The following is a 115343-nucleotide window of genomic DNA, read 5'->3' as shown; positions in this document are numbered from 1 at the left end:
GCTGGAGTACATAGGCTCCTCCGCCTCGACTCCTTCCCATCCCTCATTAATCATATCGTTATTTATCAAATCTGATTCTTCGGGCTGCTGCATGGAATCCGTTTCTCCTTTCCCGCCGTTATTCCTCGCAGTTTTCTTCGAAGCATTCGTCGTCACTGAGATGATCACCGGTAATCTGAATTATACGGTCGAGCTTATTCAGGGCAAGCCATTGTTTCATCGTAACACCTTCGATAAAGTGCGAGACGCCATTGTTAAAACGGATGAAATCTTTAGTCCCAATGTTGCAGCATTCGCTTACATGCCCGACGAATGCTTGGATTTTCTCCGCTTCGGCGTTAATAAGGTGCGAGACGGCCAACTCATCCATCGCGATTGAGCTCAGCAACAGCGAGATAGCCTGTTGCCTGGAGATAGAGATGGTTGGGGTGATATTGGGAATAGACGGTTGTGACAAAGTTATACCTCCTTAAGCTCTTTCATTAAAGTTATTGGAGCAATTATTTGGAGTCCACCGCGCTTGAATTCTTGTTGATATCGAGTCGGGAGCTCGCAATCCTCTGCGACGAATAGGTATAGAGTCAGAAGATTCATTATTTAGTCTTTAAATCAGTCCTATCAAGGAGTGAAAACAAAAGCTGGCATTGAAAGTTTATGTCCAGAGTGCCCAATGAATGCCTGTCCCCCAAAAATAAAAGGTCGAAGCTAGGGTATGCTCCGGCCTTTATTGTCATAAATATGATAATTTAGGTGTCCCGATCAAGGCAAAGGATCAATCATCATGAGCTTCTTAAGCTCTTCGCGATCGAGAAGTGGTGACATGTCCTCGACGGGACGATTAACGGTCAGTTTAGGGTTGACGGTAGAGCCGAGAGTAAGCATAACTTCTACGAGAACACATCCTTCGTAAGCATAGGCTTCCGCTGTGATCTGTTCGGCTTCAGCCCAATGTGTGATACGAAAGGCTTTCTAGCCGTAAGCTTCGGCCACCTTCACCAAATCGGGACATCCGTACCCGATAACAGTTGATTGTTGTCGCCCATCCATATACATATCCTGGAACTGCCGAACCATACCTAGGCTGCGGTTGTTCATAACAAATAGTTTCAATGGAATGCAGTGGCGTAATACTGTGTCCAGTTCTTGGATGTTTACTTGAACTCCTCCATCGCCGACAATGACAACATGAGTGAAGTTCGGAGCGATCTAGTGGAGGTATGGATATCAGATAATGCGTCCACCGATGAAACGGAGCAGGTGGCTACTTTATTCGGGGCTCAGTTCCCCAACTTGCATTATACGCGAAACGCGGAGAATATCGGGACGGACAGAAATGTTATGCATGTAGCTGGACTTGGTCGGGGTAAATTTCTGATTCTTCACGGCGACGACGATTTTTTTAACGAAGGGACCATACTCCCGCTCTTGAACGTTCTGCATCGCCAGAGTGATTGCTCGGTAGTTCACGTCAACGTTTTTCACACCGATAATAATGTCGTGCGTTGCGAAGGTGTGAGGGATTTTCTCCGTATTACGTCGAACCGGGCGGTATTCATGTCCGCCTGCATGCTGAGACGATCGGATTGGGAATGAACAACAGCATGTTCAGCTACGGCAATTCTGAACCAGAGCACTATAATTTTGGCAAAGTAGCGATTGAAAGTTATATAACCGTGCTGCAACGGTATGTAGGGCGGGGATTGACGAAAGAGGATATCCAAACAGACAAAGCCCTTCTTTGGTCCGGCACGTTGCTTCCTTGGTTCAGGCGAATCGTTTCTCAGAACATGAAGACTGATATTGAAGGTTTCGAGGATTATTTTACGAAGTATTACAGCGAGGAAACTTATTATGAAGAAGCTCTTAAACAAATGCGTGCGATTCGCTGGGGATTAACATTATAGAAACGGAATCGGCTTGTTCGGAAATGAAGTAATTAAGACCGCCTGATCCATGTGCTTACGGATCAGGCGGTCTATTGCACGAATAATGTTTTTTGCATTCTTGCAAAAATCAGAACACTTTGGATGCTTTCGTTGATAGAAAACTTGATACTTGGTTTTGTATTTACAAAGGTAACGACCCGTGAGAAGTGATGAACAAGCTATTTGTCTTAAGTAAAGTTCGAAGTTGGGTTGCCAGTTTTCATGGCATCGACAACACTTTCCAGTTTTTGTTGCAGAATCCATTCCCCTTTGGCTATTACTTTGATCGTTTCACGGACACTTTCATTCATCGTCAGAATTTGGCTGATGTTAGCTTGGAGTGGTGTAGTACCAGGGAGGGTACCCAGCACGTATTGAAGTTTCTCTCCTTCTGCGTTGAGGATATGCGCAAGTCCGATTTCCTCAAGCGCGATGGAGATCAGTAGCAAATTAATAGCATCTCCGAACTTGACGGATATAGAGGGAGTAATGTTAGGGATGTTTGCTTGGGACACGATATCACTCCTAATTTTTTTGGGGGATAACTGCAATATATGTAAACTTATCGAATAGGGACAGGGCAAACGTCTTGAAGACCATGAAAAAAGGCTTGGCGGGAATTGATGAAGTACACCCCTTAGAATAGACATTGGAAAAACCCCTGGGTTAATCGATGAAATTCTAGGGGGTGTATTTTTATGTCCGCAAAGAAAGGTCAGAAGTTTAAGCACTATCCGGAGTCCCTTAAAGTAGAGGCAATTCGATTGCATGTTGATGAGGGTTGGAGCTATAGCAAGATTACTACACACTTGGATATTCATGATAAGAACCGTGTTAAGGTCTGGATGAAGAAATATCGGGAGAAAGGGCAAGCGGCGTTTGAAGATAGACGTGGAGACCCACACCGAGCCGAAACAGAGCAAGAGCGCGAGCTCAAACGTCTTTACATGGAGGTAGACGTCCTAAAAAAGTGGTTACTAATCTTGAATCGGGAGGGTTGAAAAGCAAACATAATGTCATTGACGAACTGAAGGACAAGCAAGGTATTAAGGGACTGTGTGCTTATCTGGGGATCAGCAGAAGAGGTTACTATGCCTATCTAAAGCGCAAAGTTAACAATCCAGATGAAGAACTAAAACTTAAAATCAAAACCATTTATGAGTAACGTGACAAGATCGTAGGATATCGCGGTATACAGGATGAATTGTACCGCCAATATGGCCTTGTAGTTAATCACAAGAAGGTTCTAAGGTTGATGCAGGGGCTAGGTATTAAAGCGATTATACGTCGTAAGTACGTCCATAGGACTAGCTACGAAGCTGCTGTATCGGATGGCAGGATTGCAGAGAATAAGTTACAAAGAGACTTCAAGGCGAATAAGCCAAATCAAAAATGGGTTAGGGATGTTACACAATATCGCGTATTTAATGAGAAGATTTACTTATCTGCTATCAAGGATCTGTGGAACAACGAAATCGTTGGATACCACATTAGTCGCCATAAAGACAATCCGTTGGTCTTAGAGACGTTTAGAAAGGCTTTTGACAAACATAAAGACGTGACTGGATTGATCGTTCACAGTGATCAAGGAAGCCAGTACACGTCTCATGCTTACCACGACATGCTGCCACAGGTTGGTGCCCAAATCAGCATGTCACGCCGAGGCAATTGTTATGACAACGCCACAATGGAGAGCTTCTTCTCTCATCTAAAGTCGAAGCACTCTATCTATATGATATACGATCGATGAGGCACAAAGACGAATTGAGGAATATATCCGCTTTTACAACGAAGATAGGGCGCAAACTAAACAAGCTTACACCGATTGAATTTCGGCGTAAGCTTGTTGCCTAGGTCTTTTTTCATTGTCTACTAATTGGGGTCTTGACCATTGAATCCCGCTAACCCTTTTTTTTAGTTCAGAGGTTGATTGCGATATTGAGTGATGACTTCAATTATGCTTTCCAGCTTGCTTTGAAGGATCCATTCCTTCTTAGCAATTTCTTTGAGCGTTTCCCGGACACTGGAATTAACGTTGAGAAGGTCACTTACGGATATGTCGGGCCCCTTCACACCTGGAAGTGTACCGAGAACGTACTGGAGTTTCTCACCTTCGGCGTTGATGATGTGGCTGAGTCCGATTTCTTCCATGGCGATGGAGATGAGCAACAGGTTAATGGCATCTTGAGACGTTATCGTAATCGAAGGGGTTATATTCGGGACATTCGCTTGGGACATAGACAAGCACTCTCCTTAGGATTTTCGGTTACGCTACAATATCCTATGCGATAGTCTACTTGTCAGAGATAGAACGATTAAAAAAATACCACCGCGAGTTAAGGCGCCCACTGAAGAACTTAAGTTTTTCGGTGTAACGAAAATGAATAAACGAAAAGACGACTCTTGGTTCTAAATGAGTCGCCCTTACTTTGAAGTACTTGCTTTCTTGAAACGCCATTTGTTCGTTGTGTTCATCGGATTTAATACTCACCGAGTAGGTTTTACTTTTCGCTCCTTCGGTGAAGCATCCTTCTTTAACTGGACATCTTTTACACAATTCCACATCAAAGTGGTAGGTATCCGTTTGGTTTTTACCTACCCCTTTTTTTCCTTGCCGGTTGCTTTGCTTTTTTCAATTAGCGTTTGTAACTGCATGCCGTAATTCTTTTCACTCGTCTTAATAACCGTCGCTGTAATTATCTGTTCCTCGGTCATGGCAATGTGGGTTTTGTATCCGAAAACCGAGGAATCCGCGCTCTTGTGGCCTACCTTTGTAACATGGTCTTCCGATATCTGCAGCTGTTTCAGGACGTCGGCGACCGTTTCTTTCAATAGATTCAATGGCTCTTTGATTTTCGGAAGCTCGCAGATTCCGCCTTCTGCTTCAAGCACTCCAATGAGTTTTTGGCAAAAGGCGATTTCATCTTCCAGCACATCGCTAGTGTTCTTTGAAGTAAACTTGGCTTTCAGCGATTCATCATTTGAAGTCAACTAATTCAACTAATTCATTGATTTGGCGCAACATATTATCCTTGGGAATAATCAAGTTAAAGAGTTCTATATAAGGTGGATTGATCCTTTCAGTAAAAAGGTACAGTCCCCTCATACATCTTGAGGAACTGTACCTTTTCTACTTAGAAGGCTTTTTCAGTGGACTCCGATTTACGCGGTGGTATTTTTGGTAAGCGAGAAAAGTTGATTACGTTATTTCATGAACGGACCATACTGTCGCAGAAGAACCGGGACCTCCCAAGTTAAGGCCGATGGTAAGACCATTAGCTACATAGAAAATTCCGATTACGTCGCCGGCTGTTAATTGTACTTCTCCTGTTAAGGTTACCGTTCCGCTTCCTAATACTGCTCTTAGAGTAAGAACTAAAGCAACGCTAACGTCGAGAATTGGGAATAGGCCGGTTATGAGGTCAGTTACAGTTGGAGCTGTTCTTCTGACAACGAAGGCAGGGTCGATGCCTGCACCGAGAGATAGCGAAATTGATGCCGTTGTCGTATAACCAATTGTAGCTTCAATAGAGTATCTACCTGTTGTCGGAACTGTATAATTACCAGTTAATGCGACGAATCCGGGACCTGGATAGAATGAACCTGTCGTAGACCAGGCATCGAGTTGGGCGGAACCCGTTACGCCCGACGGAACTCTATTAGCCGAGAACCCGTTGAGCATAATGTTCGGACCTGTGGCACCAGTACCCCCAGTAGCTCCAGTAGCACCAGTGGCTCCAGTAGCTCCAGTTCCGCCAGTAGTTCCAGTTCCGCCAGTAGCTCCAGTTCCGCCAGTAGCTCCCGTTTCGCCAGTAGCTCCAGTTCCACCAGTAGCTCCAGTTCCGCCAGTAGCTCCAGTTCCGCCAGTAGCTCCAGTTCCGCCAGTAGCTCCAGTTCCGCCAGTAGCTCCAGCTTCGCCAGTAGCTCCAGTTTCGCCAGTCGCTCCGGTTCCGCCAGTAGCTCCAGTTCCGCCAGTAGCACCAGTGGCTCCAGTAGCTCCAGTGGCTCCAGTTTCACCTGTAGCTCCAGTAATTCCGGTTCCACCAGTAGCACCAGTAGCTCCAGTTCCGCCAGTGGCACCAGTGGTTCCAGTTTCGCCAGTAGCTCCAGTTCCGCCAGTGGCACCAGTGGTTCCAGTTTCGCCAGTAGCTCCAGTTCCGCCTGTGGCACCAGTAGCTCCAGTAGCGCCAGTAGCTCCAGTTTCGCCAGTGGCTCCGGTTTCGCCAGTAGCACCAGTAGCTCCAGTTTCGCCAGTCGCCCCAGTGGCTCCAGTGGCTCCAGTACCGCCAGTAGCACCAGTAGCACCAGTGGCACCAGTACCGCCAGTACCGCCAGTAGCTCCAGTAGCTCCAGCTGCGCCTGTAGCTCCAGTTCCGCCAGTAGCTCCAGTTCCGCCAGTAGCTCCAGTTCCGCCAGTAGCTCCAGTTCCGCCTGTGGCACCAGTTTCGCCAGTAGCTCCGGTTCCGCCAGTAGCACCAGTTCCGCCAGTGGCTCCAGTTTCGCCAGTAGCTCCGGTTCCGCCAGTAGCACCAGTTCCGCCAGTGGCACCAGTGGCACCAGTGGCTCCAGTAGCTCCAATTCCGCCTGTGGCACCAGTGGCTCCAGTTTCGCCAGTAGCTCCAGTTCCGCCTGTGGCACCAGTAGCTCCCGTTTCACCAGTAGCTCCAGTTTCGCCAGTGGCTCCAGTTTCGCCAGTGGCTCCAGTTTCGCCAGTACCGCCAGTACCGCCAGTAGCTCCAGTAGCTCCAGCTGCGCCTGTAGCTCCAGTTCCGCCTGTAGCTCCAGTTCCGCCTGTAGCTCCAGTTCCGCCTGTAGCTCCAGTTCCGCCTGTGGCACCAGTTTCGCCAGTAGCTCCGGTTCCGCCAGTAGCACCAGTTCCGCCAGTGGCTCCAGTTTCGCCAGTAGCTCCGGTTCCGCCAGTAGCACCAGTTCCGCCAGTGGCACCAGTTGCACCAGTGGCTCCCGTTTCGCCAGTAGCTCCAGTTTCGCCAGTAGCTCCAGTTCCGCCTGTGGCACCAGTGGCACCAGTGGCTCCAGTTTCGCCAGTAGCTCCAGTTCCGCCAGTGGCACCAGTAGCTCCCGTTTCGCCAGTAGCTCCAGTTTCGCCAGTGGCTCCAGTTTCGCCAGTAGCTCCAGTTCCGCCAGTAGCTCCAGTTTCGCCAGTCGCTCCGGTTTCGCCAGTAGCACCAGTAGCTCCAGTTCCGCCAGTAGCTCCAGTTCCGCCAGTAGCTCCAGTTCCGCCAGTCGCTCCAGTTCCGCCAGTAGCTCCAGTTCCGCCAGTAGCTCCAGTTCCGCCAGTAGCTCCAGTTTCGCCAGTCGCTCCGGTTCCGCCAGTAGCTCCAGTTCCGCCAGTCGCTCCAGTTCCGCCAGTAGCTCCAGTTCCGCCTGTGGCACCAGTTGCACCAGTGGCTCCCGTTTCACCAGTAGCTCCCGTTTCGCCAGTAGCTCCCGTTTCGCCAGTAGCTCCCGTTTCGCCAGTAGCTCCAGTTCCGCCTGTGGCACCAGTGGCACCAGTGGCACCAGTGGCTCCAGTTTCGCCAGTAGCTCCAGTTCCGCCTGTGGCACCAGTAGCTCCAGTTTCGCCAGTAGCACCAGTAGCTCCAGTTTCGCCAGTAGCACCAGTAGCACTAGTAGCACCTGTGGCTCCAGTAGCACCAGTAGCTCCCGTTTCGCCAGTCGCCCCAGTGGCTCCAGTACCGCCAGTAGCACCAGTTTCACCAGTGGCACCAGTACCGCCAGTAGCACCAGTCGCACCAGTAGCACCAGTCGCCCCAGTGGCACCAGTACCGCCAGTAGCTCCAGCTGCGCCAGTAGCTCCAGTACCGCCTGTGGCACCTGTTTCGCCAGTAGCTCCGGTTCCGCCAGTAGCACCAGTACCGCCAGTGGCTCCCGTTTCGCCAGTAGCTCCAGTTTCGCCAGTAGCTCCAGTACCGCCAGTTGCGCCAGTAGCTCCAGTTCCGCCAGTAGCACCAGTGGCTCCAGTTGCGCCAGTAGCTCCGGTTCCGCCAGTAGCTCCGGTTCCGCCAGTAGTACCAGTTCCACCAGTAGCTCCAGTTCCGCCAGTGGCACCAGTTTCGCCTGTGGCACCAGTTTCGCCAGTCGCTCCAGTTCCACCAGTAGCTCCAGTTTCGCCAGTAGCTCCAGTTTCGCCAGTCGCTCCGGTTCCGCCAGTCGCTCCGGTTCCGCCAGTCGCTCCGGTTCCGCCAGTAGATCCAGTTCCACCAGTAGCTCCGGTTCCACCAGTAGCTCCAGTTGCGCCAGTGGCTCCAGTTTCACCTGTAGCTCCAGTAATTCCGGTTCCACCAGTAGCTCCAGTAGCTCCTGTTCCACCAGTAGCTCCAGTTGCGCCAGTAGCTCCGGTTTCGCCAGTAGCACCAGTAGCACCAGTGGCTCCAGTAGCACCAGTAGCTCCAGTTCCGCCAGTCGCTCCAGTTTCGCCAGTAGCTCCAGTTTCGCCAGTAGCTCCAGTTCCGCCAGTAGATCCAGTTTCGCCAGTAGCTCCAGTCCCACCAGTAGCTCCGGTTCCACCAGTAGCTCCGGTTCCACCAGTAGCTCCAGTTGCGCCAGTGGCTCCAGTTTCACCTGTAGCTCCAGTAATTCCGGTTCCACCAGTAGCTCCAGTAATTCCGGTTCCACCAGTAGCTCCAGTAGCTCCTGTTCCACCATTAGCACCAGTTTCGCCAGTAGCACCAGCAGCTCCGGTTTCGCCAGTAGCTCCATCGTCACCCGTAGCGCCAGTCGGACCTGTTGCTCCGGTTACTCCATCAGCTCCGGCATCGCCCGTAGCGCCAGTCGGACCTGTTGCGCCAGTCGCACCATCAGCTCCAGCATCACCCGTAGCGCCAGTAGGACCTGTTGCTCCGGTTACTCCATCAGCTCCAGCGTCACCCGTAGCGCCAGTAGGACCTGTTGCTCCGGTTACTCCATCAGCTCCAGCGTCACCCGTAGCGCCAGTCGGGCCTGTTGCGCCAGTCGCACCATCAGCTCCATTGTCACCCGTAGCGCCAGTCGGACCTGTTGCACCAGTCGCACCATCTGCTCCTTCGTCACCCGTAGCGCCAGTAGGACCTGTTGCACCCGTTACACCATCAGCTCCAGCGTCACCCGTAGCACCAGTAGGACCTGTTGCACCAGTCGCACCATCAGCTCCATCGTCACCCGTAGCACCAGTAGGACCTGTTGCACCAGTCGCACCATCTGCTCCATCGTCACCCGTAGCACCAGTAGGACCTGTTGCACCAGTCGCACCATCAGCTCCATCAGCTCCATCGTCACCCGTAGCGCCAGTCGGACCTGTTGCACCAGTCGCACCAGTCGCACCAGTCGCACCAGTCGCACCAGTCGCACCAGTCGCACCAGTCGCACCAGTCGCACCAGTCGCACCAGTCGCACCAGTCGCACCAGTCGCACCAGTCGCACCAGTCGCACCAGTCGCACCAGTCGCACCAGTCGCACCAGTCGCACCATCTGCTCCATCGTCACCCGTAGCACCAGTAGGACCTGTTGCACCAGTCGCACCATCAGCTCCATCGTCACCCGTAGCGCCAGTAGGACCTGTTGCACCAGTCGCACCAGTCGCACCATCGTCACCCGTAGCGCCAGTCGGACCTGTTGCACCAGTCGCACCATCAGCTCCATCGTCACCCGTAGCGCCAGTCGAACCCGTCGAACCCGTCGAACCCGTCGAACCCGTCGAACCCGTCGAACCCGTCGAACCCGTCGAACCCGTCGAACCCGTCGAACCCGTCGAACCCGTCGCTCCGGTTGCACCAATTTGAGAGTTTGGAACTTCGATTCTTACGATTGCGGATCCTTGAGTAACCTCGATATCTAGAGTGTCTGATACAAAAATCAGATCATCTCCCACGGCAACCGTTGCTGTGCCAGTCTTACCAATAACATTAAAGAGTATCGTGCCGGGATCTAATGAACCGGTTGGACCGGTAGGACCTGTTGGACCTAATGGACCAGGAGGACCAGTTACTCCTCCTTCGTAAGGGGCTACAGACAGAACGGTTTCTAGCTTGTCTTGCAGAATCCATTCCTTCTTCGTAATCTCCTTAATCGTCTGCCTCACGCTATCGTTCATCGCGAGCACGTCGCTTATCGTCGCTTGAGGAGAGGTAACGCCAGGAAGCGTTCCGAGAACGTACTGGATTTTTTCCCCCTCAGCATTAAGGATATGGCTTAGGCCAAGTTCTTCCATCGCAATGGAGGATAGTAAGAGATTAATAGCGTCATTTCTTGTCACGGAAATTTCAGGTGTGATATTAGGTATGTTTGCTTGAGACAACTCTTATCAACTCCTTTTATCAGACTCGGATAATCTATGTTGACAAGTTTTTTTTGCCCTGGTTGTCTCACCAGCTTCCTTAATATTTCCATGTTTGGTATAGCCCTTTATTGTCGATCGATAGAAAAAGCGCTCAATCATCTCCGCTTTCGTGTTCAGGATAAGGCCAATTCTCCAATTGTCATCCTGTTCCGCACTTCCGAATAAACTGAAGAAATTGTTCTTATATGGAAGTATGGGAAGGGAGAACTCATGAGCGGAAACTCAAAATTATCGCTTTGTATGATCGTGAAGAACGAAGAGCGGTGGATTGCTCGCTGCTTGACTAGCGTCAAGGATGTTGTCGATGAAATGATCGTCGTGGATACCGGATCATCCGACCGCACGCAAGAAATCGCGAAAGCCCTAGGGGCTTCTGTTTATCCATACCCTTGGAGCGGTCATTTCGCCGACGCACGTAACTTTGGAATTGAGAAAGCGACAGGTGAATGGATCTTATGGCTGGATGCGGATGAAGAAGTGGATGTAAAAGACGCTCCTCATCTGAGGGATGTAATGGCTCTGAGCGACCATAGCATTGCCTTGATCGAACTGATCAATTTTCACGGAGCATCTCCTCCTCACGCGAATAATGCTTATCGCCTTGCTCATCACAGGCTGTTCCGCAATGGTATCGGTCTGAGGTTCCAAAATTCGATTCACGAGCAATTGATTGTGGCGGATATCATACCGAATTTATCTGCTTTACCGTCGCTTCCCGTGAAGGTGTACCACTATGGGTATATGGATACAGTCACAAAAGACAAAAAAAAGTTTGAACGCAATCATTCTTTGCTGGTGAAGGCGGCTGAGGCATCCGATCCTGATCCTTGGGTCTACTACCATCTGGCGAGTGAAGCTTATCGGATACAAGAATATAAGCTTTCGTTCGAGCAAGTGAACAAGTCAATCATACATTTCCTGCAAAAGGGGCTCACTCCCCCGTCCATGCTGTATAAACTGAAATATGCTTCGCTGCTCTCGCTCGGAAGCTTCGACGGGGCATGGCCTGCCATTGATAAGGCGATCGCCATGTACCCTGATTATGTTGACCTGCATTTCTACAAAGGCGTTATCCTCATGCAAAAAGATCATCTGGAAGAGGCGCTTGCGTCGTTCCGGTACTGCTTGGAGCTTGGGGAAGGGAATTTGAACCATCTGACACTTAAGGGTCTTGGTTCGTTCCAGCCGTGGTACTACATCGGACTTTGTCAGGAGAAGAAGGGTAACCCTGAAGAAGCTAGAGAGGCTTACGAGGAAGCGCTGAAGTTATCACCCGAGCATCCGGAGGCAAGAGAGGCATATTCGCATCTTCTCTCCGGTTGACCGGAAGGAGGGCTTACTAACCAGATATGGTAACTATCAGTTTATGTATGATCGTCAAGGATGAAGAAGCCACATTGGATCGAGTCTTGTCGTCCGTGCAAGAGATCATGGACGAGATAATCATTGTAGATACTGGATCGATAGACAGGACGAAGGAGATCGCTCGCAAATATACCGATCGTATTTTCGACTTCAAATGGATTGAAGATTTTTCAGCGGCCCGTAATTTCTCATTCTCCAAAGCAACTAAGGAATACATCCTCTGGCTGGACGCGGACGACATTGTTGAGACTGAGGATCGCTCCCGGTTCCATGCGTTAAAGGCGACACTGACTCCTGATATTGAGCGTGTAACGATGCCTTATCTTCTAGCATTCGATACCACTGGTAAACCAACGTCAAGCTTGCGTCGCAACCGACTAGTAAGAAGAGATAGAAATTTCACATGGGTTGGACCAGTACATGAATATTTGGCCGCTTGGGGTAAGTTTTTGGACAGTGACGTCAGCATCACACACCGTAAAGAAAAGGTTTATACGGACCGCAACCTCCGAATTTATACCCAACGCAAGGAAGCCGAGGAACAATTTTCGATACGGGATCTCTATTATTACGCTAACGAATTAAGGGAACACGCCAAGTATGACGATGCTGTCGTTTACTACGACAAGATGCTAAAGACAGGGCAAGGCTGGATTGAGGATAATATCCAAGCTTGCGTGAAGATGTCGGAATGTTACTCGCATATGGGCAACAAAGAGAAGTGTTTTGAATCCTTAGTGAGGGCTCTCGTCTACGAGAAGCCACGTCCTGATGTTTCGTGCGCTATCGCCGGATATTTTTTCAAAGAGGAACAGCATGAGAACGCCGTCTTCTGGTACGACCTTGCCACGAAGGTACCGCCACCGTCAACGATGGGGATGACTAACAAGTCGATGTCCACCTGGTTTCCACATCTTCAAATGTGTTTGTGCTATGACCGAATGGGCAATTACGAGAAAGCTTACGAGCATAACGAGAAAGCCCTGGCATTCAACCCGACCCATCCAAGCATGCTGTACAACCGCGAATACTTCCTCAATGTCCGCAAAATCGGGGACACGACCGCCTGAGTTGAGAAAGGAAAGTTCGAGGAGGCTTCTTTTGTGAACAAAACGAGTATCGTAATACTTGCACATAATCAATTACAACTCACTCATCTATGCCTGGAGAGTATACGTCGGAACACACCTGAGCCGTATGAAATCATCGTCGTCGATAATGGATCGACAGATCCTACCTATCCCTATTTGCAAGCACAAGAGGATGTTAATCTAGTGCGGAATGAGACGAATCTCGGCTTCGCCAAAGGCTGCAATCAAGGGTGGGAAGTCTCTTCAGGCGATACGGTTCTTTTCCTCAACAACGACACAATCGTGACTCCTGAATGGCTGACGCGCATGCTGAGAGTGCTGAACAGCGATGAATACATTGGTATGGTCGGTCCTGTGACCAATTACGCAAGTGGACAGCAGAAAATCCCGGTATCTTATACCCGTCTAGAGGAAGCGGATGCTTTTGCGTCAGAGCATGTAGCGAAGCATGAAGGTCAATCTTTAGAAGTGCGCCGTGTTGTCGGATTTTGCATGCTCGTTAAACGGAAAGTACTGGATGAAGTAGGCGTTTTCGATGAACGCTTCGGACTTGGCAATTATGAAGACGATGATTTGTGTCTGCGCGTCCTAAACAGCGGGTATAAGATCCGGGTCGTCTACGACTCTTTTGTGCATCATTTCGGTCATATGACGATGGGAATCCTCAAAGATTCGAATCTGGGTGAGCTTCTCTCAGTGAATAGAGAGAAAGCCAAACAGAAATGGGGTCGCGATATTCATAGCCTCATCTACAAGGAGCCGGCTTCCTTTGCGATCGTGGTTCCGATAGGGCCCTTGACGTCGGTTCGTTTGCTTGAGAGAACAATCAGTATTGTGGGTTCACTCGCTAACGAGTGGGTAGCGATTGACATGGGAGCTACTGTGGACACTCTTCATGCGATCGCGGAGGTGACTTCGAATGTCGTGGCGGTAGATTCATTGGCGACAAACGGCGACTTGGGAAATCCATGGACTGAGGTGAAGTCGTTGACTTCAGGGACATTCCTGTTCTGGGTAAATCCAGGGGAAGAGATGTCGGCAAACGATCTTCGGAAGCTGGAGGGTTTGAAGCTCTTGCTTGACGAATCTACAGATGCTGTTTCAATGCTGCTTCATCTTGAAAGTGACGAGACCGGTCACCCCATTTCCACGGTAAGGCGGAATAGATTGGTTCGTCGAGGTGCGGATTTTGGCTGGAATGGAGTTGTCCATGAATTCGTTATGGGACCGGGATCTGTTATAAAGGAGTGCAATGTCGCTTTAACGATAGGAAAGTATACGTCCCTTTAAAAAATACCCCGTTCCTTCCGCCATTTGGCCGGAGGAGCGGGGTATTTAGTGATTAGTGTGTTTACTTCGTCCTGATCCAGAAGGAGCCTCCTTGACCAATGCCAGGCGGGATGTTGATCTGGTCCCAGAAAGGACGAATTCGTTCGGTAAGGAGCACGTCAGTTAAGACGAAGAAACTGGGGAAGAAGATCTCGTATCGAGGACTCTCTGCCAATAAAAGTACAGCCAGTAGGTATTGCTCATTGTAATAACGGTTTACCCATTGTTCGGGATAATCGTGCGGAAGGAAGATGTCGTGAAAGTGGACGAGCACACCGGGCTTGAGATAGGGGAGGATTTCGAGAAAAATGACGGTTACGTCGGAATTCATGAAGGCACGGTGACTACTGTCGACGAACAGAATGTCACCAGACTCGAGTTCTTCGAACAGGGATACGTCTACAGACTCTAGTGATGCGCGAACGACACGGTCGCAGATTGCGTCGATCTCCGCTCGCGGACAAGGATCCACGGAAGTGATTGTTGTTTGAAGTGAGTGATTGCGGATCGCATGCCGTGCGAACTTGGTTGAGTTTCCGGAGCCGATCTCAAAAAATCGCTTCGGGTTTGTTTCAGTGAGTATGCAATAAAGAGCAGCGGCATCAAGTGGGGGAAACCAATTGTTAAGCCAATATGGGACTTCGACCTGATCTGAACGACTATAGGTGGGAATCGCAGCCAGTATGGGAACGTGGCGAAGGATAGCTTGTAGATGTTCGTCGTATTGGTCACGGTTTCGGTTAATAAGGTCGTACAATTTACGGTGAGGCGGTAGGTTCGAACCGCCGAACCTTACTCTCGGCTTGATTGGATATTCCAATTGAATAACAAATCTCTCGTTCAAGGCTCTGGTTCCTCCTGTCCATTACAGAAACAATCGACATATCGTATTCGATATGGGGTAGCGGGGTTTGGACGATGGAACAGGCGCCGTTCTTTTTCCAATAATGACGATAACCTGACGTATACGATTTGATGAGACTGTACATCAACTTCTGTCCAAGCGAAGCCCGCGAATGCGACATAGGATGACAGAGGTTGGTTGTAGAGGAAGGTAATGTGGACCGGGGTCTTCAGACAGGATGAAGACCGCGTCTCCATTTAGGCATCCACCACTAGTAGAAGCGGTAAAAATATAACAGAATCGACGGTGACATCATTGACATATTTACCTAAGTCTCAGGAAGACGTTGCGTTTACTGGAGAGAGACTCGTTCTTAATTCGGCGGTTTCTGTTTCTTACCTTGATGTGCTCACTGAGCACGTGTATAGGTATCGATTAGCTCAGCCTTATTGCAATGGCAATATTGTCCTTGATGCTGCCTGCGGCGCGGGATATGGTGCACGTATGATGATAGATAGCGGCGCTGTTAGCGTTACTGGAGTGGACATCGATCCTGCTTCTGTACAATTGGCAGAACGTGATTATGGAGGGAATGGTGTTACCTTTCAAATCGGCAATGTGCTCCATCTACCGTTCAATAATGAGTCGTATGATGTTGTCGTATCGTTCGAAACGATTGAACATGTGCCGGATGGGGCTGTCTTTCTGCGTGAAGTAGCACGAGTGTTGCGTCCGGGTGGGCGGCTGATCGTTTCGACTCCAAATCGGGATGTAACAAATCCTGACCGACTATTCGGTCAGCAAATGCGCAATCAATATCATTGCTTTGAATATAGCTTAAGCGAGTTTGTTGGTGAACTCTCTGTGCTTTATGATATTGAAAGCATATACGGTCAAACCTTTGTCGGTGCTCATGGGAATGTAGCACCGGAATGGAACGATATTGCTGCTGCTGTAGGAGGTAATACGACGATTGAGGGTTATAATCCTGATATTCTCCGTTACTTTGGACCAGCTTCATTGAGCTGTATGAAAAATGCACGGCCTGCCTATGTCATTGCTGTATGCCGTAAGAAGTAAACATGAGCTAGCTTAAAAATGATTTTCAATAAAAATGAAATCAATAGAATTGCAGGGTTCTAAGGAATAAGAGATAGACATCTTGGAAGGGTTTGTTATAATAGGGCAAGTAAGAAGTTGGTTTCATGAATTGAATAAGCCCCGGGGGAGCTGGAGCAAGGCCAGCTGAGAGTGCATCCCATTGAAGATGCAGACCCTTATAACCTGATCTGGTTAGTACCAGCGTAGGAAGGTGGGAGCACGACGGTTATCTGTCGTGTCATACGTCCATATATTTAGGGCGCCCTCCAGAATCGGGGGGCGTCTTTTTGATTGTATGAAGCTTTCTTCTTCGCAAATGAAACATAGAGAGGGAGAGAAGCATGGTAGTAAAGAGTAAGAGTTGGGGAAAGTTAGGATTAACAATGCTAGCAGGTATGTTGTTGCTAGCAGGATGTGGAGGGAAGGAGGGTACGAATGCTGCCAACAGTCCTTCCTCCACTGCGAGCTCGTCTAATGAACCGTTGGAGAAAGTAACGTTAGTGCTCGATTGGACACCGAATACGAACCATACGGGGTTGTATGTAGCCGAGGCTCAAGGGTTGTGGGAAAAGCACGGACTGGACGTGGACATTATTCTACCACCTGAAGCGGGAGCAAGTGCATTGGTTGCAAATGGCACGGCTGATTTCGGTATTGGTGCACAAGAAAGTATGATTTTAGCTCGGGAGCAAGGATTACCTCTTGTCTCTATCGCTCCAATCATTCAGCATAATACTTCGGGCTTTGCTTCCCCAGTAGATAAGAACATCAAAGAGCCTAAGGATTTCGAAGGTAAATCTTACGGGGGCTGGGGTTCACCGGCAGAGCAAGCGGTCATTGCATCTATCATGAAAGTACAGAATGCAGACATTAGCAAAGTTAATTTAGTGAGTGCGGGTACAGCTGACTTCTTCACAGCAGTGAAGAAGGGGATCGATTTCGAATGGATATTTTATGGATGGACAGGAATCGAGGCGGAACTCCGCAATGAGCCTGTTAACATGGTGTATTTGACCGACTATAGTAAACAATTAGATTATTACACGCCTTTGTTACTAACGAACGAGAAGCTGATCAAAGAGAAGCCAGAGCTAGTTCGCTCGTTCTTGGCAGGTGCTTCAGAAGGTTATAACTATGCAATTGAGCATCCTGATGAAGCCGCAGACGTATTAATTAAGGCGGTCCCAGAAATCAATGCGGATCTAGTGAAGGCAAGCCAGAAATGGTTAAGCCCGAAATATAAAGATGATGCGACGCGCTGGGGTGAGCAGAAGCTGGAAGTATGGTCGGGCTACGGGGATTGGTTAACTCAGAATGGGTTGATGAAAGAAGGCTTAAAGTACGACGAAATGTTCACGACTGAATTTCTTCCTGAATAAATGATACCTATTATAAGGAGATGTTAATGATGGCTCAAGCCTTGCTAAGTATTCAAATTATTCCGAGAGTAAATCCAGGTGAAGAAGTCATTCCTTACGTAGATCGGGCAATTGAGATCATTAAAGCGTCAGGTGTGTTGTATCGTGTAGGACCATTGGAGACGACGATGGAAGGCGATTTAGATCAATTGCTTGATATTGTCAAACAGATGAACACGGCTATGTTCGAGAAAGGCAGTCCCTCTGTCATGTCGCAAATCAAACTGGTCGTTGATGGACAAGAAGGAGCTTCGATGGCTCGGCTGTTGCAGAAATATCCAGATGGGCAATAAGAAGCTTAGAGGATTTCTGCTGCCTTTCATAACGCTACTTGTCTTTGTTGGGATCTGGCAAGCGGTTTGTGAGCTGTTCAACATTAAGACGTACACTTTGCCTTCTCCATGGGATATCGCTATATCAATGGTGGAGGACTCCGCTATGCTTGGGACGCATATGCTAGCGACTTTTTATTTGGCGCTCATCGGCCTTGCATTAGGCTTGATCATTGGGATTATTGTTGCCATTTTGATTCATGTTGTCCCTTATTTGAGAGAAGCGTTCGCTCCGTTACTTGTGCTATCTCAGAATGTGCCCTTGATCGCACTCGGGCCTTTGCTGATGATCTGGTTCGGTTTCGGATGGACGCCAAAGCTGATCTTACTTGTACTCGTTTGTTTCTTTCCAATTGCACTATCTATTCTTATGGGACTTGGGCAAGCCGAGCCTCAGCTGCGTGAATATTTAGGGATGATCGGTGCATCTCGTTGGGAGAGACTTAAGCGTCTAGAATTTCCGGCGTCATTGACTTATCTATTCTCGGGATTAAGGATTGCGGCCACCTATGTCGTATCATCAGCAATTGTTGCGGAGTGGCTAGGAGCAAACAAAGGAATCGGGTTTTATTTGAAGCTTAAGTTCAACGGGTTCGATCAACCAGGCGTATTCGGATCTATCGTCTGTGTCGTTACGCTAAGCTTTCTGTTCTACTATGCGGTAGTTATAGCGGAACGTCTGATCATTCGTTGGAGACCCCGCTCTGAGGGGGATTGGAAGGGGGCTTCTTCATGAGGTCCGTTGGAAGCAAGCTGGAGTTAATTGGGATAAATAAAGCGTATAGGCGCGGTAAAGAGCAGGTTCCTGTCTTAAACAACATTCATTTACAAGTGCATGCTGGGGAATTTGTTACTCTGATTGGGCCTTCAGGTAGTGGGAAGTCGACCTTGTTCCGCCTAATCGGAGGAGTGGAACGTCCGGATCAAGGACGAATTCTGGTTGACGGGAACGATGTAACCGGACAACGTGGGCTCATTAGCTATATGCCACAGCAGGCGGCTTTGTTTCCGTGGCTATCTGTGGAGGACAATATCTCTTCAGCTTTGGTAACCACGGGTACCACAAAGGTAGAAGCAAAGCAGCAGGCTGCAAATTGGTTGGAACGGATACACCTCGGGGGAGTGGCGAAGGAATATCCACATGTGCTTTCCGGTGGCATGCAGATGAGGGTTAGCTTCTTGCGCGCGTTACTTATGCGGCGGAACGTCATGTGTCTGGATGAGCCTTTCGCAGCTTTGGATGCCCTGACTAGAGCAGACATGCAACGATGGCTGCTTGATTTGTGGGAGGCGGATAGACGCTCGGTATTGTTCGTCACGCATAGTATTGAGGAAGCACTGATGCTTTCGGATCGCATTTATGTGTTATCTTCTGCACCAGCAACGATTTTGAGAGAAATCGTAGTTCCTTTCGAGCGTCCGCGTCGGGCAGATGTTTGGAAGGATCCAGCATTCGTTCAGTTAAGATTGGAAGTGTTAGGTCTTCTGGGCTCCAAGTAGTGGTAATGGTATAGATCTACAATACAAACAACCCTCGCTCGGTCATGTGCCGGGCGGGGTTGTTTGTACTTTGAACTCATTCGTCATTACTTAGTAAATCCCAGTACCAGCCCGTAAGATAATAACTAAAAGGATGAAAAGAACAAGTGCGAATGCAGCTGCACCCATTCCGCCGCCATAACCAGCACAAGAGCCAGCGCCTACACCACCAACTTCATATCCCATACCATTCACCACCGATTGTGTAATTTGATTGCTTATCACCCAGTTAGTCTATGTGTTGAAATATATTCGGACTGTGCATTCGCACAGATAGATTAATTATTCGTTCAAGGAATTCATTCAAAGCAACAGGTTTTACATAAAAAGGAACTGCATTGAGCAGCTCCTTTGGTGATTATAGCGGCATTGTCCAAACAATTTCTGCGATTCGAACGCAAACCTGATGTTTGTGTGTTTGAAGCAGAACATGATCCGGCTTAACATCAATAATGGTACCTTCAAGTCTTCCTCGTGTGGTTTCAAAACAAACATAACAACCGATTAGGCGTCTGAGTGCTTCGACAACATAGGGGTCAACTAATGAAATCGTTTGTATAGGATTAGCTTGGTTCAACTCTTCAACTCCCTTAGATAGGTTCGAACCCATCATATGCGAATGCCCATAGTACGGAGTGGGCTAAATTCACAAGAGTTGTTCAGACCTATGAGGTAGTGACTAGTCTCCGCCTCCGCCACCAGCATCCCCGCCACCTCCGCCTCCGTCTGAGCTGCTATCCGAACTAGGGCTGTCGTAATGATCGCTCCCGTGATCACCGACATATCCACCATCACTGGAGCTGCTATTAGAGGTTTGACCTCGTTGATTGGATGAGTTAAATATTCCAAATACAACCACAACAGCTACGATCACGATCGCCCAAACCATATCATCAGCTCCTTTTCGCTCATTTTACAATAAGTATTGAGGGGATGGATAGTCATGGGATAAAAATGAAACAACCCCGCATCTCTGCGGGGTCAAGTAAAGCAATCTATATTAATTAAAGGGTTGAGATCATCATATAACCGTAACCTTAATGACTAGTGAGATAAAGCTTAAAGATCCATTAATTTTCATGCGAACATCGCTATTTTATTCCTCAGGTGTACGGTCGAGGTATAGATGCGTCACTTCAGTAAAATCACCAGTTGCAACCTCTTCCTCAGTCGCATCCGCTTCAAGCGAATTATGGGTATCCATGCTGGGAGCATATTCAGGCTCGTCACTTCGATCATGTGGTTTAATCGATGGGTCTAGAAATTGGTTGTGTTTAGTCATTGGTAATTCTCCTTTGAGTGGATTTCATTACCAATTCATCATTTGCGTAGGCTTTGTTTTTTATTCAGGGAGGTCAAGTGAGGGATGGAACTTTTGAAATCATCGTGTTTGATGTTATGATTTAGGATCGTTATGCTTGTCACGGTCTGAGATCATCAACTTAGAATTACAAACAACATAGGAGTGAGCTGGATTATGCCACCGGTAGAAAAACCGAAGAAGAAGTCAAAAGATAAGAGACCCACACGAGATGAAGCAATCCTTGAGGAAATCGGCGAAAGATTAGTTGAAGCGATGCAGGAAGAGTCTGAAGTCGTTCTAACCGTCTGGGGATTGGATGAGGTCGTGCAAGGACTTATTACTAAGCTGGACTCTAGGACTAGACTTGTCCATGTGCAGAAGCAGGATGAGATAACAAAAGTACCGTTCATGGATATTATGAAGGTTGAGAACCCCGAGTGATTTGGGGTTTATTTTTTTACCTTCAGGTGAGATTGTATTGGAACCTATAATTAATAATTACGTATGAGAGGATAAGTAAACTGGGGGTATCAGAGTGGACGATAACAAAAAGAAAAAGAAAAAGAAAAGAAAGTTTAATGGGATGTTTGCAGGTATAGCTTTTGGGGTTGCAATTGGCTTGTACTTTGATGGTTTAGTTTTAGGTATAGCCATTGGCATAGTTATTGGAGTGGCCTTGGATCAAACTATTTTCAGACAAATGCCGCCAGGTAAGTAAGGCTCATAGTCTTGTAGGGATAAAGGTTGAGAACCCCGAGTAGTTCGGGGTTTTTTTATATTTGGCAGGTGTCTCAAGCTTTTGATAAAAAAATGTAAGACAGTTTATCCGTTATTTAAGGAACTATTAAGTTACTTATCAGCGATTATGTACTGGGTAACAAGGATGGTTGCAACAAATAAAAAAGTCAATTCCCTTTATTTAGGATGTAAATTCGGCGTGGCTACGGCGCACTGATCTCAAACGAGATGAACTTCGACCTTCATCCTATTAAGGAGCTGGAGCATCTCGGTTATTACCAGAAGTTCAGGCCAGTGTAGTTTTGTTTATGGGTAAAATGTGTTAATGGAGATTATATCGATGTTTAAACAAATTAACAGTTGGCATGTTCGTAAGTTGTCGCCATTCGCCGGTCAATCACCGAGGAACCGAAAGGAACGGAGGGAACGCCATGGAAAGGCAAGATGACGGGATTGCGTTTCGGGGGCTGATCTTTGGATTGATATTCTCTTTTTCATTCTATTTCTTATTATTCTTGATTTGGTGGATCATGTGAGTCTATATGCTCATACTGTCATGACATAATGATCATTGACATAATTCGTCTCTACATAATATGTAGCTACTTTTAAGTTGAAAAGGAATGAATATGTATGAAAACAAAAAGTCGACCCCCGTCTCGCGACGAGGGCCTTCATGGGAGAGGAGAAACCGGACGAAGAACTTATGGGGAAACGTAAGTCTTCTCCGCGGTTGTCCCCGACACCTCTCGGCGCCGGTACTATCATTGTGACCTCTGAAGAGGAAAATATACGTCCAGGTGGAAAAAAGTTAACGGTTGCTGGCTAGGTGATGTACAGAGGATATGCAAAGCTTTTGTAACTAAGAATATTGTGGTAACATAACAACATTCAAGCACTGATGCTGTATTATCACATTGTACGAAATGATGGGGTTGAGGAATTGCGAGTCATATCAGGACAAGCCAAGGGACATCCTCTTAAGGCGGTTCCAGGAAATAACACTCGTCCGACTACGGACAAAGTAAAGGAATCTCTATTTAGCATCATCGGACCTTATTTCGATGAAGAGAGGGTTCTTGATTTATTCGCGGGCACCGGAGGATTGGGAATTGAGGCCCTCAGTAGAGGGGCGGCAAGCGCGGTTTTTATTGATTCCAGTTCGCAGAGTATAGAAGTCATTAAACAGAATCTGTCTGCGACACGATTAGCCGAACGAGCTGAGGTGTTTCGGAATGACGCTCGCAGAGCGTTAAACCAGCTTGCACGTGTGGGTAAGCCTTTTGATCTTATTTTTGTGGATCCACCTTATGTGATGAAGGATTGCGATACATTGCTATTGGACTTGGCTGAAAAAGGCTTAGTGGCTGAAAATGCTGTAGTCGTTGTTGAGCATCATCCGGATGTGGTTTATGAGAATATCATCGGTCATTATGAACGTTATCGTTACGCGAAATACGGAGAAATTGCTTTGTCCGTATACCGTTATCAACAAACAGACGAGGCGGAGCCCACTCCATCCTCGGACCAAGAGGAGGAGGCTATTGAAGAATGAGCCCTCATCAAACAGGAATAGAGCACGAAATTCGTGTAGCGGTGTATCCCGGGAGCTTTGATCCCGTTACATTAGGTCACCTAGATATCATTCGACGTGCTGCCAAACAGTTCGACCGCGTGATCGTAGCGATATTGAACAATACGGTAAAAAGTCCGTTGTTTAGCGTACAAGAGAGAAGAGAATTATTAGCACAGGTGACGAGTGACCTACCTAATGTAGAAATCGATAGCTTCCGTGATTTACTTGTTCGTTACATGCGCTCTAGACAAGCACAAGTTATCGTCCGTGGGATACGCTCCGTAACGGACTTTGAATACGAACTGCAGATGGCTTCCACGAATCGGCAGCTAGATGAAGGCATTGAAACCGTATTTATGATGACAAATCCTAAATATTCGTATTTAAGCTCCAGCATCGTTAAAGAGATTGCTAAGTTTAACGGTCCTGTTCATGACTTGGTTCCACCGGCAGTCGAAGTTGCGTTACTAGGAAAATACGTGGCACCAGATGAGGCGCATAAATAAAACAATATTTTGTTCAATAGGTATCCATGGATTTAAAACTAACAAAGCTACCGCTTAAAAAGGGGTGGCTTTGTTAGTTTTAAAGTACAAAGGAATCCATGTCCATCATTATAGATTATTTAGCAGATGGAGGATTAGAATCATCCCGTTTCACTGGAATATTCGGACGGATGAGAGCGGCAAATAAGGCGAGGAGCAGGAATATTCCGAAGCTTGCTAGTGCGATGATCATATTCTCAGAAAGGTGTCCCCAGCCGTTAGGCAATGGACCGTCCGCTGCCCAAGCTTCTCTGACAAGCCATTGATTGGGCCAGAAGGACGATAAGAAGTCCTTTGCTGGACTTGTCAGAGCAGCCAATGACAGGGGGTAGGTAATAAGCAGTGCAAGTGCACTATGCATGAGACGGCTTGCAATGACCTTCTTCCATGGGAAGGCTGATTCCGATCCAAAGGCTGCACGAGCCTGTAATAAACCACTCCAACCACTCCAAGCTAATGCGGCGGCGAGAAGAGCGGCGGCTTGTGCAGGAGCAGATAAGAAAAGGGCGGAGCGACTGCTTTCATATGCTCCCAAGTGTAATTCGTACAAGCCGGGGATGGCAATCCAGACATCATTGCCTGGGAAGGACAGTTGAATTAATCGCACAACAACTGCGCTCATCATCATGAGACCACCAAGAGTCATTAATGTTCCAACGGAATTTGTAACGGAATCAGCAAGCTGCTTACCAAATGGCCGTCCGTCTTCATTGCGTGCGTCTACTGCAGCCCGTAATGCTCGTTTGATTAAAGCGCGGTGTTCGTTTAAAGGGATAAGGGGAACCTTAGGTTTAGGAGATTTCGTTATTCGCACCCATAGGATGCCAGATAGGATTGCGGATAGCCATAATCCTAATGCCATGGCCCAACCAAGCTCAGGAGATTGTAGAAAGCCATATCCGATGACGAGAATGACTAAGAACGGATTAGGTAAATGGGATACGAGTAGAATGGTGTCAACATCCTCATCTTGAATCATACCATTTTGTCTCAGTCTTGCCGTTTCCTTAGCTCCAGCAGGGATGCCTGCTGACCAACCGAAGGCGATAGCCCAACCAGATGCCCCCGGCAAACGGAAGAGACCTCGTGTTAGGGGTTCAGCTAAAGTGGAAATTCCGTGTAGAAGTCCGGAGACGGCTAACAGCTCCGCCAGCATGAGGGGAGGGAGTAGACCAGGGAATACATTTTGCCACCAAATTTGCAAACCCGCTAAGGAAGCACGAAAGGCTTCTCCGGGTGAGTGTACAACTCCCACAACAACAATTAACGCTGCGGACCCCAGAATGAGGGATAGGAACAATGAACCTCTTCCCGTTAGCACTTTACCCAATTGGTATCGCCTCCTGCGCACAAATACATTACAATGTACGCAGTAAGTACAAGGGATAGACCTTCTTGTCCTAGTTTCATCCCTCACGAAGCCTAGAGGCGAATGGGAGGCATTTTATAATCTCGCATAGCGGTGGAGGCATCCGGATTCTGGAAGGCTAACGAATAAACAGCGGATGCACGTGCATCCAAAGCCAGATAAGGTGAACTCTCTTTGGCAGCGGACGTTACGATGGGTAGCTTGGCTTTGCGACGCATTTCATGAAGTAATCGTTGTCCTCGTTCATTAAATCCGAGCACTCGAATATACTCAATTCCGTCAGCGAGCCGCTGTGAGCTCAACAGCTCCTTATGATGACCTAGTAATATGCGTAATAACATGCGCTGTAGCTTCGTGCGGGTGTATCTTTTTGTTTTCAAAGTCTCAAGTAAAGCAGCAACGCTCAAGTCAGGCAATCCAACCAACACCTTTTTGATCCGATACTCAAGTCCCTCGGTCACCTCCGCATAGCCTTCGAGCTGCGATGCCTCTAGACGAAATAGCTCTTGAAATAAAGGTCTGGCAAAATGCTCCCAATGGATGGGCGCACGTCCAACGCTTATTTCACGCCGCAGGATTTCGAGTGTCGAATTCGGAACAAAGGCTGCGAGTTGTTCAAGTGAGCCGGATTCACCGAGTAGGAGCTTACGCAATGCAGTTGCACTGGCAATTTGGACATCCGTTATATCGGATTGATTATAATCGGATTTTTCTCTCCGGAGGGTGAAAGGCTTTATTTGGCTGTTTATTTTACGCAGTGCCATCAAGTAATGTAAGCCTAGTGTGTGATTAGGTTGTGTGAGCGAGAAGGCCAGGTCATCCAGCCCCTTATCATGCAAATAATCTTTTGCGGCGGCAGTGAATGCTGAGGGGTAGGGTAGACCTGCTTTAAGTTGCCTGGATAGCCCGGTTACAAATTCAGTTGGTTCATCACTGAGCAAAGAAGCCATCAGTTGTAGCGATTCTAAATTTCCACTTTCACTGCCAAAACAGATGGAGTCCACGACTCCAGTAGCCTCCAATAGGGCCACAGAACCGTATGCGAACCATTGGGCAGGTTGAGAGCTATAGGCGACTGGAAGCTCAAGGACGAGATCGCAACCCGCATGGAGCGCCATCTCAGTCCGAGCCCACTTGTCCACTAATGCCGGTTCCCCGCGCTGGAGAAAATGACCGCTCATCACGGCAACGACATTTTCTGAACCCGTTATTTTCTTGGATTGCTGTAAATGATAGAGATGTCCGTTGTGTAATGGGTTATACTCTACTATGACACCGACTGTTGACATGCCTACCTCCTTAACCCAGCGAAGCCTTATATTTGTTTGCCACAATATAACATGTCGAGTGTGCACAAGAGAAGATTTGCTCGAAAACTCTTCGTTATCATTGACAAGGTAGCCCTAAACTCGATATAATAAATTTTGTTTGTTTGGAGTGATATCATTGTTGCTAAAAGTACAAGAGCTTGTAGCTGCGGGACAACCGTTAGATCTGCAAGGAACTCTCGACATGTCAGACTTGTTTCAGAATAACTCTGAATACAGTCCTCTCTCACCGATGAAATTCGATGTAACCGCGCAAGCCGTGGGCGATCGGATTTTAGTATCGGGTCAACTCTCCTGTGACATTCGCCTGCAGTGCTCGCGCTGCTTGGAGAAATTCGATGAAACGATTAGTGTTCCCTTTGAGGAACAATTTCGGATTATCGAAGACAGTGAAACTGAAGTGAGTGAAAATGACGACGCCGTGCCAGTATCGGAAGAGCGGATTGATCTTTCTCCTTATTTGTTGGAGGGATTAGTCGTCCAGCTACCGTATGCACCCCTATGCAGTGAAGATTGCAAAGGTTTGTGCCTGGATTGCGGGAAGAACCTGAATGAACAATCGTGCGGTTGCAATACGGAGAAGATTGATCCCCGTATGGCTGCGCTTCAGGATTGGTTTAAATCTCAGAAAGAATAATTCTGGCTTCAAGCTAAGAGTTATTTGGACCTGATAAGGAGGTGGCAGCAATGGCAGTCCCTTTTGCAAAAACATCGAAAGCCCGTAAACACAAACGCCGGACGCACTTTAAATTAGTAGTTCCTGGTATGGTGAAATGCGAGCAATGTGGAGAATTGAAAATTTCTCACCGCGTATGTAAAGTTTGCGGTACTTACAAGTCACGCGAAATCATCAAGCAATAAAGCTTAGACGCGTCTGGATTCACGATGGGGGAAGCGCAATCGACTGCATCGCAGTCGGTTACCGCGCTGCTTGCGGTCGTTGCATACGGACGCGTTTTTCTTTAATAACTTTTTGGCACCAGGTATTAAAGGCTATCTATAAACTTAAACTTTCTATATATTTCTTGAACATCTTTTCAAAGAAAGCGGTGGTGAGTATGGAACGGCTTCCGAAACGTCAGCGTCATCAACAGCTAAGCAAGCTATTGGACGAGAATCCGTTTCTCACTGACCGGGAACTGACACGTCAATTGAAGGTCAGCATCCAGACTATTCGTTTGGATCGGCTGGAACTCGCTATACCGGAGCTTAGAGAAAGACTGAAGCTAATGGCAGAACGGTCTTATGATTCCGTTCGTTCTTTGCCTTTACACGAAGTGATTGGCGACATTCTTGATTTGCAACTGGACAAGAGCGGTATATCGTTGTTTGAAATTAGCGATGAGCATGTATTTTCTCGGACAGGTATTGCTCGGGGGCACCATGTGTTCGCGCAAGCAAATTCACTTGCAGTCGCGGTCATCAACGATGAGATTGCCTTGACGGCATCTGCAGATATTCGGTTTATTCGTCCCGCTCGCCTCGGTGAAAAATGTATTGCGAAAGCATACGTTAGAGCTAGTGGTGAACAAAAAGGGAAAGCGAAAATCGAAGTGTTTACATATGTTGGCGAAGAAATGGTGTTTCAAGGGAACTTTATTATTTATAGATCCGCTGGCGAATCGAAAACATAAAGTGATCAAAAAATGACTTTTTGAACAACCTCATAAAGGAGTGTAGCTCATGCGGATTGCTATTGATGCAATGGGCGGAGACCATGCGCCGCATGCTCAAGTCGAAAGCGCATTGTCTGCAGCTGCCGAATGGCCGGATACGCATTTAATATTGGTTGGCGATCCAGAAGTGCTTCAACCGTTGCTTGGCCATGGGGCTCCTAATAATATTTCTATTGAACCTGCGTTGGAAATTATCGGGAACGATGATGAACCAGTTAAAGCCGTTCGACGTAAAACGAATTCTTCGATGGTTGTGGCAGGTCGGTTAGTTAAAGAGGGTAAGGCGGATGCCATGATATCTGCAGGTAACACGGGCGCATTGATGGCGACTGGTTTACTTGTTGTTGGAAGGCTGAAGGGGATTGAGCGTCCAGGCTTAGCGGCGATATTTCCTACAATGGATAATATAGGTGTGCTTGCTCTGGATATGGGTGCGAATATGGATGCAAAGCCAGAGCAACTCGTTCAGTATGCGCTTATGGGAAGCTTATATCGGAACAAAGTACATGGCATCCGTGAACCTAGAGTGGGACTCCTTAATATTGGCTCGGAAGCTGCCAAAGGCAATGAGCTTACGAAAGCTGCGTATGAATTGCTCGTGCAAGCTCCGATTAACTTCATAGGCAACGTAGAGCGCGATGTGTTGGAACGTCCGTGCGACGTGCTTGTATGTGATGGGTTCTCCGGCAATATTCTGCTTAAAGGAATGGAAGGTGCAGCAGCGGCTATCTTTAAGCTGCTGAAACAGGAGCTGACCTCGACCTTTACATCCAAGCTTGCTGCGGGTGTTCTGAAGCCGAACTTTAGACGTGTACGTGATAAAATGGATTATAGTGAACATAATGGAGCGCCACTGCTTGGGGTTAATGGATTAGTCGTTAAAGGGCATGGTTCTTCGGACGCCAAGGCGATGAAGACAGCGATCCGGCAAACTCGTACAGCCATTGGCAACAAGCTGATCGCGGCTCTGGCTGAAGAATTCAGCGGAAAGTGAGAGAGGCTCATGAATGAAATTCCCGTCGGTATTCTCGGAACGGGTAAATATGTTCCGGAACGCCGCTTAACGAATCAAGATCTAGAACAGATGGTGGAAACAAACGATGAGTGGATCGTCACTCGTACGGGAATTCGGGAGCGGAGAATCGCAGCACCCGAGCAGGCAACATCTGATCTTGCCTACGAGGCTTCCGTTCTAGCCTTAGAAGCTGCAGGCATAACTGCAGATGAGCTAGACTTGATCATCGTAGCAACGATAACGCCTGATATGTTTTTCCCTTCGACAGCTTGCTTGCTACAAGAGAAGCTAGGTGCAAAGAAAGCAGCTGCGTTTGATTTGTCTGCTGCGTGCTCCGGATTTATTTATGGCTTAGCGAATGCAACTGGATTTATCAAGATGGGGATGTATCGTCATGTCCTCGTTGTTGGAGCGGAATGTCTATCTCGCATAACAGATTACACAGACCGTAACACTTCGATCCTATTCGGTGATGGAGCGGGTGCTGTCGTTCTTGGACAAGTTCCGGAAGGACGCGGCTTCAAATCGTTTAAACTGGGAGCTGACGGTGCGGGCGGAGATTTGCTGCGAATTTGTGGCGGCGGTTCTCGTCACCCGTCTTCAGAGCAGTCCATCACGGATCGTCGTCATTTCATTGAAATGAATGGACGTGATGTGTTTAAATTCGCAGTCCGGATTATGGGCAGTGCAGCGGAGGAAGCATTATCAATGGCTGGCTATGAGAAAGCGGACATTGATTTACTCATTCCTCATCAAGCGAACATTCGTATTATTCAATCCGCTTTAGAGAGATTGAATTTATCTGAAGATAAAGCAATGATTAACCTGGATCGATACGGTAACGTATCTGCGGGTTCCATACCTATCGCTCTAGCAGAAGCTGTTGAGCAAGGTCGAGTGAATGAAGGCGACTGTCTCGTGCTTGTTGGATTTGGCGGAGGTTTAACTTGGGGTGCGTCCGTCTTAATTTGGTAGTAGGAAGGATTGAATCACGTTGGGTAAAATCGCATTTGTATTTCCTGGACAAGGTGCACAAGCGGTTGGTATGGGAAAAGACGCTTATGAGAGCAGTGCAGCGGCACGATTGATTTTTGATCAAGCGGATGAAGTGCTTGGCTACTCGATATCGAAGCTGGCTTTCGAAGGACCAGAAGATGAGCTTCGCCAAACGGCAAATACGCAACCTGCATTGTTGGCCACTAGTATTGCTTTGCTTGAATTATTTCGGACACAAAACATAAAGCCAGATTTCGTGGCTGGACACTCTTTAGGTGAATATAGTGCACTCGTGGCTGCTGGCGTATTAGCGTTTGATGATGCGATTCGGTTAGTTCGGGCACGGGGATTATTTATGGAGCAAGCTGTTCCGAGCGGACAAGGTGCAATGGCGGCAGTGTTAGGTGCAGAGCGTGAAGCTCTGCAAACCCTTTGTACAGATGTTACCGCTTCTGGCGCTTTAGTAGAGTTGGCTAATGTCAATTGCCCAGGCCAAATCGTAGTATCCGGTTCAGTGGAAGGTGTTACCGCAATTGTGGAAAGAGGCAAAGAAGCAGGAGCTAAGCGGGTCATCCCACTGGATGTAAGTGGACCTTTTCATTCTTCCCTTATGCAACTTGCGGCGGATAACCTCTCGGCTGAGCTTGCTAAAGTAGAGTTCCATGCCGCTCAAGTTCCCGTTATCGCGAATGTCCATGCTAAGCCTGTTAGTTCAGGAGATGAGCTGCGTAAGCTGTTAGTCAAGCAAGTCGTATCTCCTGTGCAATGGGAGGATACGATAAAGTACTTGATAGGTGAAGGCGTCGATACGTTCGTTGAAATTGGTTCTGGGACAGTACTTGCCGGCCTGATCAAGAAAATCGACAAATCCGTGCAGATTATTTCCGTAAATAGTGCTGCTGCCACGGCTATAGTTGCACAATGAAGCTGAAACAGCGACAATGTACGAGAGGGTGAGCGAGGTATGGCGATGTGGGATTTGAATGGAAAGATTGCCTTGGTTACAGGAGCTTCTAGAGGAATCGGTCGGTCGATTGCGATCGCACTTGCGGAAGCTGGTGCCGATGTAGCGGTTAATTATTCTGGGAGTGAAGCAGCGGCGGCGGAAACCGTTAAGGCGGTGGAAGCGCTAGGACGCAAAGCGATTATGATTAAGGCTAACGTCGGAAAAACTGCGGAATTCGAAGAAATGGTATCCAAAACGATCGAATCCTTTGGTAAACTGGATATACTTGTGAATAATGCAGGTATTACTCGGGATAACCTGATCATGCGTATGAAGGAAGCGGAATTCGACGAGGTTATCGAAACAAACCTTAAGGGTGTGTTCAATGGCCTGAAAGCCGTAACTCGTTCTATGATGAAGCAAAGATCTGGCCGTATAATTAATATTTCATCCGTTGTTGGCGTGTTGGGCAATGCAGGGCAAGCTAACTATGTGGCTGCTAAAGCCGGTGTCATCGGCTTGACGAAGTCGGCAGCCAAGGAGCTTGCAAGTCGTGGGATTACAGTGAATGCTGTAGCGCCAGGCTTTATTGAATCAGATATGACGGACAAGCTCCCAGCTGAATATCGGGAGAAATTGCTTGGAGAAATTCCGATCGGTAGAATGGGCCGTCCTGAGGACATCGCGGCGGCCGTCGTTTACCTGGCTTCTGATGCAGCATCCTACATGACCGGTCAAACGATTCATGTCGATGGTGGCATGTACATGTAGCTTTTAATTGCATCTTGTCAGGTAAGCATGTATTTGAACAACGTGTATGGCGCATCAACGTTATATGCACGAATTGCATAGTTTCTATGCAATGCTTCTATGGCTTTTTGTCTATGATTCACGTATAATACGTTAAGGGAGGTGAACCGGATGTCCGATGTACAAGAACGTGTAAAACGCATCGTTATCGAACGCCTAGGTGTTGAAGAGGCAGAGGTAACAGCCGAAGCATCCTTCAAAGACGACTTAGGCGCTGACTCTCTCGATGTGGTAGAACTCGTTATGGAACTCGAAGACGAATTCGACTTGGAGATTTCAGATGAGGATGCAGAGAAGATCACAACCGTGGGAGAAGTCGTTAAATACATACAATCTCATGCGTAATGATCAACCGGGTCCCGTTATTGCGACGGGACTTCTGCACATTTAAGCACCGTTTCACACTGGGTGCGGGAATAGAATTACCCTGAAGAGGTGAATAGGTTTTGACACAGCGTGTTGTCGTCACAGGAATGGGAGTCGTAACGTCTCTCGGTTCCGATTTGTCTACGTTCTGGAACAATTTGTTGGACGGCAAATCAGGAGTCAGTCTAATTGAAGCATTCGATACTACTGAATATACAACAAAGATAGCTGCAGAAATTAAGGGTTTCGATCCTAGTCTATACATGGATAAGAAAGAATCTCGGAAAATGGATCGCTTCGTGCAATTCGGCGTGGCGGCTAGTAAGTTAGCTGTAGAAGATGCAAAGCTCAATATTGGCGAGAATGCGGATGCTGAGCGCGTCGGCGTCATTATTGGATCAGGTATCGGTGGTTTAGGTACTTGGGAGGATCAACATACGATTCTAATGGAGAAGGGTCCACGTCGTGTAAGTCCGTTCTTCATTCCGATGATGATTGCTAACATGGCTAGTGGTCAAGTTTCCATGACGATTGGTGCTAAAGGTCCGAATACAGCTGCTGTATCGGCTTGTGCATCGGGAAGTAATGCCATTGGCGACAGCTTTAGGATGATTCAACGCGGAGATGCGGATGCCATGATTTGTGGTGGCGCAGAAGCGACGATCAGACCAGTTGGAATGGCAGGCTTCTGCTCGATGAGAGCGATGAGTACTCGTAATGAAGAGCCTGAGAAGGCTAGTCGTCCGTTTGATAGTGATCGTGATGGATTTGTTATGGGAGAAGGCGCGGGTGTTCTTATTCTGGAATCACTCGAGCATGCACAGCAAAGAGGAGCTCGTATCTATGCTGAGATTATTGGTTATGGAATGAGCGGTGACGCTCATCATATGACCGATCCAGATCCGGATGGAGCTGCACGTTGTATGAAGATGGCCTTGAAAGACGCAGGAATCGCACCTGAGGATATCCAGTATATTAATGCTCATGGAACTTCAACAGGTGCCGGTGATAAGTCGGAAACAACTGCGATCAAGAAGGCATTCGGTGACCACGCTTACAAGCTGGCAGTAAGCTCGACCAAGTCGATGACTGGGCATTTGCTCGGAGCTGCTGGTGGAGTAGAGGCGGTTATTCTGGGTCTAACGCTCCAGAACGGTATCATACCGCCAACCGTTAATCTTGATAATCAAGATCCGGAATTAGATTTGGATTATGTTCCGAATAAACCGCGTGAAGCGGATCTGCAAGTGGCTTTGTCGAACTCCTTTGGATTCGGCGGTCATAACGCGACCATTATCATGCGTAAATACGAAGCCTAATAAGCGCGTGAACGTCGACGCAGGCGGCATATGCTGCCTGCGTCGGTTGTTTATGGGGTGAAGTTGAGGTGAGAGCTCATGAAAGACGTATTTCATCAATTGCAAGAGCGTATTAATCTGAATTTTCGTAATCCAGCGTTGTTGAAGCAAGCCTTCACTCATACATCCTATGTGAATGAGCAACGCGGAGCTCGAATTGCCGATAACGAGCGGCTGGAGTTTCTCGGCGATGCCGTGCTTCAGTTAACTGTATCAGAGTACTTATACCGCCTCTATCCGGATTCTCCGGAAGGGGAAATGACCCGTTTGCGGGCAAGTATCGTCTGCGAACCATCGCTTGTCCGTTTTGCCGAGACGCTCGAATTCGGGCAAGTCGTGCTGCTCGGCAAAGGGGAGGAGCAAACGGGAGGCCGAACTCGGCCATCTTTGCTTGCGGACGCATTCGAAGCGTTCCTTGGAGCTCTTTATTTGGATCAAGGATTAAATGCTGTGCGTGCTTTTCTAGATCGCAATTTATTTTCTCAGCTACCACGGGATGGACAGGCTCCACTCAAGGATTTCAAAACAGAGCTGCAGGAGAAGGTTCAGCAATTATCGATGGGTGCACTAGATTATCGAATTGTGGAAGAGCGGGGACCCGCGCACGATCGAGAATTTGTCGCTATCGTAGTCATTGGCAAGCAACGCCTTGGTCAGGGGATTGGGCGTTCGAAGAAGGAAGCGGAGCAACAGGCAGCTTCTGAGGCGCTCCTTACGTTTGCAAAGCAATATCCCGGGTAAACGACCGACTCGAGAGGGGAAAGTATCCTAATGTTTTTGAAAAGAATCGAGCTATCTGGGTTTAAGTCATTCGCGGATCGGACAGAGCTTGAATTTGTTCCTGGTATCACTGCAGTGGTCGGACCAAATGGCAGTGGTAAAAGCAATATTTCTGATGGTATACGGTGGGTGCTTGGTGAACAAAGTGCAAAATCCCTCCGCGGCGGCAATATGCAGGACATTATTTTTGCCGGAAGTGATACACGGAAAGCCGTTAATATTGGCGAGGTTTCTTTAACGCTCGACAATATGGACAAAGCGTTGCCTCTGGACTTCAGCGAAGTTACGGTTACACGACGCGTTCACCGTAACGGGGATAGTGAATATTTAATTAATAAGCAGCCATGCCGGCTTAAGGATATTACCGAGCTATTTATGGATACGGGAATCGGCAGAGAGGCTTATTCTATTATCGGGCAAGGTCGTATTGAGGAAATATTGAGTACGCGTTCCGAGGATCGGCGGGGCATATTCGAAGAGGCTTCCGGTATTGTTAAGTATAAGAGCCGTAAGAAAGAAGCCCAGAAGAAGCTTGAGGATACCGAGGGAAATTTACTGAGGATCCACGATCTTGTTAGTGAGCTCAAAAGCCAGATCGAGCCGTTACAGGAGCAGTCTGAGAAAGCTGAAGCCTATAAAACGTTAAAAGAAGATTTGAAAAATAAAGAAATTGCGCTGTACGTTCATCAGATCGAGGGAGTACATACTTCCTGGACGCAGACTAACGAACGATTAGCCAGTCTTCGCGAGGAACAACTTGGACTATCGACTTTCGTGAGCAAGCATGATGCCCTTTTGGAAGAAGAACGTCAAGCATTAGTTCAGTTGGAGGAATTGCTAGAGAAGCTTCAAGATGAATTGCTTCGTTGCAGTGAGGATACCGAGAAGTCGGAGGGCTACGTCGAATTGCTTAATGAACGACGTGGACACCTGGAACGTACTCGGGAAGGGCTGCAGCTTTCTTTGGCATCGGCAGAAGAACGCTTTGAACAAGCGACAGCCGAGGAAATCGTGCTTAAGGCGAAACGAGTTCAGCTTGAGACTGAACTGGCTGGGCTGTCAGCGAAGCTGTCTGATGAAGAAGAAAGATTGGCTCTTGCGGATGGAAGCACAGAAGTCGAGGAACGACTTAAGGCAGAGCTATTCGACACGTTAAATGCGATGGCGCAAGCACGTAATGATATTCGTTATGGCGAAGGTCAACGGGAAGTGCTGGAGCGCCGGGTTGCTCGGATAAAGGAAGAAGAAATTAAGTGGCAGGAACAGATGGATGCAATTCAAGTTAAGCGTGAGTTGCTTGACGAGAGGGTTGCAATTGTCGCTCGTACACTTATGGAAGTGCGGGATCGCTATGTCGCCGAAGGAACTCGTTCGAGTGAAATTCAGCGCAAGCTAGAGGAAGCACAAGCTTCTGTACGCCGTTTCGAGCAGAAGAAGGAAGCCTTGGTGTCTCGTAGGGATACCATTAAAGAGCTTCAAAACGATTATGATGGTTTCCAGCATGGCGTGCGTGAAGTGCTTAAGTCGTCCAAACGCGGTACTCTACACGGCGTTCATGGTGCAGTAGCGGAGCTCATCAGTGTTCCTGGTCATCTCGAGGTTGCCATTGAAACTGCTCTTGGTGCAGCGCTTCAGCATATCGTCATGGAAGATGAGAAAAGCGCACGCACCGCGATTGCTTATTTGAAGCAGCGTCAGTCGGGACGAGCTACGTTCCTACCGCTTGATGTAATCCGGGCCAGGAACATGTCAGATAGTGACAGACGTTCACTGGAACAGACAGAAGGCTTCATTGGCATAGCTTCGGAGCTTGTTGGCACCGAACCGAAATATTCGGCTATTGTCAGTAGTATGCTAGGAAATGTTCTGTTAGCAGAGACATTAGAAGTGGCTAATCGAATTGCATCCAAGCTCCAATATCGTTTCCGTGTTGTCACTCGTGACGGTGATATCGTAAACGCTGGCGGTTCTATGACGGGTGGTAGCCTTCAGAAGAAATCGTCCAGCTTGCTCGGTCGTCAGCGTCAGCTCGAGGAGCTAGAGCGTGAGATCAAAGAAGCGGAAACGGCTAGGGAGAATGCGAAGGTAGAAGTCGATGATTTGAAGAAAGAGCTGGCGCAAGTCGGACAAAATATTGAGCTGCTTCGCAATCAAGGGGAGCAAGAGCGTCTGAAGGAGCAGCAAGTATCTGGAGAGCGTGGGCAATTGGCGCAAGATGAGAAGTTGCTTGAGGAGCAACATACAGCGATGCTCGGAGAGAGAGCGGCTTTCAATGCGGAAGCTGGCGGACTGAATTCCAGTAAAGAAGAAGCCGAAGCTCGGCTTGCTTCCCTTACGGAAGAGGAGCAACGCATTCAAAGTCGGATTAGCGAGGCGGAGGAGCTTCGTCGCAAGAGTGCATCGGCGAAAGAAGAACTGCAAGCGACGCTTACTGATTTGAAGATTTCTATCGCACGTCTTGAACAGGATCGTAGTGCATTGGATGAGCAAATAACCCGTCAATCTGCTGACTTGTCCCGTTTAACTACGGAGAGGAAGCAGTTCAAGCAATCTCTTGAACAGAATGAAGCGGAATCTACTCGTACAAACGAAGAATCCGTGGAGCATAGAGAACGCTTGAATGAGCTACGTATTCAGAAGAAGCAGTTTACGGAAAATATTGAATTTAAGCGCGCAGATCGTGCGGAGAAACATCGTGAGCTAGAGCGTAAGGAAGGCGAGACAAAGGAACAGCGGTCGAAGCTGCGAAATGTTGAGGAAGGCTTACGCCAAGCGGAAATCGCGGTAAACCGGATGGATGTCGAGCTCGATAACCTGCTACGCAAGCTAACAGAGGAATATGAGATCGGGTTCGAGCTTGCGAAGGAACGATATCCGATGCCTGAGGATATTGTGGGTACCCAGAACGAAGTGCGTGATATGAAGCGGAAAATATCTTCGCTTGGGGATGTTAACTTGGGTGCGATCGAGGAATATAAACGCGTATTCGAGCGTTTCCACTTTCTAGCCGAGCAAGAAAATGACCTTATCGAAGCGAAAACGAAGCTACATGGGATTATCCGTGAGATGGATGATGAGATGTCCAAGCGCTTCCGGACGACATTCGAGGAAATACGCAAGCATTTCGTTGTTGTATTTGGGCGGATGTTCGGTGGCGGACGAGCTGATCTTATCTTGGCTGAGCCTGATCGTCCATTGGATACAGGTATAGATATTGTCGCCCAACCGCCAGGTAAGAAGCTAACAAACCTACAGTTATTGTCTGGTGGAGAGAGAGCTCTTACTGCCATAGCTTTATTATTTGCTATCCTGCACGTTAAACCAGTACCCTTCTGCGTGCTCGATGAAGTTGAAGCAGCACTCGATGAAGCCAATGTTGCTCGTTATGCACAATACATGCGCGAATTCTCGGATTCGACCCAGTTCATCGTCGTTACTCACCGTAAAGGGACGATGGAGGAAGCAGATGTGCTTTATGGGGTTACAATGGAAGAGGGCGGCGTATCGAAGCTCGTTTCCGTTCGATTAGAAAATTCCGAAGAAATGATGGTAACGGCCTAGTTAGTCGGATGCTCAACGATCGAAATAGCGGAACCATGTTCCGCTAATAGCGCCGAAACCAGCTCGCCGGTCAACCCAATGTGCGATAGTGTTACACTGAATATTTTAGAAGAGTAAGATTAGCAATAGGCTGGAGGAAACAAATATGAGTTTTTTCAAGAGACTTAAGGAATCCATTGCTTCCAAGACTGAGGCGGTAACGAGCAAATTCCGCGAAGGTTTGGCGAAGACACGAGAAGCTTTCGTCGGTAAAGTTGCGGAGCTGTTCAGCAGACGCAAGAAAATAGATGAAGAGTTTTTTGAAGAGCTTGAAGAAATCCTGATCGGAGCCGACGTCGGCGTCAATACCGTTATGGGATTAATTGATGAATTGCGTGATGAAGTGAAAAAGCGCAAAATCGAGCTCCCTTCTGAGCTTCAGCCGATCATGTCCGAGAAGCTTGTCGCTATGTTGCAAGGGTCGAGTCAAGAGATTGGCATTAATGAAAACCCTAACGGAATAACGGTTATCTTGTTCGTCGGCGTGAATGGTGTTGGTAAAACAACAACGATCGGGAAATTAGCATGGAAGTATAAGCAGCAAGGCAAGAAGGTGCTGCTAGCTGCAGGAGATACTTTCCGCGCAGGAGCAATTGAGCAATTGGAAGTATGGGGTGGACGTGTCGGAGTAGACGTTATCAAGCAGGAGTCCGGATCTGATCCTGCAGCGGTAATGTTCGATGCTGTTCAAGCAGCTAAGCGACAAAACGTTGATGTACTAATCTGCGATACAGCGGGACGACTCCAGAACAAATCCAATTTAATGGAGGAGCTTGCAAAGATCCATCGCGTTATCCAACGTGAAATCCCAGGTGCACCGCACGAAACTTTGCTTGTTCTTGATGCAACGACGGGACAAAACGCGCTTCAGCAAGCTAAAATGTTTGGCGAGAAGAGTGGTGTTACCGGATTAGTGTTGACTAAGCTAGATGGAACGGCCAAAGGTGGAATCGTTATCGCGATTCGGAACGAGCTGTCGCTTCCCGTCAAGTTCGTTGGACTAGGGGAGAAGATGGACGACCTGCAGCATTTCGATGCAGATCAGTTCGTGCACGCTTTGTTCGCCGATCTGGCGGGTAAAGATGAGTCGGAGGATACAGAAGCGGAGTAACCCATCACTTGTTGATTCCTGATTCTGCAATACCCAAGTGGGCTTGATGTCCATGGAAATGATTAATATTAAGATGTTAAGGGATTTACCTTGACATCTTATTTTTTTTTGGGTAACATAGTGAAAGTAGTTTGGTTGTAAAGGTCTTTGCCTTGACAATGAGATGCGATGTCGTAAGCTAGATCATCGAGCACGATTGAATCGCAGCTAATGAAGGGGGCAACCATTGTGAGCGGGGAGAATGCACTAGAGAAGACGAACCGAATCAATGAGTTGTTTGATTTTTATGGACCCTTGTTAACCGAAAAGCAGCAGACGTTCTTGAAATGTTATTTTCACGATGATTATACATTAGGGGAAATAGCCGCCGATTTTCAGATTAGCAGACAAGCGGTTTATGAACATCTCAAGCGGGCTGAGCAAGTGCTAGAGGAATATGAGTCCAAGCTTCAGCTAGCAGACCGGCACGCAAGAATGAATGCAGGCATTGATCAGCTTGAATCTCAGATTGCCGATCTACCTCATGAGTTGCAGCAATCTCTTATCGAGACTGCGTCTAAGCTGCGAAATGCAGAATGACATTTCAGAACCTAAGAACAATAATAGATTACGTATAAACCGTTCCGAAGGAGGGATGGGACTATGGCATTTGAAGGATTATCAACTCGGCTTCAGAATGTGTTCGGCAAGCTGAAGGGTCGAGGTAAAGTCACAGAGGATGACGTCAACGAAGCGATGCGCGAGGTGCGCCTAGCGATGTTGGAAGCAGACGTTAACTTCAAGGTTGTCAAAGACTTCATCGCTAAGGTGAAGGAAAAAGCGACAGGACTTGAAGTTGTCAAGAGCTTCACTCCTGCGATGGTCATCATCGACATCGTAAACAAAGAATTGACTGAGCTAATGGGTGGAACACAGGAGAAGCTCGCGAAAGCAAGTAAACCTCCAACAGTCATCCTAATGGCAGGTTTGCAAGGGGCAGGTAAAACAACCCTAACGGGTAAGTTGGCCAAGCTTCTGCAATCCCAGAACCATAAGCCGCTTCTCGTAGCTGGCGATATTTATCGTCCTGCCGCCATTAAGCAGCTTCAGGTGCTTGGGGGTCAGATCGATGTGCCGGTATTTACACTTGGCGATCAGGTCAGTCCTGTTGAAATTGCGAAGCAAGGTGTTCAATTAGCTAAAGAGCAAGGTAACGATTACGTTCTGATCGATACGGCTGGTCGTTTGCAAATTGATGCTGAGCTTATGCAAGAAATCAAAGATATTCATTCGGCTGTCAATCCCGATGAAGTTCTACTAGTCGTCGATGCAATGACAGGGCAAGAAGCCGTTAACGTCGCGCAGAGCTTCCACGAACAGCTTGCTTTAACCGGAGTCGTTCTTACAAAGCTTGACGGAGATACTCGTGGGGGTGCCGCACTTTCCGTTAAAGCTGTAACCGGCTGTCCAATTAAGTTTGCTTCTACTGGGGAGAAGATTGACCAGCTTGAAGCGTTCCATCCCGATCGGATGGCTTCGCGGATACTCGGCATGGGCGATATGCTTTCACTCATCGAGAAGGCGCAGACGAACATGGATGCGGAGAAGGCTGCGGAGATGGAGCGCAAGATGCGCACCGCGGATTTCACCTTCGATGACTTCCTTGAGCAGATGGAGCAGGTTCGTAAAATGGGACCGCTAGATCAACTCTTGGATATGATGCCTGGAATGAACAAGCTTAAAGGCAATCCGAACTTCAAGATCGACGAGAAACAAATCGCACGTACCGAAGCGATTGCCAAGTCGATGACGAAGGTGGAGAAGAAGAAGCCTGATATCATTAACTACAGCCGTCGTAAACGGATTGCGGCAGGAAGTGGAACGACGTTAGCCGATGTTAACCGATTGCTTAAGCAATTCGAGGATATGAAGAAAATGATGAAGCAGTTTTCCGGCATGATGGGCCCTAAAGGTCCTAAGGGTGGCATGAAAGCCATGAAAAACATGTTCGGTGGCGGCAAGAATATGAAATTCCCATTCTAAATTCGTTCTAAATAATTTCTACTTAAGGAGGTGAAAGTTAATGTCAGTTCGTATTCGTTTGAAACGTATCGGTGCTCATAAAGCTCCATTCTATCGCGTAGTTGTTTCGGATTCCCGTTCGCCACGTGATGGTCGTTTTATTGAAGAAATCGGCGTGTACAATCCGGTTACTAATCCGGCTCAAGTACAAATCGATGAAGAAAAAGCTTTGAAATGGCTGCAAGACGGCGCACAAGCGTCCGATACAGTTCGCAACCTTCTTAGCAAAGCCGGTGTCATGAAGAAATTCCACGAATCCAAGCTCCAGAAGTAATCGTCTAAATACCGGAGGGCTGAGCCATGGAACAATTGATTCGGGTTATTGCCCGAGCGTTGGTGGATCATCCGGAAGACGTGCAAATTCAGGTCAAGGAAGACGCGAGAGGCCTGGTGTACGAGCTTTCCGTTCATCCCGACGATGTCGGCAAAGTAATCGGCAAGCAGGGACGTATTGCTAAAGCGGTACGTACGGTAGTCTCTTCTGCTGCAGTTAAAGAGCGGAAGCGCGTCATCGTGGACATTGTCTCAGAATAATTGGCAGTTTAAGCCGTATCGTGCGTTAAGCATGGTGCGGCTTTTTGATGCGTTCATTTGCGAAATTTGACTCCGGTGCTATATTATAAGTACTGAAGTTTTTGTAGCGAATCGAAGGGAGTTTATTACATGTCTGAAGAACGTTTGCTCAATATAGGTAAAATTGTGAACACGCACGGCATTAAAGGTGAGCTAAAAGTATGGACGCAAACTGATTTTCCTGAGGTTAGATTTAAGCCAGGAAGTAAGCTATTGATGTTTCCTCCTGAAACAGGTGAGCCAATTACGATTGAAATTGTTTCTTCGCGTGAACAAAAGGCGATGTATGTCATTAAAGTCAAAGGCTTCGATAACATTAATCAGGTTGAAAAATATAAAGGCTGGGAACTAAAAGTAACAGACAACGAGCGTGTACCCCTGCCAGAGGGTGAGTACTACTACCGTGATATCGTTGGTTGTGAAGTTGAATCGGAGGAAGGAGAGCAACTTGGATCAGTAAAGGATATTATGTCCACAGGAGCTAACGATATATGGATCGTGAAGATGAGTAATGGCAAGGAGCTTCTCATTCCGGTTATCGATGATGTTCTTATTGATGTTGATGTCGCAGCTCGAAAAATTAAAGTGCGTTTGTTGGAAGGGTTGCTCTAGAAATGCGTATTGATGTGTTAACATTATTCCCAGAAATGTTTACGGGTGTATTTGGCTCTAGTATTTTAGGTAAAGCAAGGGACAAAGGAATTGTTTCCCTAAATACTGTGAATTTCCGTGACTTCTCAAACAATAAACATAATACGGTTGATGATACGCCATACGGTGGCGGTGGCGGTATGGTTCTGAAAGCGGAGCCGATCTTTGGAGCGGTTGAGCATTTACTTACGGAGAACGAACAACGAGCTACAGGAGTGAAGCCGCGGATCATTCTCATGTGCCCACAAGGAACACCGTTCTCTCAGGAGATCGCGCAGGAGTTGTCCAATGAATCACACCTGATCTTCATTTGCGGTCATTACGAGGGCTATGACGAGCGCATACGAGAGTTCCTCGTAACGGACGAGCTGTCGGTTGGAGATTATGTGCTTACCGGTGGAGAGCTACCAGCTATGGTTGTCGTTGATTCTGTAGTTAGGCTGCTTCCCGGTGTGCTAGGAAATGATCAATCTGCGGTGACAGATTCCTTCAGCGATGGATTACTCGAATATCCGCATTATACGAGACCGGCTGAGTTCCGAGGGTGGAAGGTTCCAGATACGCTGTTATCTGGTCATCATGCGGAAATTATCAAATGGCGGAGAAGACAATCGCTTGAGCGAACGTTAGTCCGTCGCCCAGAGTTGCTTGAACAAGCTGAGCTGACTCTAGAGGAGCGTAAGTGGCTGCGAAAAGTACGAATGGAACGTGAACAAGCTACGAAGCCATAAAGCTATGGTTGTAATTTATTCGTGAATATGATAAAATTTCAAATGTTGTTTTGTCTAGCTGCTCCATCTGGAGCTGACTGATAGAAAACACAAGTAGGACGGTCCTCTACACGCCATGATCCGAATGCAAGACATTGGGGGAGCGGGGTAAGAACGTCTGTTATGGAAGGAGTGAACACTTAATGAGTAACCTTATTCAAGCGATCACGCAAGAGCAATTGCGCAAGGACATTCCTAGTTTCCGTCCAGGCGATACGCTTAAAGTACACGTGAAAGTCGTCGAGGGTACCCGTGAGCGCGTACAGTTGTTCGAAGGCGTTGTTATTAAACGTCGCGGCGGCGGTATTAGCGAAACTTTCACGGTTCGTAAAATTTCTTATGGCGTTGGTGTAGAACGTGCTTTCCCAGTACATTCCCCACGTTTAGAAAAGATCGAAGTGGCTCGTCGCGGTAAAGTTCGCCGCGCGAAACTGTATTACCTACGCAACCTGCGTGGTAAAGCAGCACGGATCAAAGAAATTCGATAATTGGCGTCAGAGGAGGGCTTGGCAGTGTTCAAGTCCTCCTTTTTGTATTTTTATAAGAAAGCTTGAGGCGATTGCGGATGGATCAACATCAGAATAATAAACCAAACGAATCAGCCGAGCTAGGAACAAACGTTGCTTCCGATGATCAAGCGATTCGCGATCAACAACTAGAGGGTTCACGGGGTGAACGCGTAGCAAGCTCGGAGCAGGGTGCTTCTGGTTCTGGCGGACCTAATCAACCGAACACATCTCGTGCTGGGAAAGAATTAACAGAATGGATTAAAGCATTAGCCATTGCAGGGATACTCGTATTCGTCATAAGATGGTTTCTCGTGAGTCCGTTTATTGTGGATGGTCCCTCGATGCAGCCCAACTTCTTGAATCGCGAACGAATCATTGTTAATAAAATTTTGTACGATATTCGCGAACCTAAACGCGGAGAAGTAATCGTATTTCACGTTCCTGATGAAGGACGGGATTTCATTAAGAGAGTCATTGGGGTGCCGGGAGATACGGTTAAGGTCGAAGGCGATCAAGTATACATAAATGGGGAACCATTGGACGAAACTTACTTAAAGAGTGCGTATGATGAGGCTCATGCAGCAGGAGTCTTGTATAATAAACAAAATGATGAACGCTCGAACTTTCCAAACAACGAATTTCCAGAGGGTACAGTGCCTGAGGGTACAGTGTTCGTCATGGGGGATAATCGTTCAAACAGTGAGGATAGCCGAATGATCGGTTACATTCAAATGGATGAGATCGTCGGACGTGCTGACTTGATCTTCTGGCCGATTAAAGAATTTAAACTAGTGAAGCATTAAGCTGGCGAGGGGACTCCCCCTCGCGTTTCTTTATGTATGAGAGGTGATCTACGATGACGATACAATGGTTTCCCGGACATATGACCCGGGCGAAACGACAAATCGAAGAAAAGCTTAAACTTATCGATGTCGTATTCGAGCTGTTGGACGCTCGCATTCCGCAATCGAGCCGAAATCCGATGGTCGATGAAATTACAAACTCGAAGCCGCGTCTTGTCTTGTTGAATAAGGCAGATTTGGCGGACCCCGAGCAAACGGCGGAGTGGAGCCGATATTTCCGTGCGAAGGGCCTTGCGACACACGCGATAGATGCGAATGTAGGCACAGGAGTTAAAGATCTTGCAAGCAAAGCGAAGGAACTGGTGAAAGAGAAGATCCAGCGCCAAATCGACAAAGGGATGAAGCCCCGTCCGATTCGTGCGCTTATTGTTGGAATACCGAATGTGGGGAAGTCGACTCTCATCAACCGTCTAGCTGGGCGTAGTATTGCCATTACTGGTGATCGTCCAGGCGTAACAAAGGGGCAACAGTGGATCCGTTTCGGTGGAGAGCTTGAGCTCTTGGACACCCCTGGGATTTTGTGGCCTAAATTCGATGATCCTATCGCAGGCTTCCGACTTGCAGCTACGGGTGCAATCAAGGAAGATGTCATTCATATTGATGAAGTTGCTTGCTTCGTGCTACGGGTGCTTGTGGAGAATTATAGCTCTGCCTTAAGTGAACGATATGGACTGGAAGGGCTTCCGTCGGAATTGCCGGATATGCAGTCGGCGATTGAAGTTCTGGAGAGTATTGGTAGACGTCGTGGGTGTATCGTAAGTGGAGGAAATGTTGATTACGAGAAGGCTGCGACATTACTACTGAGAGACCTTCGATCAGGCAAGCTTGGACGGATGACACTGGAAGGTCCTGATGACTTAACACAATAGACCTTCCAGCTTCCGTGCTTTAATATCCTTTCAAATCTCAACAAGCTTATCAAGTGAGTTCATTAAGCCCATTCCGATCTTTGATTGTTAAAGAGGGGAGTGGGTTTTATTCTATCCCCAAGGACGGCGTTAGCCGTTTATGCTTGGATCCTTGTTAGCTTCGAGAAACCCCATGACCGTATCATTAAACTGACGGGGCTGACACAGATTGCTTGGATCAAATGAATCTTCGATCAGCTTGAACCGTGAATTGGGAATCAATTCTGCTGTTTCTTGCATCCGACGTATACCATCCGACGAAAAATCTCCAACCACACATAAGGCAGGGACTTTAATATGAGGTAGCAATGAGGTATGGTCGACCTTGCTAAGTGCGATTCTTTGTTTGATCCAATTTGTCGGTCTTTTTTTGAGGGTTTCATTTCTTAAAGCGCTATAGGCTATGTTCCATCTATAATAAGTTATTTTTAGAGAACGTAGAAATAATTCACTAGGCAGATAGTAAGTTACCCAAGAAGCTGCTTGGATTACAGAAGCTAACTTGCCGAACAAACCGTTCATCTTATTGTTACTGTAGCTGTCCGATAGAATGATGGCACTAACCATTTCCGGATATAAATAAGAGAATTTCTGAACCAATAAGCCACCATCTGATACTCCTATGAAAACCGCTTTTGAAATGTCCAAATATTCAAGTAGCATTTTAATATCGTTGGTTTGGGCTATCATGATTTCATCGTTTGATATTTTCAAATCTCCGGATTTTCCATTTCCCCTTAGATCAACGAGGACAACCTTGTATTTTTTGCTAAAGTATTGGATTTGAGGAAAGAACATTTCATGGGATAATCCATGACTATGAATAAAAATGAGGGGTGTTCCACTCCCATGAATTTCATAAAATAATGAAGTTCCGTTTATATTCAACATCGTCATCCTATTCATCTCCTTCTCAGCTGATAAATTACACTTTCCCCTCCTGTTTCTTATTACCTCTTAAGGTACTAATCTTATGAAATAAGTTATAGACTCTTTTGGATTCTTTGGTTAATAACGGGCCTAATACGGATAGGATCAATACATATAAGACTGCAAAAGATTGTATGGACGGAAGTAGCCCACCCGCTTTACCGATGCTTGCCATAATAATCGAAAATTCTCCCCTTGAAACTAATGTAAATCCAATATTAAGAGAAGAACGTGTTGAAATGCCTGCGATGCGTCCGGCTAATAATCCAGAAACCACATTTCCTATGAGTGTCAGGATCACGGCAGCAATGGCCATCCATACCGCGCCACCGAGAGAAAGGGGATCGATTGTTAGTCCAAAGCTAAAGAAGAATAGGGCACCGAAAATATCACGAAAAGGTAATACTAAATGCTCGATTCGTTTCACATGGGCGGAATCTGCTAATACAAGTCCAATTAATAATGCACCTATTGCCTCTGCGACATGAAGTGTTTCCGAGAAGCCTGCTGTCATAAACAAGGCAGCTAAAATGATTAATAAGAACAATTCTGAGGATTGAATGTTAATTGCTCTATCGATATATTTGATTACTTTCCTACCGAATATAATGAACACCAGGATAAAGATAAGAGCAGAGAACGTGGTGATCAAAATGCCCGATATGGAAGTAGCCCCGCTTAATAATAATCCGGATAATATGGACATATGAATGGCGATAAACAAGTCATCAAACATAATCATACCCATAATAATTTCTGTTTCAGGATTTGCTGAGCGCTTGAGATCGACTAACACCTTGGCAACGATTGCCGTTGATGAGCTTGTCATGATTCCGCATACGACTAGAGTCTCTTTGATAGGGAGCTCCAATACCCATCCTAGAAGTAACCCGGATACGAAATTAATAAGAATATAGACTAAGCCGCCGATAATAATTGATTTTCCCGATTTCACCAACCGACTGACTGAGAACTCTAGGCCTAAATAAAAGAGTAAAAATAAAATACCGAGCCGTCCCAAAAAATCAATAAATACTGAACTCTCAATGAAGCGTAAGTCGATCATCCCGAAATGAGGTGCGTGCGGACCAACTGCCATACCAATTAAAATGTAAAAGGGAATGACGGAAAATTTTAATTTATTTGCGAGGACTCCTACAATTGCAAGCAAGGCAATTGCTAGACCGACTTCAAAAACGATTGTATCTACCATTGGTACCCCCTATTGAACTGAATTCATTGCATATAAGCTTGGAATAAGCTGTAAATCGAAGCTTATTCAATTCCACGTAGAAACTGTTTAAACATTTTCAGTTGTAATCTTTCTCCGGCTACGACTAAGGTTGAATCAGCTTGCAAAATATAATCGGGTCCCGGATTAATTTGTTTATTATGGTTCTTTTCAACGACAGCAATGATTGTGGCGCCAGTCGTTTGACGGATGTTCAACTCACCGATATTTTTACCTAAATACGAAGTATTAGCTTCTACTTTAAGCCATTCAATTGTTAGATCGTTCAAGGCAATGTCGATCGAGTCCAGTGCTCGTGGAGTATAGTTCATTCCCCCAATAATAGCTGCAATTAACCTCGCTTCGTCATCGTCGAGGGTGACCATAGATAGGCTTTCCTCAGGATCTTGATGATGGAAATGGTAAACCTCTCTACGCCCATCGTCATGAATGATAATGACCATTTTGTCTCCACTGCGTGTTTCCATCAAATACTTATGCCCGATTCCAGGCAAGTCAGATTCTCTAATATTCAATTGAATAACCTCCGCGATAATGTAATGGTTTTTTTGTGTATATGAAACACGACTTCTCTTCAGCTTGAAAAAAAGCGTAGAGAAATAAGGGGTGTAAAATAAATTCGGATAAAATTAGCATGCCAAAATAAAGGTTCTACCCTTGAGTATTAAATCGTTGTGTGAATAGATATGAACAGGCTCAAAAAAGAAAGTAGTAAGGTAGGGGAAATTAAAGAAAAGGATTAGATTACACGATGGAGGTGGAAGTGAGTTTTATAGGCATTAGAAATAAACGTTTAATAAGAGTTGAAATAATAGAGAAACGTTTATAAATCGGGGTTGTCAGTAGGGGGACAAAAACCTGCTTAATCAAAAAGATGACAAAAGCAACAAGTTCAGGAGTCAAACCGACTCTTAGGATCGATGCGGCAGGACGTGGCTTGACGAAAGACTTTAGCTTGTAGTCGGATAGAACCTGTGAAGTTTCTTTCACTACAGACCGCACCTCAACATGGTGGGTAGATATAAATGTGAAACTGATTAAAACGAACATTAGAGTAATGAACTGTATGATGCGACGGCCTAAGTGGTCATGCTTTTTTAATATCACGTGAGCACCTCCTTAGGAAACAGATTTGGCATTAAGTACATACATGGAGTAACGAATAAGACACTACCATAGTATTCATACTGCCTTAATGTTAGTATAGTACCCAAATCAAGTCAAGGAACCTACTGGGATTTAGCGAGAAAAAACCAATGTAATTTGCGAAGACTAGGAGATAAATGGGTAGCGAGGGAGCTTTTAGAAAGCTGCTTTTCCGGTGGGAGGATAGATCAAAATGCTATATTACTTCGCGATACTTCTAGTGTCAGCACTCATACTAATCGTCAGCAACCCAAGAAGTGAAAGTAATCGTTGGGCAGCGATTTTCCTAGTCTCCGCTTCTTTAGGAGGGCTTATAGATGAACTGCGTGACGCTCGTTATGAAGGTTGGGCTGATGCAATCCAATTTGTGAATTTGACGGTTACGCCCTATGCGGTCGTTATTTTTTGTATGTCGTATTCCGATCTAGTGAATCAAGATAAATGGAAATCATGGCTAAAAGGTTTGTTACTTATTCCTGTTGCAATGATGGCTGTGATCACCAAATTTGAACCTGTCATGGCAATTAATTATAAGCTGGTGCTAACATGGGCTGCTCCTTACTATTTAGGTGGATGCTGTTTGCTCGTTGTATCGCTATGGATGGAAAACAATCATGGCAGATGGAGAAATAGGTTAGTCACAACCTTGATCATCGTGCCCACATTGCTGGCTGCACTCCTTTTTATTTATGTTGCTAAAGTGATTTATCCCAATTTTGAGTTTTTCGAGTATGTATCCTATTTCTTAATCTATTCCTTTGGGATGGCCGTATTATGCGTATTTGTTTATGGTGTTCTAGGAGTAAGACTACGATTCGAGCGAGATCCGTTGGATAATACGATGAAATCCGTAAGTACAGGGGCCAGGTTACTGAATCATACATTGAAAAATGAGATTGGAAAGATCGCAATTAGCTCTGAAAATTTGAAAAGAGGTATAAGTACCGAGGACGAGCTATCACAGCAGCACTTGCGAATCATAACGGATTCATCGGATCACATGCTTGCTATGGTGGAGCGAATTCATAGCCGAATGAAAGATATTGTGCTCAAGCCCGAGCTCTGTAGGCTGGATTTGCTGGTAGAGCAATGTCTCGCACATAATCAACTCCGAATGGATAAAGACGGGATAGCCGTATATAAGGATTTTTTCGTGAGGCCAACACTCTTATGCGATCCCGTTCACTTGAAAGAAGTCATAGATAACCTCTTATTGAATGCAGCGGAAGCAATGAAGGAGGGGGGAACAATTCGCGTTGTTCTATCCGAGAATGGCAAGGGACTAGCTTTGTCGATAGAAGATACAGGAGCGGGAATTGCAGACGATGTTGTTGCCCATGTGTTCGAGCCCTTCTACAGTACCAAAAATAATAGCGGGAATTTCGGACTAGGGTTATCCTATGTGTACAATGTGATGCGTAAGAGCGGCGGATCAGTCGATATTTCTAGTCGCGTTAACGAAGGAACGCGGTTTACATTGCATTTCCCAAGGAAGAAGAAGGAAAAGGGGGGGATTTGAGATGTCGAAGACGAATCATATCAAGGTGTTGTTAGTAGAGGATGATCCCGATTGGGTCAAAGCGATGACGGCATTTTTGAACCATGAGGAAGACATCCTTGTCGTTGGCGCAGCTATGCAGTCTGCAGAAGCGATCAGGCTAGCAAGGACGCTTGAGTTCGATGTGGTACTCCTGGATATTCAGCTAACGGAAGGTGGAATGGAGGGGATCAACGTTGCTGTGGAAATGCACGACATCCATCCGGCCAAAATTATTATGTTAACTTCGGTAAATGAGGAGAGCATCATTACTCAAGCTTTTACAGCGGGGGCTGTGAATTATATCGAGAAAACAAGGTTTAAAGACATTCCGCAGGCTATTCGTAGCGCCTACCATCACCCATCGGCGATGGATGCATTACTAAAGGAATATGCTCGTCTGAAGCGTGAGGAGCAATTACAGGAGCTTACCCCAGCAGAGCGTGAAGTGTTCGAGTTGATAGAGGAAGGAAATACGCAACCGCAAATCGAACAAAAGCTTCATAAAGCGGAAAGTACTCTCAAAAACCAGGTGAACAAAATACTGAAAAAGCTTGGCGTAAAGAGCAGCAAGGAAGCTGTGGAGAAGGTACGGAGGAAAGGCTTACGGTAGGATGAAATTACCCGAATGTTGACGGTGGGTACTATACTTCGTAGTACCTTATTTGCGTTTGACCCTTGAAAGTTGGTACTGAGCAAGAGCGCCTCTAAGATTTATAATCAAGGTAGTGAAGGGGGGACGTGCTATGAGACATATAGAGAGTCAATTAGGCGAGCCCATAATTTTACTTATAGATGGACAGTGCAATTTGTGCCATGGGATTACTCGATTTGTTATTAAGCGAGATCCACGAGCCCAATTTCGATTTGCTTCACTACAATCTGAAGTAGGACAGCAGCTGTTACTTAAAGGTGGCTTGCTTAGGAATGACTTGGATACTTTCGTAATGATCGATAACGATCGTTACTACACAAAATCGACAGCGGCACTTCGGACTTGCCGGAAGCTTGGTAGGTTGTGGACTTTATTATTTGTTGCAAGGGTCGTCCCATTATTCATCCGTGATCGGGTGTATGATTTCATTGCCAGTCGACGTTATCGGTGGTTCGGCCATCAGGAAAGCTGTCTAATTCCTACGGAAAGCATCCGCAGCCGATTTCTAGATTACGGATGGGAGAGTGATAAGGATGAAGTCTAAACCGATCTATGTGGAAATCAAGATGCAGACGAAGCTGGATCAATTGTGGAAATATACCCAAACGCCAGAGCTCCATCAGGAGTGGGATTTACGATTTTCTGAAATTGCCTATTTACCTCGTGAGATTGGCGATCCACTGCAAAAATTTCTTTATCGGACGCGGATAGGGTTTGGTCTTAACATAAAAGGAACCGGAGAAACAAAGGCAATAACACAGGATCAGGAGGATCAACCAGTGTCTACATTGAAATTCGGATCGGAGCAACGGATATCTCTAATCCGCATCGGTGGGGGGTATTGGAAATACAAGCCGGATAGTAATGGAAGAGAAATTACGTTTATTACGCAGTACGATTACCAGACAAGATTTGGCGCGGTTGGCAGATGGATGGACAGGCTGTTGTTTCGTCCGCTATTTGGTTATGCGACGGCTTGGAGCTTCGATCGATTGAGGATATGGCTGGAAAAAGGGACTGCCCCTGTGATCACAATGGAACGGACACTCGGCCATTATTTGTCGGTCATCTCGCTCATGCTTATATGGTTATATCAGGGTATAGTGCCTAAGCTACTGTTTCCGGAGTCTGGAGAGATGACACTCCTTCGGAAGACGGGATGGTTTCCCGGATCGGAAGAGGTCATACTGTCTATTGTTGGAGCTGCTGAGGTTGGTTTTGCCTTACTTCTCTACTTCAAGCATCGTAAGAAATGGGTTTTCAAGCTTCAGGCATTGGCGCTGCTAGTGCTTGGTATTGCTGCCATAATAGGAAGCCCCGAGCTTCTGCAAGCGTCGTTTAATCCTCTGACGCTGAGTATAGCAATGGGCGTTCTGGGACTGTTTGCAATGAGAACGATTCATGATTTGCCGAATGCTGCGAACTGTCTTCGTCGGCCGAGTCCAAAATCGATAAAAGCGGGAAGCTGAACAGAGAGAGGAGATTTAAGATGACGTCAATTTATGAGCAAGTATTGGGAGATGATTTTGGTAAGCTACATCCCCGCATCCAGCAGCGTTTCAGTTTTAGTAGCGTTGATAGAATAGCCTCGATCGGACGAGGGGTAATGGATCGGATATGGTACTCCAAATGGGCAGCACTTCCTCTATTTGTAGGTGCGTCTCGCAACATTATGTTCCCTCAGGGAGGAGAGAAGGTTCCTTTTACAATCGGAAATTATGCTTATCTGGATTCCTTCGGACGTGAAACAGTGACATGGTGTCGGAAGTTCAAATTTCCAAATGCGATCCGTTGCTTCGACGCTACGATGATCTATAGCTCAAAGCGGCAGAAGATCGTAGATTATTTGGGAACGAAGCAGCACCTTGCGGTAGATTTGCAAATGTCGGTACAGGACAATGGTGGCATTAAAATCCGTTCCGGGGAGCAGCGCTTCTACGAGAGGGGGATTCAATTTCGCTTCCCGTCACTCTTTACGGGTATTGCTGAAGTATGCGAATGGTTTGATGACGAAGAAGAGACGTACAAAATTTCTGTTGAGGTGACAAACCGGATTCTCGGACCTGTTTTCCGCTACAACGGTCGATTTCAAGCTCAGTTTGAGCAGGTGGATGCTACGAGTGTTCCGCTGGATGCAATGCCGTTGCGTGAGGAGCGTCGGGAATGATGAGGTAATGGTGGCGAATAATTGTCCCGATTTAACGGATAGATCGATGAAAAGTCGTAAATTAACGTATGATTGGTTAGATGTCATGAAAAGCTTAGCCATACCTGCGTTAACTTGGTTTATTTGTATGGGAGTTATTTGAGGGAATGATATTATATCTAAAAAATGACGAACGGTAGTTTGATTAACGCCCATTTAAAGGGTGTTTTTTTGTGTGTTCGAAAATAAAACTTGGCATCCGGCAATTCATGACTGACAATAGGAAGACGGTTTGGATTTAGGAGGCAATTAATAGATGAGCGACATAAATCGATTGGAATATGAGAGTACGTTGTGGGCGCAGGGCTTATCGGCGGTTGCAGGTGTGGACGAGGTTGGACGGGGCTGTTTGTTCGGGGATGTCGTTGCCGCGGCAGTTATTTTACCCGTTGGACTAGTACTCGAGGAAGTAAATGACTCGAAGCAGCTGAGCGAGAAAAAACGGGACAGACTATACGATCTCATTATGAGCGAAGCGGTTGCATGGTCTGTAGCTCGTGTTGAAGCTTCTGTTATCGATACGATTAATATTAGGCAAGCTTCGAGATTAGCTATGAAACAAGCCGTGCAAGACTTGAGTGTGTCCGCACAGTATCTACTTATCGATGCGGAAACCGTGGATCTGAATATCGAGCAGATGGCCATTATTAAGGGCGACAGCTTAAGCCAATCGATTGCAGCTGCATCGATCGTCGCCAAGGTTACGCGTGATCGACTTTGCGTGGAAGTATGGGATTCGTTATATCCTGGCTATGGGATAGCAGCACATAAAGGATATGGTACGAAGGTTCATCGGGAAGCTCTGCTTGAGCTAGGACCAACTCCATTGCATCGTCGAAGCTTTCTAAAGGGATTATTTATTGAACAGCAGGAGTTATTCTAGGGGTGGATGAGAAGAATTTCATTCACTAGATAGGGCTCAAATACCGATACATAAAGTAATGAGATGTGAGCTTGCACATTGAAAATGATAGATTTGAAATGGAAACAGTGACTAGGAATATCTACGTGTAAAAAAGCTGACTTTTTTGAACAGTATACGAAAGTTGTTGGTTAGGAGGATGAGGAATGAGCATGAATATCGGCCCCATGCTTCGGGCCATGATGGGGGACGCCCAACCAGCGGATGGACGTGCGCTGGAGTTGAAGGTCGGTCAAATCGTTCGAGGCGTCATCTTGGAGCTCTTGGAAAACCAAGAGGCTTTGGTTAACATCAACGGTGTTCAGGTGAAGGCTAAGCTCGATGCGGAAATTCAAGTGGGGAAAAGTACTCTCCTGCAAGTTCAGTCAGGAGGAACCGGTGGGTTAGTCACACTGAAGACACTAGCGGATTTATCGGAGATGCTACCTGAAGAAGGACTGAAGGATGTACTGAAGACGTTTGGCTTACCAGAGCAAAAATGGGCAATGGACATGCTGCGCGGATTGAAGCGTGACGGTCATCCGATTGGGAAGGAGGCTGCGGCGTATTTTAATACGGCGGCCGCTTTGAAGCCTGCCGGTGTTGACGCAGCTTCGTGGGCCAGCGCGTCTGATGTCGCATTTCGGCGGGGGTTAACGCCTACAGAGACGACGATATCGTCCCTTAGGCAAGCGTTGTTTGGCCAGCCCATTCATGAAGAACTCGCGAATTTGCGTACTGCCGTTGAAAGCTGGCTGGGTGGGGCAAAGGCTCCTTCAGCGGATGCAGCAGCACTAGGACAAAAGCTCCAAAGCTTGTTATCTCAAGGTGCTGCGTTACTAGCAGAAGGAGAAACCCAGCTATCAGGAGATGAAGGCACCAGTCAGTCTGCGACATCCAAGGGATCGGATGGAGACAAGACGCAAGCAGCTAACTTGTTGAGAAATGCAGCCACGGGGTCGACATTGTCTGGGGAGCTGAATAAGACCGCTACGGACGCGGCTGCTACCAAGGGCGATGTAGGGGCTGGGAAAGTAGTATCGAATGCTGCTTCACAAGCGACGCCGCCGGTTTCTGTTGCTCCGCAAGCTGGCGCCGGCGGAGCGAGTGCAGCGCAGCCGGACGCATCGCGCGCGGCTGCTTTACCAAACAATGCGCCGCCCGCCGCGGCCTTCCAGGCCCCATCGGTGGCAGAGAACCAAGCAGCGGCGGCGAATCGCCCAGCCACTGCAGCTAATGCTAGCGCGGTGGCCGACAGCGCCCGCGCCATGAACCAGGCTGACGCTTCGCAGTCGTCAGCCCCTAAATCAGAAGCGGCGTGGATAGGCCGCTTCCTGCAATGGCTCGGCGTCGGGCATGAGCGTCAGCTCATGCACAACGTCGAGCCGCGGATGTTGCCCGGCGATAACGCCGGGCTTCCGGTAGGCACAGCCGCAGCTCTTGCGTCCGGGGCGGATGCCCCCGGACAAGAGTCGCGGCCTGCCGCGGAGTCGCTCAAGGGCGCGTTGCTCGCCCTTGCGACGCATGACGATGTGCCTCCCATGATCCGGGAGGCGGCACAAACTCTGGCCAATCAGGTAACCGGCCAGCAGCTACTACTTTCCTCCGATCGGAGCACAGTAGCTCCGTTCAGCCATATGACGCTTTTCGTACCTATGAAGGGCTCGGATGGAGATACAACAGCCACTGTCCATGTTCAAACGCGACGCAGTCGTCGTGGGGAATGGGACGTTGACAATTGTCATATGCTGTTTGATTTGAAGATGCGCAATTTAGGAGATACACTCGTAGATGTGCAAGTTGTCGACCGAATCGTCTCTTTGAAGTTACTCAGTGACTTTCCAGGGATGCCGCTGCTACTTGACGCTGCTCGCGAAGAGCTAGCTACGGGGATGTCGTCTGCGGGATTTCAGCTCTTATCGCTAACAACTTCACCTCTTCCGCAATGGAAGAGCGGCTCAGCTGCTTCAGCATTGTCTTCAGCAAGTGGAGAAAAAGGAACCGCGATTGCAAGTGCATATGCTACCAAACCGTACAAGGGAGTCGACTATAAAGCATGAATCCTTCGGGCGCCCACAAACGGAATGTTCCCAAAAAAGCGGTAGCACTCAAGTATGAACCGGAACAAGGCTCTGCGCCTACGATTATCGCCAAAGGCCAAGGTGCCATAGCTGACGAGATTATGCGACGAGCACAAGAGAACGGAATTCCCCTTCAGGAGGACTCCTCCCTTGTAGAGGTCCTCTCCAAGCTAGACTTGAATCAGGAAATTCCCCCTGAGTTATATCAGCTTGTCGCAGAAGTGTTGAGCTTCATATACCGGTCTGATCGTCGTGCCGGATTAAATAGCAAAAGCAATAAACAAATCTTGCCTTGAGGTGATGAGCGCTCATGGAAGACGTTAATGCCCATTTGTCATTCCCCTTAGCTAAAGACCGCCGAAAGGCGGTAGGCAAGATAGGGGAGGATGTTGCAGCTCAGCACTTACAGCAATTGGGTTATCTATTGGTGGAGCGCAATTGGCGCTGTCGCTCCGGTGAAATAGATCTGATTGTACGGGACGGTGAGGAGCTCGTAATCGTTGAAGTCCGAGCGCGAACAAATCCGACCCGCTTTGGTTCGGCGGTTGAAGCTATAACACCACGCAAATGCCGTCAAGTCCGCGAGCTGGCTATGATCTATTTGAAGCAATGCAACGCTCTACGATGCTCCATGCGATTTGATGTCGTTGCCGTGACCTTGAACAGCGATGGCACCGTGCGCGAAGTTAAGCATCTCCAGGGTGCTTTTTAATGATCATTTTCTAAGAAGTACTCCAAATGCCCGGATAGATTATGAGCCATAACGACTAATGACTGGGCTTTCATATCCATTTTTACCTAAACGTAAACGACCATCTAAGGGGTGCGGTTTACGTTTATTTTTGTTACTGACCAGGTAGATACTAGCTGATTGGATAAATTTATGAAACGAAATGGGCTCAATTACGTAAACAACTACGAAGCAATAGAATGCAATCAGGGGAGGAACAAATCTTAATGGAACTAGTTAATATTCCGCAAAGACCGAAAAATCCACTAGATCTACCGCCAGGCTTGCTCAAGAAAATCGGTATTGGCGTTGCCGCGTTAATTGTGGCTATTCTCGCGTATTCTTCTTTTTATACGGTTCAGGAGCAGGAAAGAGCAGCCATTCTCACGTTTGGCAAATATACCGGGGAAACAACAGCAGGGCTCCATTTTAAATGGCCTTATCCGATTCAGCAGGTTGTTATCGTACCAGCTGAGCTCACGCAGCGTATTTACATCGGTTACCGGCAAGAGGGAGACGTTGTTACACCCGTAGAAGAGGAAGCAATGATGATTACGGGAGACGAGAATATCGTATCCGCAGATGCAGTCGTGCAGTGGAAAATAAGTGATATTCAACAATACTTATACAATATAGACAAGCCAGAGCAGTTTTTGCGCAACGCAGCAAGTTCATCCATTCGTTCCGTAATCGGTTCTGAGAAACTCGATTATGCGATAACTGATGGCAAAACCGTTATTCAGGAAAAGGTTCGCGAAAAACTGCTCGAGCTTCAAGGGAAGTATCATACAGGTATGCAGATTATCGATATCAAATTTCAAGACATTGAGCCGCCAAGCGGGCAGGTAGAGGAAGCTTTCCGTAAGGTTACGAATGCACGTGAGGAAAAAAGCACTAAGATTAACAACGCAGCTAAATACGAGAACGACAAAATACCGAAAGCGCGTGGAGAATCGCAGGCTATGCTTGAAAATGCAGAAGGTGTGAAGAAATCACGTATATTGAATGCCGAGGGTGACGTGGCTCAGTTTAATGCGATATTTGCAGAGTATGCAAAAAACCCAGGTGTAACTGAAAGTCGCTTAATTATCGAAACATTAGAGAAAATATTGCCAAAAGCGAAAATATTCATCTCCGATTCAAGCGGGGACACCGTTAAATATTTACCAATTAATGAATTACTGCGTAACACAGGAGCTGCTTCTAACGCAGCCTCAGGATCTGCAGGAGCACAGCAAGGGGGTGCGGCGAAGTGAGTAAACGATTAATAATTTGGCTTGCAGCCATCATCGTCGTCATTATTATTGGAGCGGGATCATTGTTTGTTGTCAAAGAAGGCGAGTATAAGGTTGTTCTTAAGTTCGGCGAGGCGGTAAGGGTTGAAGAGAGTCCTGGCCTATATCTTAAAATTCCATTCATCGAAAGTGTATCCCAGTTGCCGAAATTTCAAATGACATACGAAAGTAATCCCGCGACGATTCTTACAAAAGATAAGAAGCCATTAATTGTCGATAATTACACAGTATGGAGAATAAAGAACCCGCAAAACTTCTTGAAAACCGTACAAACGGTTAGTGGTGGTGTGCAACGGATAGATGAGGCAGTATACAATACCGTTCGTCGCAAGCTTTCTGAAGTGAATTATGATAATATTATTAGTGAGAATACCTCGCGAGGAAACATCAACGATGACATTACGAAAGATGTTAGTGATGCGTTTGTCAAAGATAACTATGGGATTGAAATCATCGATGTACGTATTAAACGGACTGATTTACCTGTAGAAAACAAACAAAGCGTATATAATCGAATGATTTCTGACCGGGAATCTATCGCAGCTCGTTACTTATCCGAGGGTGACGAGGAATCTCGTAAAATAACGTCTAAAGCCGATCGTACCGCAACTGAATTACTTGCACAAGCGGAAGCGGATGCCAAGAAAATCATTGCACAGGGTGAGCAAGAAGCTGCGAAAATATACAATGAGGCTTATGGCAAAGATCCGAAGTTTTATAGCTTTTATCGGACGCTGCAAAGCTACGTGACTACGCTTGAGAATGAGCCGGTGATCATGCTGCCAATCGATTCTCCGTATACTCGTATTTTGCTTGGTCAGTAAAGCAGAGTTTTGAACGCACATAATAAGCTTTGATAAAGGATGAATTAATCTGAGTAATCTACCCCTACCGATGGAGCAATTCAAAAGATTTAAAGATGAAATTACCCGGTTTTTAATGATGTACAAATTTGCATTGGACTCTTTGGAAACGAAAATCGAGATCTTGAAGGAAGAATTTAACTTTCTTCATGATTACAATCCGATCGAGCATACGAAATCTAGATTGAAATCACCGGAAAGCATGTTGAACAAAATTCATCGGAAACGATGTGAAGTTTCTTTCCCAAGCATTAAGCAAAATATTAAGGATATTGCCGGTTTAAGGATTACTTGTTCGTTCGTTTCTGATATTTATCGAATTTACGATATGCTGCTGAATCAAAGCGATCTTAAGATCGTGGAAACGAAGGATTATATTAAGAATCCGAAGCCAAACGGTTATCAGAGCTTGCATCTGATCGTTGAGGTGCCAGTGTATATGTCTGACCGTCAAGAACAGGTTTATGTAGAAGTTCAGATTCGAACAATTGCTATGGATTTCTGGGCGAGTCTGGAGCATAAGATTTTTTATAAATATAATGAGGCTGTGCCCCCTAGACTTCTGCAGGAACTAAAGGAAGCAGCGGATTCCGCAGCCGCATTGGATCAGCAAATGGAAAGATTGCATAATGAAGTTGCGGAAATTAAAGAAAACCATGAGAACAGTGAGATAGCGAAGCGGATAATTATCAATGATAAAGAGTTTCAAATCCCTGCAGCATTACTGGAAATGATCGACATCGGGCAAGGAAGCAAATAGCTTCCTTGCTTTTTCTATGTAAACCGACTTTGAGCTCATCAAAAGGAACCTCGATAAAAGTGTGGTCGGACCATGGTGGTCATCGTTTCCGGCAGTTCCACCCAAGTGTGGGAAGGGAAGGACTATTATGGCTCGGGTGGTTCGGTCGGATTTGACTCAACCAAAGTCTATTAATTACGTTGCAGCAATAAGTAGCCGCTTATTGTTGAAGTCCTTTTTCTAAACACAATTTTGAAGCCAACATCATTGTCTAATAAGCAGGCCAAGGCAGTACTAAGCAATTCTTGGGGTCTCAGATTAGCCCTACAGGGGCTAGCATTACCAATAACTCTGGCCTCAATAATTCTGCGCGCTGAACCGGGTACAAGGGGATTCCTTGTCCAACTTATCAGTACCAAATCAGGATGAGGGACAGCTTTTACTCCAGCCACTTTGATCGCCTCTTTTCTATTTAGCTACCTCATATTAAATGCGTAGCAAATAGTAAACGTGCTAATTAAGCGGCGGAGTAGTGGATTGGAGATAGGAATGTAGTGCACTCACTCGGCTACCTGATCCAGGCAGCGATAGCTAATCGCTTCCGCGACATCCTCGGAGCGAATGGATTCTCTACCTGCAAGATCGGCAATCGTACGTGACATTTTAAGAATTCGGTCATGTGCGCGAAAGCTGAGACCCAACTGATCGTAAACTTGCTGGAGCAGCATTTCGGCATCAGAGGAAAGTCTGGTGAACTTTTTCAGTAGTGGTCCTTGTAGCTGGCTGTTCCAATGAATCCCGTGCTTCGCATAACGGGATCTTTGTCGTTCAGCGGCATCCATCACGATTTCTCTAGCTTGTGCGGAGGATATCCCGGATTCAGAGGTTGGTCGGACTGTCTGGCGTGGGAGCTCGACTTGTAAATCTAAGCGATCAGCGAGTGGTCCCGACATTCGAGCGCGATACCTCGCGATTGCTGTTGGAGTGCAAGTACAAGGCCGATCGTTCACCCCGCCACCATTGTAGCCGCACGGACACGGATTCATTGATGCAGCTAACATGAATCGAGCTGGAAAACGACAAACCCCTCTAGCGCGTCCGATGGTTACTTCTCTATCTTCAAGTGGCTGACGTAGTGCCTCTAAGCTTGTTCGGGAAAACTCAGGCATTTCATCCAAGAACAAAATCCCATGATGAGCGAGTGTTACCTCACCAGGTTTCGGAATAGATCCTCCGCCGATAAGCCCTGCAGTCGAAATGGTATGATGAGGAGCACGAAAAGTCCGTCTGCGAATGAGGCCGGATTGCGCATTGTTCAGCTTGCCGCAGATGCTGAATATTTTGGTAACGGCGAGAGCCTCTTCATCATCAAGCGGAGGCATCAATGTAGGAAGCCGTCGACAAAGCATGGTTTTACCTGTTCCAGGGGGTCCAACGAAAAGGAGGTTGTGCAACATTGTCATGGCTGTATGTTGAATAAAATATTGAATTTATGTCTATATACAGTTTTTAAGGCTGTTTCTGAGACGGTAGTCTTATTTATGGGTTATTTGCGCGGTTGATTAATGGTATTATATTCCTAACAGTTCGATGAAATGTGGGGATGAACATGCGATTTAGTATTGGAGACAAAGTTAAAACAGTGGGTGAATTTAAATTATACAAGAACCAAATTGGAGTGATCAATAGAATTATAGAAAATAAGTACGAGGTTTGCTTTGAAGATAGAACAAATATCTTCTTTGAAAAAGATTTATTATTATTAAACGAAACTGAAGAGATAATTGAAGATGAAGTATTACCAATCATGCACTTTGCCAGTAGTGGAATCGATCACGAATTAATTAAAACAAATATATCCTACAATGAACATGATTTAAGACGCGACTTGAATCAGATTACCAAAGAAATTAGAGCGTTAAAAGAGCCATTAACATATTATTTTAATAGCATCATACAAATACAAAGTCTTGTAAACCAAATGACGGAAAAGTATAAACAAGTTGTTGATGATTTAGAACTTATTCCGAGAGAGAAATTAGAAAATCTGGAGTTAATAATGGAACTGGATGAAGAGGTTGATAACCTTGTCTTCCAATATGGAGATTTCATTCAAAATGAAGCAGATGAAGATAGTATATATCAAAGAATTGAAGAGTTTCTGAACGTGGAATGATGAGTGATTAAAATGAGAAGGCTCCCATATGTTGGAAGCATTTATGATTAATTGAGGATGGCGAAAACTTCACAATGTATAAATTCGATGAAACTATGTGTCTTATGATGATTGCTTGTCGTCGGAGAGCTGGTATGACGCAAGAAGAACTTGCAGAGAAAATCGGATGTGAATTAATTGGATGATTTTAAGGTGTCATGGAAAGAATATAAAGGAAATAAATTCAGAGGTTGATATGTGAACACATTATGATACTTACTAACGAAGAAAAGAAACGGCTTGCAGAACTTGAAAAAGATATGAAGATAACATGGCACAACGGCGAGAAAGATTTTGCAGATGTTTTCTATGAGCATGTAATTTCTTACGCATGGAAACATCATAGAATTCGACTTATTAGGAAACAAAGGACGATGAAACAATAAATGAAAAAAATTAGTTAATTGGGGTAATGTGCTCCTAGTCATATGAGATCTGAATTACTTAAAAAATGTGTGAAGTTAAGGATCTTGATGCTTCTCAGATATTGTTCATAATAAGCTGTTCAATTTCTGTCTCTAAGCTTCCCGTCCCAGAAACATAAGTAATAAGTTTGTACTTCATTTCCTTTGCTTCTAGTTCGATTCTTTCATTTATCTCCTGTGTGTCTTCTTCTCGCAGCAGCCATACAAACATATATTTTAGATCATGATCAAGTTTTACTTTCATATCTTCATCTCCTTTTTTATCCAGTATATGATGGATAAAAAGAGGAAGCTGTCACAGTATGTAATTCAAGAACAAATATAAAACAAAACCTCCATCATCTCAGGAGGTTATTTTATTTCCTTCTCAACAAAATGAGTCAAAATTCAATGTTATCTCTGAATGAATATTTCTATTTAATAGACTATCATGTATTTAATGGTACTGAGAAATTAAATAGAAAATTCGGGAGGTTAGGAATGTGGAGATTATATTAAAAGATACTGATATTTTTGACTCAGATATAAGCAGGAAAATCGAAGAAAATATGATATTGGTAGATAGTCAGTTAAATAAGGAATATGAATATAAAATGACAGTCAGCTTTCATGTTGAACTGCTTAATGATATAAGGGTTGAGGACGTTGATTATAAAGTTAGGGGATGGGAAAAAAACGAAACAAGGAAAGATAAGATTAATAATTTGCTTAGTTTTCAATTGGATAAAATAGATAAATGCCTGTCCTCTTGCGGATATAATATTATGAATATGAGTATACAAGGAGATCATTTAGAAACACAAAGTATAATTAAAGTGCAGATAATAAGAATGGCTTCCCAACAGAGTAACAAAAGATCTAAATCACCTAAAGTTATGTCTATTGTGCCGAGTTTATCTTATACTCAAGACTTAGTTTCAAAACTTGCCTCTAAAGAACTAAGCGAGATATTTTCAAAAATAATGAACGCTATTCCTGACAAAAAAATATGGTCTGAAGCATTAGAGATTGAGCAAACTGATAATGTTAATGTATTGTGGCAAGCATTTGTGAATCAGTACAGTGAATTGTGGCTTACTACAAGTGAGAACGAAAAGGCTTTAATTAACAAGCTTAAGGGAAAATTTGAGAGTGCTATTATGCAAAGTGTTAAATTAAAACGAAAGTCAAATATATAAGAATCCTAGCGTTGTATTCACATCAGACTCTCTTTGTAAGCCTCTATATGGTCGAATAATAACGCCACACGACTTACAACGTATTACAGGTGTATCAGGGATGGTGATAGAGTCCTCTATTATGTCAACTTCTCATCTCCTCATAGTAAGACTGAGGCCTCTCATTCAAAGGAAGCCTTTTTTTGTTTTCCATTTATGTAATTTTCTCAACTGTAATCATTCAACAACCTCGAATAAATCCTCTACATTTAATCCTAGTGCCTTAGCAATAGCAAATAGATGAGTGTCAGAATGTTGAGTATTTCGATCAAATCGACTTATAGCTGATTGAGGTATTCCAGATAGCTCTGATAATTTTGCTTGAGTAATTCCACGTTCTTTTAATATCAATGTTAATTTAGGTTTGACATCCAACAACTTTAATACACCTCCAATATAATCATTATACAATATGCAAATTCAAATTAAAATAATGTTGACTAATCATTATGCAATAGTGCATAATGGGTTTGGGGAATCCCCTCCGTTGGAGTCGTGTACAGCACTCCACTTAATATAGCATCAAGATCATTGACAACTACATACGAAAGGGAGACTGGTATATGAAATCCGATTCCATCTTGTATATAAGATAATTGACAACTACATACGAAAGGAGCTGATGCCATGCCTAAGACAATCATCCAACGTATCCAATGGTACACGTACAGGGTAAACCAGTGCAGCGCTCAGTCTACTTCATGGCCCTAAAGAGGCAACCCAACGCAACAAAGCCTCCAGAGAGCCGTTACAAGCGCCTGAGAGCGTATAAACTAGCAATCCAAACAACCAAATAGGAGGCAATTCAAATGACTACACAAACTATTCAATTACTCATGGTTCCAACATTCAAAATCAACCCAAACGAAAATTGTACAGCATCACTCGATAATTGTCTGGAAGCAGCAATCAATGGTAGCAAGGCAGATCTGGTTGAGTTATTGTACACATTTGACCAACACAGCGAATCAAATCAGAACATGGTGCCAGATGTCCCATGGACAGCTGAATTGGTTATGTTAGATTCTTGGAGTCCAGAATTGCATTCTAGATTCTTCGCCATTTGGGATTATAATTTTGACACAATGAGCGATACGATCAATGAAGTATATAATGATTTCTATCCTCTTATTTAGGCTGGGATCATAATTTTATCAACCTGTCAATCACAATTTGGCGCAACATTTTTGCGCTATATTTGACCTTGATTATCTGCTAGATTTGAATTAACAACTAAGAGGAGCTGATTTTGAATGTGGTTTCTTTATATTGCATGGGTTTTAGAAAGGACAGGAGTCTCATCTGTTGGCATCGGAGTCTGTGTTACCTTAACTAAGGTGTTGTTTGACGCTTTGAGGGTTGTAGCTAGGAAATTGGATGTCGAAAACAGATGATTCATAAACAAATCAAGAAAATCGGTCGTATCGACTTCTTCGCTGATAATGTGTTTGATCTCGACTGTCGGGAATTAGCTAGGGATGATGAGAAAAGAAATCCTATTGACGTGAATCACGACTTCCGAATTAAGTCAGAACCAGTCATGACCGAATGGGATTTACTTATCAGGGAAGGCAGCAGAAGAGATATCAGCCATGAGAGGGTTGGGGAGATAAGGAAGCGATTGACAACCTTGCGGAGAAAGAAGAGGATGCTATCGAAAGTAATATAATACTATTTTTCAAAACTATTGACTTTCGAAAGTTTAAAATGATACGCTATGGCTACGGGTAAATATTCGTAAAAATAAGTATAAACCCATGCCTATTGGCTGAGTCTGCAATTTTCGATATTCTATTATTTTGGAGAGGATGTGAGGCTGATGAAGCTGAACTTCGACTGATCTAGTGGGTCAGTGCGAAGAGATAATATCTCGTATGTGGGTATAATAACACGAATACCCACTTTCGGTCAAGGTAATACACACATTTTTATTTACTAATACCCACATTGGGTTAATTGAAAGCGTGAAATGACCGTTTTATATCAAATTAAAGTTACGAATCCATAGGAGGAATTATTCTTGAAATTTACTAATCAGTTAAATGAATTAATAGAGAATCGTGTGACTTGCGTTTTATCAAATGATACCGAAATCAAATATTGGTTGATCGATTATGACACGGACTTTAAAGTGTTAACCCTTGAAACTGCTGATCTTGATTCTACTGCACGATGTTATTTATCAATATCAAATGTGGTTGGAATGGTTATGTACAGCAAAGATAACGCTTATTTCAGCATAATTAATGAAGATATTTTGAGCAGAGCGTCGAAGACAAAGTAAAGCAATCACACGATGACTCCATATTAAAGTAATACAAAGTCACATCATCATCTACAGAGGGTACAAACACCTTGACTCTGTAGATGATGACAATTTTTCATTGTAGTTAATAAAGGAACTGGGAGGACAACGAGAATAAATGAACAAGGAAACAATTACAGCCAAAAACTTTTACTTTTGCTTCAACAAAAACATGGCGAAATGGATTAGGTATGAAAGAGGAATAGAGTTTATTGTTAAAGCGATCCATCCAACTTCTAATCAAACGTTCTTTATGTTCACACGTAACGATGAGCTTGAACTAGCCATACAGGATTATCCATCATTTAATAAGAGTATCTAAGGTTAATAACCATATTTTTATGTTAGTTTGCATTTTATAGTCGTTTAGAAACCGACTATCTTTAAATGTCCATTGTCTGAGATAAGTTATAAAATCCTTTATTTATAAGGATTATTTAAAATTTTGAGTGAATAAGTATTTTGAGTAAATATATAGGAGTTTTAAAGATAGTCGGTTTTGAGAATAGCGAATAATGAGAAGGGGAAAGCATGTGATAGAAAAGTTTAAGGAATTGAAGTTACCGTACGTATTTAAAAGTATGAAAGATGTTGCTGGTTTTATGGATAGGAAATATATAGACAGCACAGATAGCAGAAAAAGTATATTGAAAGAGTTGGCACAATACTGTGATTTTGAAAAAGTGAAACGAAAAATTGTTGTAAATAATATATATGATACTGTACAAGCAAAGGAAGACGGTAGGACTGATAATGTAGGCGGTAACAATAGCAAATACTCCGAATATGTTGATGATATGATTTTATTCTGGATATATGCTAGACATGCCATAGATGAAACTTTAACTGGTTGGCAGGATTATTTGGATATGAACGGGGTAAAGATTTACAGTATTGTCGAAAGCAAAGAAAGTATAAAAAAAGTAGCAGACTCAATAGGTTATCACACAGATTACGTTTGGGATTTCTTTTCAGTAGTGAGAGGTATGTACAATACACAAATTAAGGCAAGTTATAAGAGGTTGGAAAAAAAAGGATTAATAACGGTCTGCAAGCGTACATTCATATTCGATAATGACGGTGAATGTACTGAAGCTACAGACGAGCAGATTGAACAGATCTCGATGATAGAATTTGAATTGTTACAAGAGATGAACTGTAAGAACTTGCAAACATGTATCAATTTTGGGAGATACATCGAGTATAAAGAAGAGTTAGACGAACGTTTATTTGACATTAATGTTTTGCGTAAGTTTGATAAATATGAAGTTTGCCAAGTCATGGGTAAGAATTTTAATGATAACGTGAATATCTATAGTCTTGAAGGATTTCAAGAAATTTCTCACAGGTTAAACAATAAGTTCTGCGTGAGCATTGTTGAGAATGCTAGAAAGAGACAAGAAAAAGCAAGGCAAGAAATACTCAACGAGGCTATGGCATGGGGCGGAATCACTCCAGTTGGAATGGTAGACACTAAAAAATCTGCAAAAATGAAAGCCAGTCACGAATATGATTATGCACTTTTCTATAATTTGATGGTTGATAAATATATTCGTATAGCATCTTCAGAACAGTTGAAGTCAGATATCGTCAAGGAAGATTACTCAGATCCATTTGATTGAGGAGGCGACCAATGGTCGTGTCCTTGAAGCAGCATTTTCATAATCCAATAGGAGGCATTACATGACCAACAATAAATCTAATCAATCTGAACAATTCCATTTATACTCATTACCAGCTTCAGCTTTCTTCTCGAATGATGAGAATGATAAAGAATATGTACTGAACAAATTAAGAGAAGAATCTCGCGGCGCCAAAAAGCAATTTGAGAAATCTGATGAAAATAATGAAGATAGTATTGTGTCCGATGCAGTATTCATTGATCAGCAAATTGATGAAGCAAAGGCAGCATTAAAGGAAGAGATATCTAGTCATAAGGGAATTCGGAGTTTGAGAGAAGAATTTCTGACAGTTGAGGTTAGAGATCACAATGGTCTTCTTACAGGGACAAGAAAACCCCTGAAACATAATATCATCTCAATGTTTCCATCAATTTTAAGTCGTACATTGGGGATTGAGTTAGATAAATTAACGATGGATATTATGATATTTGAGAGCAGTTATACCGAAGTGTTAGAGTCAATGATCAAGCAAGGTTTCATGTATTGTGATGAGAAGTACATATTCTTTACAGCTAGTGCTGGTCAAATTCGCACGTCAAAAGCGGTTATGATCAAAGAGAAAGTATTTAATAAATATAGGGATGCTTTAATGTGTGGGTTGTCTGTAGATCGAATTAATGAGTCTGAACATAAGGGCGTAAACATGAACAAGTTTTTAGCCTATCTCGCACTATCTCAATCATCTAGTAAGCCGTGGGATGATTTTGATATTGATAAAGCAATCGTTGTTGATGATTTTGAGACTATGGTAAACGGTGAAGTAGATTTTATTGATCATGAGACATATGACATAACTAGAAAGTTTATGGATGTACCCATTTCTCATACTGATGGTTGTGGGATGATTCTTCCAAGTGAGAATGCAATTAATTTCCAATTTCGTATGCCGTGGTTTAAAGGATTAATGGCAGTTGCCCCTTTTGATGAATTTTTGAAGAGTCATAAGGATGCATCTCCAAAGGTTATAGATATCTGGAACGAACCCTGGAATATCATAAAGGATGACATCCGAATTATCTTCACTAAATCACAGTTTAAGATGTGGAAATATTACGATTCATGGAAGGATTATAAGGATAATTTCAAGGCGTATGGTTGTTCTGCAGGCATATGCAGTGAAGATGAAGATAGAGGTAATGCGAAATTAGGATACCAGACACTAGGATCATTAACCGATATTACAGATGAAGAGCTGCTACATATCGCGTCTAAGACAATAGAAGATATTAACTTAGCAGGTTCGGATCTTGATACAATGCTGAAGATACTTGGTGTTGGTGAAGGAAGTCAATCACCTATACAGCAAGCATTAGAATTAGTGCCAGAGTTAGTAGCAGATGATTATTCTAAAGGCAATATTAAGGATGCAAGATTGTCTATGATCAAACAGGCGAGATATGGGAAAGTGGAAATCGATGCAAAATATACATTCATAATTCCGGACGTTTACGCCTTTATGGAAAAGTTATTTATGAAGATCGATAAGCCAAAGGGATTATTGTCTGATGGTGAAGTGTTCTGTAATCTGTATCCAAATAATGATAGATTGCTTTGTCTACGTTCGCCTCATCTCTACAGAGAGCATGGAATCAGAAATAATATGGTCGATGAGAATAGAAGCAAATGGTTTGTAACTGATGGATTGTATACTAGCAGCCACGACCTGATTAGTAAACTTCTAATGTTCGATTGTGACGGAGATGATAGTTTAGTAGTCGCAGACGAGAAGATCATTGGACTTGCAGAACGAAATATGAAGAATGATGATATCGTACCTCTTTATTATAAAATGGCTACTTCTGAGGCTAAGATTATAAGTAATGATAGCATCTATGATGGATTGTTGATGGCGTTCAAAGGGAATATAGGGAAATACTCGAATGCCATATCTAAAGTCTGGAATAGTGAAAATCCTGATTTAGAGTTAATAAAAATTTTATGCATGGAGAATAATTTTCAAATAGATCAAGCGAAAACACTATTTATGCCGACACGTCCTAAACATATAAACGATAGGATTAAAAAGGCTATAGGCGGTAAGCTCCCACACTTTTTTAAATACGCCAAAGATAAAAAGGCAAGTGAAGTTGAGCCGATAAATAATAGTACTGTTAATCGCTTAATGGCAATCATTCCAGATAAAAATATTCGGTTTAATGAAGTTGTAGGGACGTTAGATATTAATATTCTTATGAGCAATATCAGACGTAAAAAAGATAAAGCATTAGAACAGAAGATTATTGAACAATATAAGTTGTGCCTGAAGGAAAAGCTCAAGCAGACAAGCCGTAAAGGTACGAATCTCAAGTTAATTAATAAGGAAATAAAGAGGGGAATGTCCGAAGTGTGTAAAGACACTGGGCATATAGTCGATGTTCTAATTCCTTATTTATACAAAGAGAAAAAGAGCAAGATCATTCTATGGGAATGTTACGGTAAACAGGTGGTTAGACATATTAAGAGTAATAAGGGCATAGGCATATGTGCTGATTGCAAGGAAGATTTTATGATCGAGAAGCAGCGTCAATGTAGGTGTAATGGCTGTCAGACGTTGAATGATAAGAAGCTAGATACTGAGAGAAAGAGAGCGAAAAGAAGGATAGAGATGTCCGGTTGAGTTGTATCGATAATGTGACAAAATGTATCTAAAAGGTACGAATTTAAAGGGTTTTTTGAATAATACGAAAAACCCTATTAGGGAGAACAGAGAGAGATGGATCAAAAAGCGAGTTCTGTTCTCCACTTTTTTTTCGTTTGACAATTAAGTTATTATTGTATATAGTTAAAAATTTTTTATATTTGTCCTGCCATCGTCTGATCTTTGGGGAGCCATTAAAAGGTTGCCCACCGTCTCAGCGTGAGTCTGTTACTCGGGACATTAAAAAATAAGGCAGATACGAATTCGAGAGTTTCATTAACTCTCGGTATTCCTCCGATAAGACTGTCTGAGGACGGTCTTTGTACATTACGCTCACCTTAACGGGTGGGCTTATTCTTATATTTTTGTGACAAAAATAAATGTGTCAAACCAGACGAGCCTAAGATGATGAAAATGAGATAGAAGATTATCATGTACAAAGGTTCACTTTCGGTTGAAGTAAGCATCAGAAAGCAGCCAATCATTGTTAAGAGTGTGCTAAGGACAAGTTTGACTTTACTGTTCACTAACAGTGACATAATGGTCAACTCCTTTTAACTATTTTAGCATTCTGTAATTACCTTTGTGGTCGGCTCTTTATTCGTGTGATTTCTAAGGTCGTCGAGGAACTTTTTCTGATTTTATAGTTTTGTCATGCAAAATAATTCTTGGACGAATCAATATATTGTCCAATATCATACGATTAAATATTGGAGATCTACTGAGTAATATTTCACTTTCGGAAACGGCTTTGTGAATATAGAGTTTGTTTTGATCATTATCTTCGACATAGTAAACGGTAGTCTCTTTAATAATCCAGTGTCTCGTATTATAGATTAAAATACTTAGAAGATTTGCGAAGAGAAAAATAGATAAGAACAATGCAACTACTACTTCTGGTTGCTTTATTCCAGAGAAGCTAACTATTGCAGATGTAACGCCAATGCACATGACAAATACGATAATTAAGTATTCTGAAATATAAGCGAGAAGTCTTTTGTAATCTGTAAGAAGAAGTCTTTCTAGTCTTGATGAATTCATTAGTCCAATGGCTTTTAAGATAATTATAAGTACGCTGATCACAAAAGTAGCGATACCTATATTAAGTACGGATTCCATCCCAATCACACCTTTTCGTTATTTTGATATTATCTACGAAAAATTTACATATTTGGTTCCGAAATTTGTCATTGCTTTACATCATCCAACAATCAAACAAACGTTCCCTAGTCCTCTTGTCCTATCTTGTCGTGGTCTAGATGATATGTAAACAGAACTAATTTAATTATTGCCGTTTGGTAAAATTTTGTTTAGAATCTACGCTATGAACGTATACATATGTACAGAGTTGTGGCATAATATAGGTATGTCAAGAGAACAATTGTTCGCACAATGTTCGTATGGCATTGTTTATGTTTTAAGGAGGTGGAAATGATTTGTTGAATTCTAGCCATCATAAACAGGTCTATTGTGGATGGTTGAAAAAAAATCAACCAAATGATTTCGGGTCAGATTTAAAATTACAAAAATTTCTTTTCTTTTACGAATCATTAGCAGAAACAGAAGATGGAAATGGACAATTTTCTTCATTAAAAGGGTATAAAAAAGGACCTGTTTTTAGCGATGTTTATGGAGATTACACATACGAAAGAAGCGAATTCAATAATAATGTCGAAAAATTATACAATACTACTCCAGATATCATAAACGATGATTTTGCTAAACTGGCTGGGTTTCTTGTTGAAATTATGAGTGAGGATGAACTATCTCTTCTAACTCATGAATTCAACATTTGGAAAGCGAAAGAATACAAAATTAGGGAAAATGAAAGACAAGTTCGCCTCCATAAAGAAGACTTTAATCAAGAAGATAAAAACTTAATGATTACATTTAAAGAGATGTATTCCATTGAATACATCGATTCGGTGGAAGTGATAAAAGTGTTTGGGAAAAGTTTCATAATTAGCAAGGAAGATATGTTGAAGATTACTGAGGATCAAAGGGAGACGCTTATGATGATCGCAAGTCAACAAGAGTTGCTCAATCCAGTGTATATTTCCATATCAGAGGATGGTGTCATTCTAGTTGATTAACAAAAAGCAGGTTGTTAGAATGCTCCTTCCTTTCCCAAATATTAGCTCTCAGTTAGCGCTTGATACACATATGTACATTTGTATTGAAGAAGGCTCAAACAAAGAATTTATCAAATGTCAGAAATTTAAGCCAACACATTTAATTAGTACCATGGCACCTATCAATACCATAATAGAAAATTCTGATATTTTAAGAAACCCTTTCAATCTTAAAACCACAATTGATTGTGACAAGTCCTTTATTATCAATAATGTTCGGATGGATACTAGATTATTGACTACTAACAGAAGCGACATTTGTCCCGAATTGTTTGTAGATGTCAAAACAAAAACAGACCATCCTCAGTTTATTACGGAGACCATTAATTCTGATGATTTATGTCATATTAATAGGTTGATAACTAAAACAGTTTAAAAATAGTAGACTGACAAGTCATCTCAAATCGAGGTGGCTTTTTTGTTGTGTTTAAAAGAAAAAGAGGAGAAAAACCCCTCTAATTTATTTAAATATAGGAACAATCCCTTTTTTATCCATTTCTAAGTACGCTTTAAAATTCTTCACTTCTTGTCGAATTAAATATAATTTATGAGGTTCGGTATGAGCAAAGGCAAAATGAGTTGATTGCTTAATCAGAGGATTATCTGTTCTTTTCAATTCAAAGTATCTTCGATTAGCGTTTGATGTACATGCTACATAATTAATACTCACGTTCATATCATCTACAGTAAAATAAATTAACACACTTGGTTCATAAGTCAGTTTGACGTTTCCGATTTTCTGTAGTCCATGTATCCATTTTAAGTTACTAAGAGTATGGAGATTATTTTGCTTAGTCACTTCGTAAAGTAATTCATTTGTTGCATTTTCAAAATCTATCATTATTATCGCTTCCTAACTAATTGAATTGGTAAATTTAGTATAGCGTAAAATCCTTTTCAAGATAAACATTCACTTCCCCTCGTGGAGTGGATTTTTTGTTGTGTCAATTTTAAAGGAGAGTAGTCCAAGAAAAATTCTCCAAACACTATCTGGCGTTTGGAGGAGAATAGGAGGTTATGAAGTTTTAGAACGCGACTACTGAAGTTTGCGCTTCAGATCGTTAACTAATTGCTGTTCCAGTTTTTTCATGCCTCTGTTAACTTCATTTTTGATCTGTGATTTAGACATGGACGACTTGATATTAATGCGAATTTTGCTAGCCATGGTATACTTCACCTTCCTTTTTGATGATTATTTCTTACGATTTGCGCGCGCTTGTGAGAGTGCAGAGCCAGCTAGAGATTTGGTTAAAGCGCTAGTCCGATTACTACTTAATGCGTTAGAAGCCTTAGTTGCGATGTATGGAGATGTTACTTTTCGTGTACTTGATTTAGCCATGTGTGATCACCCCTTTTCGTGTGTGACATCTGGTTACGATATCCAATTTATATCAATATGTTGTGTATGTCAATGAGAAAGTTGCACAATATATTGATTTTTTTTGCATTCGGCTAGAAGTCATTTCTTTTGAACTTTATGCAGTAGTATTCGATGATAATAAGAATAAACTTTAGACAGAATTATACAAAATAACACAAAATATTGTGTAGCACGATAAAAGAGGACAATATATGTTGATGAATGACAAATGCTGTGATATATTGGTAACGGAATCCAATACAGGAGCAAATGTTCCCTAGGAGGTTTTGCCCATTGCCAACAGTCATAAGTAAGCAGAAGAAAATTCGGACAAGAAAGATTAGAATTGATTCAAATATTATCCTGTCTGAACCAAGTCCATTTGTTACTCGCAGTGTCCTCACAAACAGTCTTTCACAGGTGTTTGATGAAGCAAGGCAAGAGTGGTCTTTAAGTGATGTAATTGACTCAACGAGTGAAGGTTTTAGTGATAATTGCGAACTTTGTAATACACCACATTTATCTGCTAACTTTGTGATTCATAACCCTTTAACTGAAAGAAGTCTAAGAGTTGGGTCAAGGTGTATAATTCGATTTGGAGTGGTTAAGGGCAGTGTCGATGCAGCATCAGGTTCTTTGATACTTAATAATTTTATTTCAGAGAGAAATAATCTCATCGAATTAAGGACTTTACTTAGTAGTGTGATGATCTTTCGACCACACGCACAAGATTTACATGATTTCCACAATGCACTTAAGAAAGTGCTTGATATAAAAGGAATTAAAGAACCAGCTCTAGAACAATTAGGTGAAATTTGTTACGAAGATCGATGGAGCGAAGTGAAAAATGATCGCTTAATTCCACATAGATTGATGCCACTTTGGAAGAATCCTGGATCAATTGATGCAATTAGATCGAAGAGGATTCCTAAGGATGAAGTATTTGTAGAAGGTAAAACGTTGGGCTATAAAAAGCGGAAGTCCTCTGCATATGGTGTTGGTGCTGGACGTTCTAATATATATAAAGTTGAGAGACATGTTGAGCGTAAAGACAGCGGAATTAAAGACTAAATGCAATTTCAGGCATCCTTCGGGGTGCTTTTTTATTTGTGAAGATAGGGATATGTGCTGAATGATGGGAAGTTGGAGAGTATCTGTTGAGAGAATAGGGAGAGGATTAAAATGGATTACGAGTTGATACTAGATATAAGTCTGGGTGAGTATATTATCTACTTTGCTAAAGGAGAGCATTCATCTAAAATTGATTCTTCTTATAGTAGAAGAGATGCGGAGTCCAGAATTAAAAATTGGTCAAGACTATTAGATTGCAATTATCGAGCAAACGTTTAACTAGTAGGAGTTGATATTGGATGGCAATAAAGAAGATATGTAACAAGTCTGCTTGTAATCAATTGGTCAATATTGGTCAGCGGTATTGTAATAAGCATAAGCAGCAGGAGCAGATGGATAAGACTGAACGGAATAGATTCTATGATGAACATAAGAGAAACAAGGAAGCTTCAGCATTTTATCATAGTGCTGAGTGGGGAACAATCAGAGGACAAGCGTTGATTAGAGATCATTATTTATGTTGTGATTGTTTGGATGATAAGCGATTGATTAAGGCAGATGTTGTTGATCATATTAAGTCAATTGAGTGGTTTCCTGAATCGAGGTTGATTTTAGATAATTTAAGAAGTTTATGTCACGAACATCATAATAAAAAGACTGCTGAGGATAAGAAGAAATATGGACTCATTAATTGAAAGCTAAATTGCTTTATTTAGAGAAAGGGAATAACCGCAAAGTTACTCCCTTGTTTACCATTTAATCAGAAGAATGAGTATTCTCTCCAAGCGACTCTGCTTACATTTAAACGTGAGAGTTGATTTAAGATAGCGGCGTTCATTCCTCTAAGTCTAGGTGCTCCATACCTAGGAACACTGACTAAGAACACAGGTTGCATAAACAACTGCTGCAGACTCTGGATAGTATCTGTGCTTCTTCTTTCACTTATGGTAACTACTTCGTTTACCAATACTAACATGAAGTTGCCGATAGGTACTCCAATCACTTTTGTCATCTAGATGACCTCCCTTTTTTTAGACAACTAATTGTTGTCCATACTATCAATATATGCATTTCGACTAAAAATATACTCATATCATAGAACCATGTAATATTATGTTGAATCTGATAGGGGGCATGTGGAAGTTAAGACGAAGAAGTCTTATTACCGCATCCCCAGTGTTGTTTGCACCTCAACATGAAATTTTCAAGTGGGGTGGTTTATATCTCGACAAAAATAAGAGGGGAGGGGGAACATGGAAACAGAAATTAAGGTGCCAACATTCTTAAAAGCTGAGGCAAAGAAGAAGTTTGAGGAAATATCTAAAATGCTTATTGAAGATGGCAAATGGAAATTAGGTGATGATATTGCCTTAGCAGCTCTTTGTGCCAGTTTTCAGCATTGGATTGAAGCTGAAAAAGCAATCAAGAAGAATGGTGATTTATGTTTTACCACTGAGACTGGTTATAGGCAACAGATCCCTGAGATATCCATTGCTAACAATGCCATGAAGAATATGCTTTCTTTTATAAAAGAGTTCGCTCTAACTCCACGCGAAAGATCAAAGCTTAAGGAGTTAATCATTAAAGATGATGACGATTCTGACAGTGAAATGGAGGATATGATCCAGAAATAAGGTGATTACTTGAATGACTTTGCAAAACTACAAATAGCAATTCAAACTAGCGGCAATATTGAACAATGGATTGAGCAACTTAAGGTCAAATATAATGATGAAAAGTATTACTATGATGATATTGAAGCGAGAAAATTTCATACTTTCATTAGTAAACTAGAACTTGATAAAGGTAAAAAGGGACAGAAAATCAATCTTCTCAAGTTTCAATTTGACATCTGTACATCAATTATCTGTGTAAAGCGACGAATTGATAAATTCAGGAGATATCGTGAGGCTCATATAAACATTCCACGAAAAAATGGGAAAGGCTTCATCATCTCTTGTATCATTACGTATCTGTACTATTGTAAAAATGAATTCGGTTCGGCAATCCTGGTCACAGCGAACACGACAAAGCAAGCATCTGAACTGTTCGATACGATTAAGTATATGATCGATAACAACAAGACACTGAAGAAGTTCGTACATATTAAAGACAGCCGTAAGATTATTGAGAAGAAGAATATGAACAGTAAATTACAGGTGATTAGTTCAGATGCTTCAAATGCTGATAGTTATGCTGGATTGTATTGTATTCTTGACGAAATCCATGAATCAAAGAATGGAAATCTATATGATAAACTCCGTACAGGTATGGGAATATGGGATGAACCATTACTCATAACGCTTACCACGGCTTCATCTGGTAATGATCCGAACAATCTTGAAATGGAATTATACAACTATGCTAAAGATATCGAAGCGGGTAGGACTCAAAATGAGTCTTTTTTTTATGCCATATTTGAAGCTGAACCTAAGTGTAAACTAGACGATGAAGAGCAATGGTTCAAAGCAAATCCTGCTCTCGGAACTTTCCGTAAATATGATGACTTAATGGACTTGGCGCAGAAGGCTAAGAAACTCAAAACAAGGGAAGCAGCGTTTAGACGTTTATATCTTAATCAGCATGTCTCATTAGATGGCGAGACAGCAATTAATATGAACTTGTGGCGCAATTGTTTAGCTGATGTGAAGCTAGAGGAATTATATAACATGCCTTGTTGGTGCGGTTTGGATATGTCAGCAAGCAATGATATTACAGCTCTTGTTCAGGTGTTTTATGACCAAAGTAGCAATAAGTATATCGTATATCCGCATCTATTTACGCCCAAAGATACGCTATCAGACCGAACTGAACGAGACAATATTAGATATGATGTTCATGTTGAACAAGAATATATGACAGCTTTAGATGGTGCTTTCATTAATTTTGAGCAATTACATAGTTATATAAAAGAGTTGAATGGTTTGTTTCAGATTGAGGAGATTGGTTTTGATCGTTGGGGAGCAATAGGTATTATTTCTGCGATGGAAAAAGATTTTACTGTAGTTACAATGGGTCAAGGTGGCAAGACAATGGCTCCTGCCATTAACGACTTTGAAAACCTACTTATGGAAAATAGATTAATCATAGCAAATAATCCTGTTTTAACTTGGATGGCTGGAAATGTTGTTGCTACCGACAAAAACGGTATGAAATATGATAAAACTAAGTCAAAGTATAAGATTGATGGAATTATAGCTATGCTTATGGGATTAACTAGGGCAGTTGCAAATACTACAGTCGAAGAATATAAGCTACCAACCGTAGATGAAGAATATCTAAAGCAATTAGGATGGGGATAGAATGGCAAAAAAACAGAATATCAAACAGACAATTCTCAATCATGTTGAGGATTTTTTTATTGTTTCAGGATTAATAGCAATCATAGCAGCAACATTTATGATCAATACGATAGCCGGTATATATGCAATAGGTGTTGTATTGTTCGGTATCGGGTGGTATTTAACGTTACCTTGAAGGAGGTGAATAAATGGGTGTATTTAGAAGACATCAACAGAACATAAAAGATAGCGTTTCTGACAATCTCCTTCAGGTATTGGGGATCAATCCAGCAGCGGTGGATAAGAATAGGTTAAGCGAGATTACATATTTTACATGCCTTAAATTGCTTAGTGAAAGTATCGGGAAATTGCCTCTCAAACTCTATCAGGAGACTGAGACAGGCAGTATTAAGGCTAATGGTCATAATGTCTATCCTATTACTAAGACTCGTCCAAATCCATATACAACAGCGTTCACATTTTGGGCGAGTGTAGAAATGAATCGAAATCATCATGGTAATGCTTTTGTCTATATCGACATGAATAAGGGGAAGGTTAAAGGGTTATATATCTTACCCAGCCAATCTGTACAGATATGGATTGATGATGCTGGATTGATAGGAAATGATAATGCGGTTTGGTATACCTACACCGACAAATCAGGTAAACAATATAAACTTACGCATAATCAAGTGATGCATTTTAAGACAAGTACAAGTCTAGATGGTATTACTGGATTGTCTGTTGCTGATTGTTTGAAGACTAATATTGAGAATGCTCAGTCTGGACAGGGATATATAAATACTTACTTCCGTTCAGGGCTTACAGCAGGAGGATTGCTCCAGTATACAGGGGATATCGAGCCTAAAGCACGAGAGAAGATGCAACAGCAATTTACTGAGATGGCAACGGGAGTTAAGAATGCGGGTAAAATTCTTCCCATCCCACTTGGTTTTTCATTCCAACAGATTAAGACAACAATGGTTGAGAGTCAATTTCTGGAGCTTAATAAACATACAGCATTGCAGATTTCGGCAGCCTTCGGAATTAAGCCGAGTATGTTAAATGACTATTCCTCTTCAACGTTTTCAAGTGTTGAAGCACAACAGACAGCGTTTTGGGTTGATACTCTTCAACCAATTATTACACAATATGAGCAAGAGATTGGATATAAACTGCTTACTAGTCGTGAGCAACAACAGGGATACTACTTTAAGTTTAATGTTGATGCGCTTATGAGAACAACATTTAAAGAGCGTTGGGATGCTTATGCGATTGCCATTAACAATGGGGGTATGACTCCTAACGAAGTGAGAGAGAAGGAAGATTTACCGCTACGTCCCGAAGGGGATCAGTTGATTGCTAATGGAAATTATATTCCTCTTGCTGATGTTGGTAAGCAGTATCCAGCGAAGGGAGGTGAATAAGAATTGAAGTACCTAAACATTAAGAATAGTACAGATACACAAGCGGACATATATTTCTATGGGGATATTGTCGGCTCAGAATGGGAAAAGTGGACTGGTATTGATACGGCTCCTCAAGATGTATTGAATATGCTAGATCAAGTTAAAGGAAAGGGTCTGAACATCTACATTAATTCCGGTGGTGGCTCAGTTTTCGCTGGCCTAGCCATTTATAATATCTTGAAGCGTCATCAAGGTTATAAGACCGTCTATGTTGATGGATTAGCGGCTAGTATTTCGTCTGTAATTGCTATGGCTGGAGATAAGATTATTGTTCCGAGCAATGCATTTATGATGATTCATTCACCTTGGTCATGGTCTATGGGAAATGCATCTGATTTTAGAAAGTTAGCTGATGATTTAGATAGGATTGAAGAAGGAATTATGAATGTTTATGCTGATAACTTACGTGAAGGTGTGGACATCGAGATAATCAGAGAAATGGTTAATGCTGAGACTTGGTTAAATGGAAATGAAGCGGCTAAGTATTTTAATATCGAAGTTGCAGAGGCAAATAATGTAGCAGCATGTATTAGTGATAACTTTAAATCTTATCGAAACGTTCCTGAACAATTAAGACGCAATGAACCTGAACCTGAGAAAAAGATTGATGATAATAATGAGATTGAAATATTAAAATTGACACTTGAGTTGCTGTAGGATATAGCGGCTTTTTTTATTTTAAACAAAAAATGGAGGCTTATAAATGAAACGAATCGATGAATTAAAGAACTATCTTGAAACTGCAAAGGCTGAAGCGCAATCTTTGCTCAATGAAAACAAGGTTGTTGATGCTAAAGCAAAAATGGAAGAGATCAAAAGTCTAAAGGACGCTATCACAATTCAGGAGCAGTTAGACGCTGAAGCACTTGAGCAAGCGCAAAATAAAATCGACAACCACAAGGAGACTATCGAAGTGGAAAATAAAACGAAACAATCAGCAAATACAGTACGTGCAATGATTAAAAAGGGAATGGGTCGTGGTCTAACGGAAGCAGAAAATGCTCTACTTGTTCCATCGACTGGCAACGGTACAAATGGCGAAGGCTTCATCCTTCCGGTGGATGTCAAAACACTAATCGTAGAAAAGATTCGTCAATATAAATCCTTCCGAGACGTATTAGGATATTTTCCTACTACTGCTCTAAGCGGTTCATTCCCAGTGGAGGATTTTGAAACACTTTCTGAACTTGTGGATTTTGAGGACGGTACTGACGGTGCAGAACCTACGGATATTAAATTTGCTAATGTTTCGTTTAAGTTGAAGCAAAAAGGCGCAATTATTAAATTATCCAATACTCTGCTTCAAATGACAGATAATGATTTGATTGCTCATATCGCAGAAGTATTCGCTAAGAAAGCTGTTATTACTGAGAACAAATTAGCAATTGCGGCTCTTAAGAATGGCAAGACTGCTGTTGCTTTGGCTGATTGGAAGGCGCTTAAAAAGTCGATCAATGTAACGCTTGATGAGGCAGTAAAGTATGGAACAGTAATTGTCACAAATCAGGATGGTTTTGATGTGTTTGACAGTGCTTTAGATGATTCTGGTCGTCCTGTACTTCAGCCAAATCCTGCTCAACCTACACAGCGTTTGTTTATGGGTTATCCAGTTCATGTATTCTCTAATGCTCTTCTTCCTACGACTGGAACAACTACGAAGAAATCGCCAGTTATTTACGGTAATCTTTCTGAAGCTGTGAAGTTCGTTGACAATGGCGTATATTCTTTCGCAACATCTGAACATGCAGGATTTACCAGTAATATAACCGTTGCTCGAGTGATCGAGTATGTTGATGTTGTTCAAGTTGATAAGTCCGATAAGATTTATGTTTATGGTGAAGTAACACTTGCCTAGATCAATCGAAGGGGATTGATTAATAATGCTAGATGAATTGAAGCAATATTTACGTATTGACTATGAGGATGAGGATTTGTTCCTCTCCTCTCTTTTATTGATAGCAAAGGATTACATAGAAAAAGGGACTGGTAAGACGTTAAATGAAGATAATCCTAAACATAGATTAGCAGCGTTCCTTTATTGTTCGCATCAATATGAACAGCGTAATCCTGTTGTATCTACATCAACAAAAACGCTTGAATATAGTCTCCAGTCACTCTTATTCCAGATTGAATGGGAGATCGATGAATAATGGAAGCGGGAAAATTAAGACACAAAATAGTTTTATGGGGCAACGTCAAGTTTAAGAATGAACTGTTAGAGAATGATATTGAACCAGAAGAGATAAGAACATTGTGGGCAGAGGTCATACCTCAGACAGGCTCAATGAGTAAGCGTCAAGGTGTTGAAACTTGGATGACAAATGTGACTCATAAAATCATCGTTCGCTATAACTCAGGTAAGGATATCACAAATGATATGTGGTTCATGTATCGCGATCATCGTGACCATCGATTTGATATCCGATTCATCTTAAATTCTTATTTTGGCAACGAGAAGCTAGAGATCTTTTGTGAGGAGGCAATTGGATGAGTGATGATGGGTTCGATATGCGTGAAATAGATGCATTCAATAGGCGATTGCTTAACCTTGCCAATAATCAATTCCCAAAGGAAACGAAGAAGTTCCTTCAAAAAGAGGGGAACAAACTGAAGACTAAGACAAGAGCCAAGGTAAAACAAAAGGTTAAAAAGGATACTGGTAACTATCAGAAGAGTATCAAGCGTGGAAAAGTGTATAAATTTGATGGTGCTGATAGTGTTCGGGTATATAGTGGAGATCCCAAATCTCATCTGATTGAATATGGTCATAAAATTGTTGGTAAAGACGGCACAGAGCATGGATTCAAGCAGGGTGAACATGTATTTGCAGATGCAGCACAGGAATTTAACAATGAGTTTATTGCTGATTGTGAGCAGTTTATTGATGAGATGTTAGACAAAGGATTGAGGTGACGATATTGGTCACATTGAAGGAAGTCGCAACAGCAATTAATGTGAAACTCGAAGAAGTGCTTCCCAGTATCCCAGTTAACACTAAGGATATTAAGGAAGGATTCGCAAGACCATCATTATACGTAGATTTCGACAATGCTACTAAATCACCATTTGGTTCACATGGCGTTGAACGAAAAATACGAGTAATAATCTACTTCTTCCCAACAAGTAAGGATCGATACAAATTCGAAATATTAGATGTTCAAGAGAAATTAGAGAACGCCTTTACCTATACGCTTGAGATCAAGGATGGGTTTATTGTCTATCCAGATGAATTAACAAGCGATAAGGTAGATGGCGTTCTTCAATTTGCTTTTGATATCAGCTATATCGAAATTGATGATACAGAAACTGGAGAAGATATTGAGAATTTAATTATGAACATATAAGGAGCAAATATAAATGGCTATAGGATTACCAAAAATCGAAATCACTTTCTCAAGTCTAGCAGCAAGCGCAGTAACCCGTTCGTCTCGTGGAATCGTTGGACTCATTATCAAGGACGATACAGATGATACATTCAATATCGTAGAGTATAAGAATGCGCTTGAGATTGATCAGACTGCTTTCACAGCAGACAATTTGCAATATATTAATGAAACATTCAACGGAACACCGAGTAAGGTTGTCGTTGTTCGAGTAGACACGGCTAGCACAAAGGTTGTTGCTGATGCAATTGAAGCACTAGGAATGAAAAAGGTGGATTGGATTGGGCTTGCAGAGGGAACAACTGCTGAACAGACAGCACTAGCTACCTATGTTAATTCACAGGAAGCATTAAAGAAAACAATCAAGGCTATCGTATTTAATGCGACATCGCCTGATAGTGAACATGTAGTTACCCTTGTGAATCCATCGGTTACTTATAAAGATGGTACAACAGCTACAGGTGATAAGTATATTGCTCGTCTATTAGGTCTTTTTGCTGGATTAACTATGACTCAAAGTGGAACATATAAGGTGTTACCAGAGTTGGCTTCAGTAACAATGCCAGTGGGGGCTACATCTGTAGATGAGATTATCAATGCAGGAAAGCTAGTGTTAATCAATGACGAAGAAGTTGTTCGTGTTGGTCGTGCAGTTAACTCATTAGTAACTGTTGGCACAGGTAAATCTGAAGAGTGGAAGAAGATTATTGTTGTTGAGACAATGGATCTGATTCGTGCTGATATTTATAGTACGTTCAAGGCTGATTATCTATCGAAATACAAGAACAAATATGATAATCAGGTTCTCTTTATCTCTGCTATTAATTCATATTTCCGTCAATTGGCTAATGAAGATATCCTTGATCCTGAGTATACCAATATTGCATTTGTAGATGTCGAAGCTCAGCGTGAAGCATGGTTGAGCATCGGGAAAACAGAAGCAGAGACATGGGATGATGCAACTGTTAAGAAGAATACATATCGTAACGATGTTTTCCTATCGGCGAATATCAAGATTCTTGATGCTATCGAAGATATCAAGTTTAATATCTCACTATTTTAATTATGAAGGAGCAAATTTAAATGGCTAAAAATAAAGGGAACCAAGTTATTAGCGGAACTAACGGTATGATTTGGGTTAACGGGGAAGAGTGGGCAGAATTAAAGTCATTCGAGGCTAAAATTTCTGTTCAATATGAAGAGGTTACATTTGCAGGTGATTATGCTCTATACCAAAAATATATGGGATGGTCAGGTGAGGGTACTATTACGCTTAATAAGACTCGTAGCCGTGGTGCAAAAATCCTTGCTGAAGCGATTAAGACTGGCGTTTTGCCTGAAATTAAGATTATTGGGAAACTTGCTGATCCTCAATCATTAGGTGCAGAGCGCGTATCTATTGAGGATGTAGTATTCTCAGAATTCAATTTGCTTAAATTTGAGAATAGAGCAGTAGCGGAAGAGGAACTGCCGTTCACATTCAGCAACTATGAACTGATCGAGCAAATCAACTAATAGGGGGGAATATATATGTCAAAGAATACGAAACTAGTTTTGAATGATCTGATTGCTAGGAAATTGCAAAAGGAACAAGCTAAGCCTAAAGCAAAAGATGTCTATGTAAAGAGTCTGGATGGCACATTGACCATTACTCCTCCAGAAGAATCAGATATCCTTTATGCAATCGATCAAATCGGAAAAGATGAAAGCATGACAAATATCGTTAAGGCTTATGATAGATTGATTTATAATTCCATTCAATTGTTCCGTAGCAATGAACTACATAAGGAATATGAAGTCATTGTACCAACTGACATCGTTGCTAAGATGCTTACTCTGTCTGAACGTATGGAAATTGGCTCTCAGATTTTGGAGATTAGCGGATTCAATGATATGGGGACTAAGGTAAAAAACTAATAGCACAAGATGGAGAGTCACAAATGATGGCTTTCTATCTTGTGCGGGGTCAGAGTAAATCAGATTTAGAAAACTTAACCTATATGGAAAAATTATTCTATTATGAGGCGATGAACATTTACTTCAAACAGGAAGCAGAGAAATATAATTCAATATTCGGAAGTGGAGAGGGGAAATAAAATCCCTTCTCTTTTTTTATTTAAGGTGGTGATAAGTTGTCATCGAGAGCAATAAATACGATCCTAAATTTACGCGATAGATTTAGTGAAGGTATTAGACGAGCAGCAGGAAACACGGAAAATTTACGTAGAAGTGTTCAGCAAACGAATAATCAGGTAAGGTCATTTGGATCAACAGCAGCTACAGGATTCGGAAATGTCGCAAAATCAGTAGCAGGATTAGTTGTTGCCTATGCTGGATTCCAACAAGTTAGCAGTTTTCTAAATGATAGTGTTGCTGAAGCAAAGGTAATGATTGAGCAAGAAACCAAACTCCAAGCAATCATGAAAAATACCAAGGGTGTTACTGATGCTCAGGTTAGATCCATTTTGGATTATGCGAGTGCACAAGAGGAACTGGGTGTAATTGGTGGGGATGTCCAGATTGCAGGAGCGCAGCAAATAGCAACATTCCAATTACAGGCATCCACGATTAAGAAATTAATGCCAGCTATGAATGACCTACTAGCACAATCAAAGGGAATTAATGCTACAACACAAGATGGAGTTGGGGTGGGTAATCTTTTTGGGAAGGTTATGAACGGTCAGGTCGGAGCTTTAAGCAAATTAGGTATCAACTTTACCAAGGCGCAGGAAAAGGTACTGAAGTTTGGCACAGAATCAGAGAAAGCAGCTACTCTTGCAGAAGTGTTGAAGATGAATGTTGGTGGGGTCAATGCAGCATTAGCCCAAACTGATGAGGGTAAGATTAAGCAAGCAGGAGACGTACTAGGTGGTATGAAAGAAGAGATCGGTAGAGTCGTAATTAAATTGAAGGCTGACTTTGCTGGATTCTTTGTCCGATACCTACCACGTATTCAGAAAATTGTCATGTCTACATTTGATGGTATTAAAAAAGGGATAAACTTTGCTTTGCCATATCTCAAGTCAATGGGTAACGTGGCACTAAATATCTTCTCATCTGTTAGGCAATGGGGAACAAGCGCGTTTGAGAAGATAAAACAGAAAATAGCAGAGAATCAACCAACAATTGATAGTGTTAAGGGTGTACTTTCCGATTTAGGAGATAAAGCAATTGCTCTAAAGGATTATCTTATTGATGCCTTCAATGGTGGTGTGCCATTTATTACATGGATTAAAGACGAGGGAATTCCTGCATTAGTTGATGGGATTGCTGAAGTGGTCGATATTGCAACAGGATTATATGACTATATAAAAAAGAATTGGACTACCTTTGAGCCTATTATATATGGAATAGTCGGAGCAATTACAGCCTATAAGGTGGCTACGATTGCCGTAACAACAGCAACGAGAATATGGAATGGTATAACCAAGACGCTTGCAATTACTCAAGGTATATTAAATGCAGTGATGAATATGTCACCTATCGGATGGATTGCAACAGCAATAGGTCTTTTAGTAATGGCAGGAGTAGCCCTTTATCAAAACTGGGATACCGTTGTAGAAAAAGCAAAAGGATTGTGGAAATGGATCTCTGATATATGGATAAACATCAAGGATGCCACTGTTGGCGCATTCAATGGTATGGGAGATATTATCCGTAATACGTTTGATTCCGTTGTGGGATTTATAAAAAAGCCAATTAATGCAGTTATCGATATGATTAATAATCTAATTGATCATATTAATAACATCTCATTTGACGTTCCTGATTGGGTACCCGACTGGGCAGGGGGAGGCAGTACCATTGGAGTTAGCATTTCTAAAATTCCAAACTTTTCTACTGGTACAGATTACTTTAAAGGTGGACTTGCCCGAATTAATGAACGTGGCTCAGGCGAGATTGTGGATTTGCCTAATGGTAGTAGAGTTATCCCTGCTGATAAATCTGCTAGAATGATTGATAATCTAGGTAAAAATAATGGAATAAACGTTTATCTCACCATTCAAGGTAATGTCTACGGAAACGATGATTTTGCTAAACAAGTAGGTAGTTATATTGCAGACAGAATACAGCTCAACTTGAGTAACGCATAGAGGAGGGGAACATAATGGATATTACATTTTCAGCAAATAATTTCGAGGAAGTTAGGAGATTGCCTATTATCCCTTCCTCTATTGATGGTGTTGCTACCCCTTGGGGTAATGAAGAGTTCGAAACTATTGGACAAGGAACACTCAATCTAATTGGACTCAAGGGATTACGGACGATGACAATAGATTCATTCTTTCCAATGAGGGAGTATTCTTTTGCCAAGGATAAGCGAATGGGAAACGAATACGTTGACTTCTTTAATAAGTGGAGAGCAAAGAGAGTACCATTACGACTTATTATTACGATAAATGATAGTAAAGAATGGCTTAATATGGCATGTACAATTGAAAATTTTACTTATGGATTAGATCGTTCGGGTGACATACCGTATTCCTTAGAAATCAAAGAATTTAGATTCGTGAAGGTGAAATAATGGGACATGAGTTAATTCTGACGAAAGATGGCAAGAGACAAAATATCACACAATTGATTGGGAATCTCGCATGGTCTAGCAATGTAGAAGCCTTAGGTGTGGAGATGAGTTTTCAATATGCCTATAATGATACTTTGTATTTTAATAAGTTCGATATACTTAACATTGGTGACCAGATAGTCATGTTTAACGAAGGTAAAGTTTTGAACTACTTCATAATCGTTAAGGAAGGTGAAGCTGGTCGTTTCGGTAAGTCGTATACATGTTTTGATCGTGCTTGGTATCTCAATAAGAATGAGACAATTATTCAATTTAAGAAACTGTCTGCCAATAAAGCGATTGAAAAACTGCTTGATAAATTTATCATAAAGCATAAGATAGCATCCATGCCAACATTGATTAGAAAGATATATAAGGACATAACCGTTAGTGATATTATCCTCGATATCCTTACACAAGTAGAGCAGGAAACAGGCATAAAATATCGCATGGAAATGAAAAAGGATATCTTAACTATTAGCAAGATGACTGACTTAATCATTAATCCAAAAATCAGATTACCCTCTAATACGAATCCCATCCCCGTCACGGCTACAATCAGTAATCCAAGCAAGGAAAGAAGTATAGAGGATATGAAGAATAAGGTTATAGTGGTTACTAGTGATGATAAATCAACAAAGGTATATGCTCAGAAGGATGACACAAAGAGCATTTCTCATTATGGACTATTAACGGAAGTGGTCACACTTGATAGTAAGAATGCAGCACAAGCAAGGAATATCGCGGCTAATACACTTAAGGAACTCAATAGAGTAAATGAGACTGTATCATGTGAGATGTTAGGAGATGATGATATTAGAGCAGGGCGAATCCTTGAGATGAATGAACCTATAACAGGGATTGTCGGTAAATATCTGATCAAGTCAGCTAGTCATACTGTTAATAATGATATTCATAAAGTGTCCGTGGAATTGGGGGCAGTATAGTGGAAGATTGGGACATGCGATTAACAAAATTATTCAAAGAACGAAATAATCCTCCTCCAGTGGGTGCGATTATTGGAGAAGTCATTAGTGGGTTCCCTAATCTATCTGTATCGCTTGGTGATGAGATCATATTAGATGATGATCAATTGATAATTGGGAATTACCTTTATCGGATGCACTACCATTTAGACGATCTGCATCATACACCTGTGCCAATTACGCTTTCGTCTGGTGATCAAGTCATTATGGTTCCTACTGCCAATAAGCAAGTTTATTTTGTTATAGATAAGGTAGGTGAATAATCTGTTTCCAACAATTAAATATGAAGATGAAAACGAGAACCTTCCAGAAGCGTCAATGGGAAAGGTTTTTTTATTTGACTATGATAAGCGTGAGTTTGTACTTAAGGATGGAAAGCCAGTATTAGCGACTTATGAACAAGCGATTAAGCAATGGATAACAATGGTTTTGATAACTGAGCGGGGAAAGTATCAAGTATATAAGGATTTAGATCTCGGTCTAAATATTGCTCAGTTTATTGGCAGAAAGGATATTCCGCTTGGCGTTATCAACAGTGAAGTTAAGCGACAAATCGAGGAACAGTTAATCCGGCATCCTGAAATTGTAGGTATCAGCGATTTTGCTCTGACACGTCAGGATAGTAAAGCAATATTCAGCTTTAGTGTTCACACAAAACAGGGAACATTGATTGAGGGAGTTCAGAGTGAGGTGAAATATAGTGGATGAAATATTGAAGAAGTTGCTTGATGCAATCAATGATGCTTATGACAAGACGGAGGGATACATTGTTTATGATTTAATGAAGGCGGTATCCCTTGTCATTTCTGATTATGATATCAAGTTAGATGACATGGAAAAACTATTGGATGTTGATAATTTAACGGGAACGTTATTGGATACTTATATTTATCAGCGAAAAGGGATCAAACGTATTCAGGCAACATATGCAATAGGACAATTGAATGTAACAGGCAACGGGATAATTAATCAAGGTGACTTGTTCGAAACAGTATCAGGTATTCAATTTATGGCGAATGAGACTAAGACGATTACAGGCACAGGAACGATTAATATTAAGGCTGTTGTTGCTGGAACTAATGGTAATGTGCCAAGTAATCGGATTGTACAAATGCCAGTTACTTTGTCAGGTATCACAGTAGTAATTAATTCTCAGCCAACACATGATGGATATGTTCAAGAGACAGATAATAACTTACGTGAACGTTATTATATTGCTATTCGTACTCCAGCAACATCTGGAAATTTGAATCATTATTATTTGTGGGCAAAAGAAGTACCTGGAGTTGGTGGAGTAAAGGTTTTTCCATTAGAGCGCGGGGCGAATACGGTGGAAGTTGTCATAATAGACCAAAATGAATTACCAGCAAGTCAGACATTAATTGATTCTGTGCAAGAATATATCGATCCAAACAGCGAAGGCTTAGGATATGGACAGGCTCCAATTGGGGCTTATTGCTATGTTATTCCTGCCATTGGATTAAGTCTTGATCTCTCAGTGACAGTGACTAAGGATACTGGCTATACTGATGCTCAAATAAAATCGAATATTGAAAGTAGTATTGATAGCTATCTTGATAGTATTGCCTTTGTTCAGTCGTATGTGTCTTATGCGGCTATTGGCAATGCGATTTACGGTGCTGATGGAGTGATTGATTATAGTGCGTTAACAATCAATGGTGGAATATCGAATATCAATGTTGGGGCTAAGGAAGTTGCTGTGCTAGGAGTTGTAACTGTTGCATAAAAAAGAGATTCTAAGGTCTTTACATAAAATCGAACTTGACGATCCTCTTATCAATGAGATTAGTGGAAGCATTGGACTGACTTTGGATAATTACGATGCTTCCATTGACGACTTTAAACGTCAACTTGATATTGATACAGCTAATTGGGGTTTGTCCATATATGAAAAGGAATTAGGCATAACGGCAAACATTAATAAACCCCTTGAAGATCGTAGGAGTGTAATTAAAAGCAAGTTAAGAGGAACTGGTAAAATAGGTGCAACTGAACTTGAGATTAACGTAGAATCATGGCTCAATGGTGACGTTGAGGTATCGTTTGATGGGAAAATAAACATTAAGTTTGTGAGTGATTATGGTATTCCTGCTAATCTTGATGATTTGAAGCAAAGAGTGAGGGAAATTGCTCCTGCACACTTAGATGTCATCTATACCTTTAAATTCACCTTATATAATGAAGTTAAAAAAAAGAATGTTTCCTATGATTATATTAAAAGCCAGAATATCACTTATTTCGAATTATTGAATGGAGGATTAAATTAATAATGGCAAGGACACAAATTCATGATTTACCGTTAATTGATGATAATTTAACAGCCGATATTGTACGAGATATAAACGCATTAGCAGAAGCGACTGATCTGATTAACATTGATATTCCCGATGCAAGTATCACAGTTAAAGGAAAAGTCCAGTTGTCTAATGCTGTCACAAGTACCGATGAGACGAAAGCTGCTACTAGTAAAGCTGTAAAAACAGTTAAAGATACGATTGATAATCTTGCTGGAACTGGACGAACAACTGAAACTGTTAAGGGAATTGTTGATATGCTTAACAGTCACTTAGCAGACTACACAATACAAACGCCATTTGTAATCGCAACTGGAACCGCAAATGCTTATATCGCCACACTAAGTCCAGCAATGGCATCGTACACCGTTGGGGTAGGATTGGCGATTAGGATCAACATAGCCAATACTGGAGCATCTACAATCAATGTTAATGGTTTGGGCGTAAAAAACATTCTAGATCCAAAGGGTAAAGCTATGATTGCAGGAAAATTAGTAGTCAATGGTATTTACACGATGAGATACAACGGTACGGCTTTTATCTTACAGGGTGAAGGAGGTGAATATGGAACGGCGGTTGCTGCTGATATTATTGCTGGAAAAACTGCTGGTACAGAATTTGGGATTATCAATGGAACAATCCCAGTAAGAGGCAGTGAGACATATGCAGGTTGGAGACAAGCTGTAGTTGGACAAACAGCCCCAATAAATGGACGGATGCACCTCACTATCCCGACTGGAGCCTATTTAACTGGAGCTGCTGAACAAGGTGGGCAACTAGGCATATACGCAGATGATGCTAATTTTAATAGTAACAATATTCGGAACGGTGTGCCTATGTTTGGTATGGTAGGTACAGGTGCTACTTACGACATAGGTGGTTTCGTACCATTCCATAAAGTCGGAGGCACTAGAGGTCTTGCTGTAAGCTCGTGTTCTTTCTCATTGCCAAGTTACAACCCGCACTACAGGTTTGCTGTAAGGGGTGGTTATGCCTACGTAGGATTAGCTGGCAGTAATGGCTTAGTGCGGAAGATAGACGTTAATAGCGGAACAGTGTTAGGTTCGTATAACTGTCCTGGTCAAGTTAACGGCATTGAACTTGACTTAACTGGTAATTTCGTTTTCATTAGTTCTTACGATTCCACTGCATGGTATTGTGCAAAACTCAATGTGTCTAACCTTAGCGTTGTGTGGGCAACATCAACAGTCAATAAGTATAATGGAGCCTATACTACAATTGGCAATGATAACAACGTATACATATCACAGCAAGGTGGTGGTACGAGCGAAACATGGTATTGTTACCGAGTCAATGGGTCTACTGGAGCATGGACATCAACACCAGCTTCACGGGAATATAGTAGCAGACACGGTAGAGGCATAGGTGACAGTTCAAGCAATTTATATGCTGCTCCATATAGTAACAAGTTAGCTAGATATACAGCTGCTGGCGCGTTATCGGCTCAATCGTCGGATGCTTTCGTCGGTTACGTCCACTGTATTGGTATGAATGAGCCATCCAGACATTTGTATTGTTACAATGAAGGGGCTAGTAAATCAATCTCTATTAGATCAATGGACACTCTTGAGGTACTGTGGTCAAGAGGTATTCCTTGGGCTATACAGTACTTTGATATTGGTACAATGAGTATGTATCCATCCTTCTATAATGATGGATTACTATACGGTACCGCTGGATTGTATTGTCAGAACTCCTTGCAAGAGGCTGTTTTTAGTGTAACATCTATTGTGCCAACAGCATTGTATCAAAGAGTAGACGGTATATCAGGTATGCTATACACTCTACAATCTAACGTCTCAAGTAATCCGACCGTAGGATACTTACACGGCTACAGACCTGAGATACAAGTATTTTAACAGAGAGAGAAGAGCGTTTTGAATTAAGAGATCGAGGATATGTATAACTTGAGTCAGTATGACTTTGAAATTAAAAGATAAATAAATCAATTTGTAGAGAGCACATCTAGCATGTTGCTCTCTTTCTGTATTTTAAAGAGAAGGTTGGTGCCAATAATGGCATTAAAAATAAGCAAAAATGTTGCTTTGTCTGATATCGTATCTGATGTTAATCCAATTACAACGGAGCATCCGATTACGGGATCAGCAGTAGTTTTGCAATTGTGGTTATTCAATGATAACGCAAATAAGATATATAAAAGCGTAACAGTTAAGCCGACTGATGCAGTGAATACTAATGAGTCCAACTGGGTGCAGCTCGCTCCAGACAAGACTGGGGTCGCAGGAGCATATCTTACAGGTGGAGCAGCGTTAACGATGACTGATATATCAGATAGTAATGTCGCTAAGCCGTTTTGGTGCAAGGTTACGACTCCGGTTGTTGCCGACTCTATTAATAAGTTGGATATTAAACTTACGGTTAGCGGTAAAGAGTATGCGGTATAGCATCCGAGGCAGTATCCGCACACGAGACGGTAGTTCGATTGTATCCGATATTAACCGCTTTGTATTATGGAGACTTGTTACCATTAATGCCGTTGACCAAAGCGAATACCCGATCTTTACGTTTGAAGCATGGGTTAATTCAATTGCAGATAAGGATGCGTTATTCAACGTTCTTAAGCTTCATGTTGATACACTCACAGGTGAGATTGATTGGCACGAATGTAATCATGATGAACTTATATCCAAACCTTGCGTAATAATTGAAACGTATAAGGGGAGGTAAAGCGTGAATTACTATTTGCAATTGGATGGCGTGGATGATTATATTGCATTTGATCATAACAAACCGCAAACATTCACTTTGTCGTTATGGGTAAAATGTGCATCAACGCAATCGGATTACGCAACAATGTTTGATTTCAGTAACGGATTTAAGATTGAACAACACGCCAACCTCACAAATAATTACGATTTAACAGACGGAGACGGCTCCTTCAGATCTTCCTTTTCATTAGATACGAATTGGAATTTCTTAACCTTTACAAGAGATTCGTTAACAGGAGATTTGAAATTATACAAAAATGCTGTTGTTGTTTTTAGTACAAATACTGATCCGTTAGCTTACGTAGGCAACGAATGGTTTATAAGTAAGTGGATGTTCGGTAGTAGGCAATGGTCAGGTGATGTTAGCGAAGTGAAATTGTGGAATATCGCTCGTACACAATCTGAAATACAAATTGACATGAATAAGCAATTGAACGGAAATGAATACGGATTAACGAATTATTGGAAACTAAACGAAGGTTCGGGCGCGATTGCAAGAGACATTGTCGCTGGAAATAACGGCACGATATACGGAGGAACATGGGTAGAGGCTGGAGTTGAAGTATCATACCATTATGCAACTAGGCAATCAACATACACCGAACAGACAATGGAAATTGCTACGTCACAACGGTTGTATGCCTATCAGATCGCCAATGAAAATATGTATCAAGTTATATATGTGGACAGTGTAACAGATCAAGCGACCATTCAGTGGATTTATAGTGGTAGGGTTTTCGTATATCCGCTACTCTTCAAGATAGCTGATCAAAGCGTACCGCTGTATGTGCAGACAATGCATTTTACCGTGAATATTAAACGGCAACACACATCAAGTATCCAGATGATGAGGATGCTTATTTCTGATGTCATAATTACTAGAGTCAAAAAAAATATTATAAAGATATGAGGTGATGAGTTGTCAAACATTGTAGTAGGCGACAACGGAACAATGATAGATATTACGGTTATGGATGATGTTGGAGCTGTAGATTTAACAACTACCACATCAATTGTCGCTCACTTTATAAGGGCAGATAAGACAACGTTTAATAAGCCGTTAAGCATAGTAGATGCTATCAATGGCAGATGTTCAACAACTTTATTGTCTGAGGACTTATTAGTAAGCGGAGGGTACACGTATCAGGTAACGGTCAACTTCTCCAATGGGGATGAGTTTAGTAATAGTCCTCCAGTTAGATTTATTGTAGGCGCAAAACTTTAGAAAGGATAGGATATACAAATGGATCGTACAGATATAATCATCAAAGCCATTGCTGGATTGGTTGGGGCAATAGTATCAATATTCACAGGATTATTTGGACTAATGTTTACTGTTTTACTAGGAATGATGGCTATCGACTACATTACCGGAATTACATCGGCAATCGTAAGTGGAGAAGGTCTTAGTTCGACTAGAGGTTATCGTGGATTATTTAAAAAGGTGTACACGATGCTTCTCATCGGAGCAATCTTAATGGTCGAAGTTTCTATATTAAAAAGTAATGGAGTAATTACAGACGGTGTCTCCAGCGCATTCATCTTGATAGAGTTTGTAAGCATTATTGAGAATGGAAATAAGATGGGGTTGAAGCTTGGATTCCTGAGTAAATTGGTTTCTACAGTTAGAGGTAAGATTCCATTGTTGGATGATGGAGAGATAGTTAAACAGGGAAAGGGTGAGTGATACTATGAGAGTCAACGATATTGATGTTAGCAAAAATTTTAAATTATATGAATTTGAATGTCATGATGGAAATCATCAAGTTAAACTTGATCCTGAAGTTGTTATTCTGCTACAGAAATTGAGAGAAAAGATTGGCAAACCATTAAAGATTAATAGCGCATACCGTACTCCAGAATATAATAGGAAAATCAGTGGTTCTCCTAATAGTCAGCACATAGAGGGAAAAGCAGTAGACATTTCCTGTCCTAAAGGGATGACTGTTGATCAATTGTCCAGAATAGCAAAGGGAGTTGGATTCAAGGGAATCGGCAAATATCCAAAGCAAAATTTTGTTCATATGGATGTTCGAGATAATGCCAAGGAATGGACTCTTTAAATAGAAGAAACCCCACTTAACCGTATTGTTGGCTGAGTGGGGAGATTATTAAAAGCATTTCTTTAATAGAGACTTGTAAATTTTTTCATCCATCTCAATTAGACTCTTTTTACCGTCTTTAAACTGTATAGCTACAATATGAACGCCCTTACTTTTAGCTGATAGTCCAGCAAGTAATCCTACAGGTCCAAGTAATAAACCTCCAACAAGACCTCTTCCAACTGCACTTGTCGCACTCTTACTATGAGATTCATCCATTACTTCATAAGAGTCAATCGTGGATTTATCTAATTGTATTGAACTAAATAATCCAGTAGATAACATTAAAGTCCCGAATGTTTGTGAGATTTGCTTACCATTATAATCACCTGCAATAACCTTGTTTTTCGCGCCCATATTAATTCCCCTCCATGAATGAATTAAAAATACAACTTTACCAATAATGGATTACCACACAATTCTACACCAAAAGTCCTAAATTGGCGATATGTGGAATAATTCCATAGACCTACCATTTATGTGCATGGTAAAGTTGTGGTAAACTATGGTAATTTGTTGAGGGAAAGGTGTATAAATATTACCTCGGATATAACGGGAAACGCATCAATGTTCCACTATCGGAAGAGGAGGCGATGAAACTATTGTTTGAAACTAAGGGAGCCATTAAAGGGCTATGCATTATGATTTATGATGAGAATGATAAGTTTATTAGGCAAATACCAAAAAGGAAGCGTTAACGAATTCTAAATTCATGAACTTCCTTTAGCATATAGGAGCCATCGTCAAACTGAACCGTTTCTTTATCCTGAGATATTATCACACCGCCGTAATCAACCAATTCATTGCCAATCCAGACTTCGACAGGAGATTGATTAAAAATAGCAGCAGAAAATTTTTCATATGTATCAAGTAGGAAACCTGTTTTGAACATGATCATCACTCCTGGAGGACTTGTTAGTTGATTAGTACAAAAATTCTACATAATAAAGGAAATTCCTCCATATTGTCGAAATATAAGGGGTGTTAATACAATTAATTGGGAGGGATTATGATGAAGAGAAGGTCAGCTGTGATTGTGTCTGTGTTATTGGCTTTGGTTCTTGGTACGGTTACTGTTACAGCAGCAGCGAAAGTTGAGAGTATTAAGGCTTCAATTAACTATGCGATTACAACAAAAATTTTTGGCAAATCATTTGCTCCAAAAGACGATAAAAGTAAAGAAATTCGACCAATAACCTATAACGGCAGGCTATATGTCCCAGTAACCCAATTTGCTAATGAGCTTGGTTATACCGCGAGTTTCGATACTAAGACAAACAAGTTAGCTATTGGTGAGAAAGATGGGAAGACGGATCTGATAAAGGGAAAGCTGTTTGATAAATATTATTCAGGAAGTCCAACTACTGACCCAGATAAGTTAACAGTTAATAATGAGACTTATAAATCTGGATATGCTGTTCAGGTGACAGGAGCTTTTGATAATAAATCTATACTGTTTAATACGAAATCTAATTATCAGAAAATCTCTTATAAGGCTTCAATTAAGCTCGGTGATGAGCCAGTTCGTGTGGTCTTTAAGGATGAAGAGTCAGGGTTAATATATAAGGAATTTTCTATAGATAGTAAGAGTGGAGTTGTAAGTGGTGAAGTTGATATTGGAGCAGCTAAGAGTGTTAGGCTAAGCGTTGATACAAGATTAGTATCAACTAAAACTTCATATTCGAGAGATAATCCGGGAGAGGTTATTATTGCAGATTTGTTTGCTTATTAAGATGATTGATTGAAGTTACATTAAAGATAAGCCGTAAGGGAGATAATCCTTTACGGCTTTTTTTGTCGTTTATTCTTTTCTTCTTTTGTATACATCCCAAGATATACTTTCGCTAATTTTAACTAAATCTTTGTCCATATATTTACCGATAATCTGATTGATCTGCTTAAACGGCTTAAAATGAAACTCAAGCATTAACACAGGGGTATTGTCGTTAATTCCAGTTTTAGCATCAATCGTTCCATCATATGATCCAGCAACAATCTTATCAATTAATTCAATAAGTTGTTCCCGATAATAAAACTCATATGGTATGAATTCGTATATCTGTTTAATGAATTGATCAATATCTGATAATTCTTTATTGATGTCTTCATTTGACATTGACAATTCAACATATTGTTCTTGCAATTCCTTTTGCTCACTGTTCGATTCTTCTAGCATATTATCTAACATGTCCTTGTCATATGAACCATCCATATATAACTTTAATAGACGCTTTTTCTGATTATCAATATCATCAATACGAAGTTTACAGTGATTCGCTTCATCCAGTGATTGATTATTAATTTTATTTGTGATTATCTCTTTTGTTTTAATCAATAAATCCTCATACTCAAATTTCAAATCATCAATAGCTAATGCTAACCCTTCTTTGGCAAAGTAATCGATGGCGTTCTCTAGATCTTTCATATGGAAATTCAATCCATCACATCCAGCCTTTCCTTTTGACTTCTTCTTAGCACATATGAAATAGTGTTTTCCCCTATCAACATTTCTGACATAGTTTGCTTCACCGCATTTTTTACATTTGATCAATCCTGCAAATTCTGATATTCCTTTATAAATTCCCTTTTGGCTCACGGTACTAATTTTTCCAGCTCTAATTTGTTGTGCTTTATCGAACGTTTCTTTACTGATTATCGCGGGAATAACGTCATGATGAATATTTTCTTCATTAATATTCTCTCTAACTTTTGGATAATGTTTATTGAATACAACTCCAGAATCCCACTTGTTTCGAACGAGAGTACCATAGTATTTCTCGTTACTCAGAACGTGCTTTATGGAATTAATAGGGAATTGGTTGCCATTTCGATTCAATAGACCATAATTATTGATGATCCGTCTAAACCCCTCACCTCTATTATATAATTCATATATCTTGCGTACCGTTTCAGCTTCTTCTTCATTAATAACCAATTCTTTATTGTCTTTAATATAATCATATCCAAACAAACCCTTGGTCATTAATGCACCACGTTTAGCAGTCCTAGCAAATCCATCTTTCATCTTTATGGATTTATCGCGTGATTCGTTGGCAGCAAATGTAAACATGAGTTCTATGTGAAACCAATCAGATTCATTTTCTGTGGATTTACCGGAATCTAGAAATATAATATTAACTCCTTTGGTCTTCAGATCTCGAACAGGATCAATTGCTAAAGTATCGCGCGCGAAGCGAGAAAGGTTTGATACCAAAATATATTTGAACTGGGGCTCTCTGTTCCGATCAACTTCAAAAACAATTTTTCCAGTTGCTTTTGTCTTACTCACGTTCACGCCACCATCTTGGATCATCTGAAGAAAGTCTTTTCGTTGGAATTTGGTAGCAGTTTTCTTGTCTGCATAGATATGTGTCAACTCGAAACCTTTGTACTTGTCTCGAATGACTTCACTGAAGTACAATTTTTGTGAGTCATATGAATGATCTTGTTCATCTTTCGCTGTTGACACCCTTGCATAACCAACAACCGGAATTTTATTATTGCTCATATGTACATCCTCCAATAATATGACGATCTCACCATACGGGCATTGTATCATAATATAAGAAGGTTGTGCATACCACTTGCGGCGATAAGAAGTGCCCGTTTCCCTTGTTCCTGACCGATGACATCCGAGAGATTGAGATCACCCTCATAAGTGTCAGACTGTGATTTCGATTGGCTCGATAATCGTGGCTGATTGGAGCGGGATAGTGATTCCGCATTGGAACCAGATAAATCATCAGAATCATCAATGAAACCATTGATCCATTCAGCAAGCGATGCTATGCCGAATACCTCGATCCCTGGAATGAGAGAAGCTTCAGCAGTGGCTGCTAGGGGGACAATGATCCTTCTAATTCCTGCATTGCGAGCTAATTCTGTCATCGAAAGCACACCTGGTACATTTCTTACCGTTCCATTCAACGCGAGCTCTCCAATGAACAAAGTATCCTCCAATAATCTAGCGTCGACTTGGCCGCTCGCGCATAGTATTCCTGCAGCGATCGCTAAGTCAAATGCGCTTCCTTCCTTGCGCAGATCCGCTGGAGCTAGATTAATTGTGATCCGATCCATGGGGAATTTCATTCCGCCGTTCTGGATAGCGGCTCTTACACGTTCAACAGATTCACGTACTGCGGAGTCGGGAAGCCCAACTACGGATACCTGTGGTAAGCCGGTGCAAATATTGACTTCAACCTCGATAAACCGACCTTCCACGCCGAGCACGCTAGCACTCATAATTTTGACATACACAAAAAGCACCTTCCTCCGTCTATGATCTAAATCTGACGGGAAGGTGCTTCCTTCCGAACACTGCGTTATAAATCTAGAATACTGCTCGTGACAAATACTGTCAATGCTATTGGTAATCTGTCTCCGGTAATCGATAGCGAACAGTGTTCGTCGAATCACGAGATGCCGCTTTCAGCAGGACGGGGCGATTTCATTTGTTTTCTCTGAGTTTACGTTTCGTCCATAGGTAACCAATCTCGTAGCTTTTACCCTTTAAGCTTGGGTTGCTGTTCCCAAAGTCGATTAGCAGCGATGTTTCGAAATCAACTTCTCTGTAATCTGATCATTTGAAGAAGAAAATTTTACGATTTATGAAGCATAAAAAAAGCTATAATCTCAAAAACTATATGTGTTTGCCTATTTTCAATCTCAATATGAGATGAAACCATTGCTAAATAAGACTAATAAATTGATTAAAAAGAGAGGAAGCATTTAGCGATTAGTGATACAATGATGAGAGTTTTGTTACATAAATTCGTTTGTGTGACGGCTATGAGCGATACAATGTATCGCTAACCAAGGAGTCATCTGTGACGGTTACCCTTTTAATGCTAGCATTGAAACGGTCACAACCGCACTGATATTAAAGCGCACAACGGGAGGATGCCAGGATCATGAATATTCATGAGTATCAAGGCAAGGAAGTCTTGAGGCAATATGGCGTTAACGTGCCGCGCGGCAAAGTGGCGTTCACCGTCGACGAAGCCGTAAGCGCCGCGAAAGAACTCGGAAGCTCAGTTACTGTTGTAAAAGCCCAAATTCACGCAGGTGGACGGGGTAAAGCAGGTGGCGTTAAAATCGCCAAGAGCATTGACGATGTTGCGAATTACGCGAAGGAATTGTTAGGTAAAGTATTAGTAACGCACCAAACGGGTCCAGAAGGTAAAGAAGTTAAGCGTCTTCTGATCGAAGAAGGCTGTGACATCAAGAAGGAATATTACATTGGTGTTGTGGTTGACCGGGGTACTGGTCGCGTAGTTATGATGGGATCCGAAGAAGGCGGCATGGATATTGAAGAAGTAGCTGCCCATTCCCCAGAGAAAATCGTTAAAGTCGTCGTTGATCCAGCGGTTGGATTACAAATGTTCCAAGCTCGTCAATTGGCTTATGACATTAAGATTCCAGGCGAACAAATCAACAAAGCGGTTAAGTTCATGCTTGCTCTCTATAAAGCGTTTGATGAGAAGGATTGCTCCATCGCGGAAATCAATCCCCTTGTTGTTACGGGCTCTGGAGATGTAATGGCACTTGATGCGAAGTTGAACTTCGACTCTAACGCGTTGTTCCGTCACAAGGACATTGTTGAGCTTCGTGACCTTGACGAAGAAGATGCTAAGGAAATTCAAGCTTCTAAATTCGACCTTTCCTATATCGCTCTAGATGGCAACATTGGCTGTATGGTTAATGGCGCTGGACTAGCTATGGCGACTATGGATATTATTAAATATTTTGGCGGTTCCCCAGCTAACTTCCTTGATGTTGGCGGCGGTGCGACGAAAGAAAAAGTAACAGAAGCGTTCAAGATCATCCTTTCTGATCCAAACGTTAAAGGTATTTTCGTTAACATTTTCGGTGGCATAATGAAGTGCGACATTATTGCTGAGGGCGTTGTAGCTGCTGCTCGCGAGCTTGGCCTTGATCGTCCACTTGTTGTTCGTCTTGAAGGTACTAACGTTGCAAAAGGTAAAGAAATCTTGAACGGATCTGGCCTGAACATTGTGGCTGCAGATTCGATGTCCGACGGCGCGCAAAAAATTGTGTCGCTCGTGAAATGACTAGGGAGAACCTACCGGGGAGTGTGTAATCATGAGTATTTTGATCGATAAAAACACCAAGGTGATCACCCAAGGCATCACGGGCGCAACGGGAAATTTCCACGCCAAGGGTGCACTGGATTATGGTACGCAAATGGTCGGCGGTGTTACACCAGGTAAAGGTGGCACAAACGTAGACTTCAACTTGGAAAATGGCACAACTGTTTCTTTGCCGGTATTTAACACGGTAGTAGAGGCTGTAAACGCAACAGGCGCAACTGCGTCCGTTATCTATGTTGCTCCTCCGTTCGCGGCTGATGCAATCATGGAAGCGGTAGATGCTGAGCTGGATCTTGTCATCTGTATTACGGAAGGAATTCCGGTACTCGACATGGTTAAAGTTATGCGTTTCATGGAAGGTAAGAAAACTCGTTTAATCGGACCGAACTGTCCAGGTGTTATTACACCAGGAGAAATTAAAATCGGCATTATGCCTGGCTATATTCACAAAAAAGGCCATGTAGGTGTCGTTTCACGTTCTGGAACGTTGACTTACGAAGCTGTTCACCAATTGACTTCAAACAACATTGGTCAATCTTCTGCGGTAGGTATCGGTGGAGATCCTGTTAAGGGCTCCGAGTTTATCGATATTCTTAAGCTGTTTAATGATGATCCGGATACGTATGCAGTTATCATGATCGGTGAAATCGGCGGAACTGCAGAAGAAGAAGCTGCTGAGTGGGTTAAAGCGAACATGACGAAACCTGTCGTAGGCTTCATCGGCGGTGCAACCGCTCCTGAAGGTAAACGTATGGGTCATGCTGGCGCAATTATCTCAGGTGGTAAAGGTACAGCAGCTGAGAAAATCTCGGTACTCGAAGCTTGCGGTATCCGCGTTGCTCCGACACCATCCGACATGGGCGCTACTCTTGTAACTGTTCTTGAGGAAAAAGGTTTGCTGGAAAAGTGCAAAGGTTAATGATACAGTAAGCTTCATATAACAATCGCTTAATAGTTCGTTGAGCTATGTATGCGAACTGGCAAGGCAAGCAGCCTTCTGCCCCCTCTAACGAGGGAGTGGAAGGTTTTTTTTGTTTCTTTTTTTGAATTACATACTTGATACGAACAAGGAGTTGCGCCCTTATGATGGACGAGAAAGAGAAGGGGAATAAAAAGGTTAGAACGGTGACGAAGGCTGAAGCTATATCAACCGGCATATCAAGAGAAGTATTGATTGCTTTACATGAAACAGAAGGTGTGGGCAGAATTACTATTGCGACTGTTTTGCTTCGAGGTGTGTCTAAAGGGAATGGATCGTTACTCCATGTGTCCAACTATCTTGCAGGGGATTGGCGCGACTTGGGACTCAGTCCCAGGCAAGCAGCTGCCGTTGTTCTGAATTTGCGTTTGGAAGTTGCTGAACGACGGCGTCGCCGCTATGAAGAAGGGGATATGCGAATCGTTACGTTCTTAGATGACGAGTATCCCGAATTGCTCTATCAGATTTCCGATCCGCCATGGATTCTTTACTACAGAGGGAACTTAGACCTTGTTCGGAACCCAACTATAGCTATTGTGGGAACAAGATTAGCAACCAGCTATGGTCGCAAGGTTACAGAGGATATCGCAGCGGGCTGTGCACAGCGTATGACTGTCGTCAGTGGGTTGGCGAGGGGGATTGATGCAGTAGCGCATTTGGGTGCGTTACACGCGCCATACGGGACGATCGCGGTGTTGGCGGGAGGGGTGGATTTCTGTTATCCACCCGATAACAAGGCACTGTACAAGGAATTGGCCATTTATGGTCTCATTGTTTCCGAAAGTCCGCCTGATACGATTCTCCATCCTGGATTATTTCCTTTGCGTAATCGAATTATAGCGGGTTTGTCCTATGGGGTCATCGTCGTGGAAGCTGCACAGCGAAGTGGAGCATTGATAACGGCTGATTTGGCGCTTGATTATGATCGGGATGTATTTATTGTTCCAGGGCAAATTACCTCTCCACGAAGCAAGGGGGCACTTGAGTACTTTAGAAAAGGTGCAAACCCAGTACTGGATGCATCAGATATTTTTCAAGCCTATGCTTACAGATTGCCCCAAATTTTTACACCGGAATTACGAAGAGATGTAGCCGATGTATTACCCTCGGCGGTGCAAAATTTGACTGGAGACGAGGAAGTGATTTACAATATTTTACTTGATGCACCTTGTACTATAGATGAGCTAACGACGCTTTCTGGGATGACATTTGGACATTTACACTCTGTTCTGCTATCTTTACTAATAAAAAGACGGATTCATCAACAACCCGGTTCTGTATATAATGTCCTTTAATGAAGACATAAGCACATAGGCACGAGGACTTGTCGACCGTAGGAGAGGAGGAATGGGCGTGGCGGATTCACTCGTAATTGTAGAGTCGCCGGCTAAGGCCAAGACGATCGGGAAATATTTGGGAAGTAAATTTATCGTCAAAGCGTCCATGGGGCACATTCGCGATTTACCCAAAAGTCAGATCGGGGTAGAGGTAGAAAATGATTTTGAGCCTAAATACATTACGATTCGCGGTAAGGGCAGCATTCTTAAGGAACTTCGGGATGCCAGCAAAAAAGTAAAAAAAATATATCTAGCAGCCGATCCCGACAGGGAGGGCGAAGCGATCGCGTGGCATTTAGCGCATTATTTGGATATAGATGAAAAGGATGCATGCCGTGTCGTATTTAACGAGATTACGAAGCAAGCTGTAAAGGATGCTTTCAAAAATCCTCGTCCGATCGATATGGATCTCGTTAATGCTCAGCAAGCGAGAAGGGTGCTTGACCGACTTGTTGGATATAAGATCAGTCCCCTATTATGGAAGAAAGTCAAAAAAGGCTTAAGCGCTGGACGTGTTCAGTCCGTTGCCGTTAAGCTGATCCATGACCGCGAGAATGAGATTAATGATTTCATTCCTGAAGAATATTGGAGCATTACCGCACATCTATTGAAAGAAAGTGCGACGTTCGAAGCGAAGTTTCATTCCCTTAATGGGGTGAAAAAGGAACTGAATAGTGAAGCGGATGTTAATGAAGTGCTCGCTCTTATGGGCAGTGAAGATTTTGTTGTGGGAGAAGTGAAGGAGAAGGAGCGTTTACGTAATCCATCGCCACCGTTCATCACAAGTTCCTTGCAACAGGAAGCTGCACGTAAGCTTAATTTCCGTGCCTCTAAGACGATGCAAATCGCGCAACAGCTTTATGAAGGTGTGGATCTGGGTAAAGAGGGCACAGTTGGTCTTATTACTTATATGCGTACGGATTCGACTCGCATTTCTCCTGTTGCACAGGAAGAAGCTAAGGAATATATTGACGGAAAGTACGGCAGTAAGTTTTTGCCGGAAACCCCGCGTATATATACGAAGAAAAATGCTAATGCTCAAGACGCGCATGAAGCGATTCGTCCGACCTCCGTTCTTCGCGACCCAGATTCGGTGAAAGCATTTACTTCTAAAGATCAGTTTAGATTGTATAAATTAGTATGGGAACGTTTTGTTGCTAGTCAGATGTCATCAGCGGTGCTAGATACGATGACCATAGATTTAGGTAATGGACCGGTTTCTTTCAGGGCTAATGGTTCGAAGCTTAAATTTGCTGGTTTCATGAAGGTGTATGTTGAAGGTAATGACGATGGAACGACCGATGAAGATCGTCTACTTCCGGCGCTTGTTGCGGGGGATAAAGTCAATTCGAAGCAAATTGAGCCCAAACAGCACTTTACGCAGCCGCCTCCACGTTATACGGAAGCAAGGCTTGTTAGAATGCTTGAAGAGCTCGGAATTGGACGTCCAAGCACTTACGCGCCAACGTTAGAGACGATTCAAAAAAGAAATTATGTGGCGATGGAAGAGAAGAAATTTATTCCGACAGAGCTTGGAGATCTTGTTATTCAGCTCATGGAAGAGTTCTTCCCGGAAATTCTGGATGCTGAGTTTACTGCAAACATGGAAGGTAATTTAGACCATGTAGAGGAAGGAACTCAGGATTGGGTTAGTGTCATTGGAGATTTCTATAAATCATTCGAGGTTAGACTTAATTATGCCGAAGAAGAGATGAAAGAAATCGAAATCAAAGACGAGCCATCTGACGAAGTTTGCGATAAATGCGAAAGTCCAATGGTATATAAGATGGGACGCTTCGGTAAGTTCCTTGCCTGTTCAGGCTTTCCGAATTGTCGGAATACAAAACCGATCATTAAAGATACAGGTGTCCATTGTCCTAAATGCGCCGAAGGACAAATTGTCGAGCGTAGGAGCAAGAAGGGTCGTATGTTCTACGGATGTAACCTTTATCCGGGCTGCGATTATGTATCTTGGGATAAGCCCGTCGCGAAGCCATGTCCAAGCTGTGGCAGCATGATGATAGAGAAGCGTGTAAAAGGTGAAGTTCAATATCATTGTACGGTTTGTACTCACTCAGAAAATGTTGAGGACAATGAAGAAGCTGCAGAATAAGGGTTATAAATGGTTAGGAGGTTAATTGTTTTGAAAGAAGTTCAGTCCGTAACGGTTATCGGAGCTGGTCTTGCCGGCAGTGAAGCTGCTTGGCAAATCGCCAAGCAGGGAGTTCCCGTTACTTTATATGAAATGCGTCCGGTAAAGCAGACGCCTGCCCATCACACGGAAGGATTTGCGGAGTTAGTTTGTAGTAATAGTCTGAGAGCTAATGGTTTGGCTAATGCGGTTGGTGTACTTAAAGAAGAGATGAGAAGATTGGATTCCCTTATCCTATCTTGTGCAGATTTGCATGCCGTACCTGCCGGAGGAGCACTAGCAGTAGACCGCGATGGCTTTTCCGGAGAAGTGACCTCGCGGTTGAGGGAGCACCCACTCATTACGGTGAAAAATGAAGAGGTTACAGAAATTCCGACTGAGGGGATCGTCGTAATCGCGACGGGGCCACTTACCTCCCTTGGGCTTTCGGAAAGCATTAAACAGCTCATGGGAGAAGAGTACTTCTACTTTTTCGATGCTGCTGCTCCGATCATTGAGAAGGACTCTATCGATTTAGATAAGGTTTTCTTGGCTTCCCGATACGATAAGGGAGAAGCTGCTTACTTGAACTGTCCAATGACGGAAGCGGAATTCGATGTATTCTACGAAGCGCTGACGACAGCAGAAACTGCAGAGGTCAAAGACTTCGAGAAGGATATGTACTTCGAAGGCTGCATGCCAATCGAGGTAATGGCAAAGCGTGGAAAGCAGACCGTGCTTTTTGGTCCGATGAAGCCAGTAGGTTTAATCGATCCTCGTACCGAAGCGATATCGCATGGAGTCATACAATTACGCCAAGACAATGCAGCAGGAACCTTATATAATATGGTCGGATTTCAAACCCACTTGAAGTGGGGAGAGCAGAAAAGAGTTTTTTCCTTAATTCCGGGTCTCGAGAACGCTGAATTTGTTCGCTACGGGGTTATGCATCGGAATACATTCATTAATTCACCTAAGCTACTCCATCCTACTTATCAATTCCGCGGGAGAGAGACTTTGTTTTTCGCTGGTCAAATGACTGGGGTAGAAGGTTACGTGGAATCAGCTGCTTCTGGCTTGGTTGCAGGGCTGAATGCGGGAAGATTTGCAAAAGGGCTAGAGCTACTGATACTTCCTGAACATACGACTCTGGGGAGTATGGCCAACTATATTACGACGGCGGACTTCAAGCATTTTCAACCAATGAATGCGAATTTTGGACTTTTCCCACCGCTAGGACATCGAGTTCGAAGCAAGAAAGAGAAAAACGAAGCAATCGCGGCGAGAGCACTTGAAAGCATCGACGCGCTTAGTAATGAAATTAAGCAAAGTTCTGGTTTGTAACCAATTGAGCAGCGGCAGCGTATATCTCATTAGCCGCTGCTTTTGCTAATTAAAATTCGAGTAACCAATTTAATCCGAATAATAGGGAGGATCAGCCCATGGATATGAGCTTTCATGCAACGACGATATGTGCGGTTCGCCATAATGGGAAAGGCGCTATTGCAGGAGATGGACAGGTAACGTTCGGGAATAGCATGGTCATGAAAAATACAGCGAAAAAAGTTCGCAGGCTTTACCGTAACCAAGTTGTTGCAGGCTTCGCGGGTTCAGTTGCGGATGCGATCACACTATTCGAGAAGTTTGAAGGAAAGCTGGAGGAGCATCATGGTAACCTGCAACGTGCTGCGGTGGAGTTAGCTAAGGATTGGCGATCTGATCGGGTGCTACGCCGTCTGGAAGCGATGATGATCGTTGTGGATGCCACAGGCATGCTGCTGTTGTCCGGTAACGGTGAAGTTATTGAGCCTGATGATGGTATATTAGCGATTGGCTCTGGGGGCAGCTTTGCTCTCGCAGCAGCAAGAGCACTTATGCGCCATGCACCTGCAATGGAAGCGAAGGATATCGCCCGCGCCGCGCTTGAAACGGCTTCAGAAATTTGTGTGTTCACAAATAATAACTTGGTCGTTGAGGAGATATGATGATAAAACTCAATAAGGGAGAGGATCGTATGAACGGTTCACTGACGCCCCGCCAAATTGTATCAGAGCTTGATAAGTACATCGTCGGACAAAAGCCTGCAAAGCGCTCAGTGGCAGTCGCCTTGCGTAATCGCTATCGCCGCAGTCTTTTGTCGGAGGATATTCGGGATGAGATCGTCCCAAAAAATATATTAATGATCGGACCGACTGGGGTCGGGAAGACAGAAATCGCTCGTAGACTCGCGAAGCTCGTTCATGCGCCGTTTATTAAAGTTGAAGCAACAAAGTTTACGGAAGTTGGATATGTAGGCAGAGATGTCGAGTCTATGGTTCGAGATTTGGTTGAGACAGCCATTCGTATGGTCAAGGAAGAGCGGATGGAGAAAGTGAAGGATAAAGCTGAGAAGGCAGCGAACGAGCGTCTAGCAGCGCTGTTAGTTCCAGCCCCTGAGAAGCCTAAATCACAGAAAAACCCCCTTGAAATGTTGTTTGGGGGGATAAGCACGCCTAGCGATGAGCCAGAGCCTGTCGATGCAGCAGTACATGAAAAAAGACGTGATATGAAAGCTAAGCTTGATGCGGGTCAGTTGGAAAACGAGATTATTGAAATTGATGTCGAAGATAATTCACCTAACATGCTGGATATGCTTGGTGGTCCCGGTCAAGATCAGATGGGGAACATGCAGGAAATGTTGGGCCAGTTTCTTCCTAAACGACGTAAGAAACGTCGGTTAAGCGTAAAGGAAGCTCGGAAAGTGCTCATTTCTGAAGAAGCAACAAAACTGATCGATATGGATGATGTCATTTCTGAATCAGTGAAACGTGCGGAGCAATCCGGCATTATCTTTATAGACGAGATCGATAAGATCGCAAGCCAAGGACGCGGCCAGGGGCCTGATGTGTCTCGTGAAGGTGTACAGAGAGATATTCTACCTATCGTCGAAGGCTCGACGGTTATGACCAAGTATGGACCTGTTAAAACGGATTACGTGCTCTTTATGGCAGCTGGAGCTTTCCATATGGCTAAACCTTCCGATTTGATTCCAGAGCTTCAAGGTCGATTCCCAATTCGGGTAGAGCTCAGTAGCTTAACAGATGAGGATTTTGTAAGAATTCTCACAGAGCCTGAAAATGCTCTGACGAAACAATATACAGCTCTTCTCCAGACGGAAGGTATCCAAGTCACCTTTACAGCTCCGGCTATTTCCGAGCTTGCCCGAATGGCGCAAGAGGTTAATCATAATACGGAAAATATCGGGGCGCGTAGGCTTCATACGCTACTGGAGAAGTTGCTGGAGGATTTATCCTTTGAGGCTCCAGAGCTGCAGCTTGAAGAGATGCAAATTACACCTGAATATGTCCGAGAAAAGCTAGCCTCTATTGCAAGCGATCGCGATTTGAGTCAATATATTTTATAATACAAACCTATGATGCCGTCCTTTAGAGGGCGGCATATCCGCATGGCTTGTTTGACGTATTAGGAGGATATTCATATCATGACGCTGTTGATGAAAACCCGGACGCTAAACAAATTGTTGCAAGAAGCAGCGGGCAAGCCGTTGAGTTTCCGTGAGATGGCGGAAGGACTACGGGAAACGATGCAATGCAATGTTTTTGTCCTCAGTAGACGAGGGAAGGTTCTTGGTTTGGCTCATTCTGCTGATTTCTCTGAAATGTGGTTACGCAGGGAGCAAGCAGATGAATTAAGATTTCCACTAGAGACAAATGAACAGCTTTTGCGTATCTCGGAGACGGCTGCGAATATCGCGGCACATGAGGAAATTTTAATTCCATTAAAATCAGCTTTCGAGAATGGAATCGTAACGATAGTTCCAATAATCGGAGGCGGAGAGAGACTTGGCACTTTAGTCCTATCTCGCAATAATGAATCTTTTGGCGATGATGATCTGATTTTGGCTGAATACGGTTCTACGATTATAGGAATGGAGATCTTGAGAGAAAGACTGGAGGAGAGGGAGGCCGAAGCGAGGAGCAAAGCGATTGTCTCCGTCGCTGTCAACTCTCTCTCGTTTAGTGAAATGGAAGCGGTTGAGCATATTTTTGAGGAACTAGAAGGGAAAGAGGGGCTTCTAGTCGCTTCTAAAATTGCGGACCGTGCGGGGATCACTCGTTCTGTAATTGTTAATGCTTTAAGAAAATTAGAAAGTGCCGGAGTTATTGAAACGAGATCACTAGGAATGAAGGGCACCTATATTCGTATTCTAAATGCTCAATTACTTCAAGAACTTGAGTATCGTAAAAGTTAAATAGCTCCAACATAAACGAATGGTAAGCTCTATCTTTGAAAAAAGATTAGGGCTTTTTTCTTATTGTAATAGGACTCTATGTCATAGATGATGTTGTTAGAATTTTTTAATCTGTCGTAACTTGCTGTTTTTTTTGTAGAAATAACTAAAAATGTGTCATATCAAGCAGGAATATGAGTTCTTAACGTGGAATTACAGTTTGACGTAACATGAATAAATTCTCATGTACAAGCGAAGAGAGGCGACAGGGATGGAAATATTAGGGGGCGCTGCATTTCAACGCTTGGAAAACGGAATTCATGCCGCAGCGATGCGACATAGAATAATAGCCAACAATATTGCGAATGAGGACACGCCGTATTACAAGAGATCTGATGTTGCTTTTGAAGAATTATTGTCGCAAGCCATTGGTACACAACGTACAAAGAGTCTTGCAGGCAGAATGACGGATACTCGTCATATTCCTATTAATGCTTCCTATCCATCCCCTTCTCCACGGGTGGTTACGGATGAGTCGACAGCGATTAATAATAATCGTAATAATGTTGATATTGACAAAGAAATGGCTTTACAAGCAGAAAATCAGCTTCGGTATAACCTTCTCAGTCAGCAGTTTAGCCATGAGGCGAAGATGATGAGAATCGGTATTCAAGGGAGTGCTTAACGGATGAGACTTGAAGGATTCGATGCTAGTGCCTCAGCATTGACGGCACAACGGCTTAGGATGGACGTGATTTCAGCGAACATCGCCAATGCTGAAACGACGCGTGCAGGATATGTAAACGGACAGTTCGTCCCCTACAGACGCAAGATGGTCGTCATGGAGGCAGTACAGCCGAGGTTTCAAGACGTATTAAGTCAGAAGATGAATGGTTCTTCCGCACAAGGGGTGCAGGTAACAGCCATTAAAGAGGATTCAACACCGTTTAAGCAGGTGTATAATCCAACACATCCCGACGCTGATGCGAACGGGATGGTCTATATGCCAAATGTAGACATGCTGAAGGAACAGGTTGATCTACTTGCCGCATCTCGTTCCTATGAGGCGAACGTAACAGCTCTCAATGCTAGGAAAGCAATGTTCATGAAGGCATTGGAGATGGGACGCTAATTCCGATCTGATGTACCTAAGACGATCGGATGAAGAAGATGAAAAAGGGGTGTTAGCTTGATTACAAATTCGATTGCTCCTGTTGGTCTTATCCCAAACATAAGTACGGTTGTTCAAACTAAAGCGACTCCCGCAGAAGCAACGGAAAGCTTCGCAACGTTTCTTAAGGGTGCTTTAGATGGTGTAGCTGCGCAAGAGCAAAATGTACATAAGGTAAACGATCAATTTCTTATCGGAGCAGTTGATGAGAATAAAGTATTGATCGCAACGACACAGGCTGAATTGAGTCTCGCTTTAACCGGACAGGTTCGAAACAAGATTATTGAAGCCTATCAAGAAATTATGAGAATGCAGATGTAGCCTATTCGTACTAAACAGCATAGCAATAACACGGCAAGCTAGAAGAGGATTCGCTCCTCTTCTCTTGCAGTGCCAACCGCAGGTGAGGTGAAATCGTGAACGAGAAGTGGGCACAGGTTCGAGAAAAGTTACTCGGTTTCTGGAACCAATATAGCAAAGCACAAAAGTGGGTTCTCGCCTCAACAGCTGCCTTGTTACTTTTTGCAATTATTTTATTGACGTATTTGTTCACAAGAACCGAGTACGAGCTAGCATTCCAGAATTTAGACAGCTCAGATGCAGCGGCTATCATTGAATATTTGGATGGTAACGGTATCGGATATAAGTTGAGCGATGCAGGAACTAGCATTTCTGTCCCAAGTGCTTCGTCATCGAAGGTGAAAGTTGATGTTGGTTCACAAGGTTTAGTGCAGAATGGTTCAATCGGATTTCCTGAATTAAGTAAATCCTCTTCGGCCATCGGTACGACAGATCAGGAATTTAAAGTAAAGTTCCGTAATGCGATGAATGGTGAAATCCAACAATTGCTCTTGAGCAAGCAAGGGATATCTAAAGTAAAAGCTATTGTGACTCTGCCTGAGGATTCCGTCTTCCTCAACGAGTCCGATAAGGACAAAGCGATTGCAGCTGTCGTTATGACTTTCAAACCGGGATTCCGACCGAAGCAAGAAGAAGTGGATAGCTACTATAATCTCGTTAAATCTGCTGTTCCTAACTTAGATATTAAAGACATTACGATTAGCAGTAGTACGGGGGATTTAACTCCGTCATCCCAGCTTGGTGGTGGATCGGCTCTAGGCGGGGCACTCTATGAAACTCAGTTTGCTATCCAGACTGAATTTGAGAATACGCTAAAGAGAAATATTCAACAATTCCTCAATCCAATCGTTGGAATGGATAATATGGTCGTTAGCGTTGTTTCTGCTTTGAATTTTGATAAAAAAAATTCAGTTGAAAGTCTTGTACAGCCTTTACCGGACAACGACAACAAAGGGATCGAAATTAGCCGTGAGGAAACGAATGAAACCTACCAAGGACAAGATGGGCAATCAAGTGGGGTCGCGGGTACAGGGGAGACGGATATTTCCAATTACCCTTCGGCAGGCAGCTCTGGCTCAACGACTTCTGAGAAAGTCCACAGTATCGTAAACTTTGAAGTTAATCGCACTACTAATAATATCGACTACGCTCCATATAAAGTGAAGGACTTATCGATAAATGTTGGTGTAAATTCCGAAAACATGACACCTGAGAAGTTAGCGGAAATTCAAGGTGTACTTCTTAGAAGTGCAAGAGTTCTCCTAGCTGAATCCGGATTGGATTTATCAGATGAAGCTTTGACACAGCGTGTCTCCGTGCTCTCGCAATCTTTTGCAGGTACTGATGTATCAGGTGGTGGCGCATCGGCTTCTACTTATTGGTTAGCTGGTGCTGGGCTACTCGCGTTGGCATTGATCGGTGGAGGCGGATACTATGTGTACCGTCGTCGTAAAGCTGCACAGGAAGCAGCAGAGCTTGAAGCAATGACGCAAGTTCAAATGCCTACAATCGATATTGATAGTGTTGCTAGTGAGAGTCAGGTTCGTAAACAGTTGGAAAGCTTAGCTAAACGTAAGCCGGACGAATTCGTCAATCTTCTCCGGACATGGCTAGTGGATGAATAGAGGTGGCAGTGGTGGCGAAGGGGATTCATTTGTCGGGTAGGCAAAAAGCAGCCATTCTCCTCATCACCCTCGGACCTGAAGTGTCCGCGCAAGTGTTCAAGCACTTGCGAGATGATGAGATTGAACAGCTTACGCTGGAAATCGCAAACGTGCGTAAGGTCGACAGCGGCGAAAAAGAAATGATTCTTAGCGAGTTTCATCAAATCTGTGTCGCGCAGGAATATATCACACAAGGTGGTATTACTTACGCGAAGGAGATACTTGAGAAAGCACTCGGTAGTCAGCGGGCGCTGGATATTCTTAATCGTTTGACAGCAACATTGCAAGTGCGTCCGTTTGATTTTGCTCGTAAAGCAGAACCATCGCAGATCCTCAACTTTATCCAGAATGAGAATTCGCAAACGATCGCATTAGTACTTTCTTACTTACAGCCGGAGCAGTCGTCTGCAGTACTTTCCTCCCTTCCTCAAGAGAAGCAAGCTGAAGTAGCTCGTAGAATTGCATTGATGGACAGTACTTCACCGGATGTTATTGCACAGGTAGAAAGAGTGCTTGAGCAAAAATTGTCCTCAACGGTAACTCAGGACTATACGAATGCTGGTGGTATCGAGGCTATTGTTCACATCTTGAACGGAGTAGACCGTGGTACGGAACGTACGATTTTGGATTCCTTGGAAATTCAAGATCCAGAGCTGGCGGAGGAAATCAAGAAGCGGATGTTCGTATTCGAGGATATCGTCAATTTGGACAACAGAGCCATACAACGTATCATTCGCGACATCGAGAACGCAGATCTCCAATTGGCGCTTAAAGTGGCCAGTGAAGAAGTTAGGGAATCGATCTTCCGGAATATGTCGAAGCGGATGGCCGAGACTTTCAAGGAAGAGATGGAATACATGGGTCCTGTGCGACTTCGCGATGTCGAGGAAGCTCAGACACGCATCGTAGCCACGATCCGCAGATTGGAAGAAGCCGGAGAGATCATCATTGCTCGTGGCGGAGGAGACGATATTATTGTCTAATCTCATCAAATCCTCTCATGTTGTCTCGCTAGAAGATTTAAAGAGGTTGGAGCTTATCCAAAGATTCACGCCAAATCCGCAAAATATTTCAGATTCTGATGTCGATAGCGAAGGAAATCAAGCTATTGATGTCGAAACACAATCTTTGAAGGAAACAATTATTGCGGATGCGGAACATACAGCACAACAAATTTTACTTCAAGCACAAGAGGCAGCATCTGAAATTCGTGTAGCCGCACAGCAAGAAATAGAAACATGGTGGCAGTCAAGACGCGAAGAGGATCAGCTTCATCGGGAACAATCGAATCGTGAAGGTTACGATGAGGGTTTTCGGGTAGGTGCTGAACAGGCTGAGGAAGAGCTTACTCATCAATGGGAAGCTCGTCTTAAAGAAGCTCATTCAATTGTTGAACAAGCCTATGTGACTAAGGAAGCTATCATTACAGATGGCGAATCGTTCCTTGTTGAGCTTAGCTGTTCTATCGCAGAGAAGATTGTTAACCGTAAGCTGTCTAAAGCTCCGGAAATGTCTATGAAGCTGTATGCAAAAGCTCTTGAAAGACGAACAGAGCAAGGTGTTATCGTACTCTGTGTTGCTCCTTCTCAATTTGCTTATGTACAAGCTGCGCGCGATGAACTTATTGTTGCTTTGGATGCCCAAGCTGAATTACAAATCGTACCGGATTCAACGATTAAAGATGGCGGATGCATCGTTCGGTCAGCATTCGGAAGCATTGATGCACGTGTCGACACTCAACTGACAGCTATCCGAGAACAGTTGCTTAAGGTTGCTGCTCATCGAGGTGAGGAGGGTAACCGAGATGCCGCTCCTTGATATTAATCGTTATACAGAAACACTTGATAACATGGATCCCTTACGGGTCAATGGTAAAGTCATTCAAATTATTGGATTAACAGTAGAATCTGAAGGACCGGATGCTAGTATCGGCGATGTGTGCTCCATATATCCGATGAAAAGCGGTAAGCCCGTTCTAGCGGAGGTCGTTGGTTTCCGT

The 115343-nt window shown here is 43.2% G+C and carries 134 protein-coding genes, 1 pseudogene and 1 riboswitch (2 of these 136 cut by a window edge); of the genes and pseudogenes, 107 read left to right on the top strand and 28 right to left on the bottom strand.

The annotated features are described in order from the left end of the window. From M1K58_RS24385 to M1K58_RS29755, 3 genes are all read right to left on the bottom strand, one after another. A protein-coding gene (locus tag M1K58_RS24385; RefSeq protein WP_256761496.1) for an alpha-helical endospore appendage domain-containing protein crosses the window boundary here: on the bottom strand, window positions 1-93 show its beginning. 348 nt of this gene lie to the left of the window's left edge; 93 of the gene's 441 nt are visible here — the first part of the coding sequence; it begins with the start codon at window positions 91-93; the stop codon falls past the left edge of the window. A gap of 25 nt (window positions 94-118) precedes the next feature. Continuing rightward, window positions 119-457, bottom strand: a complete 339-nt coding sequence (locus M1K58_RS24380; protein WP_256761495.1) for an alpha-helical endospore appendage domain-containing protein — start codon at window positions 455-457, stop codon at window positions 119-121. Window positions 458-969: 512 nt separating this feature from the next. Continuing rightward, window positions 970-1140 carry a thiamine pyrophosphate-dependent enzyme gene (locus M1K58_RS29755; protein WP_372339204.1) on the bottom strand — a complete coding sequence of 57 codons (171 nt, stop codon included), beginning with the start codon at window positions 1138-1140 and terminating at the stop codon, window positions 970-972. 15 nt (window positions 1141-1155) lie between these two features. Here M1K58_RS29755 and M1K58_RS24375 point away from each other — a divergent pair, with 15 nt between their 5' ends. Both M1K58_RS24375 and M1K58_RS24370 read left to right on the top strand, forming a co-directional pair. After that, on the top strand, window positions 1156-1593 hold the full coding sequence (locus tag M1K58_RS24375; protein WP_256761494.1) for a glycosyltransferase: 438 nt from the start codon (window positions 1156-1158) through the stop codon (window positions 1591-1593). Then, window positions 1590-1904: a hypothetical protein gene (locus M1K58_RS24370; protein ID WP_256761493.1), complete on the top strand. Its 315-nt coding sequence runs from the start codon at window positions 1590-1592 to the stop codon at window positions 1902-1904. The genes M1K58_RS24375 and M1K58_RS24370 overlap by 4 nt, the downstream gene beginning before the upstream one ends. Window positions 1905-2113: 209 nt before the next feature. Here M1K58_RS24370 and M1K58_RS24365 read toward each other — a convergent pair whose 3' ends face one another. Next, the gene (locus M1K58_RS24365; RefSeq protein WP_256761492.1) at window positions 2114-2440 is read right to left on the bottom strand and encodes an alpha-helical endospore appendage domain-containing protein; all 327 of its coding nucleotides are present in this window, start codon (window positions 2438-2440) and stop codon (window positions 2114-2116) included. A gap of 183 nt (window positions 2441-2623) precedes the next feature. Between M1K58_RS24365 and M1K58_RS24360 the strand changes: the two genes are divergently transcribed. The 3 genes from M1K58_RS24360 to M1K58_RS24350 are packed head-to-tail and all read left to right on the top strand — an operon-like array spanning window position 2624 to window position 3675. After that, window positions 2624-2926, top strand: a complete 303-nt coding sequence (locus tag M1K58_RS24360; RefSeq protein WP_256761491.1) for a helix-turn-helix domain-containing protein — start codon at window positions 2624-2626, stop codon at window positions 2924-2926. After that, complete coding sequence (locus tag M1K58_RS24355; RefSeq protein ID WP_256761490.1) at window positions 2923-3090, top strand: hypothetical protein; 168 nt, start codon at window positions 2923-2925, stop codon at window positions 3088-3090. Before M1K58_RS24360 ends, M1K58_RS24355 begins: the two co-directional genes overlap by 4 nt. Before the next feature lie 39 nt (window positions 3091-3129). Continuing rightward, window positions 3130-3675: an IS3 family transposase gene (locus tag M1K58_RS24350; protein ID WP_256761489.1), complete on the top strand. Its 546-nt coding sequence runs from the start codon at window positions 3130-3132 to the stop codon at window positions 3673-3675. A gap of 164 nt (window positions 3676-3839) precedes the next feature. On the opposite strand, the gene M1K58_RS24345 is transcribed toward M1K58_RS24350, so the two are convergent. From M1K58_RS24345 to M1K58_RS24335, 3 genes and pseudogenes are all read right to left on the bottom strand, one after another. Continuing rightward, complete coding sequence (locus tag M1K58_RS24345) at window positions 3840-4163, bottom strand: alpha-helical endospore appendage domain-containing protein (RefSeq protein WP_256761488.1); 324 nt, start codon at window positions 4161-4163, stop codon at window positions 3840-3842. Window positions 4164-4344: 181 nt separating this feature from the next. Continuing rightward, a pseudogene (locus M1K58_RS24340) lies at window positions 4345-4904 on the bottom strand (IS5/IS1182 family transposase); the annotation flags it as partial. A 220-nt stretch (window positions 4905-5124) separates the two neighbouring features. Continuing rightward, entirely contained in the window at window positions 5125-10218 is a 5094-nt protein-coding gene (locus M1K58_RS24335) for an alpha-helical endospore appendage domain-containing protein (RefSeq protein ID WP_256761487.1), read from the bottom strand. Window positions 10219-10470: 252 nt separating this feature from the next. Between M1K58_RS24335 and M1K58_RS24330 the strand changes: the two genes are divergently transcribed. From M1K58_RS24330 to M1K58_RS24320, 3 genes are read left to right on the top strand one after another with little or no spacing between them, the layout of a single operon-like run. Beyond that, complete coding sequence (locus tag M1K58_RS24330) at window positions 10471-11583, top strand: glycosyltransferase (RefSeq protein ID WP_256761486.1); 1113 nt, start codon at window positions 10471-10473, stop codon at window positions 11581-11583. Between the two features lie 26 nt (window positions 11584-11609). Further along, window positions 11610-12695, top strand: coding sequence for a glycosyltransferase (locus M1K58_RS24325; RefSeq protein ID WP_256761485.1), 1086 nt, complete (start codon window positions 11610-11612; stop codon window positions 12693-12695). Between the two features lie 33 nt (window positions 12696-12728). After that, window positions 12729-14006 (top strand): glycosyltransferase family 2 protein, encoded by a 1278-nt coding sequence (locus M1K58_RS24320; RefSeq protein WP_256761484.1) that lies wholly within the window; start codon window positions 12729-12731, stop codon window positions 14004-14006. 61 nt (window positions 14007-14067) lie between these two features. On the opposite strand, the gene M1K58_RS24315 is transcribed toward M1K58_RS24320, so the two are convergent. Further along, the gene (locus tag M1K58_RS24315) at window positions 14068-14889 is read right to left on the bottom strand and encodes a class I SAM-dependent methyltransferase (protein ID WP_256761483.1); all 822 of its coding nucleotides are present in this window, start codon (window positions 14887-14889) and stop codon (window positions 14068-14070) included. A gap of 306 nt (window positions 14890-15195) precedes the next feature. Here M1K58_RS24315 and M1K58_RS24310 point away from each other — a divergent pair, with 306 nt between their 5' ends. From M1K58_RS24310 to M1K58_RS24290, 5 genes are all read left to right on the top strand, one after another. After that, a complete protein-coding gene (locus M1K58_RS24310) occupies window positions 15196-15969 on the top strand; it encodes a class I SAM-dependent methyltransferase (RefSeq protein ID WP_256761482.1) in 774 nt (257 codons plus the stop codon). 133 nt (window positions 15970-16102) lie between these two features. After that, window positions 16103-16217: riboswitch (TPP riboswitch) on the top strand. Window positions 16218-16331: 114 nt separating this feature from the next. Continuing rightward, window positions 16332-17369, top strand: coding sequence for an ABC transporter substrate-binding protein (locus tag M1K58_RS24305; RefSeq protein ID WP_256761481.1), 1038 nt, complete (start codon window positions 16332-16334; stop codon window positions 17367-17369). A 29-nt stretch (window positions 17370-17398) separates the two neighbouring features. Next, complete coding sequence (locus tag M1K58_RS24300; protein ID WP_256761600.1) at window positions 17399-17701, top strand: thiamine-binding protein; 303 nt, start codon at window positions 17399-17401, stop codon at window positions 17699-17701. After that, the gene (locus M1K58_RS24295) at window positions 17691-18476 is read left to right on the top strand and encodes an ABC transporter permease (RefSeq protein ID WP_256761480.1); all 786 of its coding nucleotides are present in this window, start codon (window positions 17691-17693) and stop codon (window positions 18474-18476) included. Before M1K58_RS24300 ends, M1K58_RS24295 begins: the two co-directional genes overlap by 11 nt. Continuing rightward, on the top strand, window positions 18473-19240 hold the full coding sequence (locus M1K58_RS24290; RefSeq protein ID WP_256761479.1) for an ABC transporter ATP-binding protein: 768 nt from the start codon (window positions 18473-18475) through the stop codon (window positions 19238-19240). Before M1K58_RS24295 ends, M1K58_RS24290 begins: the two co-directional genes overlap by 4 nt. Window positions 19241-19330: 90 nt before the next feature. Here the strand turns inward: M1K58_RS24290 and M1K58_RS24285 are convergent, their stop codons facing one another. The 4 genes from M1K58_RS24285 to M1K58_RS24270 form a co-directional block, all read right to left on the bottom strand. Then, window positions 19331-19465, bottom strand: coding sequence for a sporulation protein YjcZ (locus M1K58_RS24285; protein ID WP_256761478.1), 135 nt, complete (start codon window positions 19463-19465; stop codon window positions 19331-19333). A gap of 172 nt (window positions 19466-19637) precedes the next feature. Continuing rightward, window positions 19638-19856, bottom strand: coding sequence for a DUF2642 domain-containing protein (locus tag M1K58_RS24280; RefSeq protein ID WP_256761477.1), 219 nt, complete (start codon window positions 19854-19856; stop codon window positions 19638-19640). A 102-nt stretch (window positions 19857-19958) separates the two neighbouring features. Continuing rightward, complete coding sequence (locus M1K58_RS24275) at window positions 19959-20168, bottom strand: hypothetical protein (protein ID WP_256761476.1); 210 nt, start codon at window positions 20166-20168, stop codon at window positions 19959-19961. 207 nt (window positions 20169-20375) lie between these two features. Next, the gene (locus M1K58_RS24270; RefSeq protein WP_256761475.1) at window positions 20376-20561 is read right to left on the bottom strand and encodes a hypothetical protein; all 186 of its coding nucleotides are present in this window, start codon (window positions 20559-20561) and stop codon (window positions 20376-20378) included. A 195-nt stretch (window positions 20562-20756) separates the two neighbouring features. Between M1K58_RS24270 and M1K58_RS24265 the strand changes: the two genes are divergently transcribed. The 5 genes from M1K58_RS24265 (at window position 20757) to coaD (ending at window position 23402) form a co-directional block, all read left to right on the top strand. Next, the gene (locus M1K58_RS24265; protein ID WP_256761474.1) at window positions 20757-21023 is read left to right on the top strand and encodes a YolD-like family protein; all 267 of its coding nucleotides are present in this window, start codon (window positions 20757-20759) and stop codon (window positions 21021-21023) included. A 94-nt stretch (window positions 21024-21117) separates the two neighbouring features. Continuing rightward, window positions 21118-21300, top strand: a complete 183-nt coding sequence (locus M1K58_RS24260) for a glycine zipper domain-containing protein (protein WP_256761607.1) — start codon at window positions 21118-21120, stop codon at window positions 21298-21300. A gap of 696 nt (window positions 21301-21996) precedes the next feature. After that, a complete protein-coding gene (locus tag M1K58_RS24255) occupies window positions 21997-22149 on the top strand; it encodes a hypothetical protein (RefSeq protein ID WP_256761473.1) in 153 nt (50 codons plus the stop codon). A gap of 72 nt (window positions 22150-22221) precedes the next feature. Next, window positions 22222-22875, top strand: a complete 654-nt coding sequence (rsmD, locus tag M1K58_RS24250; RefSeq protein WP_256761472.1) for a 16S rRNA (guanine(966)-N(2))-methyltransferase RsmD — start codon at window positions 22222-22224, stop codon at window positions 22873-22875. Then, entirely contained in the window at window positions 22872-23402 is a 531-nt protein-coding gene (coaD, locus tag M1K58_RS24245) for a pantetheine-phosphate adenylyltransferase (RefSeq protein WP_256761471.1), read from the top strand. The genes rsmD and coaD overlap by 4 nt, the downstream gene beginning before the upstream one ends. A 115-nt stretch (window positions 23403-23517) precedes the next feature. On the opposite strand, the gene M1K58_RS24240 is transcribed toward coaD, so the two are convergent. Further along, window positions 23518-24771, bottom strand: coding sequence for a hypothetical protein (locus M1K58_RS24240; RefSeq protein WP_256761470.1), 1254 nt, complete (start codon window positions 24769-24771; stop codon window positions 23518-23520). A 92-nt stretch (window positions 24772-24863) separates the two neighbouring features. After that, on the bottom strand, window positions 24864-26099 hold the full coding sequence (locus M1K58_RS24235) for a nucleotidyltransferase (RefSeq protein WP_256761469.1): 1236 nt from the start codon (window positions 26097-26099) through the stop codon (window positions 24864-24866). A 157-nt stretch (window positions 26100-26256) separates the two neighbouring features. Here M1K58_RS24235 and M1K58_RS24230 point away from each other — a divergent pair, with 157 nt between their 5' ends. The 21 genes from M1K58_RS24230 (at window position 26257) to ylqF (ending at window position 45092) form a co-directional block, all read left to right on the top strand. Next, entirely contained in the window at window positions 26257-26775 is a 519-nt protein-coding gene (locus tag M1K58_RS24230) for a YceD family protein (RefSeq protein WP_256761468.1), read from the top strand. Between the two features lie 50 nt (window positions 26776-26825). Continuing rightward, window positions 26826-26999, top strand: a complete 174-nt coding sequence (rpmF, locus tag M1K58_RS24225; protein ID WP_115990919.1) for a 50S ribosomal protein L32 — start codon at window positions 26826-26828, stop codon at window positions 26997-26999. Window positions 27000-27196: 197 nt separating this feature from the next. Then, entirely contained in the window at window positions 27197-27772 is a 576-nt protein-coding gene (gene fapR, locus M1K58_RS24220) for a transcription factor FapR (RefSeq protein WP_256761467.1), read from the top strand. Between the two features lie 49 nt (window positions 27773-27821). Further along, window positions 27822-28808 carry a phosphate acyltransferase PlsX gene (gene plsX, locus M1K58_RS24215; RefSeq protein ID WP_256761466.1) on the top strand — a complete coding sequence of 329 codons (987 nt, stop codon included), beginning with the start codon at window positions 27822-27824 and terminating at the stop codon, window positions 28806-28808. A gap of 9 nt (window positions 28809-28817) precedes the next feature. Next, window positions 28818-29804, top strand: a complete 987-nt coding sequence (locus M1K58_RS24210) for a beta-ketoacyl-ACP synthase III (protein ID WP_306220669.1) — start codon at window positions 28818-28820, stop codon at window positions 29802-29804. A 19-nt stretch (window positions 29805-29823) separates the two neighbouring features. Beyond that, a complete protein-coding gene (gene fabD, locus M1K58_RS24205; protein ID WP_256761465.1) occupies window positions 29824-30750 on the top strand; it encodes an ACP S-malonyltransferase in 927 nt (308 codons plus the stop codon). Window positions 30751-30795: 45 nt separating this feature from the next. Continuing rightward, window positions 30796-31542, top strand: coding sequence for a 3-oxoacyl-[acyl-carrier-protein] reductase (fabG, locus tag M1K58_RS24200; RefSeq protein WP_256761598.1), 747 nt, complete (start codon window positions 30796-30798; stop codon window positions 31540-31542). 150 nt (window positions 31543-31692) lie between these two features. After that, on the top strand, window positions 31693-31926 hold the full coding sequence (gene acpP / locus M1K58_RS24195) for an acyl carrier protein (RefSeq protein WP_115990925.1): 234 nt from the start codon (window positions 31693-31695) through the stop codon (window positions 31924-31926). Window positions 31927-32027: 101 nt separating this feature from the next. Further along, window positions 32028-33266 carry a beta-ketoacyl-ACP synthase II gene (fabF, locus tag M1K58_RS24190; protein WP_256761464.1) on the top strand — a complete coding sequence of 413 codons (1239 nt, stop codon included), beginning with the start codon at window positions 32028-32030 and terminating at the stop codon, window positions 33264-33266. Between the two features lie 78 nt (window positions 33267-33344). After that, a complete protein-coding gene (gene rnc, locus M1K58_RS24185; RefSeq protein ID WP_256761463.1) occupies window positions 33345-34046 on the top strand; it encodes a ribonuclease III in 702 nt (233 codons plus the stop codon). Between the two features lie 30 nt (window positions 34047-34076). Next, complete coding sequence (gene smc, locus M1K58_RS24180) at window positions 34077-37646, top strand: chromosome segregation protein SMC (protein WP_256761462.1); 3570 nt, start codon at window positions 34077-34079, stop codon at window positions 37644-37646. 145 nt (window positions 37647-37791) lie between these two features. Further along, window positions 37792-38796: a signal recognition particle-docking protein FtsY gene (gene ftsY, locus M1K58_RS24175; RefSeq protein WP_256761461.1), complete on the top strand. Its 1005-nt coding sequence runs from the start codon at window positions 37792-37794 to the stop codon at window positions 38794-38796. Between the two features lie 228 nt (window positions 38797-39024). Next, entirely contained in the window at window positions 39025-39375 is a 351-nt protein-coding gene (gene ylxM, locus M1K58_RS24170) for a YlxM family DNA-binding protein (protein WP_256761460.1), read from the top strand. A gap of 63 nt (window positions 39376-39438) precedes the next feature. Continuing rightward, window positions 39439-40818, top strand: a complete 1380-nt coding sequence (gene ffh, locus M1K58_RS24165; protein WP_256761459.1) for a signal recognition particle protein — start codon at window positions 39439-39441, stop codon at window positions 40816-40818. A 40-nt stretch (window positions 40819-40858) separates the two neighbouring features. Beyond that, window positions 40859-41131, top strand: coding sequence for a 30S ribosomal protein S16 (gene rpsP, locus M1K58_RS24160; RefSeq protein WP_256761458.1), 273 nt, complete (start codon window positions 40859-40861; stop codon window positions 41129-41131). A gap of 26 nt (window positions 41132-41157) precedes the next feature. Then, a complete protein-coding gene (locus M1K58_RS24155; RefSeq protein WP_256761457.1) occupies window positions 41158-41391 on the top strand; it encodes a KH domain-containing protein in 234 nt (77 codons plus the stop codon). A gap of 129 nt (window positions 41392-41520) precedes the next feature. Next, window positions 41521-42042 (top strand): ribosome maturation factor RimM, encoded by a 522-nt coding sequence (rimM, locus tag M1K58_RS24150; RefSeq protein ID WP_256761456.1) that lies wholly within the window; start codon window positions 41521-41523, stop codon window positions 42040-42042. A gap of 2 nt (window positions 42043-42044) precedes the next feature. After that, on the top strand, window positions 42045-42812 hold the full coding sequence (gene trmD / locus M1K58_RS24145; RefSeq protein WP_256761455.1) for a tRNA (guanosine(37)-N1)-methyltransferase TrmD: 768 nt from the start codon (window positions 42045-42047) through the stop codon (window positions 42810-42812). Between the two features lie 182 nt (window positions 42813-42994). Next, a complete protein-coding gene (gene rplS, locus M1K58_RS24140) occupies window positions 42995-43339 on the top strand; it encodes a 50S ribosomal protein L19 (RefSeq protein WP_256761454.1) in 345 nt (114 codons plus the stop codon). Window positions 43340-43416: 77 nt separating this feature from the next. After that, window positions 43417-44163, top strand: a complete 747-nt coding sequence (lepB, locus tag M1K58_RS24135) for a signal peptidase I (RefSeq protein WP_256761453.1) — start codon at window positions 43417-43419, stop codon at window positions 44161-44163. Window positions 44164-44216: 53 nt separating this feature from the next. Beyond that, a complete protein-coding gene (gene ylqF, locus M1K58_RS24130; protein WP_256761452.1) occupies window positions 44217-45092 on the top strand; it encodes a ribosome biogenesis GTPase YlqF in 876 nt (291 codons plus the stop codon). Between the two features lie 129 nt (window positions 45093-45221). Here ylqF and M1K58_RS24125 read toward each other — a convergent pair whose 3' ends face one another. From M1K58_RS24125 to M1K58_RS24115, 3 genes are all read right to left on the bottom strand, one after another. Next, a complete protein-coding gene (locus M1K58_RS24125; protein WP_256761451.1) occupies window positions 45222-46028 on the bottom strand; it encodes an alpha/beta fold hydrolase in 807 nt (268 codons plus the stop codon). 28 nt (window positions 46029-46056) lie between these two features. Next, on the bottom strand, window positions 46057-47274 hold the full coding sequence (locus tag M1K58_RS24120) for a cation:proton antiporter (RefSeq protein WP_256761450.1): 1218 nt from the start codon (window positions 47272-47274) through the stop codon (window positions 46057-46059). A 62-nt stretch (window positions 47275-47336) separates the two neighbouring features. Next, entirely contained in the window at window positions 47337-47828 is a 492-nt protein-coding gene (locus tag M1K58_RS24115) for a cation:proton antiporter regulatory subunit (RefSeq protein WP_256761449.1), read from the bottom strand. Window positions 47829-48652: 824 nt separating this feature from the next. Between M1K58_RS24115 and M1K58_RS24110 the strand changes: the two genes are divergently transcribed. The 12 genes from M1K58_RS24110 to M1K58_RS24055 all read left to right on the top strand — a co-directional run bounded on the left by M1K58_RS24110 (window position 48653) and on the right by M1K58_RS24055 (window position 59487). Next, window positions 48653-49978, top strand: coding sequence for a sensor histidine kinase (locus tag M1K58_RS24110; RefSeq protein ID WP_256761448.1), 1326 nt, complete (start codon window positions 48653-48655; stop codon window positions 49976-49978). 1 nt (window position 49979) lies between these two features. Beyond that, the gene (locus tag M1K58_RS24105; RefSeq protein WP_256761447.1) at window positions 49980-50609 is read left to right on the top strand and encodes a response regulator transcription factor; all 630 of its coding nucleotides are present in this window, start codon (window positions 49980-49982) and stop codon (window positions 50607-50609) included. 133 nt (window positions 50610-50742) lie between these two features. Next, window positions 50743-51195: a thiol-disulfide oxidoreductase DCC family protein gene (locus M1K58_RS24100; protein ID WP_256761446.1), complete on the top strand. Its 453-nt coding sequence runs from the start codon at window positions 50743-50745 to the stop codon at window positions 51193-51195. Then, a complete protein-coding gene (locus M1K58_RS24095) occupies window positions 51185-52120 on the top strand; it encodes a DoxX-like family protein (RefSeq protein WP_256761445.1) in 936 nt (311 codons plus the stop codon). The genes M1K58_RS24100 and M1K58_RS24095 overlap by 11 nt, the downstream gene beginning before the upstream one ends. 20 nt (window positions 52121-52140) lie before the next feature. Next, window positions 52141-52818, top strand: a complete 678-nt coding sequence (locus M1K58_RS24090; protein WP_256761444.1) for a DUF4166 domain-containing protein — start codon at window positions 52141-52143, stop codon at window positions 52816-52818. A 295-nt stretch (window positions 52819-53113) separates the two neighbouring features. After that, a complete protein-coding gene (locus M1K58_RS24085) occupies window positions 53114-53740 on the top strand; it encodes a ribonuclease HII (RefSeq protein WP_256761443.1) in 627 nt (208 codons plus the stop codon). A gap of 185 nt (window positions 53741-53925) precedes the next feature. Continuing rightward, window positions 53926-55818 carry a hypothetical protein gene (locus M1K58_RS24080; protein ID WP_256761442.1) on the top strand — a complete coding sequence of 631 codons (1893 nt, stop codon included), beginning with the start codon at window positions 53926-53928 and terminating at the stop codon, window positions 55816-55818. Next, a complete protein-coding gene (locus tag M1K58_RS24075) occupies window positions 55815-56135 on the top strand; it encodes an EscU/YscU/HrcU family type III secretion system export apparatus switch protein (RefSeq protein ID WP_256761441.1) in 321 nt (106 codons plus the stop codon). Before M1K58_RS24080 ends, M1K58_RS24075 begins: the two co-directional genes overlap by 4 nt. 14 nt (window positions 56136-56149) lie before the next feature. Then, a complete protein-coding gene (locus M1K58_RS24070) occupies window positions 56150-56551 on the top strand; it encodes a YraN family protein (protein ID WP_256761440.1) in 402 nt (133 codons plus the stop codon). Between the two features lie 245 nt (window positions 56552-56796). After that, window positions 56797-57825 carry an FtsH protease activity modulator HflK gene (hflK, locus tag M1K58_RS24065; protein WP_256761439.1) on the top strand — a complete coding sequence of 343 codons (1029 nt, stop codon included), beginning with the start codon at window positions 56797-56799 and terminating at the stop codon, window positions 57823-57825. Beyond that, entirely contained in the window at window positions 57822-58688 is an 867-nt protein-coding gene (gene hflC / locus M1K58_RS24060) for a protease modulator HflC (protein WP_256761438.1), read from the top strand. Before hflK ends, hflC begins: the two co-directional genes overlap by 4 nt. A gap of 115 nt (window positions 58689-58803) precedes the next feature. Further along, window positions 58804-59487, top strand: coding sequence for a GTP pyrophosphokinase (locus tag M1K58_RS24055; protein ID WP_256761437.1), 684 nt, complete (start codon window positions 58804-58806; stop codon window positions 59485-59487). A gap of 539 nt (window positions 59488-60026) precedes the next feature. Here the strand turns inward: M1K58_RS24055 and M1K58_RS24050 are convergent. After that, window positions 60027-60923 carry a YifB family Mg chelatase-like AAA ATPase gene (locus M1K58_RS24050; RefSeq protein ID WP_306220667.1) on the bottom strand — a complete coding sequence of 299 codons (897 nt, stop codon included), beginning with the start codon at window positions 60921-60923 and terminating at the stop codon, window positions 60027-60029. A 152-nt stretch (window positions 60924-61075) separates the two neighbouring features. Between M1K58_RS24050 and M1K58_RS24045 the strand changes: the two genes are divergently transcribed. Next, complete coding sequence (locus tag M1K58_RS24045) at window positions 61076-61642, top strand: hypothetical protein (protein ID WP_256761436.1); 567 nt, start codon at window positions 61076-61078, stop codon at window positions 61640-61642. Between the two features lie 519 nt (window positions 61643-62161). Here the strand turns inward: M1K58_RS24045 and M1K58_RS24040 are convergent. Then, window positions 62162-62350, bottom strand: coding sequence for a hypothetical protein (locus tag M1K58_RS24040; RefSeq protein ID WP_256761435.1), 189 nt, complete (start codon window positions 62348-62350; stop codon window positions 62162-62164). 238 nt (window positions 62351-62588) lie between these two features. On the opposite strand from M1K58_RS24040, the gene M1K58_RS24035 reads away from it, so the two are divergent. Then, window positions 62589-63284 carry a hypothetical protein gene (locus M1K58_RS24035; RefSeq protein WP_256761434.1) on the top strand — a complete coding sequence of 232 codons (696 nt, stop codon included), beginning with the start codon at window positions 62589-62591 and terminating at the stop codon, window positions 63282-63284. A gap of 216 nt (window positions 63285-63500) precedes the next feature. On the opposite strand, the gene M1K58_RS24030 is transcribed toward M1K58_RS24035, so the two are convergent. Further along, window positions 63501-63701, bottom strand: a complete 201-nt coding sequence (locus M1K58_RS24030; RefSeq protein ID WP_256761433.1) for a helix-turn-helix domain-containing protein — start codon at window positions 63699-63701, stop codon at window positions 63501-63503. Window positions 63702-64132: 431 nt separating this feature from the next. Between M1K58_RS24030 and M1K58_RS24025 the strand changes: the two genes are divergently transcribed. The 6 genes from M1K58_RS24025 (at window position 64133) to M1K58_RS24000 (ending at window position 69927) form a co-directional block, all read left to right on the top strand. Further along, window positions 64133-64459: a hypothetical protein gene (locus M1K58_RS24025; RefSeq protein ID WP_256761432.1), complete on the top strand. Its 327-nt coding sequence runs from the start codon at window positions 64133-64135 to the stop codon at window positions 64457-64459. A gap of 254 nt (window positions 64460-64713) precedes the next feature. Beyond that, the gene (locus M1K58_RS24020; protein ID WP_256761431.1) at window positions 64714-64992 is read left to right on the top strand and encodes a hypothetical protein; all 279 of its coding nucleotides are present in this window, start codon (window positions 64714-64716) and stop codon (window positions 64990-64992) included. Window positions 64993-65343: 351 nt separating this feature from the next. Continuing rightward, window positions 65344-65607, top strand: coding sequence for a hypothetical protein (locus M1K58_RS24015; RefSeq protein WP_256761430.1), 264 nt, complete (start codon window positions 65344-65346; stop codon window positions 65605-65607). A 139-nt stretch (window positions 65608-65746) separates the two neighbouring features. Further along, window positions 65747-65950 carry a hypothetical protein gene (locus M1K58_RS24010; RefSeq protein WP_256761429.1) on the top strand — a complete coding sequence of 68 codons (204 nt, stop codon included), beginning with the start codon at window positions 65747-65749 and terminating at the stop codon, window positions 65948-65950. A 211-nt stretch (window positions 65951-66161) separates the two neighbouring features. Next, window positions 66162-67250: a hypothetical protein gene (locus M1K58_RS24005; protein ID WP_256761428.1), complete on the top strand. Its 1089-nt coding sequence runs from the start codon at window positions 66162-66164 to the stop codon at window positions 67248-67250. A 61-nt stretch (window positions 67251-67311) separates the two neighbouring features. Beyond that, window positions 67312-69927, top strand: coding sequence for an RNA dependent RNA polymerase (locus M1K58_RS24000; RefSeq protein ID WP_256761427.1), 2616 nt, complete (start codon window positions 67312-67314; stop codon window positions 69925-69927). 633 nt (window positions 69928-70560) lie between these two features. Here M1K58_RS24000 and M1K58_RS23995 read toward each other — a convergent pair. Continuing rightward, a complete protein-coding gene (locus tag M1K58_RS23995; RefSeq protein ID WP_256761426.1) occupies window positions 70561-71067 on the bottom strand; it encodes a hypothetical protein in 507 nt (168 codons plus the stop codon). Between the two features lie 317 nt (window positions 71068-71384). Here M1K58_RS23995 and M1K58_RS23990 point away from each other — a divergent pair, with 317 nt between their 5' ends. Beyond that, window positions 71385-72041 carry a hypothetical protein gene (locus M1K58_RS23990; protein WP_256761425.1) on the top strand — a complete coding sequence of 219 codons (657 nt, stop codon included), beginning with the start codon at window positions 71385-71387 and terminating at the stop codon, window positions 72039-72041. Next, window positions 72034-72456 (top strand): hypothetical protein, encoded by a 423-nt coding sequence (locus M1K58_RS23985; protein WP_256761424.1) that lies wholly within the window; start codon window positions 72034-72036, stop codon window positions 72454-72456. The genes M1K58_RS23990 and M1K58_RS23985 overlap by 8 nt, the downstream gene beginning before the upstream one ends. 84 nt (window positions 72457-72540) lie before the next feature. Here M1K58_RS23985 and M1K58_RS23980 read toward each other — a convergent pair whose 3' ends face one another. The 3 genes from M1K58_RS23980 to M1K58_RS23970 all read right to left on the bottom strand — a co-directional run bounded on the left by M1K58_RS23980 (window position 72541) and on the right by M1K58_RS23970 (window position 73419). Continuing rightward, window positions 72541-72921: a hypothetical protein gene (locus tag M1K58_RS23980; protein WP_256761423.1), complete on the bottom strand. Its 381-nt coding sequence runs from the start codon at window positions 72919-72921 to the stop codon at window positions 72541-72543. A gap of 195 nt (window positions 72922-73116) precedes the next feature. Continuing rightward, a complete protein-coding gene (locus M1K58_RS23975; RefSeq protein ID WP_256761422.1) occupies window positions 73117-73245 on the bottom strand; it encodes a hypothetical protein in 129 nt (42 codons plus the stop codon). Between the two features lie 27 nt (window positions 73246-73272). After that, entirely contained in the window at window positions 73273-73419 is a 147-nt protein-coding gene (locus M1K58_RS23970) for a hypothetical protein (RefSeq protein WP_256761421.1), read from the bottom strand. A gap of 315 nt (window positions 73420-73734) precedes the next feature. Here M1K58_RS23970 and M1K58_RS23965 point away from each other — a divergent pair, with 315 nt between their 5' ends. The 30 genes from M1K58_RS23965 to M1K58_RS23820 all read left to right on the top strand — a co-directional run bounded on the left by M1K58_RS23965 (window position 73735) and on the right by M1K58_RS23820 (window position 95322). Then, a complete protein-coding gene (locus M1K58_RS23965; protein WP_256761420.1) occupies window positions 73735-74511 on the top strand; it encodes a hypothetical protein in 777 nt (258 codons plus the stop codon). 299 nt (window positions 74512-74810) lie between these two features. Further along, window positions 74811-75206, top strand: a complete 396-nt coding sequence (locus M1K58_RS23960) for an HNH endonuclease (protein ID WP_256761419.1) — start codon at window positions 74811-74813, stop codon at window positions 75204-75206. 558 nt (window positions 75207-75764) lie between these two features. Continuing rightward, a complete protein-coding gene (locus M1K58_RS23955; RefSeq protein ID WP_256761418.1) occupies window positions 75765-76145 on the top strand; it encodes a phage terminase small subunit P27 family in 381 nt (126 codons plus the stop codon). A gap of 9 nt (window positions 76146-76154) precedes the next feature. After that, window positions 76155-77813, top strand: coding sequence for a terminase large subunit (locus M1K58_RS23950; protein WP_256761417.1), 1659 nt, complete (start codon window positions 76155-76157; stop codon window positions 77811-77813). 1 nt (window position 77814) lies between these two features. Beyond that, complete coding sequence (locus tag M1K58_RS23945; RefSeq protein WP_256761416.1) at window positions 77815-77988, top strand: DUF1056 family protein; 174 nt, start codon at window positions 77815-77817, stop codon at window positions 77986-77988. A 13-nt stretch (window positions 77989-78001) separates the two neighbouring features. Further along, on the top strand, window positions 78002-79219 hold the full coding sequence (locus M1K58_RS23940; RefSeq protein ID WP_256761415.1) for a phage portal protein: 1218 nt from the start codon (window positions 78002-78004) through the stop codon (window positions 79217-79219). Between the two features lie 3 nt (window positions 79220-79222). Next, a complete protein-coding gene (locus tag M1K58_RS23935; RefSeq protein WP_256761414.1) occupies window positions 79223-79918 on the top strand; it encodes a head maturation protease, ClpP-related in 696 nt (231 codons plus the stop codon). A gap of 46 nt (window positions 79919-79964) precedes the next feature. Beyond that, complete coding sequence (locus tag M1K58_RS23930) at window positions 79965-81116, top strand: phage major capsid protein (RefSeq protein ID WP_256761413.1); 1152 nt, start codon at window positions 79965-79967, stop codon at window positions 81114-81116. Between the two features lie 25 nt (window positions 81117-81141). Continuing rightward, window positions 81142-81411 carry a head-tail connector protein gene (locus tag M1K58_RS23925; protein WP_256761412.1) on the top strand — a complete coding sequence of 90 codons (270 nt, stop codon included), beginning with the start codon at window positions 81142-81144 and terminating at the stop codon, window positions 81409-81411. Beyond that, window positions 81411-81752, top strand: coding sequence for a phage head closure protein (locus M1K58_RS23920; RefSeq protein ID WP_256761411.1), 342 nt, complete (start codon window positions 81411-81413; stop codon window positions 81750-81752). The genes M1K58_RS23925 and M1K58_RS23920 overlap by 1 nt, the downstream gene beginning before the upstream one ends. Then, the gene (locus M1K58_RS23915) at window positions 81749-82174 is read left to right on the top strand and encodes an HK97 gp10 family phage protein (RefSeq protein ID WP_256761410.1); all 426 of its coding nucleotides are present in this window, start codon (window positions 81749-81751) and stop codon (window positions 82172-82174) included. Before M1K58_RS23920 ends, M1K58_RS23915 begins: the two co-directional genes overlap by 4 nt. A 5-nt stretch (window positions 82175-82179) precedes the next feature. Further along, window positions 82180-82605 carry a phage tail terminator family protein gene (locus tag M1K58_RS23910; RefSeq protein ID WP_256761409.1) on the top strand — a complete coding sequence of 142 codons (426 nt, stop codon included), beginning with the start codon at window positions 82180-82182 and terminating at the stop codon, window positions 82603-82605. Between the two features lie 13 nt (window positions 82606-82618). Then, a complete protein-coding gene (locus M1K58_RS23905) occupies window positions 82619-83707 on the top strand; it encodes a phage tail sheath C-terminal domain-containing protein (RefSeq protein WP_256761408.1) in 1089 nt (362 codons plus the stop codon). A 20-nt stretch (window positions 83708-83727) separates the two neighbouring features. After that, the gene (locus M1K58_RS23900) at window positions 83728-84159 is read left to right on the top strand and encodes a phage tail tube protein (RefSeq protein ID WP_256761407.1); all 432 of its coding nucleotides are present in this window, start codon (window positions 83728-83730) and stop codon (window positions 84157-84159) included. A 15-nt stretch (window positions 84160-84174) separates the two neighbouring features. After that, complete coding sequence (locus M1K58_RS23895) at window positions 84175-84561, top strand: phage tail assembly chaperone (protein WP_256761406.1); 387 nt, start codon at window positions 84175-84177, stop codon at window positions 84559-84561. A gap of 23 nt (window positions 84562-84584) precedes the next feature. Beyond that, window positions 84585-84740, top strand: coding sequence for a hypothetical protein (locus M1K58_RS23890; RefSeq protein ID WP_256761405.1), 156 nt, complete (start codon window positions 84585-84587; stop codon window positions 84738-84740). A 36-nt stretch (window positions 84741-84776) separates the two neighbouring features. Beyond that, window positions 84777-86738: a phage tail family protein gene (locus tag M1K58_RS23885; protein ID WP_256761404.1), complete on the top strand. Its 1962-nt coding sequence runs from the start codon at window positions 84777-84779 to the stop codon at window positions 86736-86738. Window positions 86739-86752: 14 nt separating this feature from the next. Continuing rightward, the gene (locus tag M1K58_RS23880) at window positions 86753-87169 is read left to right on the top strand and encodes a hypothetical protein (protein ID WP_256761403.1); all 417 of its coding nucleotides are present in this window, start codon (window positions 86753-86755) and stop codon (window positions 87167-87169) included. Beyond that, window positions 87169-88155: an XkdQ/YqbQ family protein gene (locus tag M1K58_RS23875; protein ID WP_256761402.1), complete on the top strand. Its 987-nt coding sequence runs from the start codon at window positions 87169-87171 to the stop codon at window positions 88153-88155. The genes M1K58_RS23880 and M1K58_RS23875 overlap by 1 nt, the downstream gene beginning before the upstream one ends. Further along, a complete protein-coding gene (locus M1K58_RS23870) occupies window positions 88155-88457 on the top strand; it encodes a DUF2577 family protein (protein WP_256761401.1) in 303 nt (100 codons plus the stop codon). Before M1K58_RS23875 ends, M1K58_RS23870 begins: the two co-directional genes overlap by 1 nt. After that, a complete protein-coding gene (locus M1K58_RS23865; RefSeq protein ID WP_256761400.1) occupies window positions 88450-88902 on the top strand; it encodes a DUF2634 domain-containing protein in 453 nt (150 codons plus the stop codon). Before M1K58_RS23870 ends, M1K58_RS23865 begins: the two co-directional genes overlap by 8 nt. Beyond that, entirely contained in the window at window positions 88895-89941 is a 1047-nt protein-coding gene (locus tag M1K58_RS23860) for a baseplate J/gp47 family protein (RefSeq protein ID WP_256761399.1), read from the top strand. Before M1K58_RS23865 ends, M1K58_RS23860 begins: the two co-directional genes overlap by 8 nt. Further along, window positions 89934-90482, top strand: coding sequence for a putative phage tail protein (locus tag M1K58_RS23855; RefSeq protein WP_256761398.1), 549 nt, complete (start codon window positions 89934-89936; stop codon window positions 90480-90482). Before M1K58_RS23860 ends, M1K58_RS23855 begins: the two co-directional genes overlap by 8 nt. Before the next feature lie 2 nt (window positions 90483-90484). Next, window positions 90485-92389, top strand: coding sequence for a phage tail protein (locus tag M1K58_RS23850; RefSeq protein ID WP_256761397.1), 1905 nt, complete (start codon window positions 90485-90487; stop codon window positions 92387-92389). 156 nt (window positions 92390-92545) lie between these two features. Next, window positions 92546-92935 (top strand): hypothetical protein, encoded by a 390-nt coding sequence (locus M1K58_RS23845; RefSeq protein ID WP_256761396.1) that lies wholly within the window; start codon window positions 92546-92548, stop codon window positions 92933-92935. After that, the gene (locus M1K58_RS23840) at window positions 92925-93218 is read left to right on the top strand and encodes a hypothetical protein (protein ID WP_256761395.1); all 294 of its coding nucleotides are present in this window, start codon (window positions 92925-92927) and stop codon (window positions 93216-93218) included. The genes M1K58_RS23845 and M1K58_RS23840 overlap by 11 nt, the downstream gene beginning before the upstream one ends. A gap of 3 nt (window positions 93219-93221) precedes the next feature. Continuing rightward, entirely contained in the window at window positions 93222-94169 is a 948-nt protein-coding gene (locus M1K58_RS23835; protein ID WP_256761394.1) for a LamG domain-containing protein, read from the top strand. Window positions 94170-94178: 9 nt separating this feature from the next. Beyond that, on the top strand, window positions 94179-94484 hold the full coding sequence (locus M1K58_RS23830; protein ID WP_256761393.1) for a BppU family phage baseplate upper protein: 306 nt from the start codon (window positions 94179-94181) through the stop codon (window positions 94482-94484). A gap of 18 nt (window positions 94485-94502) precedes the next feature. Further along, on the top strand, window positions 94503-94946 hold the full coding sequence (locus M1K58_RS23825; RefSeq protein ID WP_256761392.1) for a phage holin family protein: 444 nt from the start codon (window positions 94503-94505) through the stop codon (window positions 94944-94946). A gap of 4 nt (window positions 94947-94950) precedes the next feature. Beyond that, window positions 94951-95322, top strand: coding sequence for a YcbK family protein (locus M1K58_RS23820; RefSeq protein ID WP_256761391.1), 372 nt, complete (start codon window positions 94951-94953; stop codon window positions 95320-95322). A 48-nt stretch (window positions 95323-95370) separates the two neighbouring features. Here M1K58_RS23820 and M1K58_RS23815 read toward each other — a convergent pair whose 3' ends face one another. Together M1K58_RS23815 and M1K58_RS23810 are read right to left on the bottom strand one after the other, a co-directional pair. After that, on the bottom strand, window positions 95371-95718 hold the full coding sequence (locus tag M1K58_RS23815) for a hypothetical protein (RefSeq protein WP_256761390.1): 348 nt from the start codon (window positions 95716-95718) through the stop codon (window positions 95371-95373). Window positions 95719-96055: 337 nt separating this feature from the next. Further along, on the bottom strand, window positions 96056-96253 hold the full coding sequence (locus M1K58_RS23810) for a hypothetical protein (protein ID WP_256761389.1): 198 nt from the start codon (window positions 96251-96253) through the stop codon (window positions 96056-96058). Between the two features lie 117 nt (window positions 96254-96370). Here M1K58_RS23810 and M1K58_RS23805 point away from each other — a divergent pair, with 117 nt between their 5' ends. Then, the gene (locus M1K58_RS23805; protein WP_256761388.1) at window positions 96371-97093 is read left to right on the top strand and encodes a hypothetical protein; all 723 of its coding nucleotides are present in this window, start codon (window positions 96371-96373) and stop codon (window positions 97091-97093) included. A gap of 69 nt (window positions 97094-97162) precedes the next feature. Here the strand turns inward: M1K58_RS23805 and M1K58_RS23800 are convergent, their stop codons facing one another. Both M1K58_RS23800 and M1K58_RS23795 read right to left on the bottom strand, forming a co-directional pair. After that, window positions 97163-98869: a recombinase family protein gene (locus M1K58_RS23800; protein WP_256761387.1), complete on the bottom strand. Its 1707-nt coding sequence runs from the start codon at window positions 98867-98869 to the stop codon at window positions 97163-97165. A gap of 47 nt (window positions 98870-98916) precedes the next feature. Next, the gene (locus tag M1K58_RS23795) at window positions 98917-99618 is read right to left on the bottom strand and encodes a magnesium chelatase domain-containing protein (RefSeq protein ID WP_256761386.1); all 702 of its coding nucleotides are present in this window, start codon (window positions 99616-99618) and stop codon (window positions 98917-98919) included. Between the two features lie 653 nt (window positions 99619-100271). On the opposite strand from M1K58_RS23795, the gene sucC reads away from it, so the two are divergent. The 15 genes from sucC to fliI form a co-directional block, all read left to right on the top strand. Continuing rightward, complete coding sequence (gene sucC, locus M1K58_RS23790) at window positions 100272-101432, top strand: ADP-forming succinate--CoA ligase subunit beta (RefSeq protein ID WP_256761385.1); 1161 nt, start codon at window positions 100272-100274, stop codon at window positions 101430-101432. 31 nt (window positions 101433-101463) lie between these two features. After that, window positions 101464-102390: a succinate--CoA ligase subunit alpha gene (gene sucD, locus M1K58_RS23785; RefSeq protein WP_256761384.1), complete on the top strand. Its 927-nt coding sequence runs from the start codon at window positions 101464-101466 to the stop codon at window positions 102388-102390. A 164-nt stretch (window positions 102391-102554) separates the two neighbouring features. After that, the gene (gene dprA, locus M1K58_RS23780) at window positions 102555-103745 is read left to right on the top strand and encodes a DNA-processing protein DprA (RefSeq protein ID WP_256761383.1); all 1191 of its coding nucleotides are present in this window, start codon (window positions 102555-102557) and stop codon (window positions 103743-103745) included. Window positions 103746-103803: 58 nt separating this feature from the next. Beyond that, window positions 103804-105900 (top strand): type I DNA topoisomerase, encoded by a 2097-nt coding sequence (gene topA / locus M1K58_RS23775; RefSeq protein ID WP_256761382.1) that lies wholly within the window; start codon window positions 103804-103806, stop codon window positions 105898-105900. 30 nt (window positions 105901-105930) lie between these two features. Further along, on the top strand, window positions 105931-107262 hold the full coding sequence (gene trmFO / locus M1K58_RS23770) for an FADH(2)-oxidizing methylenetetrahydrofolate--tRNA-(uracil(54)-C(5))-methyltransferase TrmFO (protein ID WP_256761381.1): 1332 nt from the start codon (window positions 105931-105933) through the stop codon (window positions 107260-107262). A gap of 98 nt (window positions 107263-107360) precedes the next feature. Next, complete coding sequence (gene hslV / locus M1K58_RS23765) at window positions 107361-107903, top strand: ATP-dependent protease subunit HslV (protein ID WP_256761380.1); 543 nt, start codon at window positions 107361-107363, stop codon at window positions 107901-107903. Window positions 107904-107932: 29 nt separating this feature from the next. Continuing rightward, complete coding sequence (hslU, locus tag M1K58_RS23760) at window positions 107933-109321, top strand: ATP-dependent protease ATPase subunit HslU (protein WP_256761379.1); 1389 nt, start codon at window positions 107933-107935, stop codon at window positions 109319-109321. Window positions 109322-109399: 78 nt separating this feature from the next. Then, window positions 109400-110170, top strand: coding sequence for a GTP-sensing pleiotropic transcriptional regulator CodY (codY, locus tag M1K58_RS23755; protein WP_256761378.1), 771 nt, complete (start codon window positions 109400-109402; stop codon window positions 110168-110170). 250 nt (window positions 110171-110420) lie between these two features. After that, a complete protein-coding gene (gene flgB, locus M1K58_RS23750) occupies window positions 110421-110834 on the top strand; it encodes a flagellar basal body rod protein FlgB (RefSeq protein ID WP_256761377.1) in 414 nt (137 codons plus the stop codon). A 3-nt stretch (window positions 110835-110837) separates the two neighbouring features. After that, window positions 110838-111281, top strand: a complete 444-nt coding sequence (gene flgC, locus M1K58_RS23745) for a flagellar basal body rod protein FlgC (protein WP_256761376.1) — start codon at window positions 110838-110840, stop codon at window positions 111279-111281. Between the two features lie 60 nt (window positions 111282-111341). Beyond that, a complete protein-coding gene (gene fliE, locus M1K58_RS23740) occupies window positions 111342-111641 on the top strand; it encodes a flagellar hook-basal body complex protein FliE (RefSeq protein ID WP_256761597.1) in 300 nt (99 codons plus the stop codon). 95 nt (window positions 111642-111736) lie between these two features. Further along, window positions 111737-113305, top strand: a complete 1569-nt coding sequence (gene fliF / locus M1K58_RS23735) for a flagellar basal-body MS-ring/collar protein FliF (protein ID WP_256761375.1) — start codon at window positions 111737-111739, stop codon at window positions 113303-113305. 11 nt (window positions 113306-113316) lie between these two features. Further along, a complete protein-coding gene (fliG, locus tag M1K58_RS23730; protein ID WP_256761596.1) occupies window positions 113317-114327 on the top strand; it encodes a flagellar motor switch protein FliG in 1011 nt (336 codons plus the stop codon). Then, a complete protein-coding gene (locus M1K58_RS23725) occupies window positions 114320-115162 on the top strand; it encodes a FliH/SctL family protein (RefSeq protein ID WP_256761374.1) in 843 nt (280 codons plus the stop codon). Before fliG ends, M1K58_RS23725 begins: the two co-directional genes overlap by 8 nt. After that, window positions 115149-115343, top strand: the beginning of a protein-coding gene (fliI, locus tag M1K58_RS23720) for a flagellar protein export ATPase FliI (RefSeq protein WP_256761373.1). The gene runs 1125 nt beyond the window's last position; the window shows 195 of its 1320 coding nt (coding positions 1-195); its start codon is at window positions 115149-115151; its stop codon lies off the right edge, out of view. The genes M1K58_RS23725 and fliI overlap by 14 nt, the downstream gene beginning before the upstream one ends.

It is taken from the genome of Cohnella sp. WQ 127256 (genome assembly GCF_024519285.1).
Taxonomy (GTDB): Bacteria; Bacillota; Bacilli; order Paenibacillales; family Paenibacillaceae; genus Cohnella.
This window is presented reverse-complemented; position numbering and strand designations above follow the sequence as displayed.

Excerpts from the sequence above, each read along its gene's own strand:
- M1K58_RS24370 (WP_256761493.1), top strand. The coding sequence starts at position 1,590 with ATGAACAACAGCATGTTCAGCTACGGCAATTCTGAACCAGAGCACTAT.
- M1K58_RS24360 (WP_256761491.1), top strand. The coding sequence starts at position 2,624 with ATGTCCGCAAAGAAAGGTCAGAAGTTTAAGCACTATCCGGAGTCCCTT.
- M1K58_RS24345 (WP_256761488.1), bottom strand. The coding sequence starts at position 4,163 with ATGTCCCAAGCGAATGTCCCGAATATAACCCCTTCGATTACGATAACG.
- M1K58_RS24330 (WP_256761486.1), top strand. The coding sequence starts at position 10,471 with ATGAGCGGAAACTCAAAATTATCGCTTTGTATGATCGTGAAGAACGAA.
- M1K58_RS24325 (WP_256761485.1), top strand. The coding sequence starts at position 11,610 with ATGGTAACTATCAGTTTATGTATGATCGTCAAGGATGAAGAAGCCACA.
- M1K58_RS24305 (WP_256761481.1), top strand. The coding sequence starts at position 16,332 with ATGGTAGTAAAGAGTAAGAGTTGGGGAAAGTTAGGATTAACAATGCTA.
- M1K58_RS24300 (WP_256761600.1), top strand. The coding sequence starts at position 17,399 with ATGGCTCAAGCCTTGCTAAGTATTCAAATTATTCCGAGAGTAAATCCA.
- M1K58_RS24295 (WP_256761480.1), top strand. The coding sequence starts at position 17,691 with ATGGGCAATAAGAAGCTTAGAGGATTTCTGCTGCCTTTCATAACGCTA.
- M1K58_RS24290 (WP_256761479.1), top strand. The coding sequence starts at position 18,473 with ATGAGGTCCGTTGGAAGCAAGCTGGAGTTAATTGGGATAAATAAAGCG.
- M1K58_RS24285 (WP_256761478.1), bottom strand. The coding sequence starts at position 19,465 with ATGGGATATGAAGTTGGTGGTGTAGGCGCTGGCTCTTGTGCTGGTTAT.
- M1K58_RS24275 (WP_256761476.1), bottom strand. The coding sequence starts at position 20,168 with ATGGTTTGGGCGATCGTGATCGTAGCTGTTGTGGTTGTATTTGGAATA.
- M1K58_RS24270 (WP_256761475.1), bottom strand. The coding sequence starts at position 20,561 with ATGACTAAACACAACCAATTTCTAGACCCATCGATTAAACCACATGAT.
- M1K58_RS24265 (WP_256761474.1), top strand. The coding sequence starts at position 20,757 with ATGCCACCGGTAGAAAAACCGAAGAAGAAGTCAAAAGATAAGAGACCC.
- M1K58_RS24255 (WP_256761473.1), top strand. The coding sequence starts at position 21,997 with ATGGGAGAGGAGAAACCGGACGAAGAACTTATGGGGAAACGTAAGTCT.
- rsmD (WP_256761472.1), top strand. The coding sequence starts at position 22,222 with ATGCTGTATTATCACATTGTACGAAATGATGGGGTTGAGGAATTGCGA.
- coaD (WP_256761471.1), top strand. The coding sequence starts at position 22,872 with ATGAGCCCTCATCAAACAGGAATAGAGCACGAAATTCGTGTAGCGGTG.
- M1K58_RS24235 (WP_256761469.1), bottom strand. The coding sequence starts at position 26,099 with ATGTCAACAGTCGGTGTCATAGTAGAGTATAACCCATTACACAACGGA.
- rpmF (WP_115990919.1), top strand. The coding sequence starts at position 26,826 with ATGGCAGTCCCTTTTGCAAAAACATCGAAAGCCCGTAAACACAAACGC.
- fapR (WP_256761467.1), top strand. The coding sequence starts at position 27,197 with ATGGAACGGCTTCCGAAACGTCAGCGTCATCAACAGCTAAGCAAGCTA.
- plsX (WP_256761466.1), top strand. The coding sequence starts at position 27,822 with ATGCGGATTGCTATTGATGCAATGGGCGGAGACCATGCGCCGCATGCT.
- M1K58_RS24210 (WP_306220669.1), top strand. The coding sequence starts at position 28,818 with ATGAATGAAATTCCCGTCGGTATTCTCGGAACGGGTAAATATGTTCCG.
- fabG (WP_256761598.1), top strand. The coding sequence starts at position 30,796 with ATGTGGGATTTGAATGGAAAGATTGCCTTGGTTACAGGAGCTTCTAGA.
- acpP (WP_115990925.1), top strand. The coding sequence starts at position 31,693 with ATGTCCGATGTACAAGAACGTGTAAAACGCATCGTTATCGAACGCCTA.
- rnc (WP_256761463.1), top strand. The coding sequence starts at position 33,345 with ATGAAAGACGTATTTCATCAATTGCAAGAGCGTATTAATCTGAATTTT.
- smc (WP_256761462.1), top strand. The coding sequence starts at position 34,077 with ATGTTTTTGAAAAGAATCGAGCTATCTGGGTTTAAGTCATTCGCGGAT.
- ftsY (WP_256761461.1), top strand. The coding sequence starts at position 37,792 with ATGAGTTTTTTCAAGAGACTTAAGGAATCCATTGCTTCCAAGACTGAG.
- ffh (WP_256761459.1), top strand. The coding sequence starts at position 39,439 with ATGGCATTTGAAGGATTATCAACTCGGCTTCAGAATGTGTTCGGCAAG.
- rpsP (WP_256761458.1), top strand. The coding sequence starts at position 40,859 with ATGTCAGTTCGTATTCGTTTGAAACGTATCGGTGCTCATAAAGCTCCA.
- M1K58_RS24155 (WP_256761457.1), top strand. The coding sequence starts at position 41,158 with ATGGAACAATTGATTCGGGTTATTGCCCGAGCGTTGGTGGATCATCCG.
- rimM (WP_256761456.1), top strand. The coding sequence starts at position 41,521 with ATGTCTGAAGAACGTTTGCTCAATATAGGTAAAATTGTGAACACGCAC.
- trmD (WP_256761455.1), top strand. The coding sequence starts at position 42,045 with ATGCGTATTGATGTGTTAACATTATTCCCAGAAATGTTTACGGGTGTA.
- rplS (WP_256761454.1), top strand. The coding sequence starts at position 42,995 with ATGAGTAACCTTATTCAAGCGATCACGCAAGAGCAATTGCGCAAGGAC.
- lepB (WP_256761453.1), top strand. The coding sequence starts at position 43,417 with ATGGATCAACATCAGAATAATAAACCAAACGAATCAGCCGAGCTAGGA.
- ylqF (WP_256761452.1), top strand. The coding sequence starts at position 44,217 with ATGACGATACAATGGTTTCCCGGACATATGACCCGGGCGAAACGACAA.
- M1K58_RS24125 (WP_256761451.1), bottom strand. The coding sequence starts at position 46,028 with ATGACGATGTTGAATATAAACGGAACTTCATTATTTTATGAAATTCAT.
- M1K58_RS24120 (WP_256761450.1), bottom strand. The coding sequence starts at position 47,274 with ATGGTAGATACAATCGTTTTTGAAGTCGGTCTAGCAATTGCCTTGCTT.
- M1K58_RS24110 (WP_256761448.1), top strand. The coding sequence starts at position 48,653 with ATGCTATATTACTTCGCGATACTTCTAGTGTCAGCACTCATACTAATC.
- M1K58_RS24105 (WP_256761447.1), top strand. The coding sequence starts at position 49,980 with ATGTCGAAGACGAATCATATCAAGGTGTTGTTAGTAGAGGATGATCCC.
- M1K58_RS24100 (WP_256761446.1), top strand. The coding sequence starts at position 50,743 with ATGAGACATATAGAGAGTCAATTAGGCGAGCCCATAATTTTACTTATA.
- M1K58_RS24095 (WP_256761445.1), top strand. The coding sequence starts at position 51,185 with ATGAAGTCTAAACCGATCTATGTGGAAATCAAGATGCAGACGAAGCTG.
- M1K58_RS24090 (WP_256761444.1), top strand. The coding sequence starts at position 52,141 with ATGACGTCAATTTATGAGCAAGTATTGGGAGATGATTTTGGTAAGCTA.
- M1K58_RS24085 (WP_256761443.1), top strand. The coding sequence starts at position 53,114 with ATGAGCGACATAAATCGATTGGAATATGAGAGTACGTTGTGGGCGCAG.
- M1K58_RS24080 (WP_256761442.1), top strand. The coding sequence starts at position 53,926 with ATGAGCATGAATATCGGCCCCATGCTTCGGGCCATGATGGGGGACGCC.
- M1K58_RS24075 (WP_256761441.1), top strand. The coding sequence starts at position 55,815 with ATGAATCCTTCGGGCGCCCACAAACGGAATGTTCCCAAAAAAGCGGTA.
- M1K58_RS24070 (WP_256761440.1), top strand. The coding sequence starts at position 56,150 with ATGGAAGACGTTAATGCCCATTTGTCATTCCCCTTAGCTAAAGACCGC.
- hflK (WP_256761439.1), top strand. The coding sequence starts at position 56,797 with ATGGAACTAGTTAATATTCCGCAAAGACCGAAAAATCCACTAGATCTA.
- M1K58_RS24055 (WP_256761437.1), top strand. The coding sequence starts at position 58,804 with ATGATGTACAAATTTGCATTGGACTCTTTGGAAACGAAAATCGAGATC.
- M1K58_RS24050 (WP_306220667.1), bottom strand. The coding sequence starts at position 60,923 with ATGTTGCACAACCTCCTTTTCGTTGGACCCCCTGGAACAGGTAAAACC.
- M1K58_RS24045 (WP_256761436.1), top strand. The coding sequence starts at position 61,076 with ATGCGATTTAGTATTGGAGACAAAGTTAAAACAGTGGGTGAATTTAAA.
- M1K58_RS24040 (WP_256761435.1), bottom strand. The coding sequence starts at position 62,350 with ATGAAAGTAAAACTTGATCATGATCTAAAATATATGTTTGTATGGCTG.
- M1K58_RS24025 (WP_256761432.1), top strand. The coding sequence starts at position 64,133 with ATGACTACACAAACTATTCAATTACTCATGGTTCCAACATTCAAAATC.
- M1K58_RS24020 (WP_256761431.1), top strand. The coding sequence starts at position 64,714 with ATGATTCATAAACAAATCAAGAAAATCGGTCGTATCGACTTCTTCGCT.
- M1K58_RS24010 (WP_256761429.1), top strand. The coding sequence starts at position 65,747 with ATGAACAAGGAAACAATTACAGCCAAAAACTTTTACTTTTGCTTCAAC.
- M1K58_RS24000 (WP_256761427.1), top strand. The coding sequence starts at position 67,312 with ATGACCAACAATAAATCTAATCAATCTGAACAATTCCATTTATACTCA.
- M1K58_RS23995 (WP_256761426.1), bottom strand. The coding sequence starts at position 71,067 with ATGGAATCCGTACTTAATATAGGTATCGCTACTTTTGTGATCAGCGTA.
- M1K58_RS23980 (WP_256761423.1), bottom strand. The coding sequence starts at position 72,921 with ATGATAGATTTTGAAAATGCAACAAATGAATTACTTTACGAAGTGACT.
- M1K58_RS23975 (WP_256761422.1), bottom strand. The coding sequence starts at position 73,245 with ATGGCTAGCAAAATTCGCATTAATATCAAGTCGTCCATGTCTAAATCA.
- M1K58_RS23970 (WP_256761421.1), bottom strand. The coding sequence starts at position 73,419 with ATGGCTAAATCAAGTACACGAAAAGTAACATCTCCATACATCGCAACT.
- M1K58_RS23960 (WP_256761419.1), top strand. The coding sequence starts at position 74,811 with ATGGCAATAAAGAAGATATGTAACAAGTCTGCTTGTAATCAATTGGTC.
- M1K58_RS23955 (WP_256761418.1), top strand. The coding sequence starts at position 75,765 with ATGGAAACAGAAATTAAGGTGCCAACATTCTTAAAAGCTGAGGCAAAG.
- M1K58_RS23945 (WP_256761416.1), top strand. The coding sequence starts at position 77,815 with ATGGCAAAAAAACAGAATATCAAACAGACAATTCTCAATCATGTTGAG.
- M1K58_RS23940 (WP_256761415.1), top strand. The coding sequence starts at position 78,002 with ATGGGTGTATTTAGAAGACATCAACAGAACATAAAAGATAGCGTTTCT.
- M1K58_RS23930 (WP_256761413.1), top strand. The coding sequence starts at position 79,965 with ATGAAACGAATCGATGAATTAAAGAACTATCTTGAAACTGCAAAGGCT.
- M1K58_RS23925 (WP_256761412.1), top strand. The coding sequence starts at position 81,142 with ATGCTAGATGAATTGAAGCAATATTTACGTATTGACTATGAGGATGAG.
- M1K58_RS23920 (WP_256761411.1), top strand. The coding sequence starts at position 81,411 with ATGGAAGCGGGAAAATTAAGACACAAAATAGTTTTATGGGGCAACGTC.
- M1K58_RS23915 (WP_256761410.1), top strand. The coding sequence starts at position 81,749 with ATGAGTGATGATGGGTTCGATATGCGTGAAATAGATGCATTCAATAGG.
- M1K58_RS23905 (WP_256761408.1), top strand. The coding sequence starts at position 82,619 with ATGGCTATAGGATTACCAAAAATCGAAATCACTTTCTCAAGTCTAGCA.
- M1K58_RS23900 (WP_256761407.1), top strand. The coding sequence starts at position 83,728 with ATGGCTAAAAATAAAGGGAACCAAGTTATTAGCGGAACTAACGGTATG.
- M1K58_RS23895 (WP_256761406.1), top strand. The coding sequence starts at position 84,175 with ATGTCAAAGAATACGAAACTAGTTTTGAATGATCTGATTGCTAGGAAA.
- M1K58_RS23890 (WP_256761405.1), top strand. The coding sequence starts at position 84,585 with ATGATGGCTTTCTATCTTGTGCGGGGTCAGAGTAAATCAGATTTAGAA.
- M1K58_RS23880 (WP_256761403.1), top strand. The coding sequence starts at position 86,753 with ATGGATATTACATTTTCAGCAAATAATTTCGAGGAAGTTAGGAGATTG.
- M1K58_RS23875 (WP_256761402.1), top strand. The coding sequence starts at position 87,169 with ATGGGACATGAGTTAATTCTGACGAAAGATGGCAAGAGACAAAATATC.
- M1K58_RS23850 (WP_256761397.1), top strand. The coding sequence starts at position 90,485 with ATGGCAAGGACACAAATTCATGATTTACCGTTAATTGATGATAATTTA.
- M1K58_RS23845 (WP_256761396.1), top strand. The coding sequence starts at position 92,546 with ATGGCATTAAAAATAAGCAAAAATGTTGCTTTGTCTGATATCGTATCT.
- M1K58_RS23840 (WP_256761395.1), top strand. The coding sequence starts at position 92,925 with ATGCGGTATAGCATCCGAGGCAGTATCCGCACACGAGACGGTAGTTCG.
- M1K58_RS23825 (WP_256761392.1), top strand. The coding sequence starts at position 94,503 with ATGGATCGTACAGATATAATCATCAAAGCCATTGCTGGATTGGTTGGG.
- M1K58_RS23820 (WP_256761391.1), top strand. The coding sequence starts at position 94,951 with ATGAGAGTCAACGATATTGATGTTAGCAAAAATTTTAAATTATATGAA.
- M1K58_RS23815 (WP_256761390.1), bottom strand. The coding sequence starts at position 95,718 with ATGGGCGCGAAAAACAAGGTTATTGCAGGTGATTATAATGGTAAGCAA.
- M1K58_RS23810 (WP_256761389.1), bottom strand. The coding sequence starts at position 96,253 with ATGTTCAAAACAGGTTTCCTACTTGATACATATGAAAAATTTTCTGCT.
- M1K58_RS23805 (WP_256761388.1), top strand. The coding sequence starts at position 96,371 with ATGATGAAGAGAAGGTCAGCTGTGATTGTGTCTGTGTTATTGGCTTTG.
- M1K58_RS23800 (WP_256761387.1), bottom strand. The coding sequence starts at position 98,869 with ATGAGCAATAATAAAATTCCGGTTGTTGGTTATGCAAGGGTGTCAACA.
- sucC (WP_256761385.1), top strand. The coding sequence starts at position 100,272 with ATGAATATTCATGAGTATCAAGGCAAGGAAGTCTTGAGGCAATATGGC.
- sucD (WP_256761384.1), top strand. The coding sequence starts at position 101,464 with ATGAGTATTTTGATCGATAAAAACACCAAGGTGATCACCCAAGGCATC.
- dprA (WP_256761383.1), top strand. The coding sequence starts at position 102,555 with ATGATGGACGAGAAAGAGAAGGGGAATAAAAAGGTTAGAACGGTGACG.
- hslV (WP_256761380.1), top strand. The coding sequence starts at position 107,361 with ATGGATATGAGCTTTCATGCAACGACGATATGTGCGGTTCGCCATAAT.
- hslU (WP_256761379.1), top strand. The coding sequence starts at position 107,933 with ATGAACGGTTCACTGACGCCCCGCCAAATTGTATCAGAGCTTGATAAG.
- codY (WP_256761378.1), top strand. The coding sequence starts at position 109,400 with ATGACGCTGTTGATGAAAACCCGGACGCTAAACAAATTGTTGCAAGAA.
- flgB (WP_256761377.1), top strand. The coding sequence starts at position 110,421 with ATGGAAATATTAGGGGGCGCTGCATTTCAACGCTTGGAAAACGGAATT.
- flgC (WP_256761376.1), top strand. The coding sequence starts at position 110,838 with ATGAGACTTGAAGGATTCGATGCTAGTGCCTCAGCATTGACGGCACAA.